This is a genomic window from Shinella kummerowiae (genome assembly GCF_009827055.1).
GTDB lineage: Bacteria > Pseudomonadota > Alphaproteobacteria > Rhizobiales > Rhizobiaceae > Shinella > Shinella kummerowiae.
The window spans coordinates 227,217-342,559 of record NZ_WUMK01000007.1 but is presented as its reverse complement, the minus strand read 5'-3'; the positions used below and the strand labels follow the sequence as shown (position 1 = coordinate 342,559).

95 protein-coding genes and 1 tRNA gene (2 of these 96 cut by a window edge) are annotated in these 115,343 nt (G+C 63.3%); 58 read left to right on the top strand and 38 right to left on the bottom strand.

All coding sequences use genetic code 11. The features are described 5' to 3' along the window. Positions 1 to 1,748 carry the 5' portion of a peptidoglycan L,D-endopeptidase MepK gene (mepK, locus tag GR138_RS19910; protein ID WP_420853682.1) on the bottom strand. Its footprint begins 67 nt before the window's first position, so the window shows 1,748 of its 1,815 coding nt (coding positions 1–1,748); its start codon is at positions 1,746 to 1,748; its stop codon lies off the left edge, out of view. Positions 1,749 to 1,923: 175 nt separating this feature from the next. Next, positions 1,924 to 3,456 (bottom strand): sigma 54-interacting transcriptional regulator, encoded by a 1,533-nt coding sequence (locus GR138_RS19905; protein WP_160861002.1) that lies wholly within the window; start codon positions 3,454 to 3,456, stop codon positions 1,924 to 1,926. A 167-nt stretch (positions 3,457 to 3,623) separates the two neighbouring features. On the opposite strand from GR138_RS19905, the gene GR138_RS19900 reads away from it, so the two are divergent. The 9 genes from GR138_RS19900 (at position 3,624) to GR138_RS19860 (ending at position 14,574) form a co-directional block, all read left to right on the top strand. Next, positions 3,624 to 5,477: a M3 family oligoendopeptidase gene (locus GR138_RS19900; RefSeq protein ID WP_160861001.1), complete on the top strand. Its 1,854-nt coding sequence runs from the start codon at positions 3,624 to 3,626 to the stop codon at positions 5,475 to 5,477. A gap of 18 nt (positions 5,478 to 5,495) precedes the next feature. Beyond that, positions 5,496 to 6,653 carry an aminodeoxychorismate synthase component I gene (locus GR138_RS19895; protein WP_160861000.1) on the top strand — a complete coding sequence of 386 codons (1,158 nt, stop codon included), beginning with the start codon at positions 5,496 to 5,498 and terminating at the stop codon, positions 6,651 to 6,653. Beyond that, complete coding sequence (locus GR138_RS30975) at positions 6,638 to 7,411, top strand: aminotransferase class IV family protein (protein ID WP_420853681.1); 774 nt, start codon at positions 6,638 to 6,640, stop codon at positions 7,409 to 7,411. Before GR138_RS19895 ends, GR138_RS30975 begins: the two co-directional genes overlap by 16 nt. A gap of 184 nt (positions 7,412 to 7,595) precedes the next feature. After that, positions 7,596 to 9,047: a homospermidine synthase gene (locus GR138_RS19885; protein WP_160860998.1), complete on the top strand. Its 1,452-nt coding sequence runs from the start codon at positions 7,596 to 7,598 to the stop codon at positions 9,045 to 9,047. Positions 9,048 to 9,220: 173 nt separating this feature from the next. Then, on the top strand, positions 9,221 to 9,589 hold the full coding sequence (gene omp10 / locus GR138_RS19880) for an outer membrane lipoprotein Omp10 (RefSeq protein WP_160860997.1): 369 nt from the start codon (positions 9,221 to 9,223) through the stop codon (positions 9,587 to 9,589). 210 nt (positions 9,590 to 9,799) lie between these two features. Further along, a complete protein-coding gene (locus GR138_RS19875) occupies positions 9,800 to 11,776 on the top strand; it encodes a 5'-nucleotidase C-terminal domain-containing protein (protein WP_160860996.1) in 1,977 nt (658 codons plus the stop codon). Between the two features lie 114 nt (positions 11,777 to 11,890). Further along, positions 11,891 to 12,922 carry a ferrochelatase gene (gene hemH / locus GR138_RS19870; RefSeq protein WP_160860995.1) on the top strand — a complete coding sequence of 344 codons (1,032 nt, stop codon included), beginning with the start codon at positions 11,891 to 11,893 and terminating at the stop codon, positions 12,920 to 12,922. Positions 12,923 to 13,083: 161 nt separating this feature from the next. Next, the gene (locus GR138_RS19865; protein WP_202402746.1) at positions 13,084 to 14,112 is read left to right on the top strand and encodes an SPFH domain-containing protein; all 1,029 of its coding nucleotides are present in this window, start codon (positions 13,084 to 13,086) and stop codon (positions 14,110 to 14,112) included. 3 nt (positions 14,113 to 14,115) lie between these two features. Then, positions 14,116 to 14,574: an NfeD family protein gene (locus GR138_RS19860; RefSeq protein ID WP_160860993.1), complete on the top strand. Its 459-nt coding sequence runs from the start codon at positions 14,116 to 14,118 to the stop codon at positions 14,572 to 14,574. 6 nt (positions 14,575 to 14,580) lie between these two features. Here the strand turns inward: GR138_RS19860 and GR138_RS19855 are convergent, their stop codons facing one another. Then, positions 14,581 to 15,576, bottom strand: a complete 996-nt coding sequence (locus tag GR138_RS19855) for a KpsF/GutQ family sugar-phosphate isomerase (RefSeq protein ID WP_160860992.1) — start codon at positions 15,574 to 15,576, stop codon at positions 14,581 to 14,583. A 145-nt stretch (positions 15,577 to 15,721) separates the two neighbouring features. Between GR138_RS19855 and GR138_RS19850 the strand changes: the two genes are divergently transcribed. Continuing rightward, entirely contained in the window at positions 15,722 to 17,206 is a 1,485-nt protein-coding gene (locus GR138_RS19850; RefSeq protein ID WP_160860991.1) for an outer membrane beta-barrel protein, read from the top strand. Positions 17,207 to 17,209: 3 nt separating this feature from the next. Here the strand turns inward: GR138_RS19850 and galU are convergent, their stop codons facing one another. After that, entirely contained in the window at positions 17,210 to 18,097 is an 888-nt protein-coding gene (galU, locus tag GR138_RS19845; RefSeq protein ID WP_160860990.1) for a UTP--glucose-1-phosphate uridylyltransferase GalU, read from the bottom strand. Positions 18,098 to 18,298: 201 nt separating this feature from the next. On the opposite strand from galU, the gene GR138_RS19840 reads away from it, so the two are divergent. Together GR138_RS19840 and GR138_RS19835 are read left to right on the top strand one after the other, a co-directional pair. Continuing rightward, positions 18,299 to 19,519 (top strand): lytic murein transglycosylase, encoded by a 1,221-nt coding sequence (locus GR138_RS19840; protein WP_160860989.1) that lies wholly within the window; start codon positions 18,299 to 18,301, stop codon positions 19,517 to 19,519. 129 nt (positions 19,520 to 19,648) lie between these two features. Next, complete coding sequence (locus tag GR138_RS19835) at positions 19,649 to 20,800, top strand: SGNH/GDSL hydrolase family protein (protein WP_160860988.1); 1,152 nt, start codon at positions 19,649 to 19,651, stop codon at positions 20,798 to 20,800. A gap of 206 nt (positions 20,801 to 21,006) precedes the next feature. Here GR138_RS19835 and GR138_RS19830 read toward each other — a convergent pair whose 3' ends face one another. Together GR138_RS19830 and gltB are read right to left on the bottom strand one after the other, a co-directional pair. Beyond that, positions 21,007 to 22,464: a glutamate synthase small subunit gene (locus tag GR138_RS19830; RefSeq protein ID WP_160860987.1), complete on the bottom strand. Its 1,458-nt coding sequence runs from the start codon at positions 22,462 to 22,464 to the stop codon at positions 21,007 to 21,009. Positions 22,465 to 22,608: 144 nt separating this feature from the next. After that, the gene (gene gltB / locus GR138_RS19825) at positions 22,609 to 27,333 is read right to left on the bottom strand and encodes a glutamate synthase large subunit (protein WP_160860986.1); all 4,725 of its coding nucleotides are present in this window, start codon (positions 27,331 to 27,333) and stop codon (positions 22,609 to 22,611) included. A 528-nt stretch (positions 27,334 to 27,861) separates the two neighbouring features. On the opposite strand from gltB, the gene GR138_RS19820 reads away from it, so the two are divergent. Further along, positions 27,862 to 28,908: a threonine aldolase family protein gene (locus GR138_RS19820; RefSeq protein WP_160860985.1), complete on the top strand. Its 1,047-nt coding sequence runs from the start codon at positions 27,862 to 27,864 to the stop codon at positions 28,906 to 28,908. A 187-nt stretch (positions 28,909 to 29,095) separates the two neighbouring features. Here GR138_RS19820 and GR138_RS19815 read toward each other — a convergent pair whose 3' ends face one another. Beyond that, positions 29,096 to 29,557 carry an Hsp20 family protein gene (locus tag GR138_RS19815; protein WP_160860984.1) on the bottom strand — a complete coding sequence of 154 codons (462 nt, stop codon included), beginning with the start codon at positions 29,555 to 29,557 and terminating at the stop codon, positions 29,096 to 29,098. A 450-nt stretch (positions 29,558 to 30,007) separates the two neighbouring features. Here GR138_RS19815 and GR138_RS19810 point away from each other — a divergent pair, with 450 nt between their 5' ends. After that, the gene (locus GR138_RS19810) at positions 30,008 to 30,970 is read left to right on the top strand and encodes an alpha/beta fold hydrolase (protein WP_160860983.1); all 963 of its coding nucleotides are present in this window, start codon (positions 30,008 to 30,010) and stop codon (positions 30,968 to 30,970) included. 6 nt (positions 30,971 to 30,976) lie between these two features. Here GR138_RS19810 and hisN read toward each other — a convergent pair whose 3' ends face one another. After that, positions 30,977 to 31,750 (bottom strand): histidinol-phosphatase, encoded by a 774-nt coding sequence (gene hisN, locus GR138_RS19805; protein WP_160860982.1) that lies wholly within the window; start codon positions 31,748 to 31,750, stop codon positions 30,977 to 30,979. A gap of 270 nt (positions 31,751 to 32,020) precedes the next feature. After that, on the bottom strand, positions 32,021 to 32,905 hold the full coding sequence (locus GR138_RS19800) for an N-formylglutamate amidohydrolase (RefSeq protein ID WP_160860981.1): 885 nt from the start codon (positions 32,903 to 32,905) through the stop codon (positions 32,021 to 32,023). Between the two features lie 192 nt (positions 32,906 to 33,097). On the opposite strand from GR138_RS19800, the gene cpdR1 reads away from it, so the two are divergent. From cpdR1 to GR138_RS19780, 4 genes are all read left to right on the top strand, one after another. Continuing rightward, entirely contained in the window at positions 33,098 to 33,460 is a 363-nt protein-coding gene (gene cpdR1, locus GR138_RS19795) for a response regulator CpdR1 (protein ID WP_069061148.1), read from the top strand. A 95-nt stretch (positions 33,461 to 33,555) separates the two neighbouring features. Beyond that, positions 33,556 to 33,630, top strand: a tRNA-Val gene (locus tag GR138_RS19790). Positions 33,631 to 33,918: 288 nt separating this feature from the next. After that, positions 33,919 to 34,893, top strand: a complete 975-nt coding sequence (locus GR138_RS19785; RefSeq protein WP_160860980.1) for a M10 family metallopeptidase C-terminal domain-containing protein — start codon at positions 33,919 to 33,921, stop codon at positions 34,891 to 34,893. 574 nt (positions 34,894 to 35,467) lie between these two features. Further along, on the top strand, positions 35,468 to 37,528 hold the full coding sequence (locus GR138_RS19780; protein WP_160860979.1) for a hypothetical protein: 2,061 nt from the start codon (positions 35,468 to 35,470) through the stop codon (positions 37,526 to 37,528). Positions 37,529 to 37,631: 103 nt separating this feature from the next. On the opposite strand, the gene GR138_RS19775 is transcribed toward GR138_RS19780, so the two are convergent. Next, positions 37,632 to 38,030, bottom strand: a complete 399-nt coding sequence (locus GR138_RS19775; RefSeq protein ID WP_160860978.1) for a hypothetical protein — start codon at positions 38,028 to 38,030, stop codon at positions 37,632 to 37,634. A 341-nt stretch (positions 38,031 to 38,371) separates the two neighbouring features. Here GR138_RS19775 and GR138_RS19770 point away from each other — a divergent pair, with 341 nt between their 5' ends. Together GR138_RS19770 and GR138_RS19765 are read left to right on the top strand one after the other, a co-directional pair. Continuing rightward, positions 38,372 to 39,856, top strand: coding sequence for a nucleobase:cation symporter-2 family protein (locus GR138_RS19770; RefSeq protein WP_160860977.1), 1,485 nt, complete (start codon positions 38,372 to 38,374; stop codon positions 39,854 to 39,856). Positions 39,857 to 40,010: 154 nt separating this feature from the next. Further along, entirely contained in the window at positions 40,011 to 41,039 is a 1,029-nt protein-coding gene (locus tag GR138_RS19765; RefSeq protein ID WP_202402731.1) for a sensor histidine kinase, read from the top strand. A 35-nt stretch (positions 41,040 to 41,074) separates the two neighbouring features. On the opposite strand, the gene GR138_RS19760 is transcribed toward GR138_RS19765, so the two are convergent. From GR138_RS19760 to GR138_RS19750, 3 genes are all read right to left on the bottom strand, one after another. After that, positions 41,075 to 41,215, bottom strand: a complete 141-nt coding sequence (locus GR138_RS19760; RefSeq protein ID WP_160860975.1) for a hypothetical protein — start codon at positions 41,213 to 41,215, stop codon at positions 41,075 to 41,077. Between the two features lie 122 nt (positions 41,216 to 41,337). Continuing rightward, positions 41,338 to 42,486, bottom strand: coding sequence for a galactonate dehydratase (gene dgoD / locus GR138_RS19755; RefSeq protein ID WP_160860974.1), 1,149 nt, complete (start codon positions 42,484 to 42,486; stop codon positions 41,338 to 41,340). A gap of 58 nt (positions 42,487 to 42,544) precedes the next feature. Then, positions 42,545 to 43,285, bottom strand: coding sequence for an FCD domain-containing protein (locus GR138_RS19750; RefSeq protein ID WP_160860973.1), 741 nt, complete (start codon positions 43,283 to 43,285; stop codon positions 42,545 to 42,547). A gap of 164 nt (positions 43,286 to 43,449) precedes the next feature. Here GR138_RS19750 and GR138_RS19745 point away from each other — a divergent pair, with 164 nt between their 5' ends. Then, a complete protein-coding gene (locus GR138_RS19745) occupies positions 43,450 to 44,979 on the top strand; it encodes a UxaA family hydrolase (protein ID WP_160860972.1) in 1,530 nt (509 codons plus the stop codon). A gap of 3 nt (positions 44,980 to 44,982) precedes the next feature. Here the strand turns inward: GR138_RS19745 and GR138_RS19740 are convergent, their stop codons facing one another. Together GR138_RS19740 and GR138_RS19735 are read right to left on the bottom strand one after the other, a co-directional pair. Beyond that, positions 44,983 to 45,336: a VOC family protein gene (locus GR138_RS19740; RefSeq protein ID WP_160860971.1), complete on the bottom strand. Its 354-nt coding sequence runs from the start codon at positions 45,334 to 45,336 to the stop codon at positions 44,983 to 44,985. A 10-nt stretch (positions 45,337 to 45,346) separates the two neighbouring features. Continuing rightward, positions 45,347 to 46,384: a GntR family transcriptional regulator gene (locus tag GR138_RS19735; RefSeq protein ID WP_160860970.1), complete on the bottom strand. Its 1,038-nt coding sequence runs from the start codon at positions 46,382 to 46,384 to the stop codon at positions 45,347 to 45,349. A 208-nt stretch (positions 46,385 to 46,592) separates the two neighbouring features. Here GR138_RS19735 and ilvD point away from each other — a divergent pair, with 208 nt between their 5' ends. Continuing rightward, positions 46,593 to 48,428 carry a dihydroxy-acid dehydratase gene (gene ilvD / locus GR138_RS19730; RefSeq protein ID WP_160860969.1) on the top strand — a complete coding sequence of 612 codons (1,836 nt, stop codon included), beginning with the start codon at positions 46,593 to 46,595 and terminating at the stop codon, positions 48,426 to 48,428. 43 nt (positions 48,429 to 48,471) lie between these two features. On the opposite strand, the gene GR138_RS19725 is transcribed toward ilvD, so the two are convergent. Beyond that, on the bottom strand, positions 48,472 to 48,876 hold the full coding sequence (locus GR138_RS19725) for a GFA family protein (RefSeq protein ID WP_160860968.1): 405 nt from the start codon (positions 48,874 to 48,876) through the stop codon (positions 48,472 to 48,474). Positions 48,877 to 48,961: 85 nt separating this feature from the next. On the opposite strand from GR138_RS19725, the gene GR138_RS19720 reads away from it, so the two are divergent. The 16 genes from GR138_RS19720 to GR138_RS19645 all read left to right on the top strand — a co-directional run bounded on the left by GR138_RS19720 (position 48,962) and on the right by GR138_RS19645 (position 73,960). Further along, positions 48,962 to 49,423, top strand: coding sequence for a MarR family winged helix-turn-helix transcriptional regulator (locus GR138_RS19720; protein WP_160860967.1), 462 nt, complete (start codon positions 48,962 to 48,964; stop codon positions 49,421 to 49,423). Between the two features lie 81 nt (positions 49,424 to 49,504). Then, positions 49,505 to 50,239: a DUF899 domain-containing protein gene (locus GR138_RS19715; protein ID WP_160860966.1), complete on the top strand. Its 735-nt coding sequence runs from the start codon at positions 49,505 to 49,507 to the stop codon at positions 50,237 to 50,239. 48 nt (positions 50,240 to 50,287) lie between these two features. Continuing rightward, positions 50,288 to 51,064, top strand: coding sequence for a VOC family protein (locus GR138_RS19710; protein WP_160860965.1), 777 nt, complete (start codon positions 50,288 to 50,290; stop codon positions 51,062 to 51,064). Positions 51,065 to 51,255: 191 nt separating this feature from the next. Further along, positions 51,256 to 53,514, top strand: a complete 2,259-nt coding sequence (locus GR138_RS19705) for a methyl-accepting chemotaxis protein (RefSeq protein ID WP_160860964.1) — start codon at positions 51,256 to 51,258, stop codon at positions 53,512 to 53,514. A gap of 104 nt (positions 53,515 to 53,618) precedes the next feature. Next, a complete protein-coding gene (locus GR138_RS19700; RefSeq protein ID WP_160860963.1) occupies positions 53,619 to 56,939 on the top strand; it encodes a transglutaminase family protein in 3,321 nt (1,106 codons plus the stop codon). Positions 56,940 to 56,973: 34 nt separating this feature from the next. Further along, positions 56,974 to 59,367, top strand: coding sequence for a circularly permuted type 2 ATP-grasp protein (locus GR138_RS19695; RefSeq protein ID WP_338091128.1), 2,394 nt, complete (start codon positions 56,974 to 56,976; stop codon positions 59,365 to 59,367). Between the two features lie 22 nt (positions 59,368 to 59,389). Further along, the gene (locus tag GR138_RS19690; RefSeq protein WP_160861090.1) at positions 59,390 to 60,277 is read left to right on the top strand and encodes a transglutaminase family protein; all 888 of its coding nucleotides are present in this window, start codon (positions 59,390 to 59,392) and stop codon (positions 60,275 to 60,277) included. Positions 60,278 to 60,486: 209 nt separating this feature from the next. Continuing rightward, positions 60,487 to 61,653, top strand: coding sequence for a vWA domain-containing protein (locus GR138_RS19685; RefSeq protein WP_246200579.1), 1,167 nt, complete (start codon positions 60,487 to 60,489; stop codon positions 61,651 to 61,653). Positions 61,654 to 61,870: 217 nt separating this feature from the next. Next, complete coding sequence (locus GR138_RS19680) at positions 61,871 to 64,330, top strand: glycogen/starch/alpha-glucan phosphorylase (protein WP_420853679.1); 2,460 nt, start codon at positions 61,871 to 61,873, stop codon at positions 64,328 to 64,330. Next, positions 64,330 to 66,543, top strand: a complete 2,214-nt coding sequence (glgB, locus tag GR138_RS19675; protein ID WP_160860960.1) for a 1,4-alpha-glucan branching protein GlgB — start codon at positions 64,330 to 64,332, stop codon at positions 66,541 to 66,543. Before GR138_RS19680 ends, glgB begins: the two co-directional genes overlap by 1 nt. Positions 66,544 to 66,568: 25 nt before the next feature. After that, a complete protein-coding gene (gene glgC, locus GR138_RS19670; RefSeq protein ID WP_160860959.1) occupies positions 66,569 to 67,831 on the top strand; it encodes a glucose-1-phosphate adenylyltransferase in 1,263 nt (420 codons plus the stop codon). Positions 67,832 to 67,838: 7 nt separating this feature from the next. Continuing rightward, positions 67,839 to 69,278: a glycogen synthase GlgA gene (gene glgA / locus GR138_RS19665; protein ID WP_160860958.1), complete on the top strand. Its 1,440-nt coding sequence runs from the start codon at positions 67,839 to 67,841 to the stop codon at positions 69,276 to 69,278. Positions 69,279 to 69,281: 3 nt separating this feature from the next. Next, positions 69,282 to 70,913 (top strand): alpha-D-glucose phosphate-specific phosphoglucomutase, encoded by a 1,632-nt coding sequence (locus GR138_RS19660; RefSeq protein WP_160860957.1) that lies wholly within the window; start codon positions 69,282 to 69,284, stop codon positions 70,911 to 70,913. Position 70,914: 1 nt separating this feature from the next. After that, positions 70,915 to 72,888: a glycogen debranching protein GlgX gene (gene glgX, locus GR138_RS19655; protein WP_160860956.1), complete on the top strand. Its 1,974-nt coding sequence runs from the start codon at positions 70,915 to 70,917 to the stop codon at positions 72,886 to 72,888. A 62-nt stretch (positions 72,889 to 72,950) separates the two neighbouring features. Next, on the top strand, positions 72,951 to 73,439 hold the full coding sequence (locus tag GR138_RS19650) for a MaoC family dehydratase (RefSeq protein WP_160860955.1): 489 nt from the start codon (positions 72,951 to 72,953) through the stop codon (positions 73,437 to 73,439). After that, positions 73,436 to 73,960 carry a GNAT family N-acetyltransferase gene (locus GR138_RS19645; RefSeq protein WP_202402730.1) on the top strand — a complete coding sequence of 175 codons (525 nt, stop codon included), beginning with the start codon at positions 73,436 to 73,438 and terminating at the stop codon, positions 73,958 to 73,960. Before GR138_RS19650 ends, GR138_RS19645 begins: the two co-directional genes overlap by 4 nt. Before the next feature lie 7 nt (positions 73,961 to 73,967). Here GR138_RS19645 and GR138_RS19640 read toward each other — a convergent pair whose 3' ends face one another. From GR138_RS19640 to GR138_RS19620, 5 genes are read right to left on the bottom strand one after another with little or no spacing between them, the layout of a single operon-like run. Beyond that, positions 73,968 to 74,516, bottom strand: coding sequence for a sarcosine oxidase subunit gamma (locus GR138_RS19640; protein ID WP_160860954.1), 549 nt, complete (start codon positions 74,514 to 74,516; stop codon positions 73,968 to 73,970). Then, positions 74,509 to 77,502: a sarcosine oxidase subunit alpha gene (locus GR138_RS19635; RefSeq protein WP_160860953.1), complete on the bottom strand. Its 2,994-nt coding sequence runs from the start codon at positions 77,500 to 77,502 to the stop codon at positions 74,509 to 74,511. Before GR138_RS19635 ends, GR138_RS19640 begins: the two co-directional genes overlap by 8 nt. After that, positions 77,499 to 77,858 carry a sarcosine oxidase subunit delta gene (locus GR138_RS19630; protein WP_160860952.1) on the bottom strand — a complete coding sequence of 120 codons (360 nt, stop codon included), beginning with the start codon at positions 77,856 to 77,858 and terminating at the stop codon, positions 77,499 to 77,501. Before GR138_RS19630 ends, GR138_RS19635 begins: the two co-directional genes overlap by 4 nt. Before the next feature lie 14 nt (positions 77,859 to 77,872). Further along, positions 77,873 to 78,271, bottom strand: a complete 399-nt coding sequence (locus GR138_RS19625; RefSeq protein WP_160860951.1) for a hypothetical protein — start codon at positions 78,269 to 78,271, stop codon at positions 77,873 to 77,875. Continuing rightward, positions 78,271 to 79,524, bottom strand: a complete 1,254-nt coding sequence (locus tag GR138_RS19620; protein WP_160860950.1) for a sarcosine oxidase subunit beta family protein — start codon at positions 79,522 to 79,524, stop codon at positions 78,271 to 78,273. Before GR138_RS19620 ends, GR138_RS19625 begins: the two co-directional genes overlap by 1 nt. 329 nt (positions 79,525 to 79,853) lie before the next feature. Here GR138_RS19620 and rpsU point away from each other — a divergent pair, with 329 nt between their 5' ends. Then, on the top strand, positions 79,854 to 80,081 hold the full coding sequence (gene rpsU, locus GR138_RS19615) for a 30S ribosomal protein S21 (RefSeq protein ID WP_160860949.1): 228 nt from the start codon (positions 79,854 to 79,856) through the stop codon (positions 80,079 to 80,081). A gap of 324 nt (positions 80,082 to 80,405) precedes the next feature. After that, positions 80,406 to 81,302, top strand: a complete 897-nt coding sequence (locus tag GR138_RS19610) for a tetratricopeptide repeat protein (RefSeq protein WP_420853678.1) — start codon at positions 80,406 to 80,408, stop codon at positions 81,300 to 81,302. A 156-nt stretch (positions 81,303 to 81,458) separates the two neighbouring features. Here GR138_RS19610 and GR138_RS19605 read toward each other — a convergent pair whose 3' ends face one another. The 3 genes from GR138_RS19605 to GR138_RS19595 all read right to left on the bottom strand — a co-directional run bounded on the left by GR138_RS19605 (position 81,459) and on the right by GR138_RS19595 (position 84,431). Continuing rightward, positions 81,459 to 82,448 (bottom strand): WD40 repeat domain-containing protein, encoded by a 990-nt coding sequence (locus tag GR138_RS19605; protein ID WP_160860948.1) that lies wholly within the window; start codon positions 82,446 to 82,448, stop codon positions 81,459 to 81,461. After that, positions 82,448 to 83,548, bottom strand: coding sequence for a CobW family GTP-binding protein (locus tag GR138_RS19600; protein ID WP_160860947.1), 1,101 nt, complete (start codon positions 83,546 to 83,548; stop codon positions 82,448 to 82,450). Before GR138_RS19600 ends, GR138_RS19605 begins: the two co-directional genes overlap by 1 nt. A 91-nt stretch (positions 83,549 to 83,639) precedes the next feature. Continuing rightward, entirely contained in the window at positions 83,640 to 84,431 is a 792-nt protein-coding gene (locus tag GR138_RS19595) for a creatininase family protein (protein ID WP_160860946.1), read from the bottom strand. A 95-nt stretch (positions 84,432 to 84,526) separates the two neighbouring features. Between GR138_RS19595 and GR138_RS19590 the strand changes: the two genes are divergently transcribed. From GR138_RS19590 to GR138_RS19575, 4 genes are all read left to right on the top strand, one after another. Then, positions 84,527 to 85,063, top strand: coding sequence for a MarR family winged helix-turn-helix transcriptional regulator (locus GR138_RS19590; protein ID WP_160860945.1), 537 nt, complete (start codon positions 84,527 to 84,529; stop codon positions 85,061 to 85,063). A gap of 57 nt (positions 85,064 to 85,120) precedes the next feature. Continuing rightward, on the top strand, positions 85,121 to 86,149 hold the full coding sequence (locus GR138_RS19585; RefSeq protein WP_160860944.1) for a substrate-binding domain-containing protein: 1,029 nt from the start codon (positions 85,121 to 85,123) through the stop codon (positions 86,147 to 86,149). Between the two features lie 27 nt (positions 86,150 to 86,176). Next, on the top strand, positions 86,177 to 87,145 hold the full coding sequence (locus GR138_RS19580) for a 2-hydroxyacid dehydrogenase (protein WP_160860943.1): 969 nt from the start codon (positions 86,177 to 86,179) through the stop codon (positions 87,143 to 87,145). Positions 87,146 to 87,223: 78 nt separating this feature from the next. Then, complete coding sequence (locus GR138_RS19575; protein ID WP_160860942.1) at positions 87,224 to 87,634, top strand: hypothetical protein; 411 nt, start codon at positions 87,224 to 87,226, stop codon at positions 87,632 to 87,634. Here GR138_RS19575 and GR138_RS19570 read toward each other — a convergent pair. Next, positions 87,612 to 88,097, bottom strand: a complete 486-nt coding sequence (locus tag GR138_RS19570) for a winged helix-turn-helix transcriptional regulator (RefSeq protein WP_160860941.1) — start codon at positions 88,095 to 88,097, stop codon at positions 87,612 to 87,614. The genes GR138_RS19575 and GR138_RS19570 overlap by 23 nt on opposite strands. 180 nt (positions 88,098 to 88,277) lie before the next feature. On the opposite strand from GR138_RS19570, the gene GR138_RS19565 reads away from it, so the two are divergent. Further along, complete coding sequence (locus tag GR138_RS19565; protein ID WP_202402744.1) at positions 88,278 to 89,435, top strand: MFS transporter; 1,158 nt, start codon at positions 88,278 to 88,280, stop codon at positions 89,433 to 89,435. Positions 89,436 to 89,477: 42 nt separating this feature from the next. Here the strand turns inward: GR138_RS19565 and GR138_RS19560 are convergent, their stop codons facing one another. Then, complete coding sequence (locus tag GR138_RS19560) at positions 89,478 to 90,290, bottom strand: gamma-glutamyl-gamma-aminobutyrate hydrolase family protein (protein WP_160860939.1); 813 nt, start codon at positions 90,288 to 90,290, stop codon at positions 89,478 to 89,480. 456 nt (positions 90,291 to 90,746) lie between these two features. On the opposite strand from GR138_RS19560, the gene GR138_RS19555 reads away from it, so the two are divergent. The 6 genes from GR138_RS19555 to GR138_RS19530 all read left to right on the top strand — a co-directional run bounded on the left by GR138_RS19555 (position 90,747) and on the right by GR138_RS19530 (position 97,553). Beyond that, the gene (locus GR138_RS19555; RefSeq protein WP_160860938.1) at positions 90,747 to 93,056 is read left to right on the top strand and encodes a putative bifunctional diguanylate cyclase/phosphodiesterase; all 2,310 of its coding nucleotides are present in this window, start codon (positions 90,747 to 90,749) and stop codon (positions 93,054 to 93,056) included. Between the two features lie 184 nt (positions 93,057 to 93,240). Continuing rightward, positions 93,241 to 94,014 (top strand): N-acyl amino acid synthase FeeM domain-containing protein, encoded by a 774-nt coding sequence (locus tag GR138_RS19550; RefSeq protein ID WP_160860937.1) that lies wholly within the window; start codon positions 93,241 to 93,243, stop codon positions 94,012 to 94,014. Positions 94,015 to 94,269: 255 nt separating this feature from the next. Further along, positions 94,270 to 94,494: an aa3-type cytochrome c oxidase subunit IV gene (locus tag GR138_RS19545; protein WP_160860936.1), complete on the top strand. Its 225-nt coding sequence runs from the start codon at positions 94,270 to 94,272 to the stop codon at positions 94,492 to 94,494. A gap of 84 nt (positions 94,495 to 94,578) precedes the next feature. Beyond that, the gene (locus GR138_RS19540; protein ID WP_160860935.1) at positions 94,579 to 95,733 is read left to right on the top strand and encodes a Re/Si-specific NAD(P)(+) transhydrogenase subunit alpha; all 1,155 of its coding nucleotides are present in this window, start codon (positions 94,579 to 94,581) and stop codon (positions 95,731 to 95,733) included. Next, positions 95,733 to 96,143, top strand: coding sequence for an NAD(P) transhydrogenase subunit alpha part 2 (locus GR138_RS19535; protein WP_160860934.1), 411 nt, complete (start codon positions 95,733 to 95,735; stop codon positions 96,141 to 96,143). The genes GR138_RS19540 and GR138_RS19535 overlap by 1 nt, the downstream gene beginning before the upstream one ends. Before the next feature lie 9 nt (positions 96,144 to 96,152). After that, a complete protein-coding gene (locus GR138_RS19530) occupies positions 96,153 to 97,553 on the top strand; it encodes an NAD(P)(+) transhydrogenase (Re/Si-specific) subunit beta (protein WP_160860933.1) in 1,401 nt (466 codons plus the stop codon). 147 nt (positions 97,554 to 97,700) lie between these two features. Here GR138_RS19530 and GR138_RS19525 read toward each other — a convergent pair whose 3' ends face one another. Next, positions 97,701 to 97,997, bottom strand: a complete 297-nt coding sequence (locus GR138_RS19525; RefSeq protein ID WP_246200577.1) for a hypothetical protein — start codon at positions 97,995 to 97,997, stop codon at positions 97,701 to 97,703. 248 nt (positions 97,998 to 98,245) lie between these two features. Between GR138_RS19525 and GR138_RS19520 the strand changes: the two genes are divergently transcribed. Then, the gene (locus GR138_RS19520) at positions 98,246 to 99,412 is read left to right on the top strand and encodes an outer membrane beta-barrel protein (protein ID WP_160860932.1); all 1,167 of its coding nucleotides are present in this window, start codon (positions 98,246 to 98,248) and stop codon (positions 99,410 to 99,412) included. Between the two features lie 3 nt (positions 99,413 to 99,415). Here GR138_RS19520 and GR138_RS19515 read toward each other — a convergent pair whose 3' ends face one another. Further along, positions 99,416 to 99,862: a glyoxalase superfamily protein gene (locus tag GR138_RS19515; RefSeq protein ID WP_160860931.1), complete on the bottom strand. Its 447-nt coding sequence runs from the start codon at positions 99,860 to 99,862 to the stop codon at positions 99,416 to 99,418. Positions 99,863 to 100,102: 240 nt separating this feature from the next. Between GR138_RS19515 and GR138_RS19510 the strand changes: the two genes are divergently transcribed. Then, positions 100,103 to 100,738, top strand: coding sequence for a LysE family translocator (locus GR138_RS19510; protein WP_160860930.1), 636 nt, complete (start codon positions 100,103 to 100,105; stop codon positions 100,736 to 100,738). Here GR138_RS19510 and GR138_RS19505 read toward each other — a convergent pair whose 3' ends face one another. The 4 genes from GR138_RS19505 to odc2 all read right to left on the bottom strand — a co-directional run bounded on the left by GR138_RS19505 (position 100,739) and on the right by odc2 (position 104,650). Continuing rightward, positions 100,739 to 101,764, bottom strand: a complete 1,026-nt coding sequence (locus tag GR138_RS19505; protein WP_160860929.1) for a serine hydrolase domain-containing protein — start codon at positions 101,762 to 101,764, stop codon at positions 100,739 to 100,741. 101 nt (positions 101,765 to 101,865) lie between these two features. After that, positions 101,866 to 102,558 (bottom strand): OmpW/AlkL family protein, encoded by a 693-nt coding sequence (locus GR138_RS19500; protein WP_160860928.1) that lies wholly within the window; start codon positions 102,556 to 102,558, stop codon positions 101,866 to 101,868. A 199-nt stretch (positions 102,559 to 102,757) separates the two neighbouring features. Beyond that, on the bottom strand, positions 102,758 to 103,348 hold the full coding sequence (locus GR138_RS19495; protein WP_160860927.1) for a GNAT family N-acetyltransferase: 591 nt from the start codon (positions 103,346 to 103,348) through the stop codon (positions 102,758 to 102,760). 168 nt (positions 103,349 to 103,516) lie between these two features. Beyond that, the gene (odc2, locus tag GR138_RS19490; protein WP_160860926.1) at positions 103,517 to 104,650 is read right to left on the bottom strand and encodes an ornithine/lysine decarboxylase; all 1,134 of its coding nucleotides are present in this window, start codon (positions 104,648 to 104,650) and stop codon (positions 103,517 to 103,519) included. Positions 104,651 to 105,239: 589 nt separating this feature from the next. Here odc2 and GR138_RS19485 point away from each other — a divergent pair. The 3 genes from GR138_RS19485 to GR138_RS19475 all read left to right on the top strand — a co-directional run bounded on the left by GR138_RS19485 (position 105,240) and on the right by GR138_RS19475 (position 107,881). Further along, on the top strand, positions 105,240 to 106,145 hold the full coding sequence (locus tag GR138_RS19485; protein WP_160860925.1) for a LysR family transcriptional regulator: 906 nt from the start codon (positions 105,240 to 105,242) through the stop codon (positions 106,143 to 106,145). Between the two features lie 96 nt (positions 106,146 to 106,241). Continuing rightward, positions 106,242 to 106,883, top strand: a complete 642-nt coding sequence (locus GR138_RS19480) for a DUF1007 family protein (RefSeq protein ID WP_160860924.1) — start codon at positions 106,242 to 106,244, stop codon at positions 106,881 to 106,883. Then, positions 106,877 to 107,881 carry a nickel/cobalt transporter gene (locus tag GR138_RS19475; protein WP_160860923.1) on the top strand — a complete coding sequence of 335 codons (1,005 nt, stop codon included), beginning with the start codon at positions 106,877 to 106,879 and terminating at the stop codon, positions 107,879 to 107,881. Before GR138_RS19480 ends, GR138_RS19475 begins: the two co-directional genes overlap by 7 nt. Here GR138_RS19475 and GR138_RS19470 read toward each other — a convergent pair. The 4 genes from GR138_RS19470 to GR138_RS19455 form a co-directional block, all read right to left on the bottom strand. Continuing rightward, the gene (locus tag GR138_RS19470) at positions 107,878 to 108,090 is read right to left on the bottom strand and encodes a hypothetical protein (protein ID WP_160860922.1); all 213 of its coding nucleotides are present in this window, start codon (positions 108,088 to 108,090) and stop codon (positions 107,878 to 107,880) included. The genes GR138_RS19475 and GR138_RS19470 overlap by 4 nt on opposite strands. Beyond that, positions 108,087 to 108,779: a GNAT family N-acetyltransferase gene (locus GR138_RS19465; RefSeq protein WP_160860921.1), complete on the bottom strand. Its 693-nt coding sequence runs from the start codon at positions 108,777 to 108,779 to the stop codon at positions 108,087 to 108,089. The genes GR138_RS19470 and GR138_RS19465 overlap by 4 nt, the downstream gene beginning before the upstream one ends. A gap of 99 nt (positions 108,780 to 108,878) precedes the next feature. Continuing rightward, on the bottom strand, positions 108,879 to 109,571 hold the full coding sequence (locus tag GR138_RS19460; protein ID WP_160860920.1) for a tellurite resistance TerB family protein: 693 nt from the start codon (positions 109,569 to 109,571) through the stop codon (positions 108,879 to 108,881). A gap of 127 nt (positions 109,572 to 109,698) precedes the next feature. Next, positions 109,699 to 110,337: a 2-dehydro-3-deoxy-phosphogluconate aldolase gene (locus tag GR138_RS19455; protein WP_160860919.1), complete on the bottom strand. Its 639-nt coding sequence runs from the start codon at positions 110,335 to 110,337 to the stop codon at positions 109,699 to 109,701. Between the two features lie 154 nt (positions 110,338 to 110,491). On the opposite strand from GR138_RS19455, the gene GR138_RS19450 reads away from it, so the two are divergent. Together GR138_RS19450 and trhO are read left to right on the top strand one after the other, a co-directional pair. Beyond that, positions 110,492 to 110,977: a CYTH domain-containing protein gene (locus GR138_RS19450; protein ID WP_160860918.1), complete on the top strand. Its 486-nt coding sequence runs from the start codon at positions 110,492 to 110,494 to the stop codon at positions 110,975 to 110,977. 54 nt (positions 110,978 to 111,031) lie between these two features. Beyond that, a complete protein-coding gene (trhO, locus tag GR138_RS19445; protein ID WP_160860917.1) occupies positions 111,032 to 111,970 on the top strand; it encodes an oxygen-dependent tRNA uridine(34) hydroxylase TrhO in 939 nt (312 codons plus the stop codon). Here trhO and GR138_RS19440 read toward each other — a convergent pair whose 3' ends face one another. Further along, on the bottom strand, positions 111,971 to 114,166 hold the full coding sequence (locus GR138_RS19440) for a putative bifunctional diguanylate cyclase/phosphodiesterase (RefSeq protein WP_160860916.1): 2,196 nt from the start codon (positions 114,164 to 114,166) through the stop codon (positions 111,971 to 111,973). It lies immediately after the preceding gene. Between the two features lie 79 nt (positions 114,167 to 114,245). After that, positions 114,246 to 115,343 carry the 3' portion of a GH1 family beta-glucosidase gene (locus GR138_RS19435; protein WP_160861085.1) on the bottom strand. The gene runs 279 nt beyond the window's last position, so 1,098 of the gene's 1,377 nt are visible here — the last part of the coding sequence; the start codon falls outside the window, past its right edge; the stop codon is at positions 114,246 to 114,248.

The following is a 115,343-nucleotide window of genomic DNA, read 5'->3' as shown; positions in this document are numbered from 1 at the left end:
GCATCGATCGACTTCCCTTCCGACTGGAAGCCGGCCATGTAGACGGTCGTCGGCGCGGTACGCAGCTTCCGGCTGACGAAGCGTGGTGCCTTGACCGGCTTGGAGAGCGTCGCGACGCGGCCCTGGGTCAGCGCCCATTGCGAGAGAATCTTCTGGTTCAGCTTCGGCTCGGTGCGGATGGCACCGCGGCTTGCCACGTCGGCATCCTTCTTCTTCGGCCGCCCGCCCTTGGACGTCGCGCCCTCGACAGGCTTGCCATCAAAGGCATCTAGGCTGGCGAGCGAACGGCTGCCGCTGTCCCCCGTCGAAACGAGCGCCGCCATTTCGACCGGGTTGCCCTGCGTCTCGTCCACCGTCGGGTCAGCGAGCGCGGCAAGGCCGGAGCGATCGGCAGACCGCGGCAGTGCCACATCCGCTTCCGCAGCCGCCATCAGCGCCGTCTGCGACTGGTCGAGTTCGACCTGCGGGCGCAGGCCCGGCACCGGCACCATGGCGAGTTCTTCAGCATCCTCGACCGCGGCTTCGGCGGTCATGACAGCACCGGCCTGGGCGTCACCCGGCACGGCGTCGCCGGCCTGGTTGCGTGCACCCAGCGTGACGGGAACCGGGATCTTGTAGGCGGCGAGGTCCTCGAATTCAGGCTTCTGCTCTTCAACCGTCGCCGCTTCCAGAGCAGCAACCGCGCCGCTCGTCGTCGGGGCCACGAGCGCAAGCTCGCTGGTCGTCGTCTCGGCCGCCTTGAAGGCCGGACGGCTGCCCGGAACAGGTGCCGTGAAGGCCACTTCCGTTTCGGCTTCGGTCGCGATCGGCTTCTTGTCCTCTACGGCTTTCGCCGTGGCACCGCCCGATTCACCGCCTTCATCGAAGGAATCGGCAATCGTGACGTTGCTGCTTGCGATCATTTCGGGTTCTTCATCCTCGTCGCCGCCACCGCCGAAGAGAGCAGCGAGGAAGCCGCCCTTGCGCTTGGATGCGCTCGGCGTCGAGCCGCCGCCCGCGACCTCGATGGTGTTTGCACCGACGCGGCGCTTGTAGTCGGCAACGGCCTGCTGGTAGCCCGGCAGCGGCTTGCCATCGGTCGGCACGTGCATGGTCTTGCCGTCCGGGAAGATGCGGGTGAGTTCCTGTCGGCTCATGCGCGGCCAGGCGCGCACGCTGCCAACGTCGAGATGGACGAAGGGCGAACCGGAGGTGGGATAGTAGCCGACGCCGCCGACCTGGAACTTCATCGCGGTGGCGCGCAGCGTCGCGAGCTTGACGCCCGGAATGTAGAAATCCATCGCCTTGCCGAGCATGTGCTGGCTCTTCTTGGCCACACCCTTGGAACGCGAACGCAGCATGCCGTTGGTGGCCGGCGAACGATAGGCGGAAACGACGTTGATGTAACCCTTGCCGCCGGCCTTGGTGTAGACTTCCCAAACCAGGTCGAACAGGCGCGGATCCATCTTCGTCGGCTCGTTGCGGCGCCAGTCGCGCAGGAACGTGTTGAGCTGCTTCAGGCCGCGCTGGTCATAACGGCCATTGCGCTTGAAGGTGATCTCGGCCTTTTCCTTGGTATGGATGAAATAGAGCTTCAGCGTGCGGTTGCCGCTCTCGGCCTGAACCGTCGCAGGAAAGGCCGTGGGCAGGATGAGGGCGGCAGAAAGCACAGCCGTAGACAGCGCCTTGGGCAGCTTGTGCAACACTGCTTTGCAGAGGCTGCTCAGGGAGGCCCCCGGGCGCTTCATCGATGCGAACAAATTTGCCAACTCTTTCCCCGTCCGAAGGACAACGAACGTCCGTTATCCCGAATGACTGCCAAATGCGGTGAGAGCATGGCAAATACGCCACACTCGTCGTCGCGCACCCGTTATAGTGAACAATCCACTAACAGGGAATAAACAGCAATCGAGAAATCGCAAGTGGCCGGGATTCCAAGGGTTTTTACGCAGCTTCTTTCACGGGGTTGTCTGGGTCGATGCCATAGTCCTTCAGTTTGCGATAGAGAGTCGAGCGGCCAATGCCCAATTTTCGGGCAACCTGGCTCATCTGGCCATGATAAAACTTCAGGGCAAAGCGGATCAGTTCCTCTTCCACTTCGGCCAGTTTGCGCACATGACCGCCCTTGTCGACGCTGAGAATGGCGTTGTCCGGGCCGGTGTCGGCGCTTGCTGATTCGGTCGGCCGGAAATCCGGATAGACGCTCGGCAGGCGGGATTCCGACGCGGGATCGGGCATGCGCTGGCTTGTCGCTTCCCAGGTGATGGCCCCGTCTTCGGCAAGCCCGTAGCCCGGAACCTGCGCGGCGATCTGCGGGAAATCGGCCGCATTCAACTCGGCACCTTCCGACAGCACGACGGCGCGGAAGATGGCGTTTTCGAGCTGGCGAATATTGCCGGGCCAGTCATAGGATGTCAGCAGCGCCATGGCGTCAGCGGACACACCAAGCGGCCGGGCAAGCTTCTGTTCGCCGGCAAAACGCTGCACGAAGGCGCGCACGAGAACCGGAATGTCCTCCTTGCGCTTGCGCAGCGCCGGAATGGTGATCGGGAAGACGTTCAGGCGATAGTACAGGTCTTCGCGGAAACGACCTTCGCGCACCTCGTTGATGAGATCGCGGTTGGTCGCCGAAATCAGGCGCACATTGACCTTCTGCGGGAAGCGCGCGCCGATCGTCTCGATCTCGCCCTGTTGCACGGCGCGCAACAGCTTCACCTGGACCTCGAGCGGCAGGTCGCCGATCTCGTCAAGGAACAGCGTGCCGCCATCGGCCTCCATGAATTTTCCGGTATGGCGCTCGGTGGCACCGGTGAAGGCACCCTTCTCATGGCCGAACAGGATGCTTTCGACCAGATTGTGCGGGATCGCGCCGCAATTGACGGTGACGAAAGGCTTGTGCGCCCGGTCGCTCGCCGCCTGGATGGCGCGGGCCACCATTTCCTTGCCGACGCCCGATTCGCCTTCCAGCACAACCGGAATATTCGACTGCGCGGCGCGGCGGCCGAGCTCGATAACGCGCAGCATTTCGGGGCTCGCCGAAACGATGTCGTCGAAATGCACGGTCTCGGTGCGGTTGCGGCGTCCACCGCGGCCGCGGCCTTCGCGCTGGTCCATCTTCAAGGCATTGCCGACGGCAACGCCGAGACGTTCCGGCGACACCGGCTTCACAACGAAATCGAACGCGCCGGCGCGCATGGCCATGACGACCGTTTCGATGCCGCCCTGCCCGGTCTGCACGATTACGGGAATGGTGTTTTCCCGCTCAGCAAGCGCGTCGAGGAAAGCCGAGCCGTTCATTTCCGGCATCATCAGGTCGAGCAGGATCACATTGATCAGGCCGCCCTTGCGATCGAGCATATCAAGACCGGCGCGGCCGTTTTCCGCCATATGGGCGACATGGCCGGAGCGCTCGATCATGTTCTTCAACAACCGGCGCTGGACAGGATCATCGTCGATGACAAGAATATGGGCCGTCACTGGAACCTCCTTGCCTCTAGACATGCATCATGCATGCCCAAGGGAACTGAACACCAGCGAACCTTGGCAGAAAGGGTTGAACATGCCGTTTTGAGAAAGGCTTGCATTTTAACCATTGCCGACGCAAGCAAGGCGACCGACCCGACCACCCGGAAGAGAGATCGAACATGACCCGAAATTTTGCTGAACCCCGTATCGACTTCGCACCGGCCGACGCTGCCGCTGCCGCCGAGCTGGGCAATCTTCCAGGCTGGAACCTCGGTGATCTCTACCCGTCGCAAGCCTCACCGGAATTCCAGAACGACATGAAGAAGGCGGAGGAGGATTCGCTCGCCTTCGAAGCGAAATGGAAGGGCAAGCTGGACGCCGCGACGGAAAAGACCGGCGACGACGGCATCGGTGCGGCCGTGCGCGAATTCGAGGCCCTGGAAGACGTGATGGGCCGCATCATATCCTTTGCCAGCCTTACCTATTTCACCAACACGACCGATCCGGCAAACGGCAAGTTCTACGGCGACATACAGTCGAAACTCACCGATCTCGGCGCGCATCTGCTGTTTTTCTCGCTTGAACTCAACAGGATAGCGGATGACCGCATCGACGCGGCGCTCAACAACGACGCGCTTGCGGGCCACTACCGCCCGTGGATCGAGGACCTGCGCAAGGACAAGCCCTACCAGCTCGACGACAAGACCGAGCAGCTCTTCCTCGAAAAGTCGATGACCGGGGCCGCCGCCTGGAACCGGCTCTTCGACGAGACCATGGCGTCGCTGCGTTACACGATCGACGGCGAGGAGGTGCCGCTGGAAATCGCCCTCAACCAGCTCCAGTCGCCCGATCGCGATGCCCGCCGCGCGGCGGCGCAGGCCTTGGCCGCGACCTTCAAGGAAAACATCCGCACCTTCACGCTGATCACCAACACGCTCGCCAAGGACAAGGAAATCTCCGACCGGTGGCGCGGTTTCGCCGACATCGCCGACAGCCGGCACCTGGCGAACCGTGTCGAGCCGGAAGTGGTTGCCGCCCTCGCGGAAGCCGTGCGCAACGCGTATCCGCGCCTTTCCCACCGCTACTATGCGATGAAGGCGAAATGGCTCGGAATGGAGCAGATGGAGTTCTGGGACCGGAATGCGCCCCTTCCCGAGACACCCGATGCGGTGATCTCCTGGGACGAGGCGCGCGACACCGTGCTCTCCGCCTACGGCGCCTTTGCGCCGGAAATGGCCGATATCGCCAAGAAATTCTTCGATCACGGCTGGATCGATGCGCCGGTGCGCCCCGGCAAGGCGCCGGGCGCCTTCGCGCATCCGACCGTCCCGTCAGCGCACCCCTATGTGCTTGTCAACTATATGGGCAAGCCGCGCGACGTGATGACGCTCGCCCATGAACTCGGCCATGGCGTGCATCAGGTGCTGGCCGGCGGCCAGGGCGCGCTGATGGCCTCAACGCCGCTGACGCTTGCCGAAACCGCCTCCGTCTTCGGCGAAATGCTGACCTTCCGCAGCCTGCTCGACAAGACCAAGGACAAGCGCGAGCGCAAGGCCATGCTCGCCCAGAAGGTCGAGGACATGATCAACACGGTCGTGCGCCAGATCGCCTTCTACGAGTTCGAACGCAAGGTGCACACCGCCCGCAAGGAGGGCGAACTCACCTCCGACCAGATCGGCGACCTCTGGCTCTCCGTGCAGAACGAAAGCCTCGGCCCGGCGATCCGCATTTCCGAGGGCTACGAGACCTACTGGGCCTATATCCCCCACTTCATCCACTCGCCCTTCTACGTCTACGCCTACGCCTTCGGCGACTGCCTGGTGAACTCGCTTTATGCCGTCTACAGCCAAGCTGACGCGGGCTTCCAGGCGAAGTATTTCGACCTGCTCAAGGCCGGCGGCACCAAGCATCACTCGGAACTCCTGAAGCCGTTCGGCCTCGATGCGAGCGATCCGTCGTTCTGGAGCAAGGGACTGTCGATGATCGAGGGGCTGATCGACGAGTTGGAAGCGCTTGATAAGGCCTCCTCGTAAAAGAAGCCGGACGCCCGCATGACCCACCGCGAACGCTATGTGCTCCTCAGGGACGACCGCGAGGATCGGACGGTGGTTTTCGCCGATCCGATCGCGGTCGTCACCGTGCGCGACCGCGCCGGCTTCAAGCCCGCCTTTGCCGCCCTGCAGGCGGCGCACGAAAAGGGCCATTGGATCGCCGGCTTCATGAGCTATGAGGCCGGCCATCTCTTCGAGGAGAAGCTGGCCCCTCTCGCCACCGAAAACCGCCCGACACCGCTGATGAGTTTCGGCATCTTCGAGAAACCGGCAGACGAGCATCCGCTGACGAGGCCGCGCCAGCGTACCGAGAACGAACCGTTTCTCACCGAGCCGAAAGCCCACTGGGATTTCGACACCTATCGCAGCCGCTTCGACCGTCTGCACCGGCACCTGCGTGAGGGCGATTGTTACCAGGCCAACCTCACCATGCCGATCCGCGCCCGCTGGAACGGCGACCCGCTCGCCGCCTTCTGGTCGCTGATCGAGCGCCAGCCGGTACGCTACGGTGCCTTCGTCTCGCTCGACGGGCCGCAACTGCTCTCCCGCTCGCCGGAACTGTTCTTCGACATCGACACGGACGGCTGGATCGAGACGCATCCGATGAAGGGCACGGCGCCGCGTGGCGCCAATGCCGCCGAGGACGAAAAAATCATCGCCGAGATGCAGGCTGACCCGAAGTCGCAGGCCGAAAACCGCATGATCGTCGACCTGCTGCGCAACGACATCTCGCGCATCACCGAGGTCGGCACGCTTCATGTGCCGAAACTCTTCGCCGTCGAGACCTATCCGACCGTGCACCAGATGGTGAGCCATGTGCGGGCGAAACTCCTGCCCGCAATCTCCATCCGCGACGTCTTCGCCGCGCTCTTCCCCTGCGGCTCCATCACCGGCGCACCGAAGATGAGCGCCATGAAAATCCTGCACGACCTGGAGGACGGCCCACGCGACGCCTATTGCGGCGCCATCGGCATGATCGCGCCGGATGGAACGATGCGCTTCAACGTCGCGATCCGCACCATCTCGCTCCATGAGGACGGCGAAGCAATCTTCAATGTCGGCGGCGGCATCGTCTTCGATTCGACCGCGGAAGCCGAATACGAGGAAGCCCTGCTGAAAGCGCGTTTTGCGGTGGGAGACCAATGGATATCTCGCTGATCGAGACGTTGCGCTTCGAGCCGGACAGCGGCTTCGTGCGGCTTGAGCGGCATCTGGCGCGGCTGGAGCGATCGGCAGCAGCGCTTAGATTCCCGGGTGCGGAGGGCGCGCGGGGCGCTTTATGGGCTGCACTACCCCCCTCTGCCCTGCCGGGCATCTCCCCCACAGGGGGGGAGATCGACTCGGGGAAAAGACGGCATTCCACAAGTGCAGTGGAAATAGTCAAGGCCTCGCCTCATCCAATCTCCCCCCTTGTGGGGGAGATGCCCGGCAGGGCAGAGGGGGTTGAGCAACACGGATCACCCCTCCGCATCCGCCTCGAACTGTTCGCGGACGGCCAGATCGACGTCCAGATGGCTGCCTTCCCCCCCCTCGCCCCAGACACGATATGGCGGCTGGCGATCGCCACCACCCGCCTCGCCTCCACCGACCCGCTGCTCCGCCACAAGACCTCCCGCCGCGCTGCCTATGCCGCTGCCCGCGCCGAATTCCCGGCAACGGAGGCCGACGAGGTGATCCTCGCCAACGAGCGCGGTGAACTGTGCGAGGGCACCATCACCTCTCTCTTCCTCGACGATGGTTCGGGCATCCTGAAAACCCCACCACTCGCCTGCGGTTTGCTTGCCGGCGTGCTGCGCGAAGAACTGCTGGAAAGCGGCAAGGCCGTCGAACAGGTGCTGCTGCCGCAAGACCTTGCAACGGGCGTGCTTCTCGTCGGCAATTCGCTGCGCGGGCTGATCCGCGGCAGGCTTGCCTGACCCCGCAAAAGCCGCGCGCACGGCAGCATTGCCGATGGTTGCAGGTGGTTAAGAATATCGTCGCACAAATCCGCAGCCACCCTTTATTGTGACAGAAAACTGTGCTCTAGCGCTGTCATATTATGCTATGGGGCCCTCAGAGGCCCTGTTTTTGCGAAAAGCGGGCCGTCCGCAGGAGAACCAAATGGCAGACAGCACCTATCCGGTTTATGGCGAAATCACCGGCCCGATCGTGATGATCGGTTTCGGCTCCATCGGGCGCGGCACGCTGCCGCTGATCGAGCGCCACTTCAAGTACGACCGGAACCGGCTGATCGTCATCGAGCCGCGTGAAGACGCCGCCGATGCCGAGATCTACGCCCGCCACGGTGTCCGCCACGTCAAGGCGCATATCACCAAGGAAAACTACAAGGATATCCTGAAGCCGCTTCTCACCGAAGGCGGCGGCCAGGCATTCTGCGTCAACCTTTCCGTCGATACCGGTTCGGTCGATCTGATCAAGCTGTGCCGCAAGCACGACGTGCTCTACATCGACACGGTCATCGAGCCCTGGCTCGGCTTCTACTTCGACAAGGACATGAAGAACGCCGACCGCACGAACTATGCCCTGCGCGAGACGCTGCGCAAGGAGAAGGAAAAGAACCCGGGCGGCACCACGGCCGTTTCCACCTGCGGTGCAAACCCGGGCATGGTCTCCTGGTTCGTCAAGCAGGCGCTGGTCAACCTCGCCAAGGATCTCGACCTGAAGGTCGAAGAGCCGGCGCAGGACGACCGCGAAGGCTGGGCCAAGCTGATGAAGAAGGTCGGCGTCAAGGGCGTGCACATCGCCGAGCGTGACACCCAGCGCACCAAGAACCCGAAGCCGTTCAACACCTTCTGGAACACCTGGTCGGTCGAGGGTTTCATCTCGGAAGGCCTGCAGCCGGCCGAGCTTGGCTGGGGTACCCATGAGAATTGGATGCCGAAGAACGCCAAGAAGCACAAGAAGGGCTGCAAGGCCGCGATCTACCTGGAACAGCCGGGCGCCAACACGCGCGTGCGCTCCTGGTGCCCGACGCCCGGCCCGCAATACGGCTTCCTCGTCACCCACAACGAGTCGATCTCGATTGCCGACTACTACACGGTGCGCGACAAGGACGGCGACGTCACCTACCGCCCGACCTGCCACTACGCCTACCATCCGGCCAACGACGCCGTGCTCTCGCTGCACGAGATGTTCGGCAATGGCGGCCACCAGCAGCCGGTGCTGCACGTTCTCGACGAGAACGAACTGGTCGACGGCATCGACGAACTCGGTGTGCTGCTCTACGGCCACGACAAGAACGCCTACTGGTATGGTTCGCGCCTGTCGCTGGAAGAAACCCGCCGCATCGCCCCCTACCAGAACGCAACCGGCATGCAGGTGACGTCGGCCGTGCTCGCCGGCATGGTCTGGGCGCTGGAAAACCCGAAGGCCGGCATCGTCGAGGCCGACGAGGTCGATTACAAGCGCTGCCTCGAAGTGCAGACGCCCTATCTCGGCCCGGTCGAAGGCCACTATACCGACTGGACCCCGCTCGACGGCCGCCCGGGCCTGTTCCCGGAAGACCTCGACACGAAGGATCCGTGGCAGTTCAAGAACATCCTCGTTCGCTGAACAGCCCGATAAAACCCGAATACAGGCGCCCACGGCAAACCCGCGGGCGTCTTCGCTTTCAATGGGATAATGCCCACTCGCCGGGCAGCGCGTCTTGCTTTCGCCGCCTCTTCGCGGCATGGTCTGGCGAATTGGACAGGTGGTTCGTCCCGCCGTGACCCTGGGAGATCTGAATGAAGCCGATCACAGCCCTCAGCCTGCTGGCCGCCGCCGTGGCACTCACCGCGTGTCAGTCGGACCGCGCGCCGCGTGAATTGCCCCCGGTTCGCCAGCAGCAGACCGGTGTGGATGGCGCCTGGGTTGATCCGAACGGCATCGTCTCCACCTTCGCAAGCGGCACGTTCACGACGCGCACCACCGACACCAACCAGCTTCTCGCGTCGGGAACCTACATCAAGACCTCGCCGACGCTGGTCGAGATCAACATGACCTCGCTGGTGCGCAACACGCAGTCCAAGGTTAATTGTGCGCTCGTCAGCCAGAGCCAGCTCAACTGCACGACGGCAGAAGGGGCGCAGTTCTCGCTCGCCCGCCGCGCCTGAGCGACGGCACCATCCGGATCAAAGGGCCGCAAGGTCCTTTTTTCGTTTTGGGCCATAAACATACGATCGCCTCCGCCCACCGTCTTTTCTCTTGAAGTTGCCTGCGACCGGTGAAAACATCCACCGGCCGGCTGTCATGTTTCCGGTCTATCGAGGAACGGACAGGTCTTCCCGCGCCGCCGGCAGCGGGCAAACAAGGAGAACAGGACCATGACGATTTTCCGATCCGGCCTTCTGGCCGCCTCCCTTATCGCACTCTCCAGCGGCACCGCACTTGCGGATTACGAGCTGAACATCCTGCATATCAACGACCTGCACTCGCGTATCGAAGCGATCAACAAGTATGATTCCACCTGCTCGGCCGAAGAAGAAGGCAAGGGTGAGTGCTTCGGCGGCGTCGCGCGCCTCAAGGCTGCGATCGATGCCCAGCGCCAGGCCATGACAGGCAAGAACGTGCTGCTGCTGAATGCCGGCGACAATTTCCAGGGCTCGCTGTTCTACACCACCTACAAGGGTGCGGTGGAAGCGGAATTCCTGAACCTGATGAAGTTCGACGCCATGACCGTCGGCAACCATGAATTCGACGACAGCGAGGACGGGCTCGCCGCCTTCCTCGACAAGGTGCAGTTCCCGGTCGTGACAGCCAATGTCGCCGCCAGCGCAAGCTCGAAGATCGGCGATCGCGTCAAGCCGTTCATCGTGCTCGACCAGGGCGGTCAGAAGATCGGCATCGTCGGTGCTGTGGCCAACGACACGGCGGAACTCTCCTCGCCCGGCCCGAACGTGCTGATCGGCGACGATGTCGCTGACATCACCGCCGCCATCGGCGAGTTGAAGAAACAGGACGTCAACAAGATCATCGCGCTCACCCATGTCGGCTATCCGCGCGATCTGGCGGCGATCGCCAAAATCCCGGATGTCGACGTCGTGGTCGGCGGACACACCAACACCTTCCTGTCGAACACCTCGGACAAGGCGGAAGGCCCCTACCCGACGCTGGTCGACAATCCCGGCGGCTACAAGGTGCCGGTCGTGCAGGCTGGCGCCTATTCGAAATATCTCGGCAACCTGAAGGTTGTCTTCGACGATGCCGGCGTCGTCAAGGCAAGCTCCGGCGAACCGATCCTGATCGACAGCTCCATCAAGCCGGACGAGGCCGTGCTCGCCCGCATCAAGGAACTTGGCGGTCCGATCGAGGAATTGAAGAACAAGATCGTCGCCGAGAGTGCGGCACCGATCGACGGCTCGCGCGAAGTCTGCCGTGCGGCCGAATGCGCGATGGGCAACCTCGTGACGGATGCCATCCTTGACCGCACCAAGGGCCAGGGCATGACGATCGCCATCACCAATGGCGGGGGCCTGCGCGCCTCGATCGACGGCGGCCCGGTCTCAATGGGCGAAGTGCTCTCGGTGCTGCCGTTCCAGAATACCGTCGCGACCTTCCAGCTGAAGGGCTCGGATCTCGTCGCCGCCCTCGAAAACGGCCTCGGCCAGATCGAGGAAGGCGCCGGTCGCTTCCCGCAGGTCTCCGGCATGAAATATTCCTTCGACAAGTCGAAGCCGGCAGGCAGCCGCGTCGTCTCCGTCGAGGTCAAGGAGGGTGACGCCTTCGTGCCGCTCGACCCGGCCAAGACCTATAACGTGGTCTCGAACAACTACATGCGCGCGGGCGGCGACGGCTATTCCGTCTTCGCGAAGGCCGGCATGAACGCCTACGATTTCGGCCCGAACCTCGAACTCGTCGTCGCCGACTATCTCGCGAAAAACCGGCCCTACAAGCCCTACACCGATGGCCGCATCACCGAGGTTGCTGGCGCCACCGTCGTGGAAACGCCGGCAACGGCCGAGACCGCAACCGAGACCAAGCCCGCCACGAGCGAAACCGTGACCTCCACGGATACGGCGGCAAAGTCCGCCGAAGGTGCGGCGACAACAGGTGAAGCAGCTTCCGGCTCGGCAGCAACCACCACGACGACCGGTTCGGAGGCCACGACCACCGCATCCGATCCAGCGATGGCGACCACCGCCGGTGGCAAGCATGTCATCGCACGCGGCGACACGCTGTGGGATCTCGCCAAGGCCGCCTATGGCGACGGCACGCTGTGGCGCAAGATTGCCGAGGTCAACAACAATCCGCGGCCGCGCGCGCTGCATATCGGCACGGAGCTGTCGATCCCGGCCAAATAAGGACAATTTGTCTCCACTTTTTCTGCCGGTTCGGGCTTTCCCGGACCGGCATTTCTTTTTAGAACGATTCTGAACCAATCGACCGCCGCCGCCCCGTACGCACAGGATCGCCCCATGCAGGACCTCGCCGCAAAGCCCGCCAATCACCCGCCCGTCAAAAGCGGCAAGGTGGGCGTGCTGCTCGTCAACCTCGGTACGCCGGATGGCACGGACTACACTTCCATGCGCCGCTACCTGAAGGAGTTCCTGATGGACCGGCGTGTGATCGAATGGTCGCGCCTCGCGTGGTATCCGATCCTGTTCGGCATCGTGCTCAACACCCGCCCCGGCAAGGTCGGCAAGGCCTATGAGACGATCTGGAACAAGGAAAAGAACGAGAGCTTTCTGCGCACCTATACGCGCAGCCAGGCCGAGTTGATGGCGAAGGCCCTTGCCGAACATTCCGAGGTCGTCGTCGACTGGGCCATGCGCTACGGCCAGCCTTCCATCGCCTCCCGCATGGATTTTCTCCAGAAGCAGGGTTGCGACCGCATCCTCGTCTTCCCGCTCTATCCGCAATATGCGGCGGCGACCACCGCGACGGTCAACGACAAGGCCTTCGAGACACTGCTCAAGCTGCGCTGGCAGCCGGCACTGCGCACCGTACCGCCCTATCACGACGATCCGGCCTATATCGACGCGCTGGCTGTCTCGATCGAAAAGCACCTCGCGACACTCGACTGGGAGCCCGAACGGGTGCTCACCTCCTTCCACGGCATTCCGCAAAGCTATTTCGACAAGGGCGACCCTTATTATTGCCAGTGCCAGAAGACCGCGCGTCTCTTGCGCGAACGGCTCGGCTGGTCCGAAGAGAAGCTGATGATCACCTTCCAGTCGCGCTTCGGACCGGAAGAATGGCTGCAGCCCTACACGGACAAGACCGTGGAAAAACTCGCGCAGGATGGCATCAAGCGCATCGCCGTGCTGAATCCCGGCTTCGTCTCCGACTGCCTGGAAACGCTGGAAGAGATCGCCGAACAGGCCGCCGAAAGCTTCCACCATAATGGCGGTGAGAAATTCACGCACATTCCCTGTCTGAATGACTCCCCGGAAGGCATGGCCGTGCTGGAGAAAGTCGTGCGCCGCGAACTTGGCGGCTGGATCTGAGCGACGATAAATCTTGTTCCCGTCCAAATAGACTGGCGTCGCGGCGCGTATTCCTTAAAGTGGCGCCGCGCCGCATTGAAAGCGCTTGTGCGCTCTGACTTTTGGATTGACGCTCGTCGCCGCTTCAAGTGCGATGTGCCTTTGGGGAGAACGCCATGAACTTGGCCGGATTGGATATCGTCGTCATCGCCCTCGTGTTGCTGGTCATCCTGATCCTGTTTGCCGGGATCAAGACGATCCCGCAGGGCTACCAGTACACGGTGGAGCGCTTCGGCCGTTATACGCGCACGCTGGAACCCGGCCTCAACCTGATTATCCCCTTCATCGACCGCATCGGCGCGAAGATGAACGTGATGGAACAGGTGCTCGATATCCCGACGCAGGAGGTCATCACGCGCGACAATGCGAGCGTTGCAGCCGACGGCGTCGCCTTCTATCAGGTGCTGAACCCCGCTCAGGCCGCCTATCAAGTCGCCAATCTCGAAAACGCCATCCTCAACCTCACCATGACGAACATCCGCTCGGTCATGGGTTCGATGGATCTCGACGAACTGCTCTCCAACCGCGACGTGATCAACGACAAGCTGCTGCGTGTCGTCGACGAGGCTGCCAATCCCTGGGGCATCAAGATCACCCGCGTCGAGATCAAGGACATCGCACCGCCAAAGGATCTCGTTGATTCGATGGGCCGGCAGATGAAGGCTGAGCGCGAGAAGCGCGCCCAGGTGCTGGAAGCCGAAGGCGCGCGCAATGCGCAGATCCTGCGGGCCGAAGGTGCAAAACAATCCGCCATCCTCGAGGCCGAGGGCCAGCGCGAGGCCGCCTTCCGCGACGCCGAAGCCCGCGAGCGCCTTGCCGAGGCCGAAGCCAAGGCGACAAAGATGGTGTCGGAGGCAATCGCCGCCGGCAACGTGCAGGCGATCAACTACTTCGTCGCGCAGAAATACACGGAAGCCATGGCCGCGATCGGCAAGGCGCCGAATTCCAAGATCGTGCTGATGCCAATGGAAGCGTCCTCGCTGGTCGGCTCGCTCGGCGGCATCGGTGCAATCGCCAAGGAGGTCTTCGGCGACGGTTCCGCTCCTGCCGGCACCCCGGCCCGCGCGCGCCAGTCCACGCCGGCAACGACCACCACGGCCTCGACGCCCGCCTTCCGCAACCCGTTTGACCCGACGTCACAGGGAAGCTGACCCATGATCCAGCGCATCGTCACCGAACTCGGCCCCTGGGCCTGGTGGGTGCTCGGCATCGTCCTGTTGATCCTCGAAGTGCTGATGCCCGGCGTCTTCCTCGTCTGGATCGGCATCGCGGCGATCATAACGGGCGCACTGTCGCTGCTCTTGTGGGAGACGGCGTTCTGGACCTGGCACGCGCAATGGCTGGTCTTCGCCGTCCTGTCGTTGATTGCGGCGATCGTTGGTCGCCGGATCGTCCATGCGCGGGGTCAAAACTCCGACCAGCCGCATCTCAACCAGCGCGGCCAGAGCCTTGTTGGCCGCACCGCGACGCTGGAGCAGCCGATCATGGAAGGCCGGGGCCGTATTCGGCTTGATGACACGATGTGGAACGTTCAGGGGCCGGACCTGCCGGTCGGCGCGCGCGTGCGCGTCACTACCAGCAACGGTGCCAATCTCACGGTCGAGGCGATCTGAAGAGGCTCAGGCGACGCCGATCCGCAGCAAGTCGTGGAAGTGCACGATGCCGACGGGGCGGAAGGTCTCGTCGGTGACGATCAGCGCGGAAATATTGTGCTGATTGAGCAAGCCGAGGGCGGCCGTCGCCAGCGTCGCCGGCTTCACCGTCTTCGGGCTGCGCGTCATGATATCGTCGACGTCGAGTTCGGCAAGGTTGCGCGAAAGGTTACGCGCGATGTCACCGTCGGTCACGATACCAACGAGGATGCCGTCGTCATTGATGACCCCGACGCAGCCATAACGCTTCTGCGCGAGCAACATGACGGCATCCGGCATCGAGGTGCCGAGCGCCACGAGCGGCATGTTTTCACCGCTGTGCATGATGTCACCGACATGGGACAGGCTCGCCCCCAGCTTGCCACCAGGGTGGAAAGTCTTGAAATCCGTGGCGGTGAAACCGCGCGCCTCGAGAAGGGCGACGGCGATCGCATCGCCGAGCGCGAGCTGCATCAGCGTCGATGTGGTGGGCGCCAGTCCATGCGGGCAGGCTTCCTGCGCCTTCGGCAGCAGCAGCAGCGTATCGGCCTCGCGCGCCAGCGCCGAACGCTCGCCCGAGGTCATGGCGATCAGCGGAATCGAGAAGCGGCGGGAATAGGAAACGATGCCCTGAAGTTCGGCGGTCTCGCCGCTCCAGGAGATGGCGAGGATGACGTCGTCGCGCGCGATCATGCCGAGGTCGCCGTGATTGGCTTCGACGGGATGCACGAAGAAGGACGGCGTGCCGGTCGAGGCGAAGGTCGCCGCGATCTTCGCGCCGATATGGCCGGACTTGCCGATACCGGTGATGACGACGCGTCCGCTGATGTCGCCGATCAGCCGCACCGCCTCGCAGAACGCGTCGTAAAGGCCGCCTTCAAGGGCTGCCGAAAGGGCAACGAGGCCGGCCTTTTCGGTTTCAACGGTCCGTAGAGCGGAGGCGATGGCGCCGTCGCTGTCGATTTTTGCCTGTCTTTTGATCATGCGCCTCGTTAACGCTTTTGCAGAGAACTGTCCATGCACGAATGAAGGCAGAGCGTTACCGCGAGTGAATCACCAATAGCAACCAAGCGTTAACCACGACGGTTTACGTTCGCTTAGGAAATTCTCGAGGATTCGCAGGCCCATCATGGCAGTGGCAAATGGAATGGATCGCGGAGCAGCACAGCTCCGCCTGTCGCGGCAGCTGGCCGGGCTTTTGCTCGCCGGCACCGTGCTCGCGTCCGTTCCTGCCTTTGCACAGGAGCAAATGCCCGCTGATCCCATCGCCTTGACCGACCCGCTTGCCCTGCCGCCCGCCGATGGCGGCGATGCAACGCCGGATACAGCCACCACCACGAACAGCGTTCCGGCCCTGACCGACGAACAGCAGGACGCCCTCGCCACGGCGGCCGACGACGGCGCGGTCGGTCGTGTCGGCAGTGAGACGGAACGACTGAACGCACCGGAAAGCAGCGTCGACGGCGCGCGCAGCGCCTTCGGCGACCCCTATGAGCCGACCGGCATCCGGCTCGGCAGCTTCGTGCTGCGGCCATCCGTTTCCCAGGGCATTGGCTACGAGAAGACGAAGGTCGGCTCGTCTTCCACCAGCCGGACCTTTTCAACCACAGGGTTCCGGGGATCGCTGACATCCGACTGGTCGCGCCACCAGTGGACCATTGACGCCGAGGGCGTCTACCAGCGCAACATCAGCGGCGTGGGTGAAACTGAGCCGGAATTACGCATCAACAGTGACCTCAGGCTCGACCTCAGCGGTGATACGACGGCGAACCTGACGGCCGGCTACAGTTTCGAACGCGAGAGCAACAGCGATCCCAACGCGATCGACGGCGCCAGCGCCCAGTCCGGCGTGCACGGATTTACCGCCGGCGCGCGGGTAACACGGGATTTCGGGTTGATCCGCGGCACGATCGGCGCTGATCTGCAGCGTGAAGTGTTCAGCTCCGCCACCCTTGCAAACGGCACCAAGCTCGTCATGTCGGACCGTAACTACACGGAAGGAACCTTGACCGCCCGCATCGGCTATGAGCTGTCGCCGGCCCTGATCCCCTATCTCGAAGCCTCGGTCGGCAAATCGATCTATGACGACAAGCGCGATCAGCAAGGCTATGCCCGCTCCTCCTCCACACTCGGCGGTCGTGCGGGCATGGAAATCGATCTCGGAGAAAAGCTGCGCGGCGATCTCGGCATCGGCTTCACACGCGCGACGTTCGAAGACAGCCGTCTGGCGGCAATCGAGGCCGTGACGATCGATGGCTCGGTCTTCTGGTCACCGCGGCGCGGCACGGACCTGCGCCTCGGCCTACGCTCGGAAATCGAACCGTCGACCACGGCCAATGAGAGCGGTTATGTGACCTACGAAACCAATGCCGAACTGACGCACGAATTGCGCGACAACTTGGTCGCGCGCCTCAGCGGCATCTATACGTGGCGTGATTTCTCGTCGTCAGCGGGCGAAGACCAATATGTCTACCAGATCGGCACGGGCCTGACCTGGAACCTCAATCGCTGGCTGGCGATGACCGGCGACGTCTCCTACGAACTGACCAAGCAGTCCGGCGCCGACGATACCGGCATCACGCGTGCCGGTATCGGTCTCGTTCTGCGCCGCTGACCTTTACTTCAGCTTGGCGACCAGGTCCTTGAGCGGCCCTTCCACCGAGGGGCGGATGTCCGCGCGGGCAAGGGCGAAGGCGATGTTGGCGAGGATGAACCCATCCTTCGCACCACAGTCATAGGTCTCGCCGCGGAAATGGTAGGCGGCGAATTTCTGGTCGCCCGCAAGCTTCACCATGGCGTCGGTGAGCTGGATCTCGTTGCCGGCGCCGCGCTCCTGATTGGCGAGGATCGGGAAGATTTCCGGCTGCAGGATGTAGCGGCCGTTGATGAAGAAGTTGGAGGGCGCGGTGCCCGGCACGGGCTTCTCGACCATCTTGGTGATGGCAAAACCATCGCCGACCTTCTCGCCAACGCCGACGATGCCGTATTTGTGGGCCTGATCGGGCGCGCATTCCTCGACGGCGATGACATTCGCACCGCTGTGCTCGAACAGCTCGACCATGCCCTTCATGCAGCCCTTCTCGGCCTTCATGATCATGTCGGGCAGAAGCAGGGCGAAGGGCTCGTTGCCGACCAGTTCGCGGGCGCACCACACGGCATGGCCGAGGCCGAGCGGCTCCTGCTGGCGGGTGAAGCTCGTGGAACCTGCGACCGGCAGGATGCTTTCGAGCAGCGTCAGTTCTGCCGTCTTGTTGCGCTGGCGCAGCGTCTGTTCAAGCTCGACCTGAATGTCGAAATAGTCCTCGATGACCGCCTTGGAACGGCCGGTCACGAAGATCAGGTGCTCGATGCCGGCGTCCAGCGCCTCGTCGACCACGTACTGGATCACCGGCTTGTCCACGACGGTCAGCATCTCCTTCGGCACGGCTTTCGTTGCCGGAAGGAAGCGCGTGCCGAGACCGGCCACTGGAAACACTGCTTTGCGAACCTTACGTGTCTGAGACATTATTCACCTCTTTGAGCCCGTTACCGTCATGGTCAGGGCGCATCTGTGCCGGAATAGAAGCCAATTGCTATTTTTTTGCAAAGGAAGACGAGACAAAAGTTTGATGGTAAAGAATTTGTTGACTTCGTTTTTATAAGTTTTGCGTTCAGCCGGTGGTTTCAAGCCATCGTACCGAAATTTAAGAAACGGACATGATAGCCGATGACCCAGAATCTGAAGACCGTTCTGCGCCGATCTGCCCTCACCCTCCTGCTTTCGGCCGGGCTTTTCGCCCAGGCCGGCGTCGCCCGCGCGGACGCCCGCTTCCAGAAGTGGGTCGCCGATTTCTACGCGACTGCAGCCGAGGCCGGCATCACCAAGTCGACCTACCAGAAGGCGTTTTCCGGCGTCAAGACACCCGATCCGGACGTGCTGGAGAAGGCGGCCTACCAGCCTGAATTCAAGCACAAGATCTGGGACTATCTCGACTCGCGCGTCAACCCCTACACGGTGCGCATCGGCCAGGAGATGGCGGCGAAACACGGCCGCACATTGGCAGCGCTTGAGCGCCATTTCGGCGTCGACCGCAACATCCTGCTCGCCATCTGGTCGATGGAATCGAATTACGGCGCGGTGCTGGAGAAGAGCGAGCGGCTGCATTACGTGCCGCGCGCGCTAGCAACGCTTGCCTATGCCGACAAGAAGCGTGCGAAATTTGCCCGCACACAGCTGATCGCTGCCCTCAAAATCATCCAGCGCGGCGATATCGACGCCGCCGACATGACCGGGTCCTGGGCCGGCGCGATGGGCCACACCCAGTTCATCCCGACGAGCTACCTGATCTATGCCGTCGATGCCGACGGCAACGGCCACCGCGACATCTGGAACTCGGTGCCGGATGCGCTGGCGACCGCCGCAAACCTGCTCGCCAAGAACGGCTGGCAGGCGGGCAAGACCTGGGGATACGAAATCGTCGTACCGAAGGGCGGCAGCAAATATTCCGGCCAGACGAAAACGCTCGCCCAATGGGCCAAGCTCGGCTTCACGCGCCCCAATGGCAGCGGCTTCAAGAACGGCGCCGACCGCGCGGAACTCAAGCTGCCGGCCAATGGTGGGCCGGGCTTCCTGATGACCAAGAACTTCTTCGTCATCAAGCGCTACAATGCGTCGGACTCCTACGCCATGGGCGTCGGCATGCTGGCCGACCAGCTCGCCGGCTACAGCGGTGTCAAGCAACGCTGGCCGCGCCCGGATGGCACGCTCGACATTACCGAAAAATTCGAGCTTCAGACGCGCCTCAAGGAGCTTGGCTACTATGAGGGCGAGGTCGACGGCAACTTCGGCTCCGGCTCCAAGGCGGCGATCCAGGCCTTCCAGAACCGCATGGGCCTGGCGGCGGATGGCGAGCCAAGTCAGCAACTCCTCAAGGCGTTGCGCCGTTAATATCGGACGGAAATGAGAACAGGGGCGCTCCGGCGCCCCTTTTTGCTGCCCGGCGCTTCCGTTCCCCTCCCGCTTTTGCCATCATGCCGCCACCGACGTCCTTCAGGATCACGGTGGAGGCCGGAATTCATGAGCATGAACACGATAGTGCGGATTCTACGCCTGGGCTTTGCCCTTGCCGTCTCGACGAGCGTCGTCGTGACCGCCATGCCGGCCGGCGCGCAGGAGCGTACCGAGCGCAAGACGATCCTCCAGCTTCTCTTCGGCACGCCGAAGCGCAAGGAGGTCATCCGCGAACCGGAGGTCCGCAAGCCGCGCACCGTCAACCGCAAGAAGAAAAAGCCGGCCGCCGTCATCGCCAAGCCGGCGCCGGTGGTGATCGAAAAACTGCCGGAAGCAAAAGTCATACTCGTGGTCGGCGACTTCATCGCCGGCAGCCTCGGCGAAGGCTTGGCAACCGCCTTCGAGACAACACCCGGCATCGTCGTCGAGCGCCGCACGAACGGCTCCTCCGGCATCGTGCGCGATGACTATTACGACTGGCCCGCGTCGCTGCCCGGCCTGATCGCCGAAACGAAACCCGCTCTCGTCGTCATCAGCATGGGCGCCAACGACCGCCAGCAGATGCCCGTTGCCGGGGAGAAGGAAAAATTCCGCTCCGAGGCGTGGACGAAGGAATACGAGGCGCGTGTCGCGCGGCTTGCGACCTTGGCGCGCGATGCCGGCAAGCCGATGCTCTGGGTCGGCATGCCGGCCTTCCAGTCCTCGGCGCTCACCGCCGACATGACGACGCTCAACACGATCTACCGTGCAAGCGTCGAGAAGACCGGTGGCGAATTCGTCGACATCTGGGACGGTTTCGTCGACGAGAACGGCAAGTTCGTGATTTCCGGCTCCGATATCAACGGCCAGCAGGTGCGCCTGCGCGGTTCGGACGGCATCAATTTCACCAAGGCCGGCAAACGCAAGCTCGCCTTCTACGTCGAGAAGGAAATCCGGCGCCTGCTGGGGGATGCTGCCGCAGACGGTCCGGGCCTGCAGGGCGACCTCAAGGATCTCGTTGTCGCCACGCCTCCGGTCGAGGATGCGGAGATTACCAAGACGCAGCCAATCAGCCTTGCCGACCCGGCACTCGACGGCGGCACCGCCCTGCTGGGCGGCGCGACGACCAAGGGCAATGGCAAGAGCCTGCGCGAAAAGCTGGTCGAGAAGGGCGAGATCGCCGATGCGCCGCTCGGCCGCGTCGATGATTTCCGCCTGGACAAGACCGCGACACCGTAGGCAACGGCAGCCTCGCCGAGAAAGCATGCATCCGGGCCAGGCCCTCCTCCCTCTCCTTCGTCATCCTCGGGCTTGACCCGAGGACCCGCAGCCGCGTCCTGCGCGTGGATGGATGGTCGGGTCGAGCCCGACCATGACGGAAGAGAGGTATGAGGACGTGGTATGCGACGGGCACGCCAGAGAACCGGCGTGCCTCTTTGTAAATCTCAGCGCGGCAGCGTGGTCGCACCCATCAGCGCTTCGTCGATGGCGCGCGCCGCCTGGCGGCCTTCGCGGATCGCCCAGACGACCAGCGACTGGCCGCGGCGCACGTCGCCGGCCGTCCACAGTTTGTCGACCGAGGTCTTGTAGTCGCGCTCGTTGGCAATGACGTTGGACGAGCCACGCTTGTCGGTGTTGATCGCGAGCTGGTCGCCGAGGTCCTTCAGCACGCTGTTGGTGAAGGGGCCGCGGAAGCCGATGGCGATGAAGGCGAGATCGGCCTTGATGATGAACTCCGTGCCGGCGATCGGCTTGCGGCGGTCGTCCACCTGGCAGCACTTCACGCCGGTCAAGACGCCATCCTCGTCGCCGACGAATTCGAGCGTGCCGACCTGGAACTCGCGCACCGCGCCTTCGGCCTGCGAGGAGGAGGTGCGCATCTTCGTCGCCCAGAACGGCCAGACGGCGAGCTTGTCTTCCTTTTCCGGCGGCTGCGGGCGGATGTCGAGCTGGGTGACCTTGACGGCACCCTGGCGGAACGCCGTGCCGACGCAGTCGGACGCCGTGTCACCACCGCCAACGACGACGATATGCTTGCCACCGGCCAGGATCGGATCGGACGGCCAGCCGACGCTGTCGATGTTTTCACGGCCGACGCGGCGGTTCTGCTGCACGAGATAGGGCATGGCATCATGCACGCCAGCGAATTCGACGCCCGGAATGCCGGCATCGCGCGGTGTCTCGGAGCCGCCGCAATAGAGGACCGCGTCGTGCTCGGCGAGCATTTCCGCCATCGGCTTGTCGACGCCGACATTGACGCCGTAGTGGAACGTCACGCCTTCGCCGCGCATCTGGTCGACGCGGCGATCGATGAAGTTCTTTTCCATCTTGAAGTCCGGAATGCCATAGCGCAGCAGGCCGCCGGCCTTGGATTCACGCTCATAGAGATGGACCTCGTGGCCGGCGCGGGCAAGCTGCTGGGCGGCCGCCATGCCGGCGGGGCCGGAACCGATGACGGCAACCTTCTTGCCGGTCTTCACCGTCGCCGGCTGCGGCACGATATAGCCCATCTCATAGGCCTTGTCGGCGATCGCCTGTTCGACGGTCTTGATGGAGACCGGTGCGTCCTCGAGGTTCAGCGTGCAGGCCTCCTCGCAGGGTGCGGGGCAGACGCGGCCAGTGAATTCCGGGAAGTTGTTGGTCGAATGCAGGTTGCGGATCGCCTCTTCCCAGTTGCCGTTATAGACGAGGTCGTTCCAGTCCGGGATCTGGTTGTGCACCGGACACCCGGTCGGGCCGTGGCAATAGGGAATGCCGCAGTCCATGCAGCGCGCGGCCTGCTTCTGCACCTCAGGGTCCGACATCGGGATGGTGAATTCGCGGAAATGGCGGATGCGGTCTGAGGCTGGCTGATACTTTGCCACCTGTCGGTCGATTTCCATGAAACCAGTAACCTTGCCCACGTCAATAATCCTCACTCAAGGCGGCGCTTTCAAGGCGCCGGACCGGTGCGCAGCTCCGCTGTCGCGCCGGTTAAGATGAATTCGATCCTGATTTCGCTGTCTTTACGGCGCGCAATCAGTCGGTGAAGGTCGAAAACCGCTGCCTTATTCGGCAGCGACCCCCATCCTCATGCGCTCCATCTCTTCGAGCGCGCGTCGGTACTCGACCGGCATCACCTTGCGGAATTTCGGACGATACTCGGCCCATTGGTCGAGGATCTCCTTGGCCCGCGGCGAGCCCGTATAGTGCAGGTGGTTCGAGATCAGCTGATAAAGCCGTTCCTCATCATGGCGCGTCATGTCGTCGGACACGTCGACCATGCCCTTGTGCATGAGGTCGCCACCGTGGTGGTGCAGCTTCTCCAGCATGTCGTCCTCTTCCGGCACCGGCTCGAGTTCGACCATCGCCATGTTGCAGCGGCGGGCAAAATCACCGGCCTCGTCCAGCACATAGGCGACACCGCCCGACATGCCGGCCGCGAAGTTGCGTCCGGTCTGGCCGATGACGACGACGACGCCGCCCGTCATGTATTCGCAGCCATGGTCGCCCACGCCCTCGACGACGGCGACGGCACCGGAATTGCGCACGGCGAAGCGTTCACCGGCCACACCGTTGAAGTAGCACTCGCCCGAGATCGCGCCGTAGAGCACCGTGTTGCCGACGATGATCGATTCATGCGGCACCGCGCGGTTGCCTTCCGGCGGACGCACGACGATACGGCCACCGGAAAGGCCCTTGCCGACATAGTCGTTGCCGGCACCCACCAGATCGAAGGTGATGCCGCGCGCGAGAAACGCGGCAAAGGACTGGCCGGCCGTGCCGTGCAGCTTCACCGAGATCGTGTCGTCCTTCAGGCCCTTGAAGCCGAAGCGCTTGGCAACGGCCCCGGAGAGCATGGCACCGGCCGAGCGGTCGACGTTCTTGATGTCGACCTCGAAGGCGACCGGCGTCTTGTTTTCCAGCGCAGGCTTTGCCTCCTCAATCAGCTTGCGATCGAGAATGTCGTGGATCGGGTGGTTCTGCCGCTCGGTCCAGTAGGTCGCCTCCTTCGGCGCATCGACCTTGTGGAAGATGCGGCTGAAGTCGAGCCCGTTGGCCTTCCAGTGCGAAATCATCGTCTCCTTCTCGAGCAGTTCCGAGGCGCCGATGATCTCGTTCAGCGAGCGAACGCCGAGCGAGGCCAGGATTTCGCGGACCTCTTCGGCAACAAAGAAGAAGTAGTTGATGACATGTTCCGGCGTGCCCTTGAAGCGCTTGCGCAGAACCGGGTCCTGCGTCGCGACCCCCACCGGGCAGGTGTTGAGGTGGCACTTGCGCATCATGATGCAGCCGGCAGCAATCAGCGGCGCGGTGGCGAAGCCGAATTCGTCCGCGCCCAGAAGCGCACCGACGACAACATCGCGACCGGTCTTCAAGCCACCGTCCACCTGCAGCGCGATGCGCGAACGCAGTTTGTTGAGCACGAGCGTCTGGTGCGTTTCGGCAAGGCCGATTTCCCAGGGGGAACCGGCATGCTTCAGCGAGGTGAGCGGCGAGGCGCCCGTGCCGCCATCGAATCCGGCGATCGTGATATGGTCGGCGCGCGCCTTGGCAACGCCGGCGGCAACCGTGCCGACGCCGACTTCCGAGACGAGCTTGACCGAAATATCGGCTTCCGGGTTGACGTTCTTCAGGTCGTAGATGAGCTGCGCCAGATCCTCGATCGAGTAGATGTCATGGTGCGGCGGCGGCGAGATGAGGCCGACGCCCGGGGTGGAGTGACGGGTCTTGGCGACCGTCGCATCCACCTTGTGGCCGGGCAACTGGCCGCCTTCGCCGGGCTTGGCACCCTGCGCGACCTTGATCTGCAGCATGTCCGCGTTGACCAGGTATTCCGTCGTCACGCCGAAGCGGCCGGATGCGACCTGCTTGATCGCCGAACGCTCGGGATTGGCGGAACCGTCCGGCCGCGGCAGGTAGCGGTCTGCCTCCTCACCGCCCTCGCCGGTGTTCGACTTGCCGCCGATCCGGTTCATGGCGACGGCAAGCGTCGTGTGCGCTTCGCGGGAAATCGAGCCGAAGGACATGGCGCCCGTCGAGAAACGCTTGACGATGTCCGCTGCCGGCTCGACCTCGTCGATGGAGATCGGCTTGCGGCCGGCAGCCTCAGCACCCTTGATGGCGAAGAGGCCACGGATCGTGTTCATGCGCAGCGACGAGGCGTTCACCAGTTCGGCGAATTCCTTGTAGCGGTCGGCCGCATTGCCGCGCACCGCATGCTGCAGCGAGGCGACGACATCAGGCGTCCAGGCATGATCCTCGCCGCGCATGCGGTAGGCATATTCGCCGCCGATATCGAGCGTGTTGGCGAGCAGCGGATCGCGGCCGAAGGCAGCCTTGTGGCGGTTGAAGGTCTCCGTGGCGATCTGTTCGAGGCCGATGCCCTCGATGGTCGTTGCCGTGCCGAAGAAATACTTGTCCACCAGTTCGGACGACAGGCCGATGGCGTCGAAGATCTGCGCGCCGCAATAGGACTGGTAGGTCGAGATGCCCATCTTGGACATGACCTTCAGGATGCCCTTGCCGATCGCCTTGATGTAACGATAGACCACTTCCTCCCCGTCGACTTCCTTCGGAAATTCGCCGCGCTTGTGCATGTCGGTGAGCGTATCGAAGGCGAGATACGGGTTGATCGCTTCGGCGCCATAACCGGCCAGAAGACAGAAATGGTGCACTTCGCGCGGTTCGCCGGTTTCGACAACGAGGCCGACCGAGGTGCGCAGGCCCTTGCGGATCAGGTGGTGGTGCACGGCGGCGGTCGCCAGCAGCGCCGGGATCGCCACGCGATCCGGCCCGATCTGGCGATCGGAGAGCACGATGATGTTGTAGCCGTTGTTGACGGCCTGCTCGGCACGCTCGCACAGCCGGGTCAGCATTTCCGGCATGCTTTCGGCGCCACGCGAGACATCATAGGTGAAGTCCAGCGTCTTGGTATCGAACAGGTCCTCGACATGGCCGATGGAGCGGATCTTTTCCAGATCGCCATTGGTAAGGATCGGCTGACGCACTTCCATGCGCTTGGCCTTGGCCGCACCGCCATGGTCGAGAATGTTCGGACGCGGCCCGATGAAGGAGACGAGGCTCATGACCAGTTCCTCGCGGATCGGATCGATGGGCGGGTTCGTCACCTGCGCGAAGTTCTGCTTGAAATAGGTGTAGAGCAGCTTGGTCTTGTCGGACATGGCCGAGATCGGCGTGTCCGTACCCATGGAGCCGATCGCTTCCTGGCCCGTCGTTGCCATCGGCGACATCAGCAGCCTGGTGTCCTCCTGGGTATAGCCGAAGGCCTGCTGGCGATCGCGCAGCGACACGTCGCGACGCAACGCACGCGGCTCGACCGGGCCGAGTTCTTCCAGGATGATCTGCGTGTTGCCCAGCCAGTCGCTATAGGGGTGCTTGGCGGCGAGCGCGGACTTCACCTCGTCATCGGAGATGACGCGGCCCTCTTCCATGTCGATGAGCAGCATCTTGCCTGGCTGGAGGCGCCACTTCTTGATGATGCTCTCTTCCTTGACCGGCAGCGTGCCGGCTTCGGAGGCGAGGATGACGCGGTCGTCATCGGTCACGAGATAGCGCGCCGGGCGTAGGCCGTTGCGGTCGAGCATGGCACCGACCTGCCGGCCATCCGTGAAGGCGACGGCGGCCGGGCCGTCCCACGGCTCCATCAGGGCGGCGTGGTACTCGTAGAACGCCTTGCGCTCCGGGCTCATCAACTGGTTGCCGGCCCAGGCTTCCGGGATCAGCATCATCGCCGCATGGGCCATGGAGTAGCCGCCGCGCACGAGGAATTCGAGCGCGTTGTCGAAACAGGCGGTGTCCGACTGGCCCTCATAGGAGATCGGCCAGAGCTTCGTGATATCGTCGCCGAAGAGCGGCGAGGAAACGGAGGCTTGGCGGGCCGCCATCCAGTTGACGTTGCCGCGCAGCGTGTTGATTTCGCCGTTGTGGGCGACCATGCGGTAGGGGTGGGCCAGCTTCCACGACGGGAAGGTGTTGGTGGAGAAACGCTGGTGCACGAGGGCGACGGCCGACTCGAAGCGCGGGTCAGCGAGGTCCTTGTAGTAGGCGCCCACCTGGTAGGCGAGGAACATGCCCTTGTAGACGATCGTCGTCGAGGACAGCGAGACCGGGTAGAAGTTGCTCTCCTCGCCCTCATATTCGTCATAGATGCGGTTGGAGATCACCTTGCGCAGCGTGAAGAGGCGGCGCTCGAACTCGGCATTGGTCGCGGCCTCGCGGCCGGCGCCGACGAACACCTGGACATGGCGCGGCTCGGTGGCGGCGATTTCCGGCGCCTTGGAGAGCGAGGCATTGTCGACCGGCACGTCGCGGAAGCCGAGAAGAACCTGGCCCTCCTCGGCAATGACGTCACCGATAACCTTCTTGAAATAATCGACGAGTTTCTCGTCCTGCGGCATGAAGATGTGGCCGACGGCATATTCGCCAGCCTTCGGCAGGGTGATGCCCTGGAGCGCCATTTCCTCGCGGAAGAACCGGTCCGGGATCTGCACGAGGATGCCGGCACCATCGCCCATCAGCGGATCGGCGCCAACGGCGCCGCGGTGCGTCAGGTTCTCGAGCATGAAAAGCCCGTCCTTGACGATCTGGTGCGACTTCTGCCCCTTCAGGTGCGCGACGAAGCCGACGCCGCAGGCATCGTGCTCATTGCGCGGATCGTAGAGGCCCTGTCGTTTCGGTATGCCTGTCGTGGAGGGACGCGTTTTGGCGTCCGTCGCAGTGATCTGCGTCCGGTTCTGCCTAAACCCGTTTGATGGCGTCATGTCCGTCATCGTCGTCCCTCCTTCTAGGCCCGGCATCGTGCGGGCAACCGTTTTCGCCCACGTGGCAGCCGTTTGCCTTGTCGCAAGTACGGCCACGCGAGCGTCTCTTGTATGGACCTGATCCGACCGTAAAAAGACGACGGCCGACCAGACATGTCATCGGGACCGTCAAGGCGGCGGGCTTTTCAGGAGAGAACCTCTCCATCACCCGGCGCCGTGTGCGGCACTCTCTCGCGGTCGCGGGAGGCGCCTGCTCGGTCTCTTGACCGAAATAGGACAGCAACACTGTCCTATTTCATGTGTTCTATGCCAGAAACACCCCAGCCCTGCAAGGCCATCATGCCAAATAATCACCATGTCATGAAGAAAAATTGCCCGCACCGTCGAAGGCTTGAAATTAAATTACGACACTTCGACGTTTTGTTTCCGTTCCTTTCATTCTTCGGGAGGATGGCGCTTTCCGCCAATTCCGGCGATTGATCGCCATCATTTCTCCACTATGGTCCCTCGAAGTCCCATTTTCGCATTGGAAACCGCATGTTTTTCGCTTCCGACAACTGGGCAGGCGCCCATCCCGACATCGCAAAGAGTCTCGTCGACGCGGCCGGCGGCTTTGCCTCCGCTTATGGTACCAGCGATCTCGACAAGCGTGTGGAAAAGACGTTTTCCGAAATTTTCGAGCGCGACGTCGCCGTGTTCTTCGTCGGCACCGGCACGGCGGCCAACTCGCTGGCACTCGCCAGCTTCAACCGTCCGGGCGGGCAGGTCTTCTGCCACCGCGAGGCCCATGTGAACGTCGATGAATGCAACGCGCCGGAATTTTTTGCGACCGGCGCCAAGCTCGTGCCGATCGACGGCCAGGCGGGCAAACTCTCACCCGAGACGCTCGCCGCCGCGATCGGCCGCTTTCCGCCGGATTTCGTGCATGGCGGACAGCCGATGGCCGTCACCATCACACAGGCGACCGAAGCCGGCACTGCCTATACGCTGGAGGAAATCGCCGCCCTGTCCGACGTCACGAAGAAGGCCAAACTGCCGCTGCACATGGATGGCGCGCGCTTCGCCAATGCGCTTGCCCATCTCGGCACGACGCCGGCAGAAATGACCTGGAAACGCGGCGTCGACATCCTGTCCTTCGGCGGCACGAAGAACGGCTGCTGGTGCGCGGAAGCCCTGGTGCTATTCGATCCGGCCAAGGCACAGCAGATGCATTTCCTGCGCAAGCGCTCGGCCCAGCTTTTCTCGAAATCCCGCTTCATCGCCGCCCAGTTCGACGCCTATTTCCGCGATGGCCTGTGGCTCACCCTCGCCCGCCATTCGAACGACATGGCAGCCCGCCTCTCCGCCGGCTTTGCCGCGTCCGACAAGGCCCGCCTCGCCTGGCCGACCGGTTCGAACGAACTGTTCGCCATCATCCGCAACGATGCGATGAAGGTTTTGCAGGACAAGGGTGCCGCCTTCTACGACTGGCCGGCCAGCCCGGACCTGAAAGCGACCATGCGCGATGACGAGACCCTCATCCGCCTCGTCACCAGCTTCGCCACCACCGAAGCGGATGTCGATAATTTTCTCTCGGCGCTTTGAGACAAGAACGCTCGGCGGGCGCTGGGGACACGCCGAAGTCCGCACCCTCTCCTCCGTCATGGTCGGGCTTGACCCGACCATCCACCTTCCGAACACGCCGGTGGATCCTCGGGTCAGGCCGAAGACTGACAACAAAAAAGGCGGTGCCCTGCGGCACCGCCTTTCTTCATCCCAATGAACGCAGGGATTAGTTGGTCTGCGCTTCGATCTGCTTGGCTTCGCGGTTGACAGCCGCAATCTCGATACGGCGCGGCTTGGCGGCTTCGGGGATTTCGCGCAGGAGATCGATATGGAGAAGGCCGTTCTTCAGCGAAGCGGCGCGCACTTCCACATGATCGGCAAGCTGGAAGCGGCGCTCGAAGGCGCGCTTGGCAATGCCGCGGTAGAGAAACTGGCTTTCTTCAGCCGCATCGTCCTTCTTCTCGCCCTTGACGGTCAGCGCATGTTCGCGCGCTTCGATCGACAGTTCGCTTTCGTCGAAACCGGCAACCGCCATGGTGATGCGATAGGTGGTCTCGCCGGTGCGTTCGATATTGTAGGGCGGATAGCTTGGGGCCTGCTCGGGCTGGCCGAGGCTGTCGAGCATGGTGAAGAGACGGTCGAAACCAACGGTGGAACGGTAGAGGGGGGAGAAATCGACGTGACGCATGGTGTCCTCCTTCAGAGCAACGGTTGCGATCTTTCTGAAGGCTGCCCCTGATTTCCGAAGGTGCAGCCCGGTTCATCCGGCTCCGCCCCTGGAGTGGCAACGGAAACCTCGACGGACCCTTTCGGCGCCCGTGAAGATGAGATGGGAATGCCTTTTTTGCCGTTCAAGGGGGCGAAAGGCAAAGCTCCCTCTCCCCGCAAGATTTTTGACCGATGAACGCCGGATGAACGATGGCTTCGGACAGCGTTCAGCTTGCCGTTGTTAAAACCGCAGCATCGGAAGCGAAAACTTTCGACGACTGGGGTGTAACGTCCCTTCCTCCCCGGTCAAATTGCGCCGGACTGCATGTGTTGTACCCCCGTGCCGCATGCAGCCGGCTTTTTTCTTTGACGGCTCAAGGGCGAGCGCCTATCCATCAATCATCGACGCCCGCCGAGACCTGACTGCCCGATGGATTCCATCCTGCATGCCACTGCCGACAATCCCGTTCCGGAAAACCACGTCGCGGGTTTCCTGGAAGGCCGTGGCGGTGTGAAAATCCGTTATGCGGTGTTCCGTTCGAAGGAGCGCCAGGCCAAGGGCACGGTGGTGCTGCTGCAGGGCCGCAGCGAATGCATCGAGAAATATTTCGAGACGATCAACGACCTGACCGCGCGCGGCCTCTGGGTCGCGACCTTCGACTGGCGCGGCCAGGCGGGATCAGACCGGCTCATCACGGGCAGCCGGGCGGGCCATGTCGCGCGTTTTGCCGATTACGAGGCCGATCTCTCGCTGTTCCTCGAGAGGATCGTGCTGCCGGACGCCCGCCTGCCCTTCTTCATCGTCGCGCATTCCACCGGCGCGCTCGTCGCCCTCTCGCAGGCGCCGTTGCTGGAGAACCGCATCGAACGCATGGTGCTCGCCGCGCCCTTCGTCGCGCTTGCCGGGCAATCGATGAGCCAGCGCAAGATCGCGATCATTGCGCGCCTCGCCTCGCTCACCGGCCTTGGCAATCGCACCTTCCGCAAGGGCGATCCGTCGCTCGATTTCGCCAACAATGTCGTGACGTCAGATGCGCGCCGCTTTGCCCGCAACGCCGCCATCTACGCAGAACATCCCGAGCTTTCCATCAGCTGGCCGAGCGCGCGCTGGCTGAACGAGACCATCGCGACCATGGCCCGCGTGACGCATCAGGACCACCTGACGCGCATCCGCATTCCCACGCTGCTGCTGTGCCCGACGGCCGACATCCTTGTCCCCCGCAAGGCGATCGGCGATCTCGCGCGTATCTTCCGCGCCGCCCGCCTGATCGAGATCGACGGCGCCCGCCATGAACTGTTCCAGGAGGCCGACCGCTTCCGCGCCCAGACGCTCGCCGCGATCGAAGCCTTCATTCCGGGAAGCGACGCCGAGGAAACCGGCCTCGGCGCCTGAATCGAATCAGCCCCTCAGAAGCGCCATCGCCTCGTCGTAGACCGTGCGGCTGCCGGCCGCGATGATCAGGCCGCCCATTTCCGCCGGCCCCCCGTCCCAATTGGTGATGATGCCGCCCGCCTGCTCGATGACCGGAATGAGGCCGCCGACGTCATAGGGCTTCAGCCCGCATTCGACGACGAGGTCGATATGGCCGGCGGCGAGCAACGCATAGGCGTAGCAGTCGCAGCCGTAGCGGAAGAGCCGCACCTTGTCCTGCACCGCCTCGTAGCGGGTCTTGGCCGTATCGGTGAAGAGATGCGGCGAGGTGGTGAACATGATCGCGTCCGACAGGCTGTTGCACGGCCGCGTGGAAAGCGTCTTGGTCCCATCCGGCCCTGCATAGTGCGAGACCTTGCCATCCGCGAAATAGCGCTCCCCCGTGAAGGGCTGGTCGATGAGGCCCATCACCGCCTCACCATTGCGATAGAGCCCAATCAGCGTACCCCAGACCGGCACGCCGGAAATGAAGGCGCGCGTGCCGTCGATCGGATCGATGACCCAGACATATTCGCGGTCGAGACCAACCGAACCGTGCTCCTCGCCGAGGATGCCGTGGTCGGGAAAATGCCGCTCGATCAGCACACGGATTGCCGCTTCCGCCGCGCGGTCGCCCTCCGTCACCGGATCGAAGCCGGAGGCCTCCTTGTTGACGACATCGGCACCAACACGGAAACGCGGCAGGGTTTCTTGCCTTGCAGCATCGGCAAGGCGGTCGAAGAAGGCGCGATCAGGCAACATGGGGATCTCTCGGAGGGACTGTGGATGCCATTGACATACTGCATCGGCCCGGAAAACGGAACCGCTATGCGCATGGGCATAGCGAAGGGTGCACGCAAGGAAATTGCTTAACAGATCGCAAATTTCTTTCGCAGTTGCGCTTGACACTTGTGCAACGCAACATTACACTTTTCTTACAGTCACTCGTGGCTGTAAATACCCTCCTTGGGTGTTTCCTCCCTAGACTTGAACCGCGCCACAAGCGCGGTTTTTTTTGAGAGGAAACCGGACCTATTCGGCCGCCAGGGCCCGGTCTGCGGCATAATCCTCCACATGGTCGGAAAAGTCCTGCAGGAACGCGGCAATCGCCGTCTGTAGCACAGCAAAATCCGGCTTCTTGGCAAGTGTCGTCTCGTCCACGTAAAGGCCGCGGTTCACCTCGATCTGCAGCGCATGCAGCCCCTTGGCCGGCCGGCCATAGTGCTCGGTGATGAAGCCGCCCGCATAGGGCTTGTTGCGCACGACGGAAAAGCCCATGTCCTCGAGAAGCCGCATCGCGGTGCGTGACAGTTCTCCGGACGCACTGGTGCCATAGCGATCGCCGATGATGAAATCCGGCCGCAACCCCGAGCCGGACACCCGGATGTTGCCCGGCATCGAATGGCAATCGATCAGCACCGAGAAACCGAACATCACATGGGTGCGCACGACAAGCCGGCGAAGGCACGCGTGATAGGGCTTATAGACGGTCTCGACACGTTCCAAGGCCTCCTCGACCGGGAAACGATGCCTGTAGATTTCCATGTTTTCCGCCACGACCCGCGGCACCGTACCGAGCCCGCCGGCAACCCGGATCGAGCTGATATTGGCATAGGACGGCAATACACCATCGAACATGCGCGGATCAAGTTCATAGGGCTCGCGGTTGACGTCGAGCCAGGCGCGCGGGAAATGCGCGACCAGCATCGGCGCGCCGAGCGCGGGCGCCACCGAAAACAGCTCATCGACATAATGGTCCTCCGAACGGCGGATGCCGAGCGCATCGAGGCGCGACTGATCGAGGAAGCCCTGTGGATAACGCCGCCCGCTGTGTGGCGAGTTGAAGACGAGGGGCACGCTCTGCGAAACCGGCTCCAGCACGTCGAAGTGGCTGTTTTCGCTCAGAGCCTCCGCCATTGCCGTCCTTTACCATGCCTGAAAGTCATTGCGTCGTTCATGTTGCCAGCGGCCTTGGCGCGTGTCCATACTGAGAAACGAGGGATAAGGCCTTGCCATGCCCCATTCACCGGATATTTACCGGAATACGCTCTCTTAACAGAACCGCCCCTCCGTGGGCAGACACCCTTTTAGATATGGTTCCCGAACTCCATGACCCCCAAGATTCTCCTCGCTGAAGACGACAACGACATGCGCCGCTTTCTGGTGAAGGCGCTCGAAAAGGCGGGCTACCAGGTGCTGTCCTACGACAATGGCGCCAGCGCCTACGACCGGCTTCGCGAAGAGCCCTTCTCGCTGCTCCTCACCGATATCGTCATGCCGGAGATGGACGGCATCGAGCTGGCACGCCGCGCCACCGAGCTCGATCCGGACCTCAAGGTGATGTTCATCACCGGCTTCGCCGCCGTCGCGCTGAACCCGGATTCCAAGGCCCCGAAGGACGCGAAGGTCCTCTCGAAACCCTTCCATTTGCGTGATCTCGTCGACGAGGTCAACAAGATGCTGGCCGCCTAAGCCCCGGAAAAGACCACAAAATCGGCGCGTAAAAAAAGCTTCAAAAAGCCTATTGACGCCGCCAGATGTTTTGTGGTCTATGCCCCTCATCGGATGGGCGTGTAGCTCAGCGGGAGAGCACTACGTTGACATCGTAGGGGTCACAGGTTCAATCCCTGTCACGCCCACCATTCGATATTCTGATGACGTTGAGAAATCCGCTACGGCGGATTTTTCCGTTTCAGGGCCCTACACGTTGTCAATTGGCGTCAAAGCTGAAAGCGAAGCATATCCTTAACCCGCCCTAAAACCGGACGGTGTGCCATCCGCTTTCGCGCGCCGTACGAAGGTGAGGCGCTCTTCCCCTCCCCCGCTCTTTGTTAAGATTAACGCCAACTAGATTTGCCGATTCCTTTCCAGCCGCACGCAGAGGCGCTAGTGCTTCGGCCAGGCGCTTGCTTTAGAAGGATCGGCGGACCATGTCTCGCATCGTAACAGGGACCCAGCTCAACGATATCGTGTACGGTACCGACTTGAACGAGACCTATATGGCGCTTGGCGGCGACGACAAGCTGGTCGTCAGTGGCGGAAACGACTCCATGTATGGCGGCGAAGGGTGGGATACCCTCTCCTATTTCCACTACACCGGCAGCGTCACCGTGGTGCTGAACGGAGAGGGCAAGGGTGTCGCGAAAGGCTCGCTCGGCGACGTCAAAAGCCTCTACTCGATCGAAGCCGTGATCCTCAGCAACAGCAACGACATTGCGCGCGGCGATGCCGGCGCCAACACGTTCTTTGGGCGTGAAGGCGATGACAGGTTCATCTACAGCGCCGGCGAGGACACCTACTACGGCGATGGCGGCTGGGATACCCTCGACTACTTCGACTATAAGGGCAACGCATCCATAACGCTCAACGGAGCAGCCAAAGGCAGCGCGAAAGGCTCGCTCGGCGACATCCAGCACCTGTACTCCATCGAGGCCGTAATCCTTGGCGCGGGCAACGACGTCCTTCGCGGCGATGCGGGCGCCAATGTCGTCTGGGGCAATGGCGGCAACGACAACATCAATGGGGGAGCCGGTGCGGACAGGCTGTCCGGCGGCGCCGGCGCCGACAAGCTGACCGGCGGGCTTGGCGCCGACCAGTTCATCTTTTCCAACGTCAGTGATTCGACCCTCTCCACATCCGGTCGGGACTTCATCGTCGACTTCAACCGCAGCCAGGGCGACAAGATCGACCTGTCGGCCATCGATGCCAATACGACGGTCGCCGGCAACCAGGCCTTCACGTTCATCGGCGAGAAAACCTTCAGCCAAAAGGCCGGTGAGCTGCGCTACGCCAATACCAACGGCGACACCTATCTCTATGGCGACGCCAATGGTGACGGCAAGATCGATTTCTCGGTTCGGCTCGACACGACGATCGAGTTTGTCAAAGGCGATTTCCTTCTGTGATTTGCGAGGGCAGATGGGCCTCCTCCCATCGCCCTGCTCTGCTCTGCCGCCGGTCCGGCAAGCCCTAACTGGTGCCAGCTTTTCGTCAGGGTGAGTGCCGGCAGCACTGTTTGAGGCCATAGCACCGGTCGAGCGCCAGCAATACTGCGCTCCTCAGCGTTGATCTCGTAGAGGGTCGCACCGAAGCCGCTGATTGCGCCGGAAATACATTATCGCCGGGCTATGCTTGAAGGACTCTACCGCGGCGCGGAGGATGGCGCGCGCCGCTGGAGGACGAGACGGGAGGGGTGTCCATGAACGATGGATCTCGCCCCTCCGACGTCGATGGCGGCCACCACCTGACGAATCGGCGTATTCGCTCCGAGAGCGCCCGACAAATCCTCGTCAAATGTGAATGTAATTCAGAAGCAGCTGGCTGACGCACCTGACACTTTGGGTCGCGCACACCCTCATTTACTGGGCCGCTCACCGATGCCGGGGTCTATCCATTTCACTTCAGAGAGGGCGAAAAATCCCCACCCCCCGAGACCCATTCATACTGCACCCGTTCTATAGCAAATCAGGAGATGCAGATATGGGAACCGACTCGCAGTATGACACGCTTGGCGAATTGCAGGCAGCAAGCCCTCCCGCCATCCTGAAGCGGGTCTCGGCAAACCTCGCCAGGGATTTCCGCAGTTTCAAACGGATCACGGCCGGATCAGCCGATAGACCGGATCACGTGCAAACCGCGGATAGCGCATGGTGGGAACAGGTCGACCAGATTTTGACCCCCGAAATGTTCTATAAGACATCGGACGGCGACAATTGGGCTCCTGCAATGCAGGCTGCGGCAAACGCTGCGGAAAACATCAATGCCCCGATGATCTACCTTCGCCCAAATTTCGAATACACCATGGACGATCATGTCGTACTCAAGGCGGGGATCGTTGTCTGGGGGTATGGGGCAAAGCTGCTGATGCGCAGCAATCCGAATCTGCGCGGCGGCTTCATCAGAACACAAGGAAGCGGCGTCAACGTCAACGACGACTTCATCCAGCGCGACGACATGGCGCTGATGGGCGTGTGGGCGGAAGTTTTGCCTACCGTAAAGGGCGTGAACTGCTTCGGCACCACCGTGTCGTCCCGCATCAGTTTCGTTGATTGCACGGCCAAAGGTGCAACATGGGGCGAAGAAAACGATCCAAAACCGAAAGGCGGCCGCGGCTTCTCCTGCCACACCCGATCCAGCATGATCAAACACGTTAACTGCAAGGCGATCGATTGCTCCATCGGCGCTCATATTCTTGACAAGGCCGACTATGATTGGACAGTCACGCCGGTCCTGCAGGGGTTCTCAGCAACAAACGCCAACCCCGTCGTATTCACCCTCACCAACCACGGCCTGCAGAACGGCGACCAATATCAGGCGCAAGCCTTTACCGGTGATGGCTGGTCGAACCTGAACGGCAACACATTCACGGTAACCCGGATCGACAGCAGCAGGTTTCGGCTGAACTTCAGTTCGGCAAGCTATCCCGCGTTCAATGGTGCCGGCCGTTTGTCCAAAGCAGACACGGGCTACATGCGTGGTAGCGGCATCACCTATCTTGGAATGGAAGTCGAGAATTGCGACCTGGACGGCTTGATTTTTGAGCAGGTGCTCGACAGCCAGAACACAACTGAGCCGAAGAACATCTACTTCCAGGGTCGTTTAAGAAACTGCGCGACCCGGTATCCGAGCGATCACAGCATCATTAACCTCGCAGGCATTCCCGGCGTCACCGTCGACGCTCAGGTTTTCAACGACCGTGACCACCCCGTCGGATCCGTCATTCGCGGATCGAGCGCACTGGCAGATATTCGTGTTCGCGGTTACGTCCACACTACGGCGCACTACATTGATCATCGTCCGATGACGGACGGGAGCAAAGATCTCGAGGTGGGCAGCACCTTGCACCCCGAGGGCACCAGCAGAAGCTCCAAGTACGAACTGCGCATCGAGGGCGATACCGTCTCCGGGGATATCATCTATTCCGCAAACACCCAGGTCGGAGAAACGCACAACCAAAACTACACATGGCGGTCTTCGTACGACGTTGAATATTCCGCCAGTTCGTTCGGTGGCGTCGCGATTGCTGATGTGGCGAAACACAACACCAATTCGTATCGCATCAAGAATACGAACACCGGCGACGTCACACTCGTCGGCAAATACAACTTCGAAAGCAACACCGGCGGCTTCTATGAAGAGGGCACCTGGACGCCCGTGCTTCGAGGCTCTTCCGTTCCTGGGAGCAATGCCTACAGCTATCAAGTCGGCACGTGGAAGCGTATCGGCGATTCCTACGAGCTTGAAGGGCGGCTGACCGTTTCCGGCAACGTCGATCCCACAATGGCGGGCAACATGGAAATCGCAGGCCTGCCTGCGGCGGTTGCGGCCGGAGCACATGGTCGTGAGGCGAGCGTTTGCTTTAACTACGTCAACAATCTTTCCCTCGCTGCCGGCAAATCGATTTCCGGACGCGGTCTCGTGGGGACAAGCACAGTCGTTCTCGCCGAACGTGACAACGTCAGAGACACGAACTTAACATCTGCGACAAAATTCGGCTCAAACCTCGATATGCGATTCCGTATTGTCTATAGCCGGGACTAGTAGACGCGTGAAACCACATCTTGATTAAGACTCGAGCAGGCGGGGCAAACTCCTCGCCTGCTTGATTTAAAAACGATGCAAAATGGTTGCGGGATATCGAAACTCAATCGTCGAAATACTTTTCGGAAATCGCATCACCAACGAGGCCTCGCGCGTGGTCGAGATAGGCCTCTGCCATCGCGCCATCGCCCAATCGGCGATAACTTTTCGCCATGGAGAGCGCCGGCAGGGGCGCTTTGTGGGAGGAGCACCAGTCGAGGGCGATTTTCGAAACGGCGATGCTGCGCTCATAGGCACCGATCTCGTAGAGGGCAGCACCAAAACCGCTCTTGATCCAATAGTCGATATCGGCCCCCGGCAAATGCGCATCCGCGTAGTCCGACGCGCCCTCCCAATGCTTCGCTGCCTCGGCATGGTTTCCATCGGCACCGGCCTCTATCCCCTTCTGCGCCAGAGCCAGGGCTTCGGCCTCACGCGGGTCTTCCGGTTGTTTTTGCGGCATTCGGGCACTCCTTCGGTCCATTTTGCAGCGCAGCAGGTGGCTCGGCGGAAAGACACATATGCCGTGCAGGAAACAGTTGACGATTGCAGGTATTTTGCGCTCAAATGATGGCCGGTTCAAGCTGATCAATGTGCCGGAATGGGATGCCAACCCTGTGAAAAGGCATTGAAATCCGGAAACGAAGCGGCTTGCTGCGGATACTCCCCATCCGGCGATTACCCTGGAAATGCGTAAAGTGTTTATCGCCTGGCTATGCTTGAAGCACTCTACCGCGGCGCGAAGGATGGCGCACCCCGTTGGAGGACGGGACAGGTAGGGTCGACGTGATAGGAGGAGTATCCATGAACGACGCATCCAGCATACATCCGGTGGACGAGAAGCTGCCCGTCGGCAGGCTCGCAACACTCGGCATTCAACACGTCCTTGTCATGTATGGCGGCGCCGTTGCGGTGCCGCTGATCGTCGGGCGGGCGTTGCAGCTCAGCCCGCAGGACGTCGCGTTCCTGATTTCCGCCGACCTTTTCGTCTGTGGTCTCGTCACGATCATCCAGTCGCTCGGTGTCGGCCGCCATGTCGGCATCCGCCTGCCCGTCATGATGGGCGTCACCTTCGCCTCCGTCGGCCCGATGGTCTCGATGGCCACCATGGCGCCCGGCCCGGAAGGCGCGCGCATGATCTTTGGCGCCATCATCGGCGCGGGCTTCCTGGCACTGCTGATCGCGCCGCTCATGGGGCGGCTGCTCCGCTTCTTCCCGCCCGTCGTGACCGGGACGATCATCCTCGTCATCGGCGTGTCGCTGATGCGTGTCGGCATCAACTGGACCTTCGGCAATCCCTTTGGCCCGACCGCGCCCAAGCTGATCAATCCGGCTCACGCGGAATGGCTGGCGCAGATGAAGACGCTCGCAGAGACCGGCGGCCCGGCCGTTCCCGACGGCTTCGCCATCGCACCGACCGTCTCCAACCCGGTCTATGCCGAGCCGAGCCACATCGCCCTTTCAGCCCTCGTGCTCATCTCTATCCTGCTCATCGCCCGCTTCGGCCGCGGCCTGATCAGCAACATCGCCGTGCTCGCCGGTGTGATCATCGGCTGCATCGCCGCATCCGTGCTCGGCATGATGCATTTCGACCGCGTGGGCGATGCCGGCTGGTTTGCCGTCGTCACGCCCTTCCGCTTCGGCGTGCCGATCTTCGATCCCGTGCTGATCGCGACCATGACGCTGGTGATGATCGTCGTGATGATCGAATCGACCGGCATGTTCCTGGCGCTTGGTGAAATCACCGACAAGCCGGTCTCGCAGCGGCAGCTGACGTCCGGCCTGCGCGTCGATGGCATCGGCACCATGATCGGCGGCCTGTTCAACACCTTCCCCTATACGAGCTTCTCGCAGAATGTCGGCCTCGTCGGCGTTACCGGCGTCAAGAGCCGCTATGTCTGCGTCGCTGCCGGCGTGATCATGATCGTGCTCGGCCTCATCCCGAAGATGGGCGCGCTGGTGGAAGCCGTTCCGACCTTCGTGCTCGGCGGCGCGGGTCTGGTGATGTTCGGCATGGTCGCGGCGACGGGTGTGCGCATCCTTGCGAATGTCGACTTCAAGTCGTCGCGCAACAACCTCTTCGTGGTTGCCGTCTCCGTTGGCTTCGGCCTCATCCCGTTGCTCGCACCGAACTACCTGATGTGGATGCCGCATGCGATCCATCCCATCATCGAATCGGGCATCGTGCTCGCCTCGATTGCCGCCGTGCTGCTGAACGCCTTCTTCAACGGCACGACCTTCGCGCAATCCGACGCCGTCGAAGCGGCACGGCTCGCCGACTCGCACTGAGGGTCCCGGCTTTCCAACGAACCCGGCTTGCAGATCGCAGGCCGGGTTTTTCCGTGAACACCGTCTGCTCCGGCATTTTCCCGCAGCCACTTCCAAGGCAGGCAGGAACATGGCAAGTGATGGCCCTCAGGAAATGGTGGCGTCGGGAGCATTCATGGTCGGCATATGGAATTGGCGCGAGGCTCTCGTTCTGGCTGTCACCCTTTGGACGGCGCTTTCCATCAACGACATCCTGATGCTGCCGGGCGGTCTGCCCATCATCGCGCCCGGGTGGCTGAGCTGCATTCTGCTCGCCCTCGTCCTGTCGAGGCTGCTCCATAACCTGCAAACCGTGCCAAAAAGGCTGGCTATCGGCGTCGGCGTCCTGGCGGTATTCGCGGCCGCCGTCAGCCAGGCGGTGTTCGATATCACCGTGATCATGATGGTTGGCCCGCATGCATTGCCGGGCGGCCAAAGCGTGCCGGGTTTTGCCCTTGCCGATACATGGGGCAAGGCCATTCTGCAGTTCCGCTTCAGCTTCATATGGAACGCCATCGTTTTCGGCTTCTATGTCGCGGCGCTCTCGCTGCTCAATGCGCAGCGCCGCAAGCTGGACGCGGAAATGCGGGCGCTGCGCTACGAGCTTAATCCGCACTTTCTCTTCAACACGCTGAATTCCATCGCCGGTCTGATCGAGGAAGGATCGGGGGGACGTGCGGACCGCATGGTGCTGTCCCTGTCGCGGTTTTTACAGACGACGCTTTCGCTCGATCCTCTGCACGACGTGCCGCTGTCGAAGGAAATCGCCTTGCAGCGCGACTACCTTGAAATCGAGCATGAGCGGTTTGCCGACCGCATGGCCTTCGATATCCGCCTTCCGGCAGATCTCGAGACGGCGCTAGTGCCCAACCTCATCCTTCAGCCGCTGATCGAGAATGCGGTCAAGCACGGCGTTGCTCCGGCGCGCAAACGCGTCACCATCGTGCTGGAGGCAAGGCGGGAGGGGGATCGGCTGGTCTTGAGTGTCGAAAACGATCTGCCGGACGCGCCGGCGGGTCGCAAACCGGCCGGCATGGGCGTCGGCCTCAGGAATATCAGCGACCGGCTGCAGGCGCGTTTTGGCAGCCGGTGGCGCTTCTCGTCAGGTCCGGTGGATGGGGCCCGTTATCAGGCCGTCATCACATTGCCGTTCCGGACGGCCTGAAGGCCTTCGGGCCTCCAGGTGGAGCCGATAGGGGCTCAGTTCAGCGGAACACTCAGGCCGCCACCGGAGACCGGCGGACGGGCATAGGTCGTGTTGCTGCTGGCTCCCGTCGTGTTGCAACCCGCAAGGGCCAGAACCGCGAATGCGACGACGACGAAACCGGAAATGGGACGCATGGACCTCTCCTTTGTGATGTGCCCGTAACACATAGGCATGCGGGATGATTCCGTCCACCGCAGGCCAAACAGAAAAGCCCGGCTCGATGTCGGGCTTTTTGGCTATAGACGCAATCGCTGTGTCACCACTCGGCAACGCTGCCGTCTTCATGGCGCCAGACGGGATTGCGCCAGCGATGGCCCTCCTTGGCCCGCTCGATGACATACTGTTCATCCACCTCGATACCGAGGCCCGGCCCCTGCGGAATCGACACGAAACCATCCGCATAGTGGAACACCTCCTTGTTGGAGATGTAGTCGAGGATGTCGTTGCCCTTGTTGTAGTGGATGCCGAGGCTCTGCTCCTGGATGAAGGCATTGTGCGAGACGGCATCGACCTGCAGGCAGGCGGCAAGCGCGATCGGACCGAGCGGGCAATGCGGCGCCAGCGCCACGTCATAGGCCTCCGCCATCGCCGCGATCTTGCGGCATTCCGTGATGCCACCAGCATGGGAAAGGTCGGGCTGGAGGATATCGACATAGCCGTCCGACAGCACCGACTTGAAGTCCCAGCGCGAATAGAGCCGCTCCCCGAGCGCGATCGGCGTCGAGCAATGGTTGGCGATCTCCTTCAGCGCCTCGCGGTTTTCCGACAGCACCGGCTCCTCGATGAAGAGCAGCTTGAACTGTTCGAGTTCCTTCGCCAGCACCTTGGCCATCGGCCGGTGCACGCGGCCATGGAAATCGACGCCGATGCCGATATAGGGGCCGATCGCCTCGCGGATCGTCGCGATTGTCTCGACCGCCTTCTCCACCTTGTCCCAGGTGTCGACGATCTGCATTTCCTCGCAGCCGTTGAGCTTGATCGCCTTGAAGCCGCGAGCGACCACCTCCCTGGCATTGTTGGCGACATCGGCCGGCCGGTCGCCGCCGATCCAGGAATAGACCTTGATGCGATCACGCACCTGGCCGCCGAGCAGCGCATGGACCGGCTGGCCATAGGCCTTGCCCTTGATGTCCCACAGCGCCTGGTCGATGCCGGCGATCGCCGACATGTGCACGGCACCACCACGATAGAAGCCGCCGCGGTACATGACCTGCCAATGGTCCTCGATCAGCAGCGGGTCCTTGCCGACGAGGTAGTCCGACAGTTCGTGCACGGCGGCTTCCACCGTCAGCGCGCGCCCCTCCACCACCGGCTCGCCCCAGCCGACAATGCCCTCGTCCGTCTCTATCTTCAGGAACATCCACCGCGGCGGCACGATGTAGGTCGTCAGCTTGGTGATCTTCATGTCGTTTCATCCCTCGTCAGTTTGTCTTCGGCCACGGGCTGTTGGCCCGCGGAATTCGTCAGTCGGCCTTGCCGATCAGGCTGGAAAGGTCACGCGCGGCGAGATCGAGAATGTTGCGCGAGCATGCCTCCGCCCGCCCGGCGTCCCGCATGCGCAGCGCATCGACCAGGTCGCGGTGCACATGCAGCGCCTCGTCGCGTTTCACCGCAGCCCGGTTGGAGGCGTGCAGCGCGTGGGACAGTGCCGCGTGGATGATCGAGGAGAGCTGCTGGAACACCTTGTTGTGGCTCGCCCTGAGCAGGGTCTCGTGGAAACGGGTGTCCGCGGCCGTGAAGGCTTCCAGATCGCCTTCCGCATCCCCCATCTCGTCACAGGCCCGTTCGAGGTCGGCAATCTCCTGCGTCGTCGCGCGGGATGCGGCAAGGAACGCGGCCGCGGGCTCCACCGTGCGGCGCGCCTCCAGGATCGAGCTTAAAAGCTCTGTCGACAGGACGTCCGGCCCCATCCATTCGAGGATCTGTGCGTCGAGTACGTTCCACTCCGACCGGTCCAGGACGAGCGTGCCGACGCGCGGCCGGCCATGGACAAGGCCCTTCGTCTCCAGCACCTTCAGGGATTCGCGAATGACGGTGCGGCTGACGCCATAGGTCGCACAAAGGTCGCTCTCGCGTGGCAGAACTGTTCCCGGCGGAAAACGCCCGCCGCAAATGTCCGCGCCGATTGCCGCCGTCACATTGTGGCGCACCCGCGGACGACGCGATTGCGGCCGCTGCGCCTGCCTCTTTGCCTTGTCCGCCACGCCATCCCCATCGTCAGATTAAATCATCGTACAATTATTGACAAATCATATGACAAATTGAGGGCGAAGACCATGGTCCGCCCTGTTCAATCGGCGCATAATTCACATTATTGACTTTTGCTGACAGAGTGCATAATGCACCGAACCCAACCGCAGGAGCCGCCATGCTCGCCGAACTCCCCGCCGTGCTCGTCCTCAATGCGAAAGACAATGTCGGCGTCGTGCCCGCCAATGTCGATGCCGGCCGGGCGCTGGTGAACGGTGTCGTCGCCGCCGAACGCATTCCGCGTGGCCACAAGGTGGCGATAGCACGGATCGCGGAAGGCGCAGCGGTGCTGAAATACGGCCAGATCATCGGCTATGCGACGAAGGCGATCCGCCCCGGCGAGCACGTGCATCTGCAGAACCTCGCCATTCTCGATGTCGCGCTGAAACACGAATTCTGCGTCGACAACGCCCCGCCCGTCATGGTGCCGGAGGCCGAGCGGCGCACCTTCGACGGCTACGATCGCGGCAATGGTCGCATCGGCACGCGCAACTATATCGGCATCCTCTCCACGGTGAACTGTTCCGCCACGGTCTCGCGCTATGTGGCGGAGCACTATGCGCGAAAGTTCCGCGAGACCGGCCATGACAATATCGACGGGGTGGTGGCGCTCACCTATGGCGGCGGCTGCGCGTTGAACCTCAAATCCGAGGGCGGGCGCATCCTGACGCGCACCTTCAAAGGCTATGCCCGCAACCCGAATTTCGGCGGCATCCTGATAATCGGGCTGGGCTGCGAGACCTTCCAGTACGGCCCCCTCGTCGAGGAAGCCGGCCTGGAAGAAGGCAAGACTTTCCGCAAGATGATGATCCAGGAACAGGGCGGCACGCGAAAGACCATCGAAGCGGCCTGCGCGATGATCGACGACATGCTGCCGGATGTCGGCCGCATCCGCCGCACCCCGCTGCCGCTCTCCGGCATCAAGCTGGCGCTCGAATGCGGCGGCTCGGACGGCTATTCCGGCATTTCCGCCAATCCGGCGCTCGGCATCGCCTCCGACCTTCTCGTGCAGCAAGGCGCCACCACCGTGCTGTCCGAGACACCCGAAATCTACGGCGCCGAACATCTTCTCACCCGCCGCGCCGCCCGGCCGGAGGTGGCGGAAAAACTGCTTTCCCGCATCGACTGGTGGCGGGACTACACGGCGAAGAACGACGCCGAACTCAACAACAATCCCTCTTTCGGCAACAAGGCGGGCGGCCTCACGACCATCCTCGAAAAGTCGCTCGGCGCCGTCGCCAAGGGCGGCTCCATGCCGCTCAACGCCGTCTACGAATATGCCGAGGAGGTGACCGAGCCCGGCTTCGTCTTCATGGACACACCGGGTTACGACCCGGCCGCCGTGACCGGCCAGATCGCCGGCGGCTGCAACCTCGTTGCCTTCACCACCGGGCGCGGCTCCGTCTCCGGCTACAAGCCCGCGCCCTGCATCAAGATCGCCACCAACACGCCGATGTACGAGCACATCAAGGAAGACATGGACATCAATTGCGGCACGATCGTCGACGGCACCGAGACGATCGAACAGGCCGGCCGCCGCATCTTCGAATTCGTCATCGCCACCGCCTCCGGCCGCAAGACGGCAAGCGAGGCCTTCGACTACGGCGACAACGAATTCGTGCCCTGGCAGGTCGGCGCCATCACCTGACCGTCAGGCATGCATGAGGATATTGACGAGCGTGCCCGCCGGATCGCGCACGAAAAACCGCCGCACGCCCCAGGGCTCGTCCGCCGGCCCGTATTCAACCGCATAATCGGCCGCGAGCACGGCCCGATGAACGGCATCCACATCGTCCACCTCGATCGACAGCCCCGGCACCGGCGTCCCCGCACCGCCTTCGGAGGCAAAACTCACCTGCAGAGGCATGGTGGCGCCCGAAACGCCGTAGGTGGCGATCCAGCCGTGATCCATCAGCAGGTCCAGCCCGAGGATGTCCTTGTAGAAGCGCGCGACCGCCGCAGGTTCGGCCGTCTCGATATTGGCGACGATACGTTTGACCTTCATGGCGATCTCCTCACCGCACAGCCGGTGTTGCATAGACCGGCATTTCCGGCCGGTGCGCATCCCGCAATTCCGCGACGCGGGCGATGACCTTGGGCAGGGACACGCTGATATGGTGGCGCAGCGTCTCGGCCGCGCGCGCACTATCGTCGACATCCAGCGCGCGGAACACCGCCAGATGCTCAGCGATGAACGGCTCGTTCGCGGGCATGCGGTGCGAGACGCCGATGATATGCTTGCTGACATTGAGCATGAAGCGCGCGCGGCGCAGCGCGATCAGCAGTTCCCGGTTCGGGCAATAGCCAAGGCAGGTGATGTGCAGGTCGGTTTCGAGATCGTCCATCGCCTCGACCGACAGGTCGGGATAGACGGCAAGCGCCTCCTCCAGCCGCTGCGTCATGGCGTGCCGCTCGGCGGGCGGGATGAAGGGTGCGGCCCGGCTCAACGCCACGGGCTCCAGCGCCACGCGGATATCATGCAGGTCGCGCATGCGGCTTTCGTCGAGCGGCACCAGCGTCCAGCGCATGCGTTCGTCTTTTTCCATGATGCCGAGCGCTTCGAGCCGGGTCAGCGCGTCGCGCGCCACCTGCCGGCCGACGCCGCGGGCCCGCGCCAGCTCCACCTCGTTGATCCGGTGACGGCCGAAGACGGAAAGATGCACCAACTCGCGCTCTAGGCTCTCGTAGATCGCCTCCCAGGCCGGCGCCTTGCGCAGGCCCGGCGCCTCCTCGTCGAGACCGAGCATTTCGGCGGTCAGCGCCACACGCTTCGGCCCGCTACGCCCCTGCCCGACCAGAAAACCGCGCCCGTCGAAACGCCGGATCTGGCCCGCCGTTTCGAGAAGCGCGAAAGCCTGGCGAACGGGTGTGCGCGTCGAGGCGAAGACGGTGGCGACCGGTCCTTCGAGCAACAGTGCGCCCCTTGGCAGACGGCCCGCGGAGATGGCGTCTGCCAGCACATCGCGAATGCGCAGATAAAGCGGGCTCTTGTCGAGCGCCGTATCGATGCTCTCCGCGCCCGCCTCCGCCAAAATCTGACCCGTGCCGTTCATGGCGCGGACCATGGCATGAATGCCTTGTGCCGACAACGGTCATGTCGGGCGCCGATCGGCAGCAAGGAAATTGCGTCGCAGCGTCAAAAAATCGTCATTCCTTTCGTGACGCCGGGGGCGTTTTGCGCTAGGGAAACCCTTCCAAGGCTCGCAATTCGGCCATCAAGGGGCCATATGCGAACCACGTCCGACGTCAAGGAACAGAACCATGCCCGCATATCGCTCCCGAACCACCACCCACGGCCGCAACATGGCCGGTGCCCGCGGCCTCTGGCGCGCGACCGGCATGAAGGATTCGGATTTCGGCAAGCCGATTATTGCGGTGGTGAATTCCTTTACCCAGTTCGTGCCTGGCCACGTGCACCTGAAGGATCTTGGCCAGCTCGTCGCGCGCGAGATCGAGAAGGCCGGCGGCGTCGCCAAGGAATTCAACACGATCGCCGTCGATGACGGCATCGCCATGGGCCATGACGGCATGCTCTATTCGCTGCCGTCGCGCGAGATCATCGCCGACTCGGTCGAGTACATGGTCAATGCGCATTGCGCCGATGCCATGGTCTGCATCTCGAACTGCGACAAGATCACCCCCGGCATGCTGAATGCCGCCATGCGCCTCAACATCCCCGCCGTCTTCGTGTCCGGCGGCCCGATGGAGGCCGGCAAGGTCGTTCTGCACGGCAAGACCCACGCGCTCGATCTCGTCGACGCGATGGTCGCCGCCGCCGACGACAAGATTTCGGATGAAGACGTCCAGGTCATCGAGCGGTCCGCCTGCCCGACCTGCGGCTCCTGCTCCGGCATGTTCACCGCCAACTCGATGAACTGTCTGACCGAGGCCCTCGGCCTGTCGCTGCCCGGCAACGGCTCGACGCTGGCAACCCACGCCGACCGCAAGCGCCTGTTCGTCGAAGCCGGTCACCTGATCGTCGATCTCGCCCGCCGCTACTACGAGCAGGAAGACGACAGCATCCTGCCGCGCAACGTCGCCAACAAGCGCGCCTTCGAAAACGCCATGTCGCTCGACGTGGCCATGGGCGGCTCGACCAATACCGTGTTGCACATCCTGGCAGCGGCTTACGAAGGCGGCATCGATTTCGACCTTGATGACATCGATCAGCTGTCGCGCCGCGTGCCTTGCCTTTCCAAGGTGGCGCCCGCCAAGCAGGACGTGCATATGGAAGACGTGCACCGCGCCGGCGGCATCATGCGCATCCTCGGCGAACTCGATCGCGGCGGCCTCATCCACCGCGACACGCCGACCGTGCATTCCGAAACGCTCGGCCACGCCATCGACCGCTGGGACATCACCCGGACGACCAGCGAGACGGTGCGCACCTTCTTCCGCGCCGCGCCCGGCGGCATCCCGACCCAGGTCGCCTTCAGCCAGGAAGCCCGTTGGGACGAACTGGACACCGACGGCGAAAAGGGCGTCATCCGTTCCGTCGAGCATCCGTTCTCGAAGGATGGCGGCCTTGCCGTTCTCTCGGGCAACATCGCGCTCGACGGCTGCATCGTGAAGACGGCCGGCGTCGATGAATCGATCCTGAAGTTCACCGGTCCGGCTGTCGTCTTCGAAAGCCAGGATGCAGCGGTGAAAGGCATCCTCAGCAACGAGGTGAAGGCCGGCGACGTCGTCGTTATCCGCTATGAAGGCCCGAAGGGCGGCCCGGGCATGCAGGAAATGCTCTATCCGACGAGCTACCTGAAGTCGAAGGGCCTCGGCAAGGCCTGCGCGCTTGTCACCGACGGCCGCTTCTCCGGCGGCACCTCGGGCCTGTCGATCGGCCATGCCTCGCCGGAAGCAGCCCAAGGCGGCACCATCGGCCTGGTACGTGATGGTGACCTGATCGAGATCGACATCCCGAACCGAACGATCAACCTCGCCGTTACCGAAGAAGAACTGGCAAGCCGCCGCGCCGAGCAGGACAAGCTCGGCTGGAAGCCCGCCGCACCGCGCAAGCGCAATGTCACGACGGCGCTGAAGGCCTATGCCGCCTTCGCCGCCAGCGCCGACAAGGGTGCTGTGCGCATCCTGCCGGAATAAGCTGTCTTGCCGGGCGCGGGTCTCCCCCGCGCCCGGCATCGTTTCAGAGGTGGCGCGTCTCCTCCGGCGTGTTCCACCAGGCATCGTTCCGCCCGTCGAAATACTGCACCGGCAGTTCCGCCAATTCGCTGTGCGCGATATCGTCGAGGCAGGCGACATTGATCGAGACATAGGCGCCGCCGATCGCCTCGACATAACCCCGCCCGAATGGCGACACCCCACAATTCTTACAGAAATGATGGTGCCCGCTCATCGTGTTGAACTGGTAGTCACCAAGATCAGCCTCGTCGCATTGCAGACGAAAAGCCTCCGGCTTGATCTGGGCGCCCCAATACCGCTTCTTCGAGCAGATCGAGCAATTGCACCGTCCCGTGCCGGCGGAAAGGTCGATATCGGCCTCGTAGCGGATTTTCCCGCAATGGCAGCTTCCCTTGTAGGTCTTCAACATGATGCTCTCCTCGCTTGCGCCTCGCGCCCATAAATGACAATATGTTGTCAAATAGACCCTCGCAGAATGACAGTATGTTGTCAACATGAGTCCTGACCGTACCCCCGCCGGCGACGCTTTCGCCGCCTTCGCCATTTCCGTGCTGCGCCTTGCCGGCCACCTGCAAACCGCCGGCGACGCTCTCGCCAAACCCGCCGGCCAGACCAGCGCGCGCTGGCAGGTGCTCGCCGCCGCCGACCATGCGCCGATGTCCGTGGCCGAGGCCGGTCGGGCGCTTGGCATGACGCGGCAGGGTGTGCAGCGCGTCGCAGACCTTCTGGAGAAGGACGGGCTGATCCTCTATGCGGAAAACCCCGCCCACCAGCGCGCCAAGCTGATGGTGCTGACCGACGCGGGCAAGTCGACCCTCGAAGCCATCAAGTCCCGCCAGGCCGTCTGGGCCAACGTGCTCGGCGAGCTTTTCGACAAAAAGCACCTCCAGCAGGCAACCGAGACGGTCATCACGGCGTTACAGGCCGTTGAGAAACAGTCCGTGCCGGACGACTGAAACCGGTCGATGCTTTGACACGGGCAAGAAATGTTGATACCAACTTATTTGTCGAAAGCCCGTGAAAGAGGAGTCCCGAGCATGAGACCGAACCACGACATCGTATCCCAGGAAGAATGGATCGCCGCCCGCAAGGCCCTGCTGACCCTGGAAAAGGAAGAGACCAAGCTGCGCGACAAGGTGCGCGCCGAGCGGCTCACCCTGCCCTGGGTCAAGGTGGACAAGGAGTACACCTTCGACACGCCGGAAGGCCACAAGACATTGGCGGACCTGTTCGACGGCCGCAGCCAGCTCATCGTCTACCACTTCATGTATGGCCCCGACTGGGACGCCGGCTGCCCCGGCTGCTCCTTCATGGGCGACCATATCGACGGCATGCTGCCCCATCTCAACAATCACGACGTGACGATGGTCGCCGTCGCCCGCGCACCGCTGGACAAGCTTCTGGCCTACAAGAAGCGCATGGGCTGGAAATTCCCGTGGTTTTCTTCCTATGGCAGCGACTTCAATTTCGACTACCATGTCTCCTTCACCAAGGAGGACCTGGCCAGCGGCAAGGTCATGTATAATTACCGCGAGACCGACGCCGCCGATGCGCATGACGAGCTTCCCGGCCTCAGCGCCTTCTTCAAGGATGAGGACGGCACCGTCTACCACACCTATTCCGACTATGCCCGCGGCGGCGAAGAGGCGCTCGGCACCCTGATGATCCTCGACCGCGCGCCGAAAGGCCGCAACGAGACCGGCACGCTGAGCTTCGTCAAGCGCAAGGACGAGTATGCCGACACATCCCGGGTGCAGTCCTGCTGCGACTGACCGATCGACATCGACCAAAACCACAAAAGAGAACGAAGGGACGACGACATGCACACGGACTACGGCAAGTTCTGCTGGTACGAACTGATGACGACGGATGTTCCTGCCGCCGAACGCTTCTATGCATCGGTCGTCGGCTGGTCCACGCGCGATTCCGGCATGCCGGGCATGAACTATACGCTCGCCTATGCCGGCGAGACGCAGGCCGCCGGCATTGCCGAACTGCCACCGGAGGCCAAGGGCATGCCGCCGGCCTGGATGGGCTATGTCTTCACGGACCGGATCGAGGAGACCGTGAAGGAGATCGCGGCGAATGGCGGCAAGGTCATGCGCGCACCGGACGATATTCCGGGCGTCGGCCGCTTCGCCGTCGTGGCGGATCCGCATGGCGCGGTCTTCTCGCTCTTCACCACCGAGGGTGAAAGCCCAGCCCAGCCCGGCATGATGGAGCCCGGTCGCGTCGGCTGGAACGAGTTGATGGCCGGCGACCTCGACACCGCCTGGGACTTCTACGCGAAAACCTTCGGCTGGACCAAGGACGCCGCGGTCGACATGTCGGAGGCCGGCATGGGCACCTACCAGACCTTTGCGGCCGGCGGCGGCAACGCCATCGGCGGCATGATGACGAACCCGCCCGGCTCACCCATGCCGCCGTGCTGGGGCTACTATTTCGTCGTCGAAGGCCTCGATGCCGCCCAGAAGCGGGTCACGGACGGCGGCGGCAGCGTCATGATGGGGCCGATGGAAGTGCCCGGCGGCGCATGGATCATCAATTGCACCGATCCGCAGGGGGCCTATTTCTCGCTGGTCGCGGCGACGCGCTAGACAACCCTTTGTCCGGTGGAGCGGCCCCGCCGCTCCACCACAGCACAGCTTTCATAAAACCGTCACAAACACGTCATGACCAACGGTCATACCAATGACGGTCAGAACCGGACACCGTCCGGCCGCAGGATGCGCCTTCTGATAGCCGACGCCGGCATGATCTGTAGCTGCGTATTGTCAGAAATCATCCCATGCGTCTTTCCATCAAGCTTTCGCTTGCCGCCCTGCTGCTGGCCGTCATCGCCATTTCCGCGACCAGCGTCGCGAGCCTTTATCTCAGCGCCAGCCAGTCCACGGCCGCGGCGGTGACGAAACTCGAAACGCTGGCCGACGGCCGGCGCAACGAGCTCGCGCAATATCTGCAGTCGATCGTCAAGGAAACACGCGACCTCGCCGGCCAGAAGGTCGTCACCAAGGCGCTCGATGACTTGTCTGGCGCCTTCGGTGCGATCGAGGGGGATCGGGCGGGCGAACTGCAGCGTCGCTATGGGGGAAAGGCCGAGCTGAAATCGGCCGAGACCGACAAATTCGACCAGCTACACGGCCGCTACCATGGCTTCTTCCAGCGCAATGCGGAGGCGCAGGGTTTCGACGACATGCTGCTCGTCAATCTCAGCGGCGACATTGTCTATTCGCTGCGCAAGCACGGTGATTTCGGCGCGAACCTGACGAGCGATCCGCGCTTCGCCGGGACCGGCCTTGCCAAGGTCTTTGCCGAAGCGGCACCCAGCACGGAAACCGCCATCGTCGCCTTCGGTGATTACCAGCCCTATGCCCCGGCCGGTCGCGCGATGGCCTTCCTCGCGACCTCTGTCTCCTCCGTCGCCGGCAAGATCGGCGTCCTCGTCGTCGCACTGCCGACCGAACGCATCGCCGCCAAATTGAACAATGCGGTCGGCCTTGGCGAGACCGGTGAAGCCATGCTGCTGAATGCCGACGGGTATCTCCTGACCCGCCCCTCGCACGGCGCGGAAGCCGACATTCTCACGATGCGCATCGCGCCGGAGCTTCTCGTCCCCGCCGACGGCGCGGCGATTGCCCAGGCGACCCTGCCCGATCATCGCGGCCGCGAGGTCAAGCTTGCCGCCGCGCGCTTCGATTTCCTCGGCCGCACCTGGACCGTCGCCGCCGTCATGGCGTCAAGCGAAGTCTTCGCCGGCCTCACACGCCTGATCAACTGGACGCTGCTCATCTCGCTCAGCGTGCTCGCGATCACGGCCGCCGTCGGCTTCCTCTTCGCCAATCGCCTGTCGCGCCCGATCACCGCCCTCGTCTCCGACATGAACCGGCTGGCGGGCGGCGACACGACGATTGCCGGCAAGGGCGAGGATCGCCGCGACGAGATCGGCGACATGGCGCGCTCCGTGCTGGTCTTCCGCGATGCCGCGATCGAAAAGGAGCGCCTGCAGCGCGAAACGGCAACGATGCGCGAGGATGCCGATAGCGAACGGGCGGCGCGTGACGCGGCCAAACAGGCCCACGACGCCGCAACGGAAGAGACCGTCATTCGCCTTGCCGAGGCCCTGCAACATCTTGCGCGCGGCGATCTCACGCAACATATCGACATCCCCTTCATCGCCTCCCTCGACCGGATCCGCACGGACTACAATGCCTCCATCGAGCGGCTCGCCGAGGCGATGACCACAGTGCGCGTCAACACACACCGCATCCGTGACGATTCCAGTGAAATGCAGGAAGCGCTCGTCCAGCTCTCCAGCCGCACCGAGCGGCAGGCCGCCTCGCTCGGCGAGGCTGCCACGGCACTTGCGGAAATGACTCAGGCCGTGCAATCGGCCGCCGAGCGCACGACGATCGCCGAGCGCCTCGCCTCCGACACCAAGAAGAGTTCGGCGGCCTCCGAACAGGTCGTCGACAATGTCGTCAACGCCATCGGCAAGATCGAAACGTCCTCGCACGAGATCGAGAACATCATCGGCGTCATCGACGATATCGCCTTCCAGACCAACCTGCTGGCGCTCAATGCCGGTGTGGAAGCGGCGCGTGCCGGAGACGCCGGCAAGGGCTTTGCCGTGGTGGCGCAGGAAGTGCGCGAGCTCGCGCAACGCACGGCCAGTGCGGCGCGCGAGGTGAAGGCGCTGATCACCAAATCCGCCGACGAAGTGGCCCGCGGGGCCGGCCTGGTGCGGGAGACCGGCAGCGTGCTTCGCGATATCGCCGGCAAGATCAATGCGATCGATACGGAGATCAAAGAGATCGCCCGCGCCGCGCGTGACCAGTCCGTCGGCATCCACGAGATCAACGCGACCATCCGGCAGCTGGATGCGGTGACGCAGCAGAATGCCGCGATGGTCGAGGAGAGCAGTGCCGTCACCCATCGCCTTTCGGACGAATCCGCGACGCTCGCGCGCCTCGTCGGCCAGTTCGAGATGCCGCGCAACGGGGTACGACAGGAACCGGTGGTAAAACCGCACCTGCGGCGTATCGCCTGATCGACTGACGCCGCCGGAAACGATCGCGCTTGCAATCTCTCTTCGCATTGCACAAACTCCCCTCGATGGCGGCTTAAGACCGCCCGAGGGGAACAAGAGCGCGCATGTCGATCAAGGCCGGTATCTACCACCTCACCCACTACAAGTACGACAACCCGGTCCGTCTCGGACCCCAGATCATCCGGCTGAAGCCGGCGGCCCATTCCAAGACGAAGGTCATCAGCCATTCGCTGAAGGTTTCGCCCGAAAATCACTTCGTGAACCTCCAGCAGGACCCCTACGGCAACTATCTGGCCCGCTATGTCTTTCCAGATCCGGTGACGGAACTGAAGATCGAGGTCGATCTCGTCGCCGACATGACGGTTTACAACCCGTTCGACTTCTTCGTGGAGGAAGTGGCCGAACACTGGCCCTTCGACTACCCGGAGGATCTGCGCGAAGACCTCGATATCTATCGCGCGCCCGAACCGATGGACCCGGCGCTCGAAGCCTTTATGAAGACAGTCGACCGCACGCCCGGGCAGCGCACGGTGGACATGGTCGTCGGCCTCAATGCGCGCCTCCAGCAGCAGGTCGGCTATGTCATCCGCATGGAGCCCGGTGTGCAGACGCCGGAACAGACGCTGACGAGCGCCCTGGGCTCGTGCCGCGATTCGAGCTGGCTGCTCGTGCAGATCCTGCGCAATCTCGGCTTCGCCGCCCGCTTCGTCTCGGGCTACCTCATCCAGCTCGCGCCCGACCTCAAGGCGCTCGACGGCCCGTCCGGCACCGAGGTCGATTTCACCGACCTGCACGCCTGGTGCGAAGTCTATCTGCCCGGCGCCGGCTGGATCGGCCTTGACCCGACCTCCGGCCTGCTGACCGGCGAAAGCCATATCCCGCTCGCCGCCACGCCGCATTTCCGCAATGCAGCCCCCATCAGCGGCGGCTATTTCGGCGAGGCGAACACCGAATTCGACTTCGCCATGACGGTCGAGCGCGTCGCCGAACATCCGCGCATCACCAAGCCGTTTTCCGATGAGAGCTGGGAGGCGCTGCACGCGCTTGGCCGCGAGGTCGATAGCGTGCTCGCGAAGAACGACGTGCGCCTCACCATGGGCGGCGAACCGACCTTCGTGTCCATCGATGATTTCGAATCCGGGGAATGGAACACCGATGCGGTCGGGCCGACCAAGCGCGAGAAGGCCGACCAGTTGATCCGCCGCCTGCGCCAGCGCTTCGCGCCGGGTGGTTTTCTGCATTACGGCCAGGGCAAATGGTATCCGGGCGAAAGCCTGCCGCGCTGGACCTTTTCGCTTTATTGGCGCCGCGACGGCAGGCCGATCTGGCAGAACCCCGACCTGATTGCCGAAGAGGGGCACGATGCGGGCGTCGGGGAGGCCGACGCCAAGGCGGTGCTCGCCGGCATAGCCGAAGAACTGGGCGTCGATGCGGACATGGTTCAACCGGCCTATGAGGACCCCGCCGAGTGGATCATCAAGGAAGGCAATCTGCCGGAAAACGTCGATCCGTCGAACTCGAAACTGGAGGATCCGGAAGAGCGCAACCGCATCGCCCGTGTCTTCGAACGCGGCCTGACGACTCCGACGGGCCATATCCTGCCCGTTCAGGCCTGGAACGCGCAGGCCACCGGCCACCGCTGGATCAGCGAGAAATGGCGCACCCGTCGCGGCAAGATTTTCCTCGTTCCGGGCGACAGCCCGGTCGGCTATCGCCTGCCGCTGGGCGCGCTGCCCTATCTTTCACCGTCCAGCTATCCCTACATCAACCCTTCCGATCCTTCCGAGGACAAGCCGCCCCTGCCGGACTTCGCCAAAACCGGCCGTGCGCTGGCCGAGGCCTCGTTTCAGGCAAGCGAGGCCGGGCAGGACCGCGTCGAACAGGTCCGCAGCGAGATCGTCGGCGCGGTGCGCACCGCCATGAGCGTCGAGGCGCGCGATGGCCGGCTCTGCATCTTCATGCCGCCAGTCGAACGGGTCGAAGACTATCTGGAACTGGTGACGGCGGCCGAGCGCGCGGCGGAGCGGCTTGGCCTGCCCGTCCATATCGAAGGCTACGCGCCACCGCATGACGAGCGCCTGAACGTCATCCGCGTCGCACCCGACCCGGGCGTCATCGAGGTGAACATTCATCCCGCGTCCAACTGGCAGGACTGCGTCGACATCACCAGCGCGGTCTACGAGGAGGCGCGCCAGTCGCGGCTCGGCGCCGACAAGTTCATGATCGACGGCCGCCACACCGGCACCGGCGGCGGCAACCATGTGGTCGTCGGCGGCAAGAGCCCGAACGACAGCCCCTTCCTGCGCCGGCCGGATCTCCTGAAAAGCCTCGTGCTGCACTGGCAGCGCCACCCTTCCCTCTCCTACCTCTTCTCCGGTCTGTTCATCGGCCCGACCAGCCAGGCGCCGCGCTTCGACGAGGCGCGCCACGATTCGCTGTACGAGTTGGAAATCGCCATCGCACAGGTGCCCGCGCCCGGCCACGGCGCTCCGCCATTGCCCTGGCTGGTCGACCGGCTGTTCCGCAACCTGTTGACCGACGTCACCGGCAACACGCACCGTTCGGAAATCTGCATCGACAAGCTGTTTTCGCCGGATGGCCCCACCGGACGGCTCGGCCTCGTCGAGTTCCGCGGCTTCGAAATGCCGCCGAACGCTCGCATGAGCCTTGCGCAACAGTTGCTCATCCGCGCGCTCATCGCCCGCTTCTGGCTGAACCCGGTCGATGGCGGCTTCGTGCGCTGGGGCACCACACTGCACGACCGTTTCATGCTGCCGCACTATGTCTGGCAGGATTTCCTCGACGTGCTCGCGGATCTGAGGACGAACGGCTTCGATCTGCGCCCCGAATGGTTCGCCGCCCAGCTCGAATTCCGCTTCCCGTTCTGCGGCGAGGTCGAATATGAGGGTGCCAATCTCGAAGTGCGCCAGGCGCTCGAGCCATGGCATGTCATGGGCGAACAGGGCGCGATCGGCGGCACCGTGCGCTATGTCGATTCGTCCGTCGAACGGCTTCAGGTCAAGCTCGAAACGGCCAATCCGGAGCGCTACACGGTCGCCTGCAACGGCAGGCCGGTGCCGCTGAAATCCACCGGCACCAAGGGCGTCTCCGTCGCCGGCGTGCGCTACAAGGCCTGGCAGCCCGCCTCCGGCCTGCATCCCGTACTGCCTGTCAACACACCACTTACATTCGACATTTATGATACATGGTCACGGCGGGCGATCGGCGGCTGCATTTACCACGTTGCCCATCCGGGCGGACGCAACTATGACACCTTCCCGGTAAACGGAAACGAGGCCGAGGCACGCCGGCTGGCGCGATTCGAGCCCTGGGGGCACAGAGCGGGCGGCTATACGCTATGGCCGGAAACACCATCGGCGGATTTCCCGCTGACGCTGGATCTGAGACGGCCGCCCGGCATCTAACCTCCGTAGGAGAAATTGATTGAAAACCACAAGTGTGGAGGCAGAACGCAGGACAGCCGAGGCGGCGAAAACGCCGTCACGCGGCTATGCGCCGCTTCCGGGCGTGGCCGACGAGATGGTCGATACGCGTGGCGAAGTGCGTCCCGTCTGGCGGCATTTCCTCAAGGCGCTCGACCGCATGGACGAAACGGACCTCGCCGGCCGCTTCGCCCGCGCCGACCGGTACTTGCGCGATGCCGGCGTGTTCTACCGGGCTTACGGTAAGGAGGCAGGCACCGAGCGCGCCTGGCCGCTGTCGCACATTCCCGTGCTCATCGATGAGGCCGAGTGGGAGGACCTGTCGCGCGGCCTCACCCAGCGCGCGGAGCTTCTGGAAGCCGTCGTCGCCGATATCTACGGCAAGAACGAACTGGTCGCGAACGGCCTGCTGCCCCCTGCCTTGGTCGCTTCCAACAGCGAATTCCTGCGCCCGCTCGTCGGCGTGCAGCCGGCCGGCCAGCACTTCCTGCACTTCGTCTCCTTCGAGATCGGCCGCGGGCCGGATGGCAACTGGTGGGTGCTTTCCGACCGTACGCAGGCCCCGTCCGGCGCCGGCTTCGCGCTGGAAAACCGCGTGGCGACCACCCGCGCCTTCTCCGACGTCTATGCCGAAACCCATGCCCACCGCCTCGCCGGTTTCTTCGGCGCCTTCCGCAGCACGCTGCAGGGCAACAAGGCGGCGGAAGATCGCATCGCGGTTCTCACGCCCGGCCTCGCCAACGAAACCTATTTCGAGCACGCCTATATCGCTCGCTACCTCGGCTTCATGCTGCTGGAAGGCGAGGACCTGACGGTCGTCGGTGGCAAGGTGATGGTGCGCACCGTCGCCGGCCTGAAGCCGGTCGGCGTGCTCTGGCGACGTCTCGATGCCGCCTTCGCCGACCCGCTGGAACTCAACCAGAACTCCCATATCGGCACGCCCGGCATCGTCGAGGCCCTACGCTCCGGTTCCGTCAGCATCGTCAATGCGCTGGGCGCCGGCGTCGTGGAAACCCGCGCCATGCTGGCCTTCCTGCCGAACATCTGTCGCCAGCTTCTCGGCAGCGACCCGATCCTTCCGTCGATCGCCACCTGGTGGTGCGGGCAGAAGAACGAGCGGGAGCATGTGACACAAAACATCGAGCGCATGGTCATCGGACCGGCCTATTCGACCCGCCCCTTCTTCGACGACAACGAACAGTCCGTGCTCGGCTCCTCGTTGCGCGATACTGCCAAGCAGTCGGTTGCCGAGTGGCTCACCTCCGACGGCGCCAAACTGGTCGGCCAGGAGGCCGTGACGCTCTCCACCACGCCCGCCTGGGTCGATGGCAAGCTCGTGCCGCGGCCGATGTCGCTCCGCGTCTTCGCCGCCCGCACGCGCGACGGCTGGCAGATCATGCCGGGTGGCTTCGCCCGCATCGGCGCCGGCGACAATGTCGCGGCCATCGCCATGCAGGAAGGCGGCTCGGCGGCGGACGTCTGGATCGTCAGCCCCAAGCCGGTCGAGCGCACCTCGCTTCTGCCGGCGGAAGCCGAATTTACCCGCAACATGCCCGGCAGCCTGCCGAGCCGCGCGGCCGACAACCTGTTCTGGCTCGGCCGCTATATCGAGCGGGCGGAAGGGGCGCTGCGCATCCTGCGCGCCTGGCACGGCCGTTATGCCGAATATGCCAATCCCGAACAGCCGCTGCTGAAGGACGTCACCGACTATCTCGACGCGCTCGGCATCGACACGGCGGAAGCCGTGCCGACCACGCTGATCCGCAGCATCGACAGCGCCGTCTTTTCCGCCAGCAACATCCGCGACCGCTTCTCGCCCGATGGCTGGCTGGCGCTGAACGACCTCTCGAAGACCGCGCGCCGCTTCCATCTCAGCGTCCAGGCCGGCGACGACACGACCCGCGCCATGACCGTGCTGTTACGCAAGCTCGCAGGCTTCGCCGGTCTCGTGCATGAAAACATGTACCGTTTCACCGGCTGGCGCTTCCTGTCGATCGGCCGCCACCTCGAACGCGGCCTGCATATGACGCGCCTGCTCGGCCACATGTCCGGCGAGGATGCGCCGGACGGCGCGCTCGACATGCTTCTGGAGATCGGCGACAGTGTGATGACCCACCGCCGCCGCTACAACGTCGCGACGGCGCGTCTGACGGTCACCGACCTCTTGGCGCTCGATGCCCTCAACCCGCGTTCGATCCTCTACCAGCTGAACGAGATCAAGAACGAGGTCGAGCAACTGCCGAACGCCTATTCGAACGGCCAGATGTCGCCCTTCTATCGCGAAGCCATGCGGCTGCACGCGGGTCTTGCGGTGATGACGCCGGAAACCATGACGGACGCCACCTACAAGCGGCTCGAGGCGGAGATGGAGAAACTTTCCGACATCCTCGCGCAGACCTATCTGAGCTGAGCGGAAGGGAGACGCTGTGACCATGCTCTACGACGTCAACCTCACGATCAGCTATCTCTACGACACGCCGGTCTCCGGCGGGCGGCATATCGTGCGCGTGTTGCCGCTATCGATCGGCGGCCGCCAGCGGCTTGTCGCCGGCACGGTCGGCGTCAATCCGGGGCCGGGCGAGCGGGTCGATCACAACGACTTCTTCGACAACCCGATGAGCGCGATCCTCTTCCGCAACGCGCATGAGCGGCTGGACATCCGCATGCAGGCGCGCGTCCATGTCGATGCGCCGGAACAGGCGGCGGATTTCTCCCCGCGCATGGCCGGCCTGCCGGAAGACATCGCCGGCTACTGGTCGCTCGATGCCGGTTCGCCGCACCATTATACCGGGCCGAGCCCGCGCCTGAAGGATTGCGCCGAGATCGCCGACTATGCCCGCGCCATCGCCAAGCCCGACATGACGATCCGCGCCATCGCGACCGCGGTCTGCGCGCGCATCCACAAGGATTTCTCCTACGATCCGAAAGCGACCAATGTCGACACCACGCCGCGCGAGGCTTTCAAGCTCAAGCGCGGTGTGTGCCAGGACTTTACCCATGTGATGATCGTGGCGCTCAGGAGCCTCGGCATTCCCGCCGGTTATGTCAGCGGCTTCCTGCGCACCATCCCGCCGCCGGGCAAGGAGCGGCTGGAAGGGGCGGACGCCATGCATGCCTGGGTGCGCTTCTGGTGCGGCCGGGTAAACGGCTGGATGGAGCTCGACCCGACCAACAACATCCCCGCCGGCACGGACCACATCGTCGTCGCCTATGGTCGCGACTATGCCGACGTGGCGCCGGTCATCGGTATCCTCAAGGGCTACGGCCAGCACAAGACGACGCAGGCCGTCGACGTCATTCCGGTGCGTCAGACGGCATAAATCCCGTTTGGAAACAACGATAAACGCCGGAACTGCGGGATCGGCGCAATTTTACGAAAACTATACCACGCGGCCGAACCGTTAAATAACACTTCGCTGCTAGCGTCACGCCACATTATGAAGATGGCGGGTGAGCTCTCATGACGAAGAAGGTTGCGGAACAGACGTGGACGTCCCGGATAATTCGGGATCGGTGCGGCAATTTCGGAATGATGACGGCAATCCTCCTGCCGGTCATGCTTGCGCTCGGCGGCGTGGCGATCGACCTGACCAACATGGTCATGACGAAGGGCGAGCTTCAGGACGCGACCGATGCGGCCGCCCTTGCCGCCGCATCCGCGCTTGCAAATGACAACAAGAGCCCAACGGAAGCCAAAGAAATCGCCATGCGCTTCCTGAAGGCGCAGATTTCCAGCAAGGGCAGCGCCGTCGGCGATGGCGAGACCGAAAAAGACGAGAACAATCTCGATGCGGCTACGACCATCAGCATCAAGGAAACGGCCCTGTCTGGCAGCGGCAAGTCGTTCAGCATCAATGTCTCGACCAAGTATGTCCTGCAATTCAACGCCTTCACGCGACTGCTCGGCCAGAAATCGACGACGATGAACGCGACCAGCTCGGCGGAAAGCGCGACGGAATCGAAGAATGCCCTTTCGATGTTCCTGGTGCTCGACCGGTCCGGTTCGATGGCATGGATCACGGACGAAAAGGAAGCAGATCTCACGAAGAAGTGCCAAAACCATACGGAACAGAATTGGTACAATGCCAGTTTGAAGGCAACCGCGCCGTGCTATATTTCGAAGATCGCAGCGCTCAAGACAGCGGCGGCGAGCCTTTTCACCCAGTTGAACACCGCCGATCCGAAGAATGCGCTCGTGCGCACCGGGGCGGTCGCCTACAATGACGAGATGTTTTCCGCCGTCGATCTGGCCTGGGGCACAGCGAGCGCACTCACCTATGTCAACGCCATTCCGACGGTTCCGCAAGGCGGTACCGATTCCAGCGGCGCCTTTGCGAAAGCCCTGGAAAAGGTGAACGACCCCGCGGAGGCCACGGTCCACAAGACCAAGAACGGCCAGGTCCCGTCGCGCTACATCGTCTTCATGACCGACGGCGCGAACACCCACTACAAGGGCGCCACCAACAATACGAAATCGGACGAGGAAACGAAGAAGAGCTGCGATGCCGCGCGTACCGCCAAGGTCGAAGTCTACACCGTCGCCTTCATGGCGCCGGAGCGCGGCAAGACCCTTCTGAAATACTGCGCAACCACCGGCGCCAACTATTTCGAGGCAACGAACATGGCAGCCCTCGTCTCGGCCTTCAAGGCGATCGGCGAACGCACGGCCGCCGCCATGGCGCGGTTGACCAAGTAAGTCGACAATTCCTGCAAATTTCGCTCGAAAACAGACCCGCTGCACACAAATGCAGCGGGTCTTTTAGCATTTTCACCGTATTTCAGGCATGCCAAAAATGCATGCGCCCTTTCTTGAAAAGGCGTATTGCAAGCGCTTCGGATAGATGCATAAATTGATTTAAACGCGATTTTCGCAAGAAACGAACGCACTGAATGCGAAGGGGCAACGTTCACCGATGATGAACCGGGTTACCAACAACGACCTCGCTCCCGCTCTCCGATCGTCCGACGTCGAACAGCTCGCCACGGAGCTTCTCGAGCGTCTGAAATACCGCATCGGCAAGGACCCGAAGGTCGCCAAGCCGCATGACTGGCTGACCGCCGCCATCCTGGTCGCGCGCGACCGCATCACCGACAAGTGGATGGACAGCACCCGCCGCACCTACGCGACCGGCGCTAAGCGCGTCTATTATCTATCACTGGAATTCCTGATCGGCCGCCTGATGCGCGACGCGATGACCAATACGGGCATCATGGACGCGATGCGCGAGGCGCTCGCCTCGCATGGCGTCGATATCGACGTCATCGCCGAGCTCGAGCCCGATGCCGCGCTCGGCAATGGTGGTCTCGGCCGTCTCGCCGCCTGTTTCATGGAGAGCATGGCCACGGTGGACGTGCCGGCCTATGGCTATGGCATCCGCTACGTGCACGGCCTCTTCCGCCAGCAGATGGCGGACGGCTGGCAGGTCGAACTGCCGGAAACCTGGCTCGCCCACGGCAATCCCTGGGAATTCGAGCGCCGCGAAAGCTCCTACGAAATCGGCTTCGGCGGCGCCGTCGAGACGATCAACATCGGCGAGGACAAGCAGCGCTTCGTCTGGAAGCCGGCCGAGCGCGTCATCGCGACGGCCTACGACACGCCGGCCGTCGGCTGGCGGGCAAAGCGCGTCAACACGTTGCGCCTGTGGGCCGCCAACCCGATCGATCCGATCCTGCTCGACGCCTTCAATGCCGGCGATCACATCGGCGCCTTGAAGGAAAGCAACAAGGCGGAAAGCCTGACGCGCGTGCTCTATCCGGCGGACGCCACGCCCGCAGGCCAGGAACTACGCCTGCGCCAGGAGTTCTTCTTCTGCTCCGCCTCGCTGCAGGACATCCTGCGCCGCCATCTCCAGCAATATCCGGACTTCACGTCCCTGCCGGACGCGGTCGCGATCCAGCTCAACGATACGCACCCGGCCATTTCCGTCGCCGAACTCATGCGTCTGCTCACCGACGTGCACGGGCTGGATTTCGATGCGGCCTGGGACATTACCCGCCGCACCTTCTCCTACACCAACCACACGCTGCTGCCGGAAGCGCTGGAAACCTGGCCCGTACCGCTGCTGGAACGGCTGCTGCCGCGCCACATGCAGATCGTCTACGCGATCAATGCCAAGATCCTGCTCGAGGCCCGCAAGCAGGCGGGTTTCGAAGACCAGCGCATTCGCAGCATTTCGCTGATCGAAGAATCCGGCGAGCGCCGCGTGCGCATGGGCAACCTTGCCTTCGTCGGCTCGCATTCGATCAATGGCGTGTCGGCGCTGCATACCGAGCTGATGAAGGAAACGGTGTTTGCCGACCTGCACAAGCTCTATCCGGACCGCATCAACAACAAGACGAACGGCATCACCCCGCGACGCTGGCTGATGCAGTGCAATCCCGGCCTGTTCAACCTGATCCGCGAAGCGATCGGCGACGCCTTCATGGACGATGCCGAGCAGCTGAAGGCGCTCGACGCCTTTGCCGACAAGAAGGATTTCCAGGAGCGTTTCGCCGCGATCAAGCGCGAGAACAAGAACCGCCTCGCCAATCTGGTCGGCAGCCGCATGGGCGTGCGCATCGACCCCGCCGCGATGTTCGACATCCAGATCAAGCGCATCCACGAATACAAGCGCCAGCTCCTCAACATCATCGAGGCCGTCGCCCTGTACGACCAGATCCGCTCGCACCCGGAGCTGGACTGGGTACCCCGCGTGAAGCTTTTCGCAGGCAAGGCGGCGCCGAGCTACCACAATGCTAAACTGATCATCAAACTCGCCAACGACGTGGCGCGCGTGATCAACAACGATCCGTCCGTGCGCGGCCTGCTCAAGGTCGTCTTCGTGCCGAACTACAATGTCTCGCTCGCCGAGATCATGGTGCCGGCCGCCGACCTGTCGGAACAGATTTCCACCGCCGGCATGGAAGCGTCGGGAACCGGCAACATGAAGTTCGCGTTGAACGGAGCGCTGACGATTGGCACCCTCGACGGGGCCAATGTCGAGATGCGCGATCATGTTGGCGAGGAGAACATCGTGATTTTCGGCATGACCGCGGAAGAAGTGGCAAAGGTCAGGGCCGAAGGGCACAATCCGCGCGCCATCATCGAGCAGTCGAAAGAGCTGTCCCAGGCCCTCGCCGCCATTTCCTCCGGCGTCTTCTCACCGGACGACCGCAACCGTTTCACGGGCCTCATCGACGGCATCTACAATCACGACTGGTTCATGGTGGCGGCCGACTTCGACGCCTACTCCAAGGCGCAGCGCGATGTCGACGCCATTTGGACCGACAAGACATCCTGGTATTCCAAGACCATTCGCAACACCGCGCGCATGGGCTGGTTCTCCTCCGATCGCACGATCCGCCAATACGCCAAGGAAATCTGGAGAGCCTGATGACCGCACCGCCGAAAAAAGGCACGACGGAGCAACCGTCAGAACTTCTGGCGAAAACGGACATTGACGCAATCTTGGAAAGCCGGCACTGGGACCCGTTCGCAGTGCTCGGCCTTCACGAAGCGGGGAGTAAGTACATCGCCCGCTGCTTCCTGCCTGGTGCTGCCGAGGTAGCGGCCGAAACCCTGGCAGGCAAGGAGATCGGCGCGCTCAGCCAAGTGCATCCGGCCGGCATTTTCGCAGGCGAGGTCTCCCTCAAGAAACTCCAGCCGATCCGCTATCGCGCCCGCAATGACGGTGGTGAGTGGATCGTCGTCGATCCCTACAGCTTCGGCCCGGTGCTTGGGCCCATGGACGACTATTACATTCGCGAAGGCTCGCATCTCAGGCTCTTCGACAAGATGGGTGCCCATCCGATGACGCTCGACGGCATCGACGGCTTCCACTTCGCCGTCTGGGCGCCGAATGCCAAGCGGGTCTCCGTCGTCGGCAATTTCAATGAATGGGACGGGCGGCGCAATGCCATGCGGCTGCGTCGCGATACCGGCATCTGGGAAATCTTCCTGCCCGGCATCACCGAGGGTCACGCCTACAAATACGAGATCGTCGGCCCGAGCGGCGAGGTTCTGCCGCTGAAGGCGGACCCCTTCGCCCGGCGCTCGGAACTGCGGCCCAACAATGCCTCGATGACGACGGGGCCGATTGCCCAGGAATGGGAGGACGAAGCGCATCTTGCCCATTGGGCTTCGGCGGACGCGCGCCGCCAGCCGATCTCCATTTACGAAGTGCATGCCGGCTCCTGGCAGCGGCATGGCGACGGGGAATTCCTCAGCTGGGACGAACTCGCCGACCGGCTAATCCCCTACTGCGTCGACATGGGCTTCACTCATATCGAGTTCCTGCCGATCACCGAATTTCCCTTCGACCCGTCCTGGGGCTACCAGACGACGGGCCTCTATTCGCCGACGGCACGCTTCGGTGAACCGGAAGGCTTTGCCCGTTTCGTCAACGGCTGCCACAAGGTCGGCATCGGCGTCATCCTGGACTGGGTGCCGGCGCATTTCCCGACGGATGCCCATGGCCTGCGCCAGTTCGACGGCACGGCGCTCTACGAACACGCCGACCCACGACAGGGCTTCCATCCCGACTGGAACACCGCGATCTATAATTTCGGCCGCGCCGAAGTGCTCGCCTACCTCATCAACAACGCGCTCTACTGGGCGGAGAAATTCCATCTCGACGGCCTGCGGGTCGATGCCGTTGCCTCGATGCTTTACCTCGACTATTCGCGCAAACACGGCGAATGGGTGCCCAACGAATATGGCGGCAACGAGAATCTCGAGGCCGTGCGCTTCCTCCAGTCCATGAACAGCCACGTCTATGCCGGCCATCCCGGCATCCTGACGATCGCCGAAGAATCCACCTCCTGGCCCAAGGTCTCGGCGCCCGTGCATGACGGCGGCCTCGGCTTTGGCTTCAAGTGGAACATGGGCTTCATGCACGACACGCTGCAATATCTGTCGCGCGAGCCGGTGCATCGCAAGTTCCACCACAACGACATGACCTTCGGCCTGCTCTATGCCTTCACGGAGAACTTCGTGCTGCCGCTGTCGCATGACGAAGTCGTGCACGGAAAGGGTTCGCTGATCGCCAAGATGACCGGCGACGACTGGCAGAAATTCGCCAACCTGCGCGCCTATTACGGCTTCATGTGGGGCTATCCCGGCAAGAAGCTGCTGTTCATGGGCCAGGAATTCGCCCAGTGGCAGGAATGGAGCGAAGAGCGATCGCTCGACTGGAACCTCCTAGAATATCCGCTGCACGAAGGCATGCGCCGGCTGGTGCGCGACCTCAACGGCACCTATCGCCGCAAGGCCACGCTGCACGCCCGCGATTGCGAAGGCGACGGCTTCGAATGGCTGATCGCCGACGACCGGGAAAACTCGGTCTTCGCGTGGCTACGCAAGGCACCGGGCGAAAAGCCGATTGCCGTCATCACCAACTTCACCCCCGTCTACCGCGAGAACTACGCGGTCCCGCTGCCGGCCGAGGGCCGCTGGCGGGAAATCCTCAACACCGACGCCGAAATCTACGGCGGCAGCGGCAAGGGGAACGGTGGTGCGGTGCAAGCCAAGAAACAAGCCAACGGAACGATCTCAGCCGCGCTCACCTTGCCGCCCCTGGCAACGCTGATGCTGGAGCTGGACGCATAATTCGACTGTCGGGAGGACGGACACTATGGAGCAAAAGCGGATTCAACCACTCGCCCGTGACGCGATGGCCTATGTTCTTGCCGGCGGTCGAGGAAGCCGCCTGAAGGAACTGACGGACCGGCGCGCCAAACCCGCCGTCTATTTCGGCGGCAAGGCGCGCATCATCGACTTCGCGCTGTCCAATGCGCTGAATTCCGGTATCCGCCGTATTGGCGTGGCGACGCAGTACAAGGCGCACTCGCTGATCCGCCACCTGCAGCGCGGCTGGAACTTCTTCCGCCCCGAGCGTAACGAAAGCTTCGACATCCTGCCGGCCAGCCAGCGCGTGTCGGAGACGCAGTGGTATGAAGGCACCGCCGATGCGGTCTACCAGAACATCGACATCATCGAGGACTACGGCGTCGAGTACATGGTCATCCTTGCCGGCGACCACGTTTACAAGATGGACTACGAGCTGATGCTCCAGCAGCACGTCGATTCCGGCGCGCAGGTCACCATCGGCTGCCTGGAAGTGCCGCGCATGGAGGCGACCGGCTTCGGCGTCATGCATGTCGACGAGAAGGATCAGATCATCGCCTTCGTGGAAAAGCCGGCCGACCCGCCGGGCATTCCCGGCAATCCAGACATGGCGCTCGCCTCCATGGGCATCTACGTCTTCCACACCAAGTTCCTAATGGAACTGCTGCGCCGCGACGCCGCCGACCCGACGTCGAGCCGCGACTTCGGCAAGGACATCATCCCCTATATCGTCGAGCACGGCAAAGCCGTCGCCCACCGCTTCAACCAGTCCTGCGTGCGCTCGGATTTCGAACGCGAAGCCTACTGGCGCGACGTCGGTACGATTGACGCCTACTGGCAGGCCAATATCGACCTGACGCACATCACCCCGGAACTCGACATCTACGACAGCACCTGGCCGATCTGGACCTTCGCCGAGATCAAGCCGCCGGCTAAGTTCGTGCATGACGACGAGGACCGTCGCGGTTCGGCAATCTCCTCATTGGTATCGGGCGACTGCATCATCTCCGGCTCGACGCTGCACCGCAGCCTGCTGTTCACCGGCGTGCGGGCCAATTCCTACGGACGCCTGGACGGTGCAGTGGTTCTCCCCAATGTGATGATCGGCCGCCATGCAAACCTCAAGAACGTCGTCATCGACCGCGGCGTCATCATTCCGGAAGGCCTCGTCGTCGGCGAGGATCCGGAACTCGACGCCAAACGTTTCCGCCGGTCGGAAAACGGCATCTGCCTCATCACCCAACCGATGATCGACAAGCTGGAGCTCTAGTCGACCAATGAAAATCCTTTCGGTGGCATCCGAAGTATTCCCGCTCATCAAGACGGGAGGCCTCGCCGACGTCGCCGGCGCATTGCCGATCGCACTCGCCGGACGTGGCATGCAGATGCGCACGCTGATGCCCGGCTATCCCGCGGTCATGCAGCGATTGGGCACCGTCGAGGTGGTCGCCACCTTCGACGACCTGCTCGGCGAGCCGGCGCGCATCCTCGCCACCATGCACGAGGGCCTCGACATCCTCGTGCTGGATGCGCCTGGCTTCTACGATCGCCCGGGCGGCCCCTATACCGATGCCACCGGCAAGGATTTCGTCGACAACTGGCGGCGCTTTGCCGCGCTCTCCTTCGCGGGCGCGGAAATCGCCCGCGGCGTGTTGCCGGACTGGCAGCCGGACCTCGTCCATGCCCATGACTGGCAGGCGGCGATGACGCCCGTCTACATGCGCTACACCGGCCTCCAGCACATTCCCACCATCATCACCGTGCATAACCTCGCCTTTCAGGGTCAGTTCGGCGCCGATATCTTCCCGGACCTCGGCCTGCCACCGGAGGCCTTCACCGTGGAGGGACTGGAATATTACGGCGATGTCGGCTTCCTCAAGGGCGGGTTGCGCACGGCCTGGTCGATCACCACGGTCAGCCCGACCTATGCGCACGAGATCGCGACGCCGGAATACGGCATGGGCCTCGAGGGGCTGATCAACGCCCGCGCGCCCGATCTCGTCGGCCTCGTCAACGGCATCGACACTGCGGTGTGGAACCCCGAAACGGACACCCATATCGCCCGCACCTATGCCGCAGGCTCTCTCAAGCAGCGCGCCGTCAACCGGCAGGCGCTCGCCGAGCGCTTCAGCCTCGTGCAGGACGCCGGTCCGATCTTCTGCGTCGTCAGCCGTCTCACCTGGCAGAAGGGCATTGATCTCATCGCCGAGACGGCCGACTGGATCGTCGAGCAGGGCGGCAAGCTGGCCGTGCTCGGCTCCGGTGATCAGGGCCTCGAAGGCGCGCTGCTCGCCGCCGCCTCCCGCCATCGCGGCCGCATCGGCATCGTCATCGGCTATAACGAGCCGCTCTCCCATCTCATGCAGGCCGGCGCCGACGCGATCCTCATCCCGTCGCGCTTCGAGCCTTGCGGCCTCACCCAGCTTTACGGCCTGCGCTACGGTTGCGTTCCGATCGTCGCGCGCACCGGCGGCCTGGCCGATACCGTCATCGACGCCAACGAGGCCGCGCTCTCCGCCCGTGTCGCCACGGGTTTCCAGTTCACGCCGATCAATGCCGAGGGCCTGCAACACGCGCTGCGCCGGGCCTTCAAGGCCTATAACGAGCCGAAAGTCTGGGCTCGTATCCAGAACCAGGGCATGAAGTCCGACGTTTCCTGGGAAAACAGCGCCGCGCATTACGCCGACCTCTATTCCAGCCTTCTTTCGCGAGTGTAAGCCATGACCATCAACACTGTTTCGACGACACCCTACACCGACCAGAAACCCGGCACGTCCGGCCTGCGCAAAAAGGTGCCCGTCTTCCAGCAGGCGAACTATGCGGAGAACTTCATCCAGTCGATCTTCGATTCGCTGGAAGGCTTTGCCGGCCAGACGCTGGTGATCGGCGGCGACGGGCGGTACTACAACCGCGAAGTCATTCAGCTCGCCATCAAGATGGCTGCCGCCAACGGTTTCGGCCGCGTGCTGGTCGGCCGCGGCGGCATCCTGTCGACGCCCGCAGCCTCCAACGTCATCCGTAAATACGAGGCCTTCGGCGGCATCGTGCTGTCGGCCAGCCACAATCCCGGCGGCCCGACCGAAGATTTCGGCATCAAATACAATATCGGCAATGGCGGCCCCGCGCCGGAAAAGATCACCGACGCGATCTTCGCCCGCACCCTGTCGATCGACAGCTACAAGATCGCCGACGTCGACGACGTCAATCTCGACCTCGAAGGCAGCCATGAGATCGAAGGCATGACGGTTACCGTCATCGACCCCGTCGCCGACTATGCCGCACTGATGGAACAGCTTTTCGATTTCGACGCCATCCGTGGCCTGCTCTCCGGTGGCTTCCGCATCGTTTTCGACGCGATGAGCGCCGTGACCGGCCCCTATGCCAAGGAAATCCTCGAAAACCGTCTCGGCGCGAGCAAGGGCTCGGTGCTGAACTTCATGCCACTGCCCGATTTCGGCGGCCATCATCCCGACCCGAACCTCGTGCATGCCCGCGCCCTCTACGAAACGATGATGGCCGACGACGCGCCGGACTTCGGCGCCGCCTCCGACGGCGACGGCGACCGCAATCTGATCATCGGCAAGGGCATCTTCGTCACCCCATCCGACAGCCTGGCGCTTCTTGCCGCCAATGCCCATCTCGCCCCCGGCTACGCCGCGGGCCTCGCCGGCATCGCGCGCTCCATGCCGACATCGGGTGCGGCCGACCGCGTCGCCGAAAAACTCGGCATCGGCATCTACGAGACCCCGACCGGCTGGAAATTCTTCGGCAACCTGCTCGATGCCGGCCTCGCCACCATCTGCGGCGAGGAAAGTGCCGGCACCGGCTCCAACCACGTGCGCGAGAAGGACGGCCTCTGGGCGGTGCTGCTCTGGCTCAACATCCTCGCCGTGCGCAAGGAAAGCGTGATCGACATCGTGGAGCAGCATTGGGCGACCTACGGCCGCAACTACTATTCCCGCCACGATTACGAGGAAGTCGACACGGAAGCGGCGAATGGCCTGGTGACGAACCTGCGCGCGCAACTCACCACCCTTCCCGGCCGGAGCTTCGGCGCGCTCAAAGTTGCGACAGCGGACGATTTCGCCTATAACGACCCGGTCGACCAATCGGTCAGCAAGAACCAAGGCATCCGCATCCTCTTCGAAGGCGGCTCGCGCGTGGTGTTCCGCCTGTCCGGCACCGGCACCTCGGGCGCCACGCTGCGCGTCTATATCGAGCGCTTCGAGCCGGACGCCGCCCGCCACGACGTCGAGACGCAGGCAGCGCTCGCCGACCTCATCGCCGTCGCCGACGAGATCGCGGGCATCAAAAGCCGTACCGGCCGCGATGCGCCGACCGTGATTACCTGAGATGACGACAACCGCCCCCTCCTTCGCACCGGGCGCCACGCTCTCCGGGGAGGGGGTGGAATTCTCGGTCTATTCGCACGATGCCAGCCGCGTCGAGCTTTGCCTGTTCGACAATGACGGCAACACGGAACTCGCCCGCCTCACCATGGGGCGGGACGAGAACGGCTTCCACCGGGTCTTCGTCGAGGGCGCCGCAGAAGGCGCACGCTACGGCTTTCGCGCGGACGGCGTCTATTCGCCGGATCACGGCCTGTGGTTCGATCCAGCGAAGCTGCTGATCGATCCCTACGCCAAGGCGCTTGACCGCCCGTTCGTGCATGACGGCCGGCTGGCGCTCTTCGGCACGGACACGGCCGCCATCGCGCCAAAGGCGATCGTCACCCGCGACGTGCCCGTCAGTGTGAAACCGCCGCTCTTCCGCCCCGGCGGCTTCGTCTACGAAATCGCCGTGCGCAGCTTCACCATGCTGCATCCAGACGTGCCAGAGGCCATGCGCGGCACGGTCGCAGCGCTCGCCCACCCCGCCGTTCTCGCCCATCTCAAACGCCTCGGCGTCGATGCGGTCGAGCTGATGCCGATTACCGCCTGGATCGACGAGCGCCACCTGCCGCCGCTTGGCCTGTCCAACAGCTGGGGCTACAATCCGATCGCGCTGATGGCGCTCGACCCGCGCCTCGTGCCGGGCGGCATGACGGAACTCGCCGAGACCGTCGCGGCCCTGCGCGCGGAAAATATCGGCGTCGTGCTCGACCTCGTCTTCAACCATTCCGGCGAGAGCGACCGCCATGGCGCGACGCTCTCCATGCGCGGCCTCGACAACCTCACCTACTACCGCCATGTGGACGGCCGGCCGGGCGAGCTGATCAACGATACCGGTTGCGGCAACACCATTGCCGGCGAGCACCCGGTCGTCCGCCAGCTCGTGCTCGACAGCCTGCGCCATTTTGTGCGCCATGCCGGCGTCGATGGCTTCCGTTTTGACCTCGCGACCATCCTCGGCCGCGAGGCGGACGGCTTTTCGGCCCATGCCGCCCTGCTGTCCGAAATCTGCGCCGACCCGCTCTTGAAAGACCGCGTGCTGATCGCCGAACCGTGGGATATCGGCCCCGGCGGCTACCAGCTCGGCAATTTCCCCGCACCCTTCCTCGAATGGAACGACCGCTACCGCGACGACAACAGAACCTTCTGGCGCGGCGACAGCCATCGACTGGGTGCCTTCGTCACTGCCTTTGCCGGCTCCTCGGATATTTTTTCGCGCCACGGCGGCGAAAACACGCGCACCGTCAATTTCCTCGCCGCCCATGACGGCTTCACCCTGATGGATCTCGTTTCGCACACGGTGAAGCACAATGAGGCGAACGGCGAGGACAACCGCGACGGCCACAACGAAAACCGCTCCTGGAACAACGGCGTTGAAGGTGCGACGACGGACGGCGCGGTGCTGTCCGCCCGCCGCGCGGATGTGAAGGCGCTGCTGTCGAGCCTGTTTCTCTCGCGCGGCACGGTGATGCTGACGGCCGGCGACGAAGGTGGGCGCAGCCAGCAAGGCAACAACAATGCCTATTGCCAGGACAATGCCATCACCTGGATGCACTGGGACAGGCTGGACGACGGCCTGATCGAGCACGCCGCCACGCTCTCGGCGATCCGCAAGCGTTTCCCCGCACTTGGTGAGACCACGTTCCTCAGCGGCGCGGGCGATGTCGAATGGCTGACGCTGGCCGGCAGCCCGATGACCGTTGCCGACTGGGAAGCGCCGTTCGCCGGATCCCTGCTTGTCCTTTTGAAGACACCCGACCTACAGCAGCAACGGATCGTTCATCTTGCGCTCGCCATCAACCGGACTCATGGCGATCAGGCTCTTGCCTTGCCGCCCCCGGAAGGCCGAGAGTGGACGAGCCTGCTTTCTGCCAACCATCCCGCGACTGGTCTCCTTCATCCACGCAGCGTCGAGATTTTTGTCGAAAAGCATTGATCTTCATTGCCCGGACAAACCGCCCCTCTAGAACGGGGCGAATCGATCGGCGGGAAAGCCACATGCCAGACACTATCCACCTGAAAGACATCACATCCCTTGTCGGCACGGAACTCGGCCTGTCGCGCTGGTTCACCGTCGACCAGACGATGATCGACCGCTTTGCCGAGGCAACGGAAGACCACCAGTTCATCCATACCGATCCGGTGCGCGCGGCCGCGGAAACCCCCTTCGGCGGCACGATCGCCCACGGATTTCTCACCCTCTCATTGCTGTCGGCGATGAACTACGATTGCGTGCCCCGCATCGTCGAGCAGACGATGGGCATCAATTACGGGTTTGAAAAAGTCCGCTTCATGACGCCGGTAAAGAGCGGTGCGCGCGTGCGCGGCCGCTTCGTTCTCGCCGAAGCCCGCTTCCGTGGCGCCGGCATGGTGACGATCCGCTACGACGTGACGGTTGAGATCGAGGACGAGCGCAAACCGGCGCTGACGGCCGACTGGATCACCATCATCCAGTTCGATCCGAAGGACCGTCCGGAGGACGCGTGAAGGTCCGGCCTGCCATTCAGGAGGATCTGGCGGCACTTGGCGCCTGCGATTTCTCCTTCCTCGTCACCCGCGAGGCCATGCCGCCCTTCGAGGGCGACTGGCTGGCCCATGTGCGCCCGGTCGAGCCCTATCCGAAAAACTATGGTTTCGATCCGGCGGAGCTTGCACCGCATATGGCGACAGATGACAAGGCTCTCTTTGTCGCGATCGGCGACGAGGCGCCCGTCGGCTATATCGCGCTGTCGCGCGACTGGAACGATCTCGCCGCGATCGACGATCTTGCCGTCGACATGGAATGGCGCGGCACCGGTGCCGCGCAACGGCTGATGCAGCAGGCAGTCACATGGGCGAAGGAGAAGGGCCTGCCCGGCATCCGGCTCGAGACCCAGACGAACAATGTCGCAGCCTGCCGGTTCTACATGCGCCAGGGTTTCACCCTCGGCGGCTACGACCGCTACCTGTACAAAGGGCTGTCTCCCGGCACGCGGGAGACAGCCCTGTTTTTCTATCGTTTTTTCTGATCCGGGATCAGAGCGCGGCATCTTCCGCACCTTCGGCAAGAATGCCGAAGGCGTAAGGCGAAAACGAACGCCAGCACTCCACGCGATATTCCTCTTCGCCGGTGCGCAGGAGCACGATCTCGATCTTGCCGAGCACGGTGCGGGCCGCGGCACCGACCGGGAAGATCGTCTTGCCGAGATCGAGCGGGCAGCTGCTGGCAATCGCCCCGGCCGCATCCGGGCCGGAAACGAGGATCGCCGTGTTGCGGTGCGAGACGTCCGTTGCCGAATGCAGCGCCGAAACGCCGGCCGCGATCGCCATCAGGTCAGCGCCGTTCTCGTCGATCAGCAGCCACTCGTCCGGGCCGAGCCAGAGCGCATGGCGACCGCTGACCGACGCCGAGGTTTTCGGCCGCTGCGGCAGTTCAAGGCCGAAGGCCAGCGACAGCGTGCCGATGGCGTCGGTGCCGGCGCGCAGCGACAGGCGGGTTGCCGGGCCGGCCGGCGTGACGCGCGCGCCGGCGGAGCCACCATGGCGGCCGACGAGCGGCGCCTTGCGAAGAGCTTGATCAGCCATTGAGGCGTCCTCCTTCCTTGTCGACAAAGACCATGTCGCTGACTTCGACCGCGATGGTACGGTCCGGCATTGGCACGTAGAGCGTCTGGCCAAGCCGCGCCTGGCCGCCGGCGACGAGCGCCATGGCAATCGAGCGACCGCAGTTTTCCGACCAGTAGGACGACGTCACATGGCCGAGCATGGTCATCGGCTTCGGCTGGTTCGGATCCGCGACGATCTGTGCGCCTTCCTCCAGAACAACGTTCGGGTCCTTCGTGAGAAGGCCGACGAGCTGCTTGCGGCCTTCCTTGACGAGGTCGGGCCGCTTCAGGCCGCGAATGCCGACGAAGTCGGTCTTCTTCTTGGAGACGGCCCAGCTCAGGCTGGCATCGTGCGGCGTGACCGTGCCGTCCGTATCCTGGCCGACGATGATGTAGCCCTTTTCGGCGCGCAGGACGTGCATGGTCTCGGTGCCGTAGGCGCAGGCGCCAAGCGGTTCGGCCCGCGCCCAGATGGCTTCCCAGACGGCCTGGCCGTAATCGGCGGGAACGTTGACTTCGAAGCCCGCTTCACCGGTGAACGACATGCGGAAGAGCCTGGTCGGCACGCCGCAGATCTTGCCTTCACGCACACTCATATGCGGGAAAGCCTCGTTTGCCATATCGATGCCTTCGACCAGCGGCGCGAGGATTTCGCGTGCCTTCGGACCCTGTACGGCGATGACCGCCCACTGTTCGGTGGTCGACGTCAGCCAGACCTTGAGATGCGGGAATTCGGTCTGGAGATAGTCTTCCATGTGGTTCATGACGCGCGGCGCACCGCCCGTCGTGGTCGTGACATGGAAGCGATCCTCGGCGAGACGCCCGACGACGCCGTCGTCATAGACGAAGCCGTCCTCGCGCAGCATGATGCCATAGCGGCAGCGGCCGGGCTTCAACGTGTCCCAGGCATTGGTGTACATGAGGTTGAGGAATTCGGCCGCATCGGGGCCGACCACCTCGATCTTGCCGAGCGTCGAGGCATCGAACAGGCCGGCGGCGTTACGCACCGTCCGGCACTCGCGGTTGACCGCATCGTGCATGGTCTCACCCGAGCGCGGATAGTACCAGGCGCGCTTCCAGTTGCCGACATCCTCGAAGACGGCGCCGTGCGCTTCTTCCCAGGCATGCATCGGCGTCTTGCGCGCCGGATCGAACAATTCGCCACGCGAATGGCTGATCAACGCACCGAAGGTCACCGGCGTGTAGGGCGCGCGGAAGGTGGTGAGGCCGATCTTCGGGATCTCGCGGTTCAGCACTTCAGAGGCGATGGCAAGACCATGGATGTTGGACAGCTTGCCCTGATCCGTCGCCATGCCATTGGTGGTGAAGCGCTTGATATGCTCGATCGAGTGCATGCCTTCGCGCACGGCAAGGCGGATATCCTTGGCGCAGACGTCGTTCTGGAAGTCGACGAAGGCTTTCACCGTCGTATCGACGCCCGCCCCCTCGCCTGCCCCGGCCATGCCGCCGGTCCATTCGAAGGCGTTCTCGCCGCGAAGCTCGACCTTGGCGCCGCCCTCGTTGCCGGTGGCGCGTGCCATCAGCTCGCCGGCCGCCAGCGATTCCTCGATCGTCGCCTGAAGGCCGTCCGTGCCGTTGCACGAACCGACCGAAAGGCAGTCCTGCGCATAGGTGCCCGGCAGGAAGCGGCCGGAGGCCGCGTCATAGGCGACCTTGCCGCGCGACTGCGAGAACAGGTGCACGGAGGGCGTCCAGCCGGCCGACATCAGCAGCGCATCGACCGGGATCGCACGCGCCGAACCGCCGCCATTGCGGGCGACCGAGATGGAGGAGACGCGCAGCTTGCCCTTGGTGTCGACCACCGAATGGCCGGTGAGCACTTCGATGCCGAGCCTGCGGGCTTCCGTCAGGACCGCGTCGCCCGGCTTCTCGCGGTTGTCGACGATGGCGGCGATGGTGACGCCGGCCCGCTTCAGGTCGAAGGCCGCCTCATAGGCAGAATCGCTCGCCGTATAGACGCCGACCTTGCGGCCGACGGCGACGCCGAAATGGTTGAGATAGGTGCGCGCCGCCGAAGCGAGCATGATGCCCGGACGATCGTTGTTGGCGAACACCATGTGGCGCTCGATCGAGCCCGTCGCCAGGATGACGCGCTTGGCGCGGACCTGCCACAGCCGCTCGCGCGGCAGCTTCTTGTCGGGCTTGGCAAGGTGATCGGTGACGCGTTCAACGAGACCGACGAAATTGTGGTTGTAGTAGCCGAACGCCGTCGTGCGGGTGAGAACGGTGACGTTCTCCATCGCCTTCAGCTTGGCAGCCGTCGCCTGCGCCCATTCGTAACCGCTCTGGCCGTCGATGGTGACCGACATGTCGTAGTGCAGTGCACCGCCGACTTCCGGCTGCTCATCGACCAGGATGACGCGCGCACCGGCCTCCGCTGCGGCAAGCGCTGCGGCAAGACCAGCGACACCGGCACCGGCGACCAGCACGTCGCAATGGTCGTAACGGTTGGCGTAGTGGTCCGGATCCTCCTCCGTCGGCGCGACGCCAAGCCCGGCAGCCTTGCGGATGAAGGGCTCGTAAACCTTCTCCCAGGCCGCCTTCGGCCACATGAAGGTCTTGTAGTAGAAGCCGGCGGCAAAGAACGGCGACAGCAGGTTGTTGACGCCGCCGATGTCGAACGAGAGCGACGGCCAGCGGTTCTGCGATTCCACCTTCATGCCGTCGAACACTTCCTGCACCGGCGCGCGCACGTTCGGCTGGCGGCGGGCGACGTCGCGGGAGACGTCGATCAGCGCATTCGGCTCTTCCGGGCCGGCGGAAAGGATGCCGCGCGGGCGGTGATACTTGAACGACCGGCCGACGAGATGCACGCCGTTGGCGAGCAGCGCAGAGGCGACGGTGTCGCCTTCCAGCGCCTGATAGGTCTTGCCGTCGAAGGTGAAACGCGCGGTCTTGGCGGGCGTCAGGCGGCCCTGACCGGCAATACGATTAGCACCGCTCATTTCGCGGTTCCTTCCGTGGCTTCATGGGTTTCGCCCACTTTTTCAGTGAGGGGTTTTTCCGTGGCGGGCGTGGCACCCGAAAGGTCAGGTTTCGGCTCGCCGGCCTTGTAGCTCATGACGAACTTGTCGCTCACCGTGTCGCGCGCCGCATTGAAGAAGCGGCCGCAGCCGTGGATGTGACGCCAGCGTTCGAAGATCAGGCCCTTCGGGTTGTCGCGCAGGAAGAAGAAGTCCTGGAACTCCTCGTCGGTGATGTCGGCCATGTTGGTCGGCCGGGCGATGTGCGCGTCGCCACCGTGGCGGAATTCGAGCTCCGAGCGCTCTTCCTCGCAGTAGGGGCAGTAGATCAGCAGCATTGGTTCCTACCTGTTTAAAGCTCTGGACCTGTCACGAACGTGCCGGGGTCCTGATCGCAAAGTCGCTGGCCCATGGTGACGAAGGGAGCAATCCGATGAATCAGCTGCGTGGTATCGTCGTAAGGGGCCAGAATGTTCGTCATTCCCAGATTGACCATGCTCATCGAGAAGATGTCGACGTCGAGATTGAAGGCACGGGCAGAGTCCGATTCTTCTGGCATGAAATAGACGGCCCGCTGGCCAAACATCTTTATGCAGCTCAACATCCCGCTCTCGGCGACGAACGGCCATTCCTTCTCGCCCGCCGCCTTGTGGATCGTCTGAAAGCGAAAGTCCCCGGGACCAGGGATCATTTCGCCAGCCGGCACAACGCCAGCCGTCATCAGCAATCCGGCAACGAGCGCGCCATGCATCAGTGCGCCACGGCCGCGGCTGCGGCCTCGTCGATGAGGCGGCCGGTGCGGAAGCGGTCGAGCGTCAGGCCGGACGCCAGCTTGTGCGGCTCGCCCTTGGCGATGAGATGCGCGAAGAGATGGGCCGAACCCGGCGTCGCCTTGAAGCCGCCGGTGCCCCAGCCGCAGTTGACGAAGAGGTTCTTGACCGGCGTCACGCCCTGGATCGCCGAACGGTCCGGCGTGTTGTCGGTGATGCCGCCCCACTGGCGCATCATCTTGACGCGGCGGAACATCGGGAAGAGTTCGCAGATGGCATCCAGCGTATGCGTGATGATCTGCAGGCCGCCGGTCTGGGAATAGGAGTTGTACTGGTCCGTACCCGCGCCGATGACCAATTCGCCCTTGTCCGACTGCGAGATATAGGCATGCACCGAGTTGGACATGACCACGCAGGGGAAGATCGGCTTCATCGGTTCGGACACCAGCGCCTGCAGCGGCACGGAATGCAGCGGCAGCTTGACGTCGGCCATCGACAGGATGACCGAGTTGTGGCCGGAGGCGGAAACGGCGACCTTCTTGGCGCCGATGTAGCCTTTCGACGTCTCGACGCCGATCACCGCACCATCGGGACCGCGACGAATGCCCTTCACTTCGCAGTTCTGGATGACATGCACGCCGCGATCGGATGCCGCGCGGGCATAGCCCCAGGCGACGGCGTCGTGACGGGCCGTGCCGCCGCGGCGCTGCAGGGCCGCACCGTTGATCGGGTAACGGGCCGACGCGGAGATATCGAGAACCGGCACAAAATCCTTCGCCTGCTGCGGCGTCAGCCATTCGTTGTCGATGCCGTAGAGCCGGTTGGCATGAACGTGACGCTGGAAGGACTGCTTGTCGTGCACATTGTGCGACAGCATCATCACGCCGCGCGGCGAGTACATGACATTGTAGTTGAGGTCCTGGCTCAAGCCCTCCCAGAGCTTCAGCGAGTGCTCGTAGATATCCATGCTCTCGTCATAGAGATAGTTCGAGCGGATGATCGTCGTGTTGCGGCCGGTATTGCCGCCGCCGAGCCAGCCCTTCTCGATCACCGCGACATTGGTGATGCCGTGCTCCTTGGCAAGGTAATAGGCCGCACCCAGCCCGTGGCCGCCACCGCCGACGATGATCACGTCGTATTCCTTGCGCGGCTCGGGCGAGGTCCATTGCGCCTCCCACCCCTTGTGGCCGCGCATCGCCTCGCGGGCGACGGCGAAAACCGAATATTTGCGCATCCCAAGTCCTCAACGTCTCGCCAGCATCGGCCGGCTGTTTCCTGCCTCGATAGAAAGCAAATATTGCGCCCCGACAACGTATCCTTTGCGACGCATTCAGGCGTGCCTTGTACCACATGCGACATCGGCCTCCGGAGAGGTTTTACGACGGCGTTGTGAGCGGTTCGCGCAAATATCCTTAACATAGCGAGGGTCGAGGCTGGACTTCTCCGCGACGATCTGGTATCCGACCCACCAATTGCCAGCCTGTTGGGCTGCGCGAACGCAATCTATTTGCCTGACGGACTCCAGTCGCCGGGCTTACAACCAACCGAAGGAACGGGATTCTCGTGCAGGTACTAGTCCGCGACAACAACGTTGATCAGGCTCTCCGCGCTCTCAAGAAGAAGATGCAGCGCGAAGGTATTTTTCGTGAAATGAAGATGCGCGACTTCTATGAGAAGCCGTCGCAGAAGCGTGCGCGTGAAAAGGCCGAAGCCGTTCGTCGCGTTCGCAAGCTGGCCCGCAAGCGCGCCCAGCGCGAAGGCCTCGTCAGCGCTCGTCCGGGCGCCCGTTAATCGGCCGTCATTTCGACGTTTTCGGATGCAAAACCGGGCGGGGGCGAACACATCGCCGCCGCCTTTTTTGACGTGACCGGGATTTTTTCACCATTGTGAAAGACTTCCCGTGCAATTCCGGGCGCACCAGCTACGCGTCTTTGCCCCGAATTGCCCGCTGGTTACCTCTGCAATCGAAGCCGATTCCAGAGGCAACCAGCAACAATTGAAGGACCGCAGCGTCCTTTGCGCGTCATCGACGACGCGTGGCGCTGTGAAGGCCGTAGCGTATTTCTTCGTGCATGAGGCGCGACAGAAGCCCACTTTGAGGATTCGCACTTGGACATGGCTGCATCTACCGGGTTCCCGATCGACCGTCCCTCTTTCTCGGCCGCCCGCCTGCGCCGCCCCCTGATGGCCGCTGTCGCCGCCACGTCCCTCGCCTTGCTGCTGACAGGCTGCCAGTCAACCGCCACCTCCACGGACGTCTTGAAGGTCGAGCGCGCGCAGGGCTCGGAAGAGAACATCTCCTCGCTCTCGGCCGTCATTGCCGCCAATCCCCAGGACGCAGGCGCCTACAACGTGCGCGGTTCGGCCTATGGTCGCGCCGGTCAGCATCGTCGCGCGATCGATGACTTCAACCGGGCAATCGAGCTTAACCCGCGGCTCTATCAGGCCTATGCGAACCGCGCGCTCGTCGAGCGCAGCACGGGCGATACGGCGCAGGCGGCAGCCGATTACAACACGGCGCTGCAGCTCAATCCCAATTATGACGTCGCCTATATCGGCCGCGGCAACCTCTATCGGCAGGCTGGCCGCCTCGACGACGCGTTCGGCGATTTCAACAAGGCGATCCAGCTCGATACGACCGATCCCCGCGCCTATCACAATCGCGGCCTGATCTATCAGGCCCGCCGCCAGCACGACAAGGCGATCGACGACTTCTCGAAGGCCATCTCGCTCTCGCCGAGCTCGGCCGAACCCTATAACGGCCGTGGCATTTCCTACGCCGCCCAGGGCGACGACGACAATGCGTTCTCGGATTTCAACACGGCGATCAACCTCGACGGCAAGCTGGCCGAATCCTGGGCAAACCAGGCGCTGATCTATGAGCGCCGCGGCGACATGGCGCGCGCCGCCAAGTCCTATTCGCACGCCCTCAAGCTCGACCCGAACTACGCGCCGGCCAAGGCTGGCCTCGCCCGCACCCGCGGCGCGGTCAACACCGCCAAGCCGGCCTGATCGCGGTCGTCCATCGACCAAACGAAAACAGCGGCATTGGTTTATGCCGCTGTGGTGTGCTCCCAAATTTCTACGTGTGAAGCGATCGTCATTTCGCGCATAACGGCGAGGCGCTGACTGTTGCCGGTCTCCGCCCGACACACTGTGGTCCCTCGCCTATCCGGCGAGGTCGATGACGCCGCAATCCCCGGCCTCGCTGGCGAAGGCGAGCAGTTTTCCGTTTTTGCTCCAGGCCATGGAGGTGACCGCCCCCTTGCCGGGGCGGCGCAGCAGCACTTCGCGGCTGTCGGCAAACCGGGCGGCAAGCACCATACCGTCGGAGTAGCCGATGGCGACGACCTCTTCGGCCGGATGGCAGGCAACGGCCGTGACCATGACGTCCGCGCGGGTGCCGAGTTCCAGCGGCGGCTTGCCCATCGGCCCGTCCTTGGCCGAGAACGGCCAGACGATGGCCGCCGGTGCACCGGAAGAGGCAAGCCACTTGCCCTTGGCGGACCAGGAGAGCGATTTGACCTTGGCGGGATAACCGGTCATGCGCATGTGACGCGTATCGCCACCCGGCTTGCTGTCGAGTTTCCAGCCATGCAGGGCGTTTTCCTGCATGCTGGTGACGACGAAGCGGCCGTCCGGCGAGAAGGTGATGCCGGTATGGGCGCCCTTCCATTCGAGGTCGACCGGCTGGGCGGCCATGGCGACCCAGTGCAGCGATGCACCGTTGTAGCGCGCGAGGCCGATGCGAAGCCCTTTTGGCGCGAAAGCGACGCCTTCGACGGATCGCGTCTCGACGAACTCCTTGATCGTGCCGTCGGCAAGCCGAACGCGCGCCGTGCGCCCTTCCGCAAAACCGACAGCCCCCTGCGGCCCGGCGGCAACGATGGAAATCCACTTGCGCGGCACTTCGGCAAGCAGCGTCACCGTGCCGTCAGCGGCGATGCGCTGCACCTTGCCGTCCTCGCCGCCGGTGATCAGCGTATCGTTCGCGTCATCACGCACGCAGGCAAGCAGCCCGTCATGCGCCTCGGTGACCTTCTGGCCGTGGTCGAGGCGATGGATGGCGCCGGAGGCGGTGGCGAAGAACGGCACGTCGCCGAGAAAGGCGGCCGCGACGACGTGGCCGTCGAGATCAAGAGGCGCGACTGTCGGCATTAGTTCGTCTGTGCCTCGCAGGCCTTGAAGGTGCGTTCGATCTTCTCGCGGTCGAGGTCGCGGCCGATGAAGACGAGGCGGCTTTCGCGCTTCTCGCCGTCCTTCCAGGCCCGCTGGTGATCGCCTTCGACGATCATGTGCACGCCCTGCACGACATAGCGCTCGTCATCGCCGGCAAAGGCAATGATGCCCTTGAGGCGCAGGATGTTCGGGCCGTCCGTCTGGGTGATCTTCTGGATCCACGGGAAGAAGCGGTCCGGGTTCATCTCGCCGCCACGCAGCGAGATCGACTGCACCGTCACGTCATGGATCGGCGAGACGCCGTGGTCGTGGTGATGGTGCTCATGGTCATGATCGTGGTGGTGATGGGCATGATCGTGATCGTGATCATGATGATGGTCATGGCCGCATTCGGGACCGCAGACATGGTCCGGGGCATCGTGGTCGAGGAAGTGCGGGTCGTTTTCCAGCGCACGCTCCAGATTGAACGCACCCTGGTTCAGAACCTTGGTGAGATCGATTTCCGAACGGGTGGTGCGGTGGATGCGGGCGGACGGGTTGATCACGCGCACCGTCGCCTCGATCCGCGCCAGCTCTTCGGGGCTGACGAGGTCGGTCTTGTTGATCAGCACGACGTCGGCGAAGGCGATCTGGTCTTCCGCCTCGCGGCTGTCCTTCAGGCGCAGCGGCAGGTGTTTTGCGTCGACCAGGGCGACGACGGCGTCGAGTTCGGTCTTCTGGCGCACGTCGTCGTCCATGAAGAAGGTCTGGGCAACCGGCACCGGATCGGCAAGGCCGGTGGTCTCGACAATGATCGCGTCGAAGCGGCCGGGACGGCGCATCAGGCCTTCGACGACGCGGATCAGGTCGCCGCGCACGGTGCAGCAGATGCAGCCGTTGTTCATTTCGTAGATTTCTTCGTCCGACTCGACGATCAGGTCGTTGTCGATGCCGATCTCGCCGAACTCGTTGACGATGACGGCATATTTCTTGCCGTGGTTATCGGTCAGGATACGGTTGAGCAGCGTCGTCTTGCCGGCGCCGAGATAGCCGGTGAGCACGGTGACGGGAATGGGCTTGGGAAGGGCTGTTTCGGTCATGGGAACCTCGAGCGGTGGCAGGGACGGCTGAGACGTCCGGTTGGCGACTGATATAGGAGATCGAACGGGCCAGCGCAAATGCCGGATGCTATCAGACAAGCGTATCCGCATCGAAGGCGGCGACATCCTCGAGAAGGGCGACGAGGCCGCGCACGGCATGGGCAATCAGCTGTTCGCCCTTTTCCGCCGTCGCGACACTGGCGTCGCCCGCCACGCCTTTGGGATTGAGGTCCGACATTTTCCAGCCGAAGGCATGCGGCCCATAGGCGCGCAGATGCGCGAATCGGGCGGCAAACTCCGCCTGCCGCGAGCCGAAAGGCTCCGCCTTGTCCATGCGGACGAGATCCGGATGAAGCGCCAGCATCACGGAGGTCTCGATATCGCCGCCATGGATGTCGATCGCCTTGTCCTCCGGCGCGATCCAGCCGTCCGGCTGGCCGAAACGGGTCCAGGACGTCGCCACCACGAGCATGTCGAAACGAATGCGCGCCTCGGTCGCGACGATCGTCATCAGCGGTGAATTGCCGCCATGCGCATTGAGCAGCACGAGCTTGCGGATGCCGAAGCGGTGGAGATCCTCCGCAATCCCGAGCCAGCGTTCGATCGCCTCGGCGTAAGCAAGCGAGCGCGTGCCCGCCACATCGAGATGTTCCGGCGAATAGCCGACGGGCTCGGCGGGCAGGAACGTGACCGGCAGATGCGCGGGCAACACGGCTGCGAGGCGCGCGGCGATACCTTCGGCGATCAGCGTATCCGTTTCGAATGGCAGATGGGGGCCATGGCCTTCATGCGCGCCGAGCGGCAGCACGGCGATCCAGCCTGCGCGCGCCTCCGGGGGCAGTTCCAGATCGTTTTCGGTCCATCGCATCTCGGGATGCGCCATTCCGTGTCTCCGATCCCTTGCCGCCTGCCGCTTTCCTGAGTCATATGAAGACGAGGCCCGCGATGCAAGGGCGACACGTTCTAACGAGGCGATCGATGGGCAAGAAGCACAAGGACGGCAAGGACGGGAAGAAGGTCAAGAAGAAGAAGTCGCATGACGACGTCTCGGGCGCAGGTCTTGCCGCCGCCGTCGTCAATGCCGCCCGGTCGATGCGCACGGTGCTGTCGCGCAACCTTCTGGCCACCGGCCTCTATGCCGGCCAGGACGGCGTGATCCTGGCGCTTTCGGAGGATGGCGGGCTGACGGCCGGCGCACTGGCCACCCGGCTCGGCGTCAAGGCGCCGACCATGACACGCACCATCGGGCGGCTGGAGGCGCAAGGTTTCGTCGCGCGCCAGCCGGACGAGACGGATGGCCGTCTGACCGTCGTGCACCTGACCGAGGCGGGCAAGGCCTCCGTCGAGCATATCACCGAGGCGAGCCGGCTCAGCGAACAGCAGGCGGCAGAAGGATTGAGCGAGAAGGACGTTCGCAATCTCCTGAAGCTTCTGCGCGCGATGGACGAAAACCTGCACGCCGCCTTGCCGGAGGCGCCCCGAAACGGTGAAAAGCCTGTTGCCGACGAGATTTAAACTGTTTAAATAAACGGTTTTAAACGCCCCCTTGCTGGGCGTTCGTCGGGAGGGGCCGTGGCACAGAAAATCAAGCTTTCCACCATCGCGGAGACGCTCGGCGTTTCCACGGCGACGGTATCGCTTGCGCTGAGGGACAGCCCGCTCGTCGCGGCGACCACCCGCGACAAGATCAAGGACCAGGCACGCGCCCTCGGTTACATCTACAACCGCCGGGCGGCGAGCCTGCGCACCTCGCGCTCCGGCATCATCGGCGTCGTCGTGCACGACATCATGAACCCGTTCTATGCGGAAATCCTGAAGTCGATCGAAAGCGAGCTGGATCGCGACCGGCAGACCTTCATCCTCTCCAACCACTACGATTCGGTCGACAAGCAGCGCAATTTCATCGAGACATTGCTGCAGCTCGGCGGGGACGGCGTGATCATGTCGCCGGCGATCGGCACACCGCCGGAGGATATCCAGCTTGCCGAGGACAACGGCATGCCGGCGATCCTGATCGCGCGCTCGATCGAGGGGCTGGACGTGCCGATCTTCCGCGGCGACGACAGCTATGGCATTTCGCTTGCCACCAACCACCTGATCGGCCTTGGCCACCGCACCATCGCCATGGTGGGCGGAACGGACCAGACCTCGACCGGCCGCGACCGGTACCAGGGCTATGTCAACGCGCTGCGCAAGGCCAATATCGATGTCGATCCGGGCCTGCGCATTCCCGGCCCCCGCACCAAGCAGGGTGGCTTCGAGGCGGCAGTGCACTTCCTCTCGCTGCCGCAGAAACCGACGGCAGCCGTATGCTGGAACGACCTCGTGGCGATCGGCCTGATGAACGGCATTGCACGCGCCGGCCTCGTGCCGGGCCGCGACGTCTCCGTCACCGGATATGACGACCTGGAGGAGGCGGCGATCGCGACGCCCGCGCTCACCACCGTCTGGAACGGCCAGTCCGAAGTCGGGCGCAACGCCGCGCGCGCGCTGCTCGACAAGCTCTCGGGCAGCCATGAGCCGGACGGCATCCACCTCATCAAGCCGGAAATGCGCATCCGGCAATCCACCGGACCGCTGAAGCCGCATCCCGAAGGCTGAAGCATTTCAGACAGAAGGAGCTTTGCCATGGCGGCCAAGACACGCATCCTCGTGCCCGGCACGATCCGCGAGCGGGTGCTCGATCGCCTGAAGGACAGCTTCGACCTGGTGCGCATCGAGCGGCCGGATCCGGCGCTGCTCGCCCGCTCCGAGGCGGCGAGCATTGCCGGCGTTGCCGTTTCCGGCAGCTTCGATGCGGCGATGATCGAGCATCTGCCGGCGCTGGAGATTATCGCGAGTTTCGGCGTGGGTTATGACGGGGTGGATGCCGCGGCAGCCTCCCGGCGTGGAATTGCCGTCACCAACACGCCGGACGTGCTGAACGACGAGGTGGCCGACACGACGATCGGCCTGCTGCTCAACACGGTGCGTCGTTTCCCGCAGGCGGAAGCGTGGCTGCGCGATGGCCGCTGGAAGCGCGACGGCGCCTTTCCGCTGACGCCGCTCAGCCTGCGTGGCCGCAAAGCCGGCATCTACGGGCTCGGGCGCATCGGCATGGCGATCGCCGAGCGGCTGAAAGGCTTCGGCGTCGATATCGCCTATCACACGCGCCGCCCGCGCGACGACGTGCCCTATGCCTATTATCCCTCGCTGCTGGAACTGGCGGGCGCCGTCGATATCCTGATCGCCATCGTGCCGAAGACGCCGGAAACGCACCGGACGATCAATGCCGAGGTTCTGCAGGCGCTCGGACCAACCGGCGTGCTGATCAATGTAGGGCGCGGCTGGACGGTGGATGAGGATGCGCTCGCGACGGCCCTCAGGGACGAGGTGATCGCGGCCGCCGGCCTGGATGTCTTCTATGACGAGCCGAACGTGCCGCAGGCGTTGCTCGATCTGCCCAACATCTCGTTGCTGCCGCATGTCGCCTCGGCGTCGGTGGCGACGCGCGATGCGATGGCCGATCTGGTGGCGGACAATCTGTTTGCCTGGTTCGATCGCGGCGCTGCGCTGACGCCGGTGCCGGAAACGCCGTTTACGCGAAAAACAGGGTAGGCGCTGGAAAGCCTTCGTTAACCTTCCGGCAAGTTTGTGGATGCATGCTTGCCGGATTGAATCGCGAAGGAGAAGCCCATGAAGACGCTGATGATTGCCGCGGCCGCAGGTGTGGTGTCGCTGGGCCTCTGGAGCGTCGTCGGCCACGAAGCGCCTGCGGTCGATCCCGTCATCTCGAATTCCATTCCCTCGAAGGCGTCCGGCGGCCATAGCTATACGATCTCCAACGTCATGGCGAACACCGCCTGCCTTGCCGAGCGCGGCAGCCGGATTTCGAGCCGCAGCGAACAGTTCTCGGCGAACGCCGATTGCGACACGGTCTGGCCGGGCCTTTCGACGGCGAGGACGTGGATCAGCAATGGCGACGGCACGGTGGTCGTCGCCGATGCACGGGGCGAGGCGATCCTGACCGTCGTCGATGGCGACGGTCTCGCCTATGAGGCGGTCGAGCCGGCTGACGCGATGGTTACGCTGATTTCGGCGGACTAGGCGATCCCTTCGGGGCGCAGGACGCCGCGTCGACGATACGCGTATCTTCCCAGGTCAAGCCGCGTCCGTCGGACGCGTGCAGTTTCAAGCGGTCGACGGGCGTCTCTGTCGCGGCATCCACCAGCATGGACCGCCGCTCGCCCGCACGAAACAGATGGTCCTCCCCCCATTGCCGCAAGGCGACGATGACGAGGAAGAGGCCGCGGCCCTTTTCGGTCAGGACATATTCCTGATAGGCGCTGCCATCTGATGCGGGCGCTAAAGATAGCACACCCGCCTCCACGAGATCGCGCAGGCGCGTGCTCAGGATGCCCTTGGCGATGCCGAGATTTTGCTGGAAGGCGCTGAAGCGCCGGATGCCATCGAAGGCATCACGCACGATCAGCAGCGACCACCAGTCACCAATCGCGTCCAATGTCCGCGCAACAGGGCACTCCGCCTCGCGAAAACTCCTGCGTTTCATTCCCGGCCTCGCTCTCGAAACTGGTTCTAAAATAGAACTGGAAGCGCCTTGCCGCAAGTGGTCTCATCATAGGACCAAAAACGAGCGAGAACCATGATGAATATCCATCCGAGAGAATGCCGGAGATCGGCAGGCTGCGATCCCACCGATGACAGGCAGGCATTCGGCTTGCCACACTGGATGCTGGTGATCTTTGCCATCACCTGCGCAGGCAGCGTCGCCAACATCTATTACGCACAGCCGCTGCTCGACACGATCGCAACAAGCTTCGGCATCGGTGCCGCGCGCATCGGTCTTGTCGTCACGCTGACCCAGATCGGCTACGCGGCGGGTCTGCTTTTCATCGTCCCCCTCGGCGACCTCGTCAATCGGCGCAAGCTCATCGTGGCGCAGGCCCTGTTGTCGGCCATTGCCCTGGCCGGCGTCGGCAGCGCGCCGGCTGCGCCCTTCCTGTTCGCCGGCATGGTGCTGGTGGGGCTGCTGGCTGTCGTCGTTCAGGTCTTGGTGGCGCTCACCGCCACCCTGGCCCGGCCGGAGGAACGCGGCAGAGCCGTCGGCCTCGTCACCAGCGGTGTGGTCATCGGCATCCTCGCGGCGCGCTTCGTCGCCGGTATCCTGGCGGATGCCGGCGGGTGGAGAGCCGTCTATTTCTTTTCCGCCGGCCTCATGCTGCTGATGGGCCTGCTTCTCGCCTCTGTTCTGCCGCGGAATATTCCCGTCGCCAGCGCCGAGCGATACAGCGTCGTGCTGCGCTCTATCCCCGCGCTGTTCTTGCGCGAGCCCGTGCTGCGTCAGCGGGCAGGACTGGCCTTCCTGATCTTTGCCAGCTTCAGCACGCTCTGGACCGCCATGGTGTTGCCGCTGAGCGCGGCCCCCTTTTTCCTGTCGCACACCACGATCGGGCTGTTTGGCCTCGCGGGGCTGGCCGGTGCGCTTGCCGCAAGCCGTGCGGGGCGCATGGCGGATCGCGGGTTTGCCGAGCGGACGACGGGTGTCTCACTCGCGCTGCTCGTGTTCTCGTGGGGGGCGATCGGCTTTCTGCCGCACGCGCTCGCCGTCTTCACGATCGGCGTCGTGCTGCTCGATTTCGCCGTGCAAGCCGTACATGTCACCAACCAGAGCCTGATCTTCGCCGCGCGCCCTGACGCGCACAGCCGGCTGGTCGGCGGCTACATGGTCTTCTACTCGGCCGGCAGCGCCCTTGGCGCCATTGCTTCGACGGCGAGTTATGCCCGTTACGGCTGGACAGGCGTCTGCCTCACCGGCGCGACCTTCAGCCTCGCGGCATTGCTTCTCTGGGCCTGGTCCTATGCAAGGAGCCGGCGGCGCGTTTCGTGAACAGGAGCCGCCGGATGCAGGAGGATGCGGGGTCGGTCTCGATCAGGCCGACTTGGCCGAACCGAAGGCCAGCACATCCGCCTCGGTGGCGGGAGCACTCGCACCCTGCTTGGCGGCCGCATAGTCGCGCACCGCTGCGCCGAACGCCGCAAAAAGCTTGTTCGACGGCTGGTCGGAGCCGACCCAATATTCCGGGTGCCATTGTACGCCGACGGCAAACGCCTTGGCGCCGATGACGGAGACGGCTTCGATCGTCCCGTCTTCAGCGACGGCTTCCAGGGCAAGGCGCGGCGCCAGGTCGGAGATCGCCTGGCGGTGCAGCGAGTTCACCTGCACCTCGCCGGCGCCGAGCACGCCGGCCAGGCAGCTTCCTTCCTTGACGGTGACCGTCTGGCGGATGCCATAGGCGACGTCGAGCACCGGCGTATCGGGCTTGCGGTGATCCCACATGCCGGGTTGCTCCTGGATTTCATTGGCGAGCGTACCGCCCAGCACGACATTCAGCTCCTGGATGCCGCGGCAGATGGCGAGCAGCGGAATGCCGCGCTCCAGGGCCCGCTTGATGAGCGGAAGGCTCGTCGCGTCGCGTGCCGTGTCATAGGGCCCTTCGGCCGCGGTGGCTTCCTTGCCATAGAGCGAGGGATGCACATTGGTGCGCGAACCGCTGACCAGAAGTCCATCGACCCGATCCAGGATGCCATCGAAATCGTTGTCGGCTTCGAGCGCCGGGACGAGAAAAACGGTGACGGCAGCGCCCTTGACGGCAGCGCGGACATATTGGTTCGGGGTGGCTTGCCAGACGTTGCCTTCGATCTCCCTGATATCGGCGGGAATGGCGACGACGGGTTTCGACATGATGGGCTCCGAAAAAAGAAATACCAAATCAGGATTTGCTATCAAATCCGCGATCAGTCAATTCCCCCATTCTGGCGAAATGAGGACAAATAAGGTATTGTAGGCGGTATGATCGGCTGTGCAGCATAGCCGGGGCCGATAAAATCTGACAGTATGCAAGCGAGAGGTTGTTAACCAAAGCCTTGCAAACAGCGATTGCGAGATGGAATTTTTCTCGCCCGTCTCCCGCGCAACTCAGTGTCGCCGTCAGGTAATGATATTACGCACAACACCCATGCTAGGTTGAATCTGAGGGCCAGAAAGCAGCAATACTGCAATATGAGGTTGAAGCTATCTTCCTTCGGTTGAACAAGCGTGCAAGAATGCCCGGGTATACCCTCGTTATTGGGTAATTTCCCGAAATCATTCATTAAATTTTGGTCGGTAACCCTCTCTCGTCAAGGGAGTGCCTAGTCCATGAAGGATAAGGGTCAAAACACACTGCCGGCTGATGTATACCTGTCGTTCGTCAGCTCGCTGTACGGGAACCGCCAGACCCTCTTCGTGGGCATGATTTCGCATGTCATCACGTTCTCGTTCGTCTATGCCAAAACCGCTGATCCCTTCTTCCTGATCTGGAGCGGGCTGGTCGTGCTCATCTGGTCGATGCGTGCTATCGGCATGCGCCATTTCGACCGGGTAGACCAGTCAACGCTCGACATGGACGGCATCCGCTACTGGGAGAACTGGTACAATCTCGGCGCCGTCGGTACCACACTGGCGCTCGGCACCTCCTGCGGCTATGCCCTGCTCTTCAGCCGGGACAGTTTCGCCGAGCTTGCCACCATCGCGGTGACGCTCGCCACCATGGTCTCCGTCGTCGGCCGCAACTGCGGCTCGAAGCGCGCCGTCGACTACATGACCTTTTCCGCCTGCTTCCCCATGGTCGTCGGCTTCCTCGGCCTGCAGGATTTCTACCACGCGGTGCTCGCCGTCCTCATCCTGCCCTTCGTGATGACGACCCGCATGATGGCGAACGGCGTGCGCGATTTCCTCTACAGGAACGTGCTGGCGACGCGTGAAGTCTCGATCATCGCCGACCGTTTCGACACGGCGCTGAACAACATGCCGCATGGCCTGTTCATGCTGGATGCCGACCATCGCATCCTCGTCGCCAACCGCAGGGCCTGCGAGCTTCTCCATCTCGGTAATCAGGAGCGGCTGAAGGATTGCCATCTCGATGTCGTGTTGCGCTTCGGCGTGCGCAACACCTTCGTCAACGCCGAGCAGAGCAAGACGATCCTGCGACGGCTCGACGAACTCCTGAAGGGCGATCGATCGCGCGCGCTCATCCAGGTGACGGACGGGCTCTATCTGGAATTCACCGCCTCGCCCCGTGAAAACGGCGGCGCGGTTCTCATTTTTGAGGACGTGACGGCGCGTGTGCGGGCGGAAAACAAGATCCTGCACATGGTGCGCTACGACAGCCTCACCGGCCTGCCGAACCGCACCTATTTCGCTGATCTCGTGCAGGAGGCGCTGGCCGAGCGCAAGAAGCCGGGCACGGTCGGCTTCATGGTGCTCGACGTCGACGACTTCAAACATGTCAACGACATGAAGGGCCACGTCACCGGCGACCGCTTGCTCTGCGCCATCACCGAGCGGCTGCGCCGGCTTGCCGGCGACAAGATGATCGCCGGCCACCTAATGGGCGACGAGTTCATCGTCTTCTTCCCGAACGAGGCGAACCGGCGCGACCTCGAGACACGCATGCACCGTTTCCACGAGCAGCTGCGTGGCAATTACGAATTCGACGGCATGACCTTCCTCGTCTCCTTCAGCGCCGGCTGCGTGACCGTGCCGAGCGGCGATTTCCGGCTGGAGGAGATGCAGATCCGCGCCGACCTCGCCCTCTTCGAGACGAAATCGCGCGCCAAGGGCAGCGTCACCGTCTTCGAGCAGGAGATGGACGCGCGCTATACTGATCGCCAGAAGCTCAAGGACGACCTGCGCGATGCGCTCGCCAACAACACGCTGTCGGTCGCCTACCAGCCGATGTTCGTGCCGGACGGCTCGAGCATCGAGTGCTGCGAGGCCCTGTCGCGCTGGACGCATCCGGAGCGCGGCCCCGTGCCGCCGACCGTCTTCATCCAGATCGCCGAGGAGATGGGCATCGTCTCCGACATCACGCGCTTCATGGTCATGCGGGCCTGCGCCGACTGCGCGACCTGGCCGGCGCATATGGGCGTTTCGGTCAATCTCTCGGTGCAGGACCTGCGCGGCAACGGCATTATCGGCCTCGTCGCCGAGGCACTGGAGGCCGCGAATCTCGCGCCGCACCGGCTGCATCTCGAAGTCACCGAAAGCTGCCTCATGGAGGAGCCGGTGAAGGTGCAGGCCATCCTGCAGGAACTGCGCGCCCGCGGCATCACCATTGCCATCGACGATTTCGGCACCGGCTATTCCAGCCTCAGCTACCTCGACCAGCTGCCGCTCGATGTCATCAAGATCGACCGCTCCTTCGTGCGCAACATCGGCGAGGACCCGCGCCGCTTCAAACTGCTGCGCGGCACGGTGAACCTTTCGCGCGAACTCGGCCTGCGCATTGTCGTCGAGGGTGTGGAGACGCGCGAGCAGCTCGCACTTATCAACAAGTACCAGTGTGCCGATCTCGTGCAGGGCTACGTCTTCGCCGCCCCCATGTCGCCCGACGCGCTGCGCGATCTTTACGAGACCCTCGCCCGCAAACCCGGCGATTCCCGACGCCGCGGCCGCCGCGTCGCCTGACATCCATCCCCTGATTTTTCAACGGATCGCGTAAATTCGATCCGTAATATCAGCATAACCAAAATTAGCGTTAACCACTCATTAAGGTTAACGAATGGTATTTTACACAAATTGTCTTATATCGGAGATTGTTAAGCATGGCAGCGCGGTGGCTGCGGCTTTTTCAATCGGGGATACGGGGACAATGGCCAGCGTGGAGACGGCGACCAATCGCTTTTCGGACAAGCTTCTGGGACTGCTCGACAGGATCGAATACCGCCGGGTCGAGACGGGCGAGGACATGGAAGACGTCGCCCGCATCCGCTACAAGGCCTACAAGGCCGGCGCCGTGATGCATCTCGACGAACAGGCCGTGCTGATCGACGATTCCGATTTCGACAGCCAGGCCTATGTCTTCGGCATCTACTATGAAGAACGGCTGATCTCGACCGTGCGCCTGCATCACGTGACGCCGGACCATCGCGTCACTTCGTCGGGCAAGGTTTTCCCGGATGAAATCAACGCCTTCCTCGATGCGGGCCTCTCGCTGATCGACCCGGTGCGCCTTGCGGCCGATCCGGAAATCTGGAAGGAAATGCCGGCGATCCCCTATCTGACGCTGCGCATCGCCACCATGGCGACGGATTATTTCCAGGCGGATCGCTGCCTGCAGATGGTCAAGCCCGCCCATTCGGCCTTCTACAAGCGTGTCTTCGACGCCGACTTCGTCGCCTCGCCGAAGAGCAACCACGGCAAGTTCATCATCGACCTGATGCTGCTTGCGACCAACGTCAAGGAGACGCTGCCCTCGCTTTACCAGCGCTTCCCGTTCTTCAAATCCGAGCCCTATGAGCGCCGCATGATGTTCGCCCGCGGCGAGGACCTGACGTTCAGCCCGCTGACGGTGCGCCCGACGGCACGTCGCGCCCATTTCGGCGATGGCCGGATCCAGCTGTCCGGCAACGCCTTCACCGGATGAGCGCTGCGTTTTGATGTCGCATCACGGGCCGGTTTCCCGCGAAACCGGCCCGATCTGTTTCGGAAACGATACAGGTGTGCGCCCCTCCCCCGCCTTGCCGTTGCGCTTTGCCAATCCATTGTGTATGGCCTGATGACCGCGCGCGTGCCGCGCACAGGGGGAAAAGCCGGGATAGTTTGGTTCCGGCCTGTTTTGGGCACTCATCGGATGGAGCTTTTTCGTCTGGCGGGTGCGGCTGCTTAGGAGAAGGTGACTATGGCTGAACATCATTCCGGACCGGTCGAAATGGGCGCTCCGATGGATTATCCCGAGCACGAGAAGACCTACAATTTCTTCATCAATGCAGCCAAGTTCGGCACGCTGTTTTGCGTCGCCCTGCTGATCGCCATGGCTGCCGGTTTCTTCACCAGCGCCGGTTTCTTCAGCGCGCTTCTGCTTTTCATCATTCTCAACGTCGCCGGCTTCATTCTGCTGCGTTGATCTGAACAACCGCATTTGCGGTTTGTCACGGTGCCATCCGGCGTCGTGATTCAACACGGCCAGTCTCGGGGGGAGGACCACGGTTTGAGTCAGTGTATTTTTGTGGCGCGGGAAAGCGACACGGCGGAGGGCCGCGTCGCGGGTTCCGTGGAAACTGTCAAGAAAATGAAAGCCTTGGGGCTCGATGTGCTGGTGGAAGCTGGTGCAGGCCTCAAGTCGCGCATCCTGGATGCAGACTACGAAGCTGTCGGTGCCCGCATCGTCGGCCCGCAGGAAGCAAAGTCCGCGGATGTCGTCCTGAAGGTGCGCCGGCCGACCTCGGCCGAGATCGCCACCTACAAGTCCGGCGCCATCGTCATCGCCACGATGGATCCCTACGGCAACGAGGCGGCCATCGCCGAGATGGCCAAGGCCGGTCTCACCACCTTCGCCATGGAATTGATGCCGCGCATCACGCGTGCGCAATCGATGGACATCCTGTCCTCGCAGGCGAACCTTGCCGGCTACCAGGCCGTCATCGACGCCGCCCATGAATTCGACCGCGCCATGCCGATGATGATGACCGCCGCCGGAACCGTTCCGGCCGCCAAGGTTTTTGTCATGGGCGCCGGCGTCGCCGGTCTGCAGGCCATCGCAACGGCGCGCCGTCTCGGTGCGGCCGTCTCCGCCACGGACGTTCGTCCCGCCGCCAAGGAACAGGTCGCTTCGCTCGGCGCAAAATTCATCGCCGTCGAGGATGATGAGTTCAAGGCCGCCGAAACCGCCGGCGGCTACGCCAAGGAAATGTCCAAGGAATACCAGGCGAAGCAGGCGGCACTCGTGGCCGAGCATATCACCAAGCAGGACATGGTCATCACCACCGCGCTCATTCCCGGCCGCCCGGCACCGCGTCTCGTGACGCGCCAGATGCTGGCCGCCATGCGCAACGGCTCCGTCGTCGTCGACCTCGCGGTCGAACGCGGCGGCAATATCGAGGGCTCCGAGGCCGGCAAGGTCGTCGAAGTCGAGGGCGTCAAGGTCATCGGCTATCTCAACGTGCCGGGCCGCATCGCCGCTTCCGCCTCCGCCCTCTATGCCAAGAACCTCATCACCTTCCTCGAGACCATGGTCGATAAGGAGACCAGGTCGGTTTCGGTCAATGTCGAGGACGAGCTCGTCAAGGCGACGATGCTGACCAATGGCGGCGCCGTGGTTCATCCGAACTTCGGTGGCGCGGTTGCGCAAGGGGAGGCCAAGTGATGGCAAACGAACTTCTGGACAAGGCGATCATCGAGCTTGAGCGCGCCGTGGAAGCCGTGCGCACGGCCTCCGAATATGTGCCGGATGCGGCCGCTGCGGCGGCGCACGGCGTTTCCGGAGGGGCAATCGACCCCTTCGTCTTCCGCCTGGCGATCTTCGTGCTGTCGATCTTCGTCGGCTATTATGTCGTCTGGTCGGTGACGCCGGCGCTGCACACGCCGCTGATGGCCGTCACCAACGCGATCTCTTCGGTCATCGTCGTCGGCGCGCTTCTCGCCGTCGGCATCTCGCTCTCGGGTGTCGCGACCAGCTTCGGCTTCGTCGCGCTCATCCTCGCCTCCGTCAACATCTTTGGCGGCTTCCTCGTCACCCAGCGCATGCTGGCGATGTACAAGAAAAAAGAGAAGTGAGGCTGGCCGATGTCTGAGAATTTCGCAGCCTTCCTCTATCTCGTCTCCGGCGTGCTGTTCATCATGGCGCTGCGCGGCCTGTCGCATCCGACGACCAGCCGCCGCGGCAACATGCTCGGCATGGTCGGCATGGGCATTGCCATCGGCACGACGTTGCTTCTGGCGACGCCGTCCTTCGGCGGCCTCGTGCTCATCGTGCTCGGCCTTGCCATCGGCGGCGGTGCGGGTGCCTACATCGCCCGCTCGATCCCGATGACCTCGATGCCGCAGCTCGTCGCCGGCTTCCACTCGCTCGTCGGCCTTGCCGCCGTGCTGGTGGCTGCCGCGGCCCTCTACTCGCCGGTGTCCTTCGGCATCGGCCAGGTCGGGGAGATCCACGGCCAGGCGCTCGTCGAAATGGCGCTGGGTGCCGCCATCGGCGCGATCACCTTCACCGGCTCGATCATCGCCTTCCTGAAGCTCGATGGTCGCATGTCCGGCAAGCCGATCATGCTGCCCTACCGGCACGTCATCAACATCGTGCTGCTGGCGGCGATCGTCTTCTTCATCGTCGGCCTGACGCTGTCGGAAAGCCACTTCGATTTCTGGCTGATCGTCATCCTGGCGCTGGCGCTGGGCGTGCTGCTCATCGTGCCGATCGGCGGCGCCGACATGCCCGTCGTCGTGTCCATGCTCAACTCCTATTCGGGTTGGGCTGCAGCCGGCATCGGCTTCACGCTCGGCAATCTCGCGCTGATCATCACCGGCGCGCTGGTCGGTTCCTCGGGTGCCATCCTGTCCTACATCATGTGCAAGGGCATGAACCGCTCGTTCATCTCGGTCATCCTCGGCGGCTTCGGCGGCGACAGCGGGGCGGCAGCGGCGGACGACGGCGTGCAGCGCACGGTCAAGCAGGGCTCTGCCGACGACGCGGCCTTCCTGATGGCGAATGCCTCCAAGGTCATCATCGTGCCCGGCTACGGCATGGCGGTGGCGCAGGCGCAGCACGCGGTCCGCGAATTGGCCGACGCGCTGAAGAAGAACGGCGTCGAGGTGAAGTACGCGATCCATCCGGTTGCCGGCCGCATGCCGGGCCACATGAACGTGCTGCTCGCCGAAGCGAACGTGCCCTATGACGAGGTCTTCGAACTGGAAGACATCAACTCGGAGTTCGCCCAGGCCGACGTCGCCTATGTCATCGGCGCCAACGACGTGACCAACCCGGCAGCACGCGACGACAAGTCCTCGCCGATCTACGGCATGCCGATCCTCGACGTCGACAAGGCTAAGACCTGCCTCTTCGTCAAGCGCTCGCTTGGCTCCGGCTATGCCGGCATCGACAACACGCTGTTCTACAAGGACGGCACGATGATGCTGCTCGGCGACGCCAAGAAGATGACGGACGACATCGTCAAGGCGATGAACCACTGATCCGGTTCTCCCGAAATTGAAAAAAAGCCCGCGAGATGATCGCGGGCTTTTTTGTTTGCGGAGCGCGAAACGGCTTGCCGATGGTGAAAGCCCGGGAGAGCAACGCTCTCCCGGGCTCCACTGACCGCATGGGCGGGGATGGTGCGATCAGTGTTTGCGCTTCTTGCAGCCGCAGTCGCTGCCGCTGAGGATGCCGAGCGCATTGCCGTTGAGTACACCCGACAGCGTGCCGTTGAGGGTGTTGTTCAGAACGCCGTTCAGGATGTTGTTGCCGTCATTGTCGCTGAGGACGTCGCCAACACCGACCCCGACGCTCGGGGCGATGACGATGCCACCGGTCTTGTTGCCACCGAGAATGCCGCCGAGCAGGCCGCCAGCGGATGCCTGGCTGGTACCGGCGAATGCGAGGATAGTTGCCATGGCAATGATGCGAGTCTTGTTCATGTCTCTCTCCTTCGGTTGTGTACCACCTCGGTACGCAACTGAGGATAATATAAGCATCGATTTACTCAACCTGATTTGCCAGTCATAGCAAAGAGTTAACCATAACATAGACAAGTTTAACGATTGCCATCCGAGCACAATCCTCCGTATAGAAGGTTGCATGAGTGGAGCGAAACTCAAGCATTGAGGGAATTTTTAACCATACAACGCTAGGATTCTGCTCCAGAAACGGACAGGAGCAGAATTTGATGCGCTCTCCGCGTGGCCCCATCTTCGTGGTTCTGACGCTTGCCGGATGTAATCCATCTCTTGCTGATTCAACCGTCGATTACAGCGTCGGCAGCGGCTGGACATCCAATATTTTTCAGGACCCGACCGCCCTTTTCGCCTCGTACGGCGAAGCAAAGCTCGGCCTGCGGGGCAGTTTCGACCTCGAGGAGTCCCACTTCGCTTACGGATTGACCACAAGCGTCCGGCGTGTGCCGGACTACCGCTTTGCCGACCAGCGGACCGCCGGCCTCGAAGTCGGCTATGCCTATGATCTCAGCAAGACCATGAAGCTGACGCTCAAGGGTGGTATCGAGTACCGGCGATCCGGCGATATCTTTTTGTCCCTGCCCAGTCTGCTGATCGGGTACCGCAAGGCCGATATCGCAGCCGCCACGAGCGTGGGCCTGACGGATGAGCGCTGGGGCGGCAAGAACCATATCACCGCCGCGGTCACCAGTCTCAACCGGGGCAAGGCGCATTTCACGCTCCGGGGATTGCGGCCGACGCAGCTCGAGGCCGGCAATACGCTCTACGAGGTGAACGGCGGTCACATCCGGCCGTTGCTCGGCGGTGAGGTCGGCATCACCGCGCAATACCGGACGAACCACATCGACCGGTGGGAGCAAAAGGCCTTCGGCCAGTTCCCGGCCGAAACGCTGCGCGGCTCGCTCGCCTATGGCCGCGCCTTCAAGAATGGCATTACCGTGATGGCGGAAGCCGGCGTGGTTGGCATATTCAGCCCTCATCTCGGCAAGACCGTCGAACGCGCCCGCCCCTTCCTGAAGGGCGAACTGGCCTGGCAGATGTCGAAGAAGACAGTCCTCAAGGCGAAGCTCACACGCGACATCCAGCTCGCCGACATCGACGATTCGCTTGCAGAAGATGTGCGCACCGTCGGTCTTTCGCTGGAAAAGACGCTGACGGAGAGGCTGAAATTCGGCCTCGCCTTCGAGCAGGCCTATAGCGACTGGCTCTATTTCGACTACCGCACGCGCACGAAATCGCTGACGGCGACATTCACCTATACCCTCGCCAAGGGCGCGACGGCGGCGCTGGAATACAGCCGCCTCATCCGCCGTGAAAACGACAAGGCCGCCGACTTCGAGGTCGACGGCCTTGCGGCGCGGTTGTCCGGCTCGTTCTGATGCTCACCACTCGAGTTCGAGGTGCGGCCGGCCGTTCGAGGTTCTCGCAGCCGTCCGCCCCGTCTCGTCGACGGTGCAGTTCACCCGCTGGCGGAAGGCGGAGAAACTGTCGAAGGTCACCACATCCACCGGCTCGTCGAAATGCAGCGTCATGCGGTAACGGCCGGGCTGGCTGGTCAGCGCCTGCACGCCGAGCACTTCGGCATCGAAGGGCTGGCCGAGATAGTGGCCGCGCACGCGCGAGCCGAGCATCCAGGGATTGAACGGTGGCCGGTTGCCGACGACGGCGTGCAAGGTGTTCCAGTCGCGGTAACCGTATTGCGCGGCGATGAGTTCGAGCGCGCGGGCATGGGCAATGGCCTGGCCGTCCTCGGCAAAACGGGCACGCAGCCGCTTCGCCTGGTCTTTCAGGGCGTCGAGGGATGGCAGTGGCGTCGGGGATGGACGCATGTCGGATCTCCAATGTCTGCATGCGTCGTGTCGGAGGGAGCCCGCATTGCCACCGGTTCGCATGCATGATGCTGGAAGACCGATTGTTTTCAAAGAGAGACTTCACCAAAGCTGACGCTCGCGGACGGCAGGGGCTCTCACCCTTGCCATGCACATAGGGCTTTGCGGTCTTTCTGTCAATTTCGGACGGCTTGCATCGGTGACGGAAGCATGGGAGCAATCGGGCCGGGAGGATCCATCATGATTTCAGTTACCCTTCTCGCCTTTGCCGCCGTCGCCTTCATCGGCATCGCCACGCCGGGCCCGACGGTCCTGCTCGCGCTCACCAACGGCTCGCGCTACGGCATGCGCCGTGCGCTGCCCGGCATGATCGGCGCCGTGCTGTCGGATTTCGTGCTGATCGGCGCAGTCGCGCTCGGATTGGGTGCGCTGCTCGCGGCCTCCGAATTCTGGTTCTCCGTCGTCAAGTGGCTGGGTGCCGCCTATCTCGCCTTCCTCGGCATACAGATGCTGCGCTCCACCGGTTCGATCGGCCGGGCACTCGACGATGCGCAGGCAGGCGGTCGAACGACGGCGAAAGCCATCTTCACGAAAAGCTTCCTCGTCGCCGTCACCAATCCGAAGGGCTATCTCTTCTTCTCCGCCTTCCTGCCCCAGTTCATCGATCCTTCAGCGCCCCAGGCGCAGCAATATATGCTGCTCGCCCTGGTCTTCGCGGCGATCGATTTCATGGTGATGGTCGGCTATGCGGCACTTGGTGCGCAGGCCGTGCGCGTTCTCAAGACATCAGGGGCCGTGTGGCTCGACCGGATCTGCGGTGGCGCGCTGCTGGCGCTTGCCGGATCGCTTGCCTTCTATCGTCGCGCGGCGAGCTGATCAGCTCTCGGCCGTGCCGATGATCTTGGCCAGTAGGTCATGCAGGTCGTCACGGTAACCGGAGCGGGCGGAAGGGTCACCCTCGTCGGAGGTCATGGCGACGGTCAGGCCAAGCTCCGGCACGATGTAAAGCATCTGTCCGCCAAAGCCCCAGGCATAGTGCACCGTCTTGCCGCCGATGACCCGCTCGAACCATCCGTAGCCATAACCATCGTTGGAAAAACGCGAATTGGTGCGCGACTGCCAGGATTGGCGGACCCAGTCTTCCGGCACGAGTTGTGTGCCATCCGCCGTGCGCCCGCCATTGCGGTAGAGCTCGCCGAAGGCCAGCAGCGAGCGCGTGCTCATCGCCATCTGGTTGCCGCCGAGATAGATGCCTTGCGGATCGCGATCCCAGGCGCCGATGCGGAACTCCTCGAGGGGGCCGAGCCAGTCGCGGGCGAGCGCAAGCGTCGACTTCCCCCCGACCTTCGTCAGGATCGCCGAGAGAAGATGCGTCGAGCCGGTGGAGTAAAGCATCGTGCCGCCCGGCTCGTCGGCGAAGGGCATGGCAAGGGCCGCGCGTACCCAGTTGCGGCTGGCCACCCAGCGCCCGTAGTTGCCGCCCGATGTGCGCTCCAGCCCCGCCTGCATGGAGAGCAGGTTGCCGATGGTAATGCGGTCGAGCCGCGGATCACGCTCCGCCGGCAGGTCGCTGGCAAGGATCGGCGCGATCGGCTGGTCGACGCCTTCAAGCAGGCCCTTGTCGATGGCGATGCCGACAAGGGCGGAAATGATCGACTTCGACGCCGACTTGATGTTCGCGCTTTCGACTGGCGTATGGCCGCCATATCCACGCTCGGCAACGATCTTGCCGTCCCGCGCAACGACCACCGCCTTCAGCTGTGACAGCGACGAAGCGGCCGCCAGCGTTTCGGCGATCGCCTGTTCGGGCTGCGCCGGAGGTACCTGCGCCCGCGCGCCGGCCAGCGGCGGCATAACCGCAAGGCCGGCGAGAAGCCCAATGATGAAAACGCGCTTCTTCATAGCAAGGCAGATAGGCGCAGGACGGCACGATTTCATGGCCGATGACGCGGTCTCACACAGTGTTGAAGCAACGGTGAACACCGGTTACAGAACACGCCCCCTCAGAAGCGATAGGTCACACCCGCGCCCACAAGCCAAGGATTGAGCTTCGCCTTGCCGGTCAACGGCGTGCCGTTGAAATCGACCTTCCACTTGGGCTCGAGGAAGAGCTTCTTCACGTCGAAGTTCACACCCCAGTGCTCGTCGAGCATATAGTCGAAGCCGACCTGGAGGGCGGCGCCCACCTTGTTCTTGACCTTGAGGTCGGAGAAGGCGCCCGAGCCGGACTGATTGTAGAACAGCGTGTAGTTCACACCCGCGCCGACATAGGGCTTGAACGCGCCGAAATCGGTGAAGTGGTACTGCACGGTCAGCGTCGGCGGCAGGAGCCATGTCTTGCCCACCTTGCCGAGACCGGCAATCGACCCGTCCGCCTGGACATTCGCATAGGTCGTGCCGAGAATAAGTTCGGCCGCGATATTGTCCGTGAAGAAGTAGGAAATATCGAGTTCGGGAACGACCGTGTCCGAGTAGGAAAGGCTCGACCCCGCGATGCCATTCACGGAACCTGAATCATCGGTGATGACGCCGAGGCCGCGCACGCGGATCTGCCAAGGGCTCTGCGCGGCGAAATCCACCGTCGCTTCCGGCGGCGCCATGCGCTCTTCGAGGTCCGCCGCCAGGGCCTGATTGCCGAGCAGCAGCCCGGCGGCCAATCCAGCAAGCACCAGCCGGCTTTTGCCATGTTCCTTCATGTCGTCTCTCCATCAATCGCGACTCGTCTTTTTCGCAGCGACTATGGAGCGGGCAGCCGGGCACCTCCCTTGAGATGGATCAAACGAACAGCAAACCGAAAGCAGATCGGCACGATATTCGTACCAATCTTGATAATTGCCCAATCAAAACAATGACAGGTGTCAAAATGGAAAGAGCCGGCTCATCGCCGGCTCTTTCTCAGGCAGCCTTGCGCATGTCGAGGACGACGCGGCGCCGGCCGCTGGCGACGAGCACGCCTGCAGCACCCTCCAGCCAGCCGTCCTTCAGCTCCAGCGCCAGGAAACGGCGGCGCTCGAAGGGGCCAGGCATGACGAGGTGCTGCGCCTTGTCGGCAAAGAAGCCGAAGCGCTCGTAATATTCCGGATCGCCAACGAGCAGCACCGCGCCGTGGCCGCGATCACGCGTCTCGGTGATAGCAGCCCGCATCAGCGCGCCGCCGATGCCCTTGCCTTCATGTTCGCAATCGACAGCGAGCGGGCCAAGCAGCAGGGCCGAAACGGCGTTACCGTTGGAATCGACGCCCGCCTCGACATTCCACAGCCGCACCGTGCCGATGACATGGCCATCGGGATCGCGGGCGACGAGGGCAAGGCCTTCCGCCGGCATGCGGCCACGGCGCAGCTTTTCCGACGACTTGCGGAAGCGGGCTTCCCCCATCACGCGGTCAAGCAGACGCTCGCGGGCGACAACGTCGCCGGTGTTCTCCTGGTCGATGGTGAAGGCGGCATGCGCGAAGAACGCGCGGACAGAATCAAGAACAGTGGCCATCATTGGGCCTCCCGAACACGCATGTCGCGCTCGGCAAAGCCGAGCGAACGCACATGCGCAAGTTAAAGTCACTGGAGCCGCACAAGCGGCTCCAGGTACCGATTCAAACGGTATCTGAATGGAATTGTGAATTTGGCGCTCCCGCTCGAAACGGGAGCGCCGACAGGCTTAGATGATATAGGCCTTGAGCGGCTCGAAGCCGTTGAAGGCGACGGCCGAGTAGGTCGTCGTGTAGGCGCCGGTGCCCTCGATCAGAACCTCGTCGCCGATCGAAAGGGTGATCGGCAGCGGATACATGTTCTTCTCGTACATCACGTCGGCCGAATCGCAGGTCGGGCCGGCGAGCACGCAGGGCTCCATCTCGTCCTGATCGCGTGCGGTGCGGATCGGGTAACGGATCGCCTCGTCCATGGTTTCGGCCAGACCGCCGAACTTGCCGATGTCGAGGAAGACCCAACGATGGTTGTCGTTGTCCGACTTCTTCGAGACGAGAACGACTTCCGCCTTGATCACGCCCGCATTGCCGACCATGCCGCGGCCCGGCTCGATGATGGTTTCCGGGATCTGGTTGCCGAAGTGCTTCTTCAGCGCACCGAAGATCGCCTTGCCATAGGCTTCGGCCGACGGCACGTCGCGCAGGTACTTCGTCGGGAAGCCACCGCCCATGTTGACCATCTTGAGCTCGATGCCCTGCTTGGCAAGCTGCACGAAGACGCGCTTGGCATCGGCAAGAGCCGAATCCCAGGCATCGACCTTCGTCATCTGCGAGCCGACGTGGAACGATACGCCATAGGAGACGAGACCGTTCTGGTGGGCGTAGACGAGCACGTCGACGGCCATCTGCGGCACGCAACCGAACTTGCGCGACAGCGGCCATTCGGCACCTTCGCCATCCGTCAGGACGCGGCAGAACACACGCGCACCCGGAGCGGCACGGCCGATCTTCTCGACTTCCTCATGGCTGTCGACGGCGAAGAGCGAAACGCCGAGCGCATGCGCCTTGGCGATGTCGCGTTCCTTCTTGATCGTGTTGCCGAAGGAGATACGGCTCGGGGTCGCACCGGCATCGAGCGCCATTTCGATTTCAGCGACGGACGCGCAATCGAAGTTGGAGCCCATGGAAGCGAGCAGGCGCAGCACTTCCGGCGCCGGGTTTGCCTTGACGGCATAGTAGATTGAGCTGTCAGGCAGCGCGTGGCGGAACGCCTTGAAATTGTCACGCACGACATCGAGGTCGACCACGAGGCACGGGCCGTCGGGACGTCGGGTGTTCAGGAAGTCGATAATACGTGCAGTCGCCATTTCGGTATTCCCCATATCCAGGTTGCTCCGGGAAACCCGGAGGACAAAGGGCAGGATGCGGGCACGCTCTGGAACCAGCCGGTGGAGACCCCGGAACCAAGCATGCGCATCATGCGCGATCGGTGAACCGAAGCCCGCCTAGGCTTCAATTCGGCTTTGTCTGCCTTTGATTGGTGGGAGAACCCGACCGCACGTCCGGCAATGAAGGTGTGCCTCTTCAGTAACCCCGGCTGTTGGAAAGCCGGCAGACACCAGAAAGGCCCGCACCGTCGTTGCTTCAAGATGTCCTCGCTCTTCCGGTTGGCCGGAGAAACGACTGGAGGGGTTAGTTCCAGGTACCTTACCGAGTTCCTCACCAAATCGAGGGTCGGCGGACACCCACAGGCACGTGCGACTTTGGGCAGGGGTGAGATAAGAAGAATCGCTGTCGCAATCAAGAGGTTTTTTGCATTTCGCTATTGAAAATATTCCCCCAGCCACGACATTCGCGAAACGTGGTTTCAAAACATGATTATAACGCACCGGCCATCACGTTTCGGCCGGATCCGCGCCGCCTTTCGGGAAGGGCGCGATTGCCGAGTGGGGATACATGGATACATTGACCCGAATCCGGGCCTTCATCGACGTCGTCGACGCCGAGGGCTTTTCCGCCGCCTCGCGCAGGACCGGCCGGTCCAAGGCGCTGCTTTCCAAATATGTGCGCGAGCTGGAGGACGAACTCGGCACGCTGCTGCTCAACCGCACCACCCGCCAGTTCTCGATGACCGAGGCCGGCCATACCTATTACCGCACCGCCTCCGACATCCTGAAGGAGATCGACAACCTCGCCGATCTCGTGCGCGAGAAGAACACGGACCTGCGCGGCAAGCTGAAGGTTTCCGCCCCGCGCACCTTCGTCGATGCCGATATCGGCCAGTCGCTTATCGATTTCGGCAAGGAGCATCCGGAACTGTCGCTGGAAATCGTCTCCGACGACCGCTTCGTCGATCTGGTGGAAGAAGGCTTCGACGTCGCGGTCCGTATCACGAAGCTGGAAGATTCGGCCCTCATCGCCCGCAAGCTCGGCGACTTCTACCTGAAGATCTGCGTGAGTGAGGAGTTTCTCGCCCAGGCCGGTCCGATCAACCATCCAAGCGACCTCGCCCGCCTGCCCTGCATCATCGACACCAATGGCAAGTCGCACAGCAACTGGCGCTTCGTCGACGACAAGGGCGCAGGCTTCAGCGTTCCGGTCAGCGGCCATATCGAGGTGAACAGCCCGACGGCCGCCGTCCGCGCCGCCGCAAGCGGCCTCGGCGTCGCGCAGGTGCCGGCCTTCATCGCCCGCCATTGCCTTGATTCCGGGCGCATCGTCTCGATCCTCGAGGATTACCTGCCAACCGATCGCGGCATCTACGCGATCTATCCCCACCGCCGCTACCTGCCCGCAAAGGTCCGCACCTTCGTCGATTTCCTGCATGCCTGGTTCCGCCGCAATCCCGGCATCGAGGCGTAATACGCGGCTGCTAAGGTCCCAATTCCGACCCATTTGCGTTACATTCAACCGAACGATTCTGAAGGCCGCCCCGCCGCTTCGAGAGGACAGATACCGATGCGATTGCTCCCCCTTCTCGTTGCCGGAGCAGCGCTTGCAGCCCCGGCTGCGGCCTTCGCCCATCCGCACATCTTTGCCGAAGCCCGGCTGGAAGTGGTGGCGGGCGACGACGGCACGGTCAGTGAGCTGCGCAATGTCTGGCGCTTCGACGATATGTTTTCCGCAAGCGTCGTGATGGACTTCGACAAGAACAGCAATGCCGTGCTCGACCCGGACGAGCTGGCCGAGGTCGGCAAGACCGTGCTCGAGTCGCTCGAGGAGTTCAGCTACTACACGACGATCACCGAGGACGGAAAAACCATCAAGGTTGCCAAGCCCGACGCGATCAATGTCGACTACAAGGACGGGCAGCTCCTGATGTTCTTCTCCGTCAAGCCGGGCGAGGCGATGCCGCTCAAGGGCAAGCTGACGTTCGGCGTCTACGACCCCACCATGTATGCGGCGATGGATTTTGCCTCCGATGACGACCTCGTCGCCGTCGGCGACAAGTTTTCCGCCTGCAAGCGTACCGTGGTGCGGCCCGATGCGGACGAGGTGCTCGCCCAGAACCAGGACACGCTGACGGAAGCCTTCTTCAACGATCCCGCCGGCACCGACATGTCCAAGCTGTTCGCCACCCGTCTGGAGATGACATGCTGACCCGCGGACGCGCCCTTGCCCTTGCCACCCTGACGCTTGCCGTCGTGGCCACGGCCACCCTCGCCCATGCACAATCGCCGCTCGGCATCGGCTCGGCGGAACCGGGCTTCAACACGACCGGCACCTTCGGCAGCCTGTTCGGCTGGATCAACGCCCAGCAGCAGGGTTTCTATCGGCTGATGACGGGTGCGTTGCGGGAGATGCGCGAGAACCCGTGGGCGGCCTCGACGCTCGTCGGCCTTTCCTTCGCTTATGGCGTCTTCCACGCCGCCGGCCCCGGCCATGGCAAGGCGGTCATCTCGTCCTACATGCTGGCAAACGAGGTCGAGCTGAAGCGCGGCGTGTTGCTCTCCTTCCTCTCGTCGATCCTCCAGGGTATCGTCGCCATCCTGCTGGTGGGCGCGGCCTTTCTCTTCCTGCGCGGCACCACGGTGTCGATGACCGACGCCACCCGCGCGCTCGAAATCGGCAGCTATGCCCTCATCACCCTCTTCGGCGCCTGGCTGCTGTTCGGGAAGCTGAGACCGGCGGAACGCCGGGCATCCACGCTCGGCGCGCAAGCGGTGGAGGTCCATGACCATCATCACCACGACCACGGTCACCACCATCACGCAGGCGAAATCTGCTCGACCTGCGGCCATGCCCACGCGCCCGATCCGTCGCTGCTGAAGGGCGAGCGCTTTGCGCTGCGCGAGGCCTGGTCTGCCATTGTCGCGGTGGGGCTGCGCCCCTGCTCCGGTGCGCTGATCGTGCTGAGCTTCGCGCTGCTGAACGGCCTTTATCTGGGTGGACTGCTTGCCGTCTTCGCCATGTCGATCGGCACGGCCATCACGGTATCGACGCTCGCCACGCTTGCCGTCACCGCCAAGGGTGCGGCCGTGCGCTTCGCCGGCAACGGCTCGGCCGGCCAGCGCATCGGCACCGCCATCGAAATCGGCGGCGCGGCTTTGGTGATGGTTCTGGGGATGCTGCTGCTCGGAGCCTCGCTACAGGCCTAATTCCCGCGGTTGCGCTGGTAGCGTGCCCGGAGCCAGAACAGCAGGAAGAAAGCGAGCACCATCAGCGCGCCGAACGCACCGGCCAGCCATGGCGAGACGTCGCCGAGGGCGATCATGACGCGCGGCAGGAAATAGAACACCACGCCCGTGCCGAGCAGGATGAAAAACGCCGCGAACGCCGCCGACTTGCCCTTGTTTTCCCCGCTCATGCCGCGTCCGCTTTGGTGATTTCGGCGCGGATGTCTTCCAGTTTGCGCTTCTGCTGTCCTTCGGCGTCAAAATTGTCCGGCGAGAGCCAGGCATCGAACGCCTTGGCGATGGTCGGCCATTCGCCATCGATGATCGAGAACCAGGCCGTGTCGCGGTTCTCGCCCTTCGACAGCATGTGCTGCCTGAAGACGCCCTCGAAGGTGAAACCGAGGCGGGCGGCGGTGCGTTTGCTGGCCGCATTGCCGTTGTGGCACTTCCACTCGTAGCGGCGGTAGCCGAGATCGTCGAAGACATGTTTGGCGAGAAGATACTGCGCCTCGGTGGAGAGGGGCGAGCGGGCCATGCTCGGACCATGCGCGATGCCGCCGATCTCGACGACGCCGTTCGCCGGATCCGGGCGCATGTAATGCGCCATGCCAACCACCGTGTCGCTCGCCTTGTCGACCATGACCTCGCGCACCCAGCCGGATTTGATCACCGCCTCGGACCAGGCATCAAATCCAGCGATATCGGCAAAGTCGGCCTGCGCGAAGTAGCGCAGCAGCGGGTTGATCGCCATGCCGCCGAAGGCGTCCCATAGGGCTTGAAGGTGTCTGGCGCGGTCATAGGGCTCGAGGCGCACGGTGCGGCCTTCAAGCGTAACGGGTGCCGGTGGCGGGCAGCCCTTCCAGTCTGTGAGATCGCGCATGCAAAGTCTCCTTCGATCGTTGCCGAAGGGATAGAACAGGCGGCCTGCCGGCGCAATGTGGAAAGCGGGGAGCGGCGTTCGGCCGCTCCCCGGCAAATCTCAGACGGTGGCGGCGGAAACCGTCGCCTCGATATGGTCGACCAGCGCATCCGGCAGGTTGAGGCGGCCGGCAAGCAGGTCGAGATAACCGCGTTCGGCACGCGACTTCGGCTCGATGGCGAGACGCGAGGCCGTATAGAGTTCGACGCGTTGCTCCTCGGTCGTCGCCGCGGCGATGATCGCGTCGAGATCGACCGGGTTGGCAAGCTCGTCTTCGAGGAACTGCGCGGCATCGGCGCCGAGGCCGGAAACCTTCAGCTTGTCCATGATGCGGGCGCGCTCGGCCTCATCGATATGGCCATCGGCGCGCGAGGCGGCGATCATGGCACGCACGAGGATGAGGGCGAAATCGGTGCTGACCGCTTCGGGGTGGAAACCGGAATCGCTCGGCGGCGGCAGGAGTTCCGGCGTCGTGCCCTGCGTGGTCTCGACGGGATTCTGGCCTTCCTTGTAGTTCTTGTAGGCCTGGTAGCCGAGGCCGGCGATGGCCGCGAGACTGCCGAGCTTCAGCGCGGAGCCCGCCACCTGGCGGCCGGTGCCCGTGCCGAGCAGCACGCCGGCAATGGCGATCGAGGCAAGCGGATTGTCCTTGGCGAGCTGGGTGACCTGGCCGGCGCGGTCGCGCACCGATCCGCCGGCACCGGGCACCTGCGAACCGAGGAACTGGTCAAGCAACTTCTTGGCGTCAAACATAGGGCGTCTCCGTTTCTCTTGTCGCCGCAGGGGCCGGCTGCAAGGCAAGATAGGAATGCACGCCCTCAATTACAAACGCATTACGGGCGACCAAGGGCCGCCCGTCTGCAATTCCGTTGAACCTGTCTCAGCCCTTGAGTGCGGCTGCTTCCGCCGCAAGCTTCTCGATGCCGGCCCAGTCACCCTTGGCAACGAGATCTTTCGGCGCCACCCACGAGCCGCCGACGCAGACGACGTTCGGCAGCGAGAGATAGTCGCGGGCATTCGACAGCGAGATGCCGCCTGTCGGGCAGAACAGCGTGCCGGCGAGCGGCGAGGACAACGACTTGAGGTAGGCCGCACCGCCTGCCTGTTCGGCCGGGAAGAATTTCAGCACCTGGTAGCCCTCTTCGCGCAGGCCCATGACCTCGCTGGCGGTGGCGGCACCCGGCAAAAGCGGGATGTCGGAATCGTTCGCCGCATCGATCAGCTCCTGCGTCGTGCCGGGGCTGACGATGAACTGCGAGCCGGCCTCGACGGCGGCCTCGAACTGCGCGGCATTGAGGATCGTGCCGGCACCGGCGACAGCGCCTTCGACCTCGTTGGCGACCGCACGGATCGCCTCAAGGGCGGCCGGCGTGCGCAGCGTGATTTCGATCGCCTTCAGGCCGCCGGCCACGAGCGCCCGCGCCAGCGGAACCGCCGTCTTGACGTCGTCGATGACCAGTACCGGCACCACCGGCTGCAGCTTCAAGACGGAAAGGAGCTTGGCGTTTTTCTCGCTCATGGCGTCACCTTTTAAAACGATTGAATTTGGACCGGAATACCGCGTCTGCGACGTCGTGTCGAGCCTAAAGCATGATTCATGGCCTTGTCATGACACACTTATCGTGTAGTCTCCCCTTCGCTAAAGCCCCGTCTCCAACTGCGAAAGCGAGCCTATGGCAAAAGAGATCGAGCGGAAGTTTCTGGTTTCTGGCCAGCGATGGCGCACCTTCGCGGATGAAGGGATCGCCATACGGCAAGCCTATATCGTGGCTCAGGACGACCGGTCTCTGCGGGTCCGCATCTTTGGCAATGGCAAGGCCCGCATCACCCTGAAAATCGGCCATGCTGTGCTCGTTCGCGACGAATACGAGTATGACATCGATCGCGACGAGGCCGAGGACATGCTGCGCCACGCGATCGGCAATGCCATCGAGAAGGTGCGCTACAAGGTGCCGCACGAAGGCCATGTCTGGGAAGTCGACGTCTATGGCGGCGCTCACAAGGGCCTGATCATCGCCGAAGTCGAACTCGCCTCGATCCATGACGAGCCGAACCTGCCGAACTGGGTGGGCCGTGAAGTGACGGGCGAGAGCCAATATTCCAACCAGTCGATGGCACTCGGCGTCAGCAACGGCGCAAGCCTCCGCCAGCTCGCCTGAGACGCTACAGAGCGCCGCATTGCCTGAAATGCGCCAAAGCTGTATGTGGCGGCCATGACAAACGAAACCTCCCTGCCCGCTGAAGACGGCACGTTCCTCGTTGCCGCCCTCTACCATTTCGTCTCGGTTCCGCGTTTTGCGGACCTGCGCGAGCCCTTGCAGGCGCTCTGCGAGGACAATGGCGTGCGCGGCACGCTGCTGCTTGCCCATGAAGGCATCAACGGCACGATCGCCGGGCCGCATGCCGGCATCCGCACGGTGCTTGGCTACCTGCGCAGCCAGCCGGAATTTGCCGGGCTGGAGCACAAGGAAAGCTTTGCCGCCGAGATGCCTTTCCTGCGCATGAAGGTGCGGCTGAAGAAGGAGATCGTCACCATGGGCGTCGAGGACATCGACCCCACACGCTCCGTCGGCACCTATGTGGCGCCGGAAGACTGGAACGCGCTGATTTCCGATCCGGACACGATCGTCATCGACACCCGCAACGACTACGAGACGGCAATCGGCATGTTCAAGGGCGCGGTCGACCCGAACACCAAGACGTTTCGCGAGTTTCCGGACTGGGTGCGCAACAATACCGGCCTGCACAACAAGCCGAAGATCGCCATGTACTGCACCGGCGGCATCCGTTGCGAGAAGGCGACGGCCTTCATGAAGGAAGAGGGTTTCGACGAGGTCTATCACCTCAAGGGCGGCATCCTGAAATATCTCGAAGAGGTGCCGGCGGAAGACAGCCTGTGGGAAGGCGCCTGCTTCGTGTTCGACGAGCGCGTCTCGGTGCTGCACGGGCTGGAGGAAGGCGAGCACAAGCTGTGCCGCGCCTGCCGCCATCCGCTGACCGCCGAGGACGTCACCTCGCCGCTTTACGAGGCCGGCGTTTCCTGCCCGCATTGCCACGCGACCCGCAGCGAGGACGACCGGTTGCGCTTCCGCCAGCGGCAAAAGCAGATGGACCTTGCGAAGAAGCGCGGCGAACGCCATCTCGGCAAATAATCAGCTTGCGGCGGCCTGCACCGCTTCTGGCGGGGCAAGCAGGTCGCCGATCGCCTTCTCGCTCATCGGCTTGCCGAAGAAGTAGCCCTGAAGCTGGTCGCAGCCGCACAGATGCAGGAAGGCGGCCTGCTCGCCGGTCTCCACGCCTTCCGCCGTCACCGGCATGTCGAAGGAGGCGGCGAGCGCCACCGTCGCCTGCAGCATCGCGCCGCCCTTTACCGATAGCTCGCCCGCGATGGTGAGGGACCGGTCGATCTTCATGCGATCGAAACCGAAACGGATGAGATAACCGACACTGGAGAAACCGGCCCCGAAATCGTCGAGCGCGATGCGCACGCCACCGGCCTTCAGCCGGTCCATGACAAGTTTCGCGCGGCCGGGATTCTGGATGAAATAGCCCTCGGTGATCTCCAGCGTGACGCGCGACGGCTCGATGCCCGCTTCCGCGATGATCGCGAGCGCCTGATCCGGAAAATAGGGATTGCGGAACTGCGCCGGCGAGACGTTGATCGAAATGCCGATCTCCGGCCAGTTGCGCGCCGCCTCGCAGGCGCGGCGCAACACGAGCGGACCGAGCGCGTCGATAACGCCGGTCGCCTCCGCCAGCGGAATGAACACGTCCGGCGGCACCGGCACGGTCCCGCCGCGATACCAGCGGGCGAGTGCCTCCACCCCGACGATCTCGCGGCCACGTGCCTTGACGATCGGCTGGTACACGACGTCGATCTCGCCCCGTGTCACTGCGGCCCGGAGCGCATCTTCCATCTCCCGCCGCGCATCGCGATCATCGTCCATCAGCGTTTCATAGTGCATGGCGCGACCACGGCCGGCATGTTTAGCCCGGTACATGGCGACATCCGCCCGCCGCAGTAGCTCCTCGCCACCCACCGCCCCCTTGCGCGACACGGCAAGGCCGATGCTGGCGCCGACGATCGCGACACGCTCGCCGATGGCGAAGGGTTCAGCGAAGAAATCGAGAATGGACTTTATCAGCCGCTCGGCTTCCGGCCCATCCACCGCACCGTGGAAGGCGATGGCGAACTCGTCGCCGCCGATGCGGGCCAGCATGGTGTTGGGGGTGACGAGACGGGCAAGCCCGGCCGAGACCCCACGGATCAACCGGTCGCCGACCGCATGGCCATAGAAGTCATTGACATCCTTGAAGCCGTCAAGGTCGAGATAGAGCAACACGACGTCGCGCTCTTCCAGGGCGGCGTGCGCATTCAACTCATCGAGACCGAGATAGAGGCCGGTGCGGTTGCGAAGGCCACTCAGGCGGTCGGTCAGGGCCTGTGTCCGCGCCTTGTTCTCATCAGCCTTGAGGCGGATGACGAAGGCGGCGCCGGTCAGCACCAGCAGCACGAAGAAGATGATGACCCCGCCCAGCGCCAGGAGAACAAGCGGGCGTACCTGCGCATAGCTCTTGTCGCCCGGTGCGTCAGGCGTCCAGGACAGGTAACCGAGCACCATTCCACCGGGATTGGTCAGGGGCACCGCCATGCCCTTTGCAGGCTCCTCCTCCGTCAGCATCAGGCCGGAAATCAGGAAGTTGTCGGCGATCCTGGCGATCCGTGCGGGCGACAGGTGACGGATGATGAAGAGCGTGCGCAGCGCATGCGCCGGCGCCTTTACCGCATCGGACATCGGGCGGACGGCGGACACAGCCGCAACGGCGGGGCCGTTCGGCGTTCGCAGGAAAGCGCCCAGTTCCTCGCCGGGCTCCAGTCCTGCCTTGATCACCTTGTCGTAGAGATCCGCAAACACCGTGCCACCATAGGAACGCGCATCCGCCTCCAGCGGCACGCCGTTTCGATAGGCGAGTATGGTACGGCCATTTTCATCGATGAGGAAAACCGTATCGAAAAGCGGGCCGCCCTCCGTGGCGAGACCGAAATTCGTGACGAGCCAGGGCATGTCGACCTGCCCGTAAATGGCCTGCACGGCATCGTCCCAGACCGCGTAATCACGCACCGTCGTGACCAAGGAACTGCGCAGCGAGGAGAGCGCACCGAACACCGCCTGCTGCGTGCGTTCCTCATCCAGTTCGTTTGCCCTTGTGGCGAGAAAGCCGAGCGCCATCATGATGAGAATGGTGGCAATGCTGACGACGACGGCAAACGAGGCAAGCACACCCAGCACGACAACAAGTCGTCTGGCGCCGATCATGCTCGAAAGGTGGCGCGCAAGTCGCAGCATCGTCTTCTCCGGCCGAAAAGCGATGATGCGGCAGAACCGTTATCAATCCTTTACGCTGCGAACGACAATGCGAGCGGTATCAGGCCGCCCGGTGATTGCCCTTCGGAAACTGGCCGGCCAGTTCACCGTACCACTCGCCGCTCTTCTTCACCGTGCGCACCTGCGTGTCGTAGTCGACATGCACGATGCCGAAGCGCATGCGGTAACCTTCCGCCCATTCGAAATTGTCCATCAGGCTCCAGGCGAAGTAGCCGCGCATCGGATAACCTTCGCCAATCAGGTCGGCGGTGACACCGAGATGCTCGGCGATGTAGTCGAGACGCGGCTGGTCGTCGACCGTGCCGTTTTCGATGCCCATATTGTAGCAGGCGCCGTTTTCCGTGATGTAGCAATCCGGCAGCGCATAGGCCGCATTGAGCCTGCGGATGAGATCGCCGAGCGCCGGCGCGTAGACTTCCCAGCCGATATCGGTCTGGACGTCGGCAACCGGCGGTGCAGGCCGCGTGGCGGGGAATTCAACGCCTTCCGCCGGGTCGTGCGAAACCCGCATGGGTGTGTAGTAGTTCAACCCCCACCAGTCGAGCGGCTGGCTGATCGTTTCCATGTCGCCCGGCTCGATCTGCGGCAGGCGATGGCCAAGTGCCGAGAGGAAGCTTTCCGGATATTCGCCCTTGAAGACCGGGCCGAAGAAGACGCCGTTGTGAAAATCGAAGGCGCGGGCGGCGGCGGCCGCGTCGGCGGCGCTGCCGCTGCCGGCATAGGTCTGGTGGGCGTTCAGCACGAGGCCGACCGGCAGGTCCGGCCGCTCGGAGCGGATGGCGGCGACGCCGAGGCCGTGCGCCAGGTTCGTGACATGCAGGGCATGCAGCGCCGCATCCATGTTGCGCTCGCCGGGCGCGTGGATGCCGTAGAGATGGCTGAGCCAGACCGAGCACCAGGGCTCGTTGAAGGTCGCCACCGCATCCAGCCGGTCGCCAAGGCGGGCAATGGCGGTTTTTGCATAGCGCTGGAAGGCATAGGCCGTCGACCGCGCCGTCCAGCCGCCATTGCCGGCCAGCATCAGCGGCAGGTCCCAATGGTAGAGCGTCGCGAAGGCCTTGATGCCGCGGGCCTTCAGGCCATCGACGAGGCGGTCGTAGAAATCCAGCCCCTTCTCGTTCACCGGCCCGGTGCCCTC

Bases quoted from the DNA above. Each gene is read 5' to 3' on its own strand.
- odc2 (WP_160860926.1), bottom strand. From the start codon at position 104,650: ATGGCGACTGCACGTATTATCGACTTCCTGAACACCCGACGTCCCGAC.
- hemH (WP_160860995.1), top strand. From the start codon at position 11,891: ATGCAGGACCTCGCCGCAAAGCCCGCCAATCACCCGCCCGTCAAAAGC.
- GR138_RS19875 (WP_160860996.1), top strand. From the start codon at position 9,800: ATGACGATTTTCCGATCCGGCCTTCTGGCCGCCTCCCTTATCGCACTC.
- galU (WP_160860990.1), bottom strand. From the start codon at position 18,097: ATGTCTCAGACACGTAAGGTTCGCAAAGCAGTGTTTCCAGTGGCCGGT.
- GR138_RS19595 (WP_160860946.1), bottom strand. From the start codon at position 84,431: ATGGCGCATCCCGAGATGCGATGGACCGAAAACGATCTGGAACTGCCC.
- GR138_RS19855 (WP_160860992.1), bottom strand. From the start codon at position 15,576: ATGATCAAAAGACAGGCAAAAATCGACAGCGACGGCGCCATCGCCTCC.
- GR138_RS19525 (WP_246200577.1), bottom strand. From the start codon at position 97,997: ATGAACAAGACTCGCATCATTGCCATGGCAACTATCCTCGCATTCGCC.
- GR138_RS19850 (WP_160860991.1), top strand. From the start codon at position 15,722: ATGGCAGTGGCAAATGGAATGGATCGCGGAGCAGCACAGCTCCGCCTG.
- GR138_RS19715 (WP_160860966.1), top strand. From the start codon at position 49,505: ATGAGACCGAACCACGACATCGTATCCCAGGAAGAATGGATCGCCGCC.
- GR138_RS19510 (WP_160860930.1), top strand. From the start codon at position 100,103: ATGATTTCAGTTACCCTTCTCGCCTTTGCCGCCGTCGCCTTCATCGGC.
- GR138_RS19650 (WP_160860955.1), top strand. From the start codon at position 72,951: ATGCCAGACACTATCCACCTGAAAGACATCACATCCCTTGTCGGCACG.
- GR138_RS19765 (WP_202402731.1), top strand. From the start codon at position 40,011: ATGGTCGGCATATGGAATTGGCGCGAGGCTCTCGTTCTGGCTGTCACC.
- GR138_RS19485 (WP_160860925.1), top strand. From the start codon at position 105,240: ATGGATACATTGACCCGAATCCGGGCCTTCATCGACGTCGTCGACGCC.
- GR138_RS19785 (WP_160860980.1), top strand. From the start codon at position 33,919: ATGTCTCGCATCGTAACAGGGACCCAGCTCAACGATATCGTGTACGGT.
- GR138_RS19440 (WP_160860916.1), bottom strand. From the start codon at position 114,166: ATGCTGCGACTTGCGCGCCACCTTTCGAGCATGATCGGCGCCAGACGA.
- GR138_RS19590 (WP_160860945.1), top strand. From the start codon at position 84,527: ATGGGCAAGAAGCACAAGGACGGCAAGGACGGGAAGAAGGTCAAGAAG.
- glgB (WP_160860960.1), top strand. From the start codon at position 64,330: ATGACCGCACCGCCGAAAAAAGGCACGACGGAGCAACCGTCAGAACTT.
- GR138_RS19815 (WP_160860984.1), bottom strand. From the start codon at position 29,557: ATGCGTCACGTCGATTTCTCCCCCCTCTACCGTTCCACCGTTGGTTTC.
- GR138_RS19530 (WP_160860933.1), top strand. From the start codon at position 96,153: ATGTCTGAGAATTTCGCAGCCTTCCTCTATCTCGTCTCCGGCGTGCTG.
- GR138_RS19705 (WP_160860964.1), top strand. From the start codon at position 51,256: ATGCGTCTTTCCATCAAGCTTTCGCTTGCCGCCCTGCTGCTGGCCGTC.
- GR138_RS19535 (WP_160860934.1), top strand. From the start codon at position 95,733: ATGGCAAACGAACTTCTGGACAAGGCGATCATCGAGCTTGAGCGCGCC.
- GR138_RS19600 (WP_160860947.1), bottom strand. From the start codon at position 83,548: ATGACCGAAACAGCCCTTCCCAAGCCCATTCCCGTCACCGTGCTCACC.
- GR138_RS19515 (WP_160860931.1), bottom strand. From the start codon at position 99,862: ATGCGTCCATCCCCGACGCCACTGCCATCCCTCGACGCCCTGAAAGAC.
- GR138_RS19735 (WP_160860970.1), bottom strand. From the start codon at position 46,384: ATGAACGGCACGGGTCAGATTTTGGCGGAGGCGGGCGCGGAGAGCATC.
- GR138_RS19620 (WP_160860950.1), bottom strand. From the start codon at position 79,524: ATGCGCAAATATTCGGTTTTCGCCGTCGCCCGCGAGGCGATGCGCGGC.
- GR138_RS19770 (WP_160860977.1), top strand. From the start codon at position 38,372: ATGAACGACGCATCCAGCATACATCCGGTGGACGAGAAGCTGCCCGTC.
- GR138_RS19685 (WP_246200579.1), top strand. From the start codon at position 60,487: ATGATGACGGCAATCCTCCTGCCGGTCATGCTTGCGCTCGGCGGCGTG.
- GR138_RS19885 (WP_160860998.1), top strand. From the start codon at position 7,596: ATGGCAGACAGCACCTATCCGGTTTATGGCGAAATCACCGGCCCGATC.
- GR138_RS19635 (WP_160860953.1), bottom strand. From the start codon at position 77,502: ATGAGCGGTGCTAATCGTATTGCCGGTCAGGGCCGCCTGACGCCCGCC.
- cpdR1 (WP_069061148.1), top strand. From the start codon at position 33,098: ATGACCCCCAAGATTCTCCTCGCTGAAGACGACAACGACATGCGCCGC.
- GR138_RS19495 (WP_160860927.1), bottom strand. From the start codon at position 103,348: ATGGCCACTGTTCTTGATTCTGTCCGCGCGTTCTTCGCGCATGCCGCC.
- GR138_RS19475 (WP_160860923.1), top strand. From the start codon at position 106,877: ATGCTGACCCGCGGACGCGCCCTTGCCCTTGCCACCCTGACGCTTGCC.
- omp10 (WP_160860997.1), top strand. From the start codon at position 9,221: ATGAAGCCGATCACAGCCCTCAGCCTGCTGGCCGCCGCCGTGGCACTC.
- glgC (WP_160860959.1), top strand. From the start codon at position 66,569: ATGGAGCAAAAGCGGATTCAACCACTCGCCCGTGACGCGATGGCCTAT.
- GR138_RS19895 (WP_160861000.1), top strand. From the start codon at position 5,496: ATGACCCACCGCGAACGCTATGTGCTCCTCAGGGACGACCGCGAGGAT.
- GR138_RS19840 (WP_160860989.1), top strand. From the start codon at position 18,299: ATGACCCAGAATCTGAAGACCGTTCTGCGCCGATCTGCCCTCACCCTC.
- ilvD (WP_160860969.1), top strand. From the start codon at position 46,593: ATGCCCGCATATCGCTCCCGAACCACCACCCACGGCCGCAACATGGCC.
- GR138_RS19480 (WP_160860924.1), top strand. From the start codon at position 106,242: ATGCGATTGCTCCCCCTTCTCGTTGCCGGAGCAGCGCTTGCAGCCCCG.
- GR138_RS19455 (WP_160860919.1), bottom strand. From the start codon at position 110,337: ATGAGCGAGAAAAACGCCAAGCTCCTTTCCGTCTTGAAGCTGCAGCCG.
- GR138_RS19720 (WP_160860967.1), top strand. From the start codon at position 48,962: ATGAGTCCTGACCGTACCCCCGCCGGCGACGCTTTCGCCGCCTTCGCC.
- GR138_RS19725 (WP_160860968.1), bottom strand. From the start codon at position 48,876: ATGTTGAAGACCTACAAGGGAAGCTGCCATTGCGGGAAAATCCGCTAC.
- GR138_RS19660 (WP_160860957.1), top strand. From the start codon at position 69,282: ATGACCATCAACACTGTTTCGACGACACCCTACACCGACCAGAAACCC.
- GR138_RS19575 (WP_160860942.1), top strand. From the start codon at position 87,224: ATGAAGACGCTGATGATTGCCGCGGCCGCAGGTGTGGTGTCGCTGGGC.
- GR138_RS19545 (WP_160860936.1), top strand. From the start codon at position 94,270: ATGGCTGAACATCATTCCGGACCGGTCGAAATGGGCGCTCCGATGGAT.
- trhO (WP_160860917.1), top strand. From the start codon at position 111,032: ATGACAAACGAAACCTCCCTGCCCGCTGAAGACGGCACGTTCCTCGTT.
- GR138_RS19810 (WP_160860983.1), top strand. From the start codon at position 30,008: ATGGATTCCATCCTGCATGCCACTGCCGACAATCCCGTTCCGGAAAAC.
- dgoD (WP_160860974.1), bottom strand. From the start codon at position 42,486: ATGAAGATCACCAAGCTGACGACCTACATCGTGCCGCCGCGGTGGATG.
- GR138_RS19745 (WP_160860972.1), top strand. From the start codon at position 43,450: ATGCTCGCCGAACTCCCCGCCGTGCTCGTCCTCAATGCGAAAGACAAT.
- GR138_RS19580 (WP_160860943.1), top strand. From the start codon at position 86,177: ATGGCGGCCAAGACACGCATCCTCGTGCCCGGCACGATCCGCGAGCGG.
- GR138_RS19630 (WP_160860952.1), bottom strand. From the start codon at position 77,858: ATGCTGCTGATCTACTGCCCCTACTGCGAGGAAGAGCGCTCGGAGCTC.
- glgX (WP_160860956.1), top strand. From the start codon at position 70,915: ATGACGACAACCGCCCCCTCCTTCGCACCGGGCGCCACGCTCTCCGGG.
- GR138_RS19500 (WP_160860928.1), bottom strand. From the start codon at position 102,558: ATGAAGGAACATGGCAAAAGCCGGCTGGTGCTTGCTGGATTGGCCGCC.
- GR138_RS19740 (WP_160860971.1), bottom strand. From the start codon at position 45,336: ATGAAGGTCAAACGTATCGTCGCCAATATCGAGACGGCCGAACCTGCG.
- GR138_RS19860 (WP_160860993.1), top strand. From the start codon at position 14,116: ATGATCCAGCGCATCGTCACCGAACTCGGCCCCTGGGCCTGGTGGGTG.
- GR138_RS19780 (WP_160860979.1), top strand. From the start codon at position 35,468: ATGGGAACCGACTCGCAGTATGACACGCTTGGCGAATTGCAGGCAGCA.
- GR138_RS19700 (WP_160860963.1), top strand. From the start codon at position 53,619: ATGTCGATCAAGGCCGGTATCTACCACCTCACCCACTACAAGTACGAC.
- GR138_RS19555 (WP_160860938.1), top strand. From the start codon at position 90,747: ATGAAGGATAAGGGTCAAAACACACTGCCGGCTGATGTATACCTGTCG.
- GR138_RS19710 (WP_160860965.1), top strand. From the start codon at position 50,288: ATGCACACGGACTACGGCAAGTTCTGCTGGTACGAACTGATGACGACG.
- GR138_RS19470 (WP_160860922.1), bottom strand. From the start codon at position 108,090: ATGAGCGGGGAAAACAAGGGCAAGTCGGCGGCGTTCGCGGCGTTTTTC.
- GR138_RS19640 (WP_160860954.1), bottom strand. From the start codon at position 74,516: ATGGCTGATCAAGCTCTTCGCAAGGCGCCGCTCGTCGGCCGCCATGGT.
- GR138_RS19610 (WP_420853678.1), top strand. From the start codon at position 80,406: ATGGCTGCATCTACCGGGTTCCCGATCGACCGTCCCTCTTTCTCGGCC.
- GR138_RS19625 (WP_160860951.1), bottom strand. From the start codon at position 78,271: ATGCATGGCGCGCTCGTTGCCGGATTGCTGATGACGGCTGGCGTTGTG.
- GR138_RS19570 (WP_160860941.1), bottom strand. From the start codon at position 88,097: ATGAAACGCAGGAGTTTTCGCGAGGCGGAGTGCCCTGTTGCGCGGACA.
- GR138_RS19760 (WP_160860975.1), bottom strand. From the start codon at position 41,215: ATGCGTCCCATTTCCGGTTTCGTCGTCGTCGCATTCGCGGTTCTGGCC.
- GR138_RS19460 (WP_160860920.1), bottom strand. From the start codon at position 109,571: ATGTTTGACGCCAAGAAGTTGCTTGACCAGTTCCTCGGTTCGCAGGTG.
- GR138_RS19775 (WP_160860978.1), bottom strand. From the start codon at position 38,030: ATGCCGCAAAAACAACCGGAAGACCCGCGTGAGGCCGAAGCCCTGGCT.
- GR138_RS19520 (WP_160860932.1), top strand. From the start codon at position 98,246: ATGCGCTCTCCGCGTGGCCCCATCTTCGTGGTTCTGACGCTTGCCGGA.
- GR138_RS19465 (WP_160860921.1), bottom strand. From the start codon at position 108,779: ATGCGCGATCTCACAGACTGGAAGGGCTGCCCGCCACCGGCACCCGTT.
- GR138_RS19550 (WP_160860937.1), top strand. From the start codon at position 93,241: ATGGCCAGCGTGGAGACGGCGACCAATCGCTTTTCGGACAAGCTTCTG.
- GR138_RS19820 (WP_160860985.1), top strand. From the start codon at position 27,862: ATGTTTTTCGCTTCCGACAACTGGGCAGGCGCCCATCCCGACATCGCA.
- GR138_RS19900 (WP_160861001.1), top strand. From the start codon at position 3,624: ATGACCCGAAATTTTGCTGAACCCCGTATCGACTTCGCACCGGCCGAC.
- hisN (WP_160860982.1), bottom strand. From the start codon at position 31,750: ATGTTGCCTGATCGCGCCTTCTTCGACCGCCTTGCCGATGCTGCAAGG.
- GR138_RS19800 (WP_160860981.1), bottom strand. From the start codon at position 32,905: ATGGCGGAGGCTCTGAGCGAAAACAGCCACTTCGACGTGCTGGAGCCG.
- gltB (WP_160860986.1), bottom strand. From the start codon at position 27,333: ATGACGGACATGACGCCATCAAACGGGTTTAGGCAGAACCGGACGCAG.
- GR138_RS19605 (WP_160860948.1), bottom strand. From the start codon at position 82,448: ATGCCGACAGTCGCGCCTCTTGATCTCGACGGCCACGTCGTCGCGGCC.
- GR138_RS19505 (WP_160860929.1), bottom strand. From the start codon at position 101,764: ATGAAGAAGCGCGTTTTCATCATTGGGCTTCTCGCCGGCCTTGCGGTT.
- GR138_RS19690 (WP_160861090.1), top strand. From the start codon at position 59,390: ATGCTCTACGACGTCAACCTCACGATCAGCTATCTCTACGACACGCCG.
- glgA (WP_160860958.1), top strand. From the start codon at position 67,839: ATGAAAATCCTTTCGGTGGCATCCGAAGTATTCCCGCTCATCAAGACG.
- GR138_RS19835 (WP_160860988.1), top strand. From the start codon at position 19,649: ATGAGCATGAACACGATAGTGCGGATTCTACGCCTGGGCTTTGCCCTT.
- GR138_RS19450 (WP_160860918.1), top strand. From the start codon at position 110,492: ATGGCAAAAGAGATCGAGCGGAAGTTTCTGGTTTCTGGCCAGCGATGG.
- GR138_RS19565 (WP_202402744.1), top strand. From the start codon at position 88,278: ATGCTGGTGATCTTTGCCATCACCTGCGCAGGCAGCGTCGCCAACATC.
- GR138_RS19560 (WP_160860939.1), bottom strand. From the start codon at position 90,290: ATGTCGAAACCCGTCGTCGCCATTCCCGCCGATATCAGGGAGATCGAA.
- GR138_RS19680 (WP_420853679.1), top strand. From the start codon at position 61,871: ATGATGAACCGGGTTACCAACAACGACCTCGCTCCCGCTCTCCGATCG.
- GR138_RS30975 (WP_420853681.1), top strand. From the start codon at position 6,638: ATGGATATCTCGCTGATCGAGACGTTGCGCTTCGAGCCGGACAGCGGC.